The sequence below is a fragment of the Amycolatopsis ponsaeliensis genome, from assembly GCF_030182635.1.
Lineage (GTDB): Bacteria > Actinomycetota > Actinomycetes > Mycobacteriales > Pseudonocardiaceae > Amycolatopsis > Amycolatopsis ponsaeliensis.
Genome location: NZ_JAPZLD010000002.1, coordinates 335,380 through 450,722, shown reverse-complemented (window position 1 = coordinate 450,722; position 115,343 = coordinate 335,380). Strand labels below are relative to the sequence as shown.

Sequence of the window (115,343 nt, the reverse complement as noted above, 5' to 3'; positions counted from 1 at the left end):
CGAGATCAAGGTCGTCGGGCAGCACTACACGATGATCCGCAACGGCGTGGTGATCAACGAGTTCGACAACACGCCGGGTCAGCAGTCCTCGCGCGCCGGGGACCCGCCGACCGACCTGCGGCAGTTCGTCAGCGGGTTCATCGGGCTGCAGAACCACAGTGACAACGACCTGATCGAGTTCCGCAACATCCGGGTGCGGCAGCTGTAGCGCGACGGGGGCCGGGTTCACCCCCGGCCCCCGTTCCTCCCAGGAAGGTTTCCCGTGATGTCCCCACGACCGATCGCCGTGCTGCTGGCCGCTTTCCTGGTCTTGCTCGGGCTCGTCACCCCCGCGGTGGCGGCGCCGGTCCAGACCCTGACCTGGACCGGGAGCAACAGCACCACCGAATACGCGTCCGCGCCCACCGGCGCCCTGCCCGGCGAGACCACCATCGTCTTCGAGAACAGCGAAGCCACCGGCAACACGACGGGGATGTCGCACACCCTGACGTTCGACACGTCGACGCCGGGCTACAACCACGACGTCTCGCTGAACGTCCTGGCCAACCCGTTCGACCCGCAGAACGGGCGGCACGAAGCGGTCGTGACGCTCACGCCGGGCAAGTACCGGTACTTCTGCACGATCCCCGGCCACACGACGATGGTGGGGGAGTTCGTGGTCTCCGACGGCACCGGCGACACGACCGCGCCGGTCGTGACGGCGGCCGTGGCCGGCGATCGCGATCCTTCGGGCAACTACATCGAGTCGGCGACGGTCTCCTTGACCGCGACCGACGCGGGATCCGGGGTGGCCTCGGTCGAGTACCAGCTGGACAGCGGTGGCTGGACCGCTTACTCGGCGCCGGTGGTGGTGTCCGCCGTGGGCATGCACATGCTCCACTACCGTGCCACCGACGTCGCCGGGAACACCTCCGCGGAGGGCATGGAGCACTTCACGATCGTCGAAGGGCAAGGGGACACGACCCCGCCCACGGTGACCGCGGCGATCACCGGTTCCCAGGACTCGTCGGGCAACTACCTCGACGTCGCCACGGTCAAGCTGACCGCGACCGACGCCGACTCCGCGGTGGCCTCCGTGGAGTACCAGCTCGACGGCGGGGCGTGGACCGCCTACACCGCCCCGGTCGCGGTGACCGGCGCGGGTGAGCACATGGTCCACTTCCGGGCGACCGACGCCGCCGGGAACACCTCACCGGAGGGCATGTCCCACTTCACCGTGGTGAAGAGCGACACGACACCGCCGACCGTGACGGCCTCGGTGGCCGGGACGCAGGACGCCGGCGGCAGCTACGTCGGCAAGGCGACCGTCACGGTCGTGGCTTCGGACACCGGGTCCGGGGTCGCGGCGACGGAGTACCAGGTGGACGGCGGGGCGTGGACCGCCTACACCGCACCGGTCGCGGTGACCGCGCCCGGCGCGCACACGGTCGGCTACCGGGCCCGGGACGTCGCCGGGAACGCGTCCGCGGCGGGGAGCGTGTCCTTCACCGTGGTCGCCGGCGGCGACACGACGGCGCCGGTGGCGTCCCTGGCGGTGAGCGGCAGGCAGGACGGCAACTGGTCCTACGTCGGCCAGGCGACCGTGACGCTGACCGCCACCGACGCGGAGTCCGGTGTGGGCGCCATCGAGTACAAAGTAGACAGTGGCGCGTGGACGCGGTACACGGCGCCGGTGGTCGTGTCGGCGCTGGGCGCGCACACCGTGGGCGCCCGGGCCACGGACGTCGCCGGAAACGCCTCGCTGGAGGTGTTCGGCGCGTTCACGGTGGTCTCGGCCACGCCGCCGCCGGATGCCTGCCCGGTCTCGGACACCCGGGAGACGGTGGTGATCGGCGGGGTCGACAGCCAGGTGGAGAACATCGACATCGGCAACGGCTGCACGCTCAACGACGTCATCGACGAGAACGCGGAATACGCGTCGCACGACCGGTTCGTGAAGCACGTGAAGGCGGTGACCCAGGAGCTGGTCGACAACGGCGTGCTGGCCGGCGGGGACCGCAACCGCATCGTGACGGCGGCGATCGAGTCGGACATCGGTGGCGCTCCCACCGCCGGTGCCCGGGCCGGCGACGTCAGGAAGCTGCTGTAGCCGCCTGCACTTCGCGCAGGGCCTGCCGGGCGGCGGCACCGAAATCGGTGTCGCCGCCCGGCTCGCTCCAGCGTTCGTAGGCGAGCGTCATGACGAGCGCGCCGAGCTGGGCGGCCACGCGTGCGGCGGGATCGGGCACGCCGCGGCGTCCGAAGGCTTCGGCCATCGCCGCGGTGAGCCCGAGGCCCTTCAGCGCCTCGCGCTCGCGCAGCTCGGGGTTGGCGGCGATGACCGCCCCTCGCCGGGCGCTGAACTCACGGCGCTCGGCGGTGAAGGTTTCACGGCCGAGCGTCTCGAGGGCGTGCGTGACGGCTTCGAGCGGACCGGCCGCGGCCGGCGCGTCGGCGATCCCGTCGGCGAGCAGCCCGGCGAGGGTGCCGCCGCCGAAGAGCACCTCGCGCTTGTCCGGGAAGTGCCGGAAGAAGGTGCTCTTCGTCAGCCCGGCGCGTTCGGCGATCTCGATCACGGTGGTGTTTTCGTAGCCCCGCTCCTCGAACAGCTCGAGCGCGGCGACGACGAGTCGCTCCGGAGCGTGGGGTTGCCAGCGGGCCATGGCCCGAGTGTACGGGACTTGGTCCCGTCACCTCGTGTACGGTGATGGGACCAAGTCTCATCACCGTGGAGGTGGCCCATGAGCCGCGCTGTCATCTACGAGAAGTTCGGCGGTCCCGAGGTCCTGGAGGTGCGTGAGGTCCCGGAGCCGCACGCGGGGCCGGGCGAGCTCCGCATCCGGGTGGCGGCCGCGGGGCTGAACCCGATGGACTGGGGCCTGGCGTCGCACCCGGCACTGGCGGCGCAGTTCGGCGTGACGGTGCCGTCCGGGTTCGGCTACGACCTGGCGGGAGTCGTCGACGAGGTCGGCCCCGGTGCGACGGGTTTCTCGGTGGGGCAACGCGTCTTCGGGGGCGTGATGGCTCGCGCGGCGGCGGATTTCGCAGTGGTGGCGACGCCGGCCGCGACGCTCTGGCCGACGCCCGACGGTATCCCCGACGAGGTGGCGGCCACGCTCCCGGTGGCGGGCTCGACGGCGGCGGCGGCCCTGGCGGCGATCGGCGTGCGGTCGGGCGACACGGTCCTGATCGGCGGCGCGGCGGGTGGGGTGGGTGTGTTCGCCGTGCAGCTGGCGGTGCGCGCGGGTGCCCGGGTGATCGGGACCGCGGGGGAGGGCACGTTCGAGTTCTTGCGCCAGTTGGGCGCGACCCCGGTGTCCTACGGTCCCGGGCTGGCGGACCGGGTTCGTGCGTTCGCCTCGACGGCGGCAACGGACCTGTTCGGCACGGAAGCCGCCGAGGCGGCGCTCGCACTCGGGATCCCGCCGGAGCGGATCTCGACGGTCGCCGCGGGCCCGAACCCGCCCGGCGGAGTGCGCGCGACCGGCGGTGCCGACGCGGACCCGGAGGCGATGGCGAGGATCACGGACGCGATCCTCGCCGGGGAGATCGTGGTGCCGATCGCGGGGACTTTCCCGATCGAGAAGGTCCGCGAGGCGGTGGAGGTACAGGCGGGTCGCCACGTCCACGGCAAGATCGTGCTGACGCTGTGACTCACGCGGCTGCCGGCATAGTCCCGGCGTCGCTTGCTCCAAGCGCCGGCCACGACCGGCGACCTGGGCGGGGAGGCCCCTCGCAAAGTCGGGTTCCCGGCGGATGCAGCTCGGCAGCCTCGGGTCGGCGGTGTCTTGAATGAGTCATTCAGGTCTTGGGAGGTCCTGAATGACTCATTCAAGACGTTTGCCGGGGCCCTGCGGCTGCCCGCGTCAGGACGGCAGTGATCCCCTGATCCCCGCGATGATCAAATCGAGTCCGGCGTCGAAAGCGCTGTCCCGCTCGCCCCTCGGCCACCCCGTCTTCCGCGCCTGCTCTTCGATCGTGAAACCGTTGGCATAAGCCAAAACCGTGTCCACCGCGACCGTCGCCATCCCGGCCGGGACACCCGCGCCGGCCACCGCCTCGACGAGGTGCGTGAACACCGCGATCGCCTCGTCGCCCGGGTTGTGGAAGCCGGAAATGAGGCGGGCGCCGTCGCGGTGGGACAGCATCACCTCGCGCATGCCCGAAGCCGCGCCGCGCAACGACTCCTCCCACGGCGCGTCGGCCGGCCAGGCGGGAGCGGGGCCCACCAGCGAAGCCACCATCGCGTCCAGCAACGCCTGCTTGCTCGGGTAATGCCGGTACAACGCGCTCGCCCGCACCCCGAGCCGGCTCGCCAGGAGCCGCATCGTCAGCGCGTCCAAGCCTGCCTCGTCGAGCAGCTCGATGGCCGCCGCGAGTACCTCGGTGCGTCGCTGCCCCACGAAAGTCCTCCGAAATCCGGGCTTGACAAGCCTGCCTCGCCTACGTGAACAATGTACACGTGAACGTTGTTCACCTGGGAGATGGGGGATCGAAATGTCACGGATTCTGGTGATCGGGGCCGGGCTCGGCGGGCTGACACTCGCGCACGCCCTGGTCCGCGCGGGCCTCGACGTCCGCGTGTTCGAGGCCGACGACGGCACCGGCGAACGCACCCAGGGCTACCGGATCGGCCTCGCGCCGCAGGCGATGGACGCCCTGCGCGAGAGCCTGCCGCCGCGGCTCTACGACCTCGCCGAGGCCACCAGCGGCAGCCTGACCGGGCCCGGCTTGCTCTTCGACGAACACCTCACGCTGCTCAGCAGCGACCTGCCCGGACCCGAGGAGTCGAGGGCGTTCGACCGGCAGGTGCTGCGGCAGATCCTGCTCGGCGACCTGGGCGACCGGGTCACCTTCACCAAGCGGCTCAAGAGCTTCGAAGAAGACGAGCACACCGTCACGGCCTTCTTCACCGACGGGACGAAAGCCACGGGTGACGTCCTCGTCGGTGCCGACGGCGGGAACTCCGCGGTGCGGCGCCGGCTCGTGCCCGAGGTCGGGCTCGTCGACGCCGACCTGTGCGGGGCGATGGGACGCACCCCCGCCGCCGACCGCTTCCGGAGGCTCGTCCCGGGCCGCGGCACCATGGTCAAGGGGCCGGAGATCACGCTGATGCTCGGCCGGATGGACTTCGACCGGGAGCCGTCGGACGCGGCCGCCGAGCTCGTTCCCGGCCTGCCCCTGCCGCACCGGGAAAGCTATGTGCGCTGGGTGCTGCTCGTCCCGCCGGACCATCCGGCGGCCGCCGGGCCGCCCCGGGACGACGCCCGCGAGCTGGTGCTGGAGCTGATCGACGGCTGGCACCCCGATCTCCGGGCGCTGGTGGAGAGCGCCGACATGAGCGGCGTCGGCCGCTCGAAGGTCTTCGACCGCCCGATGCCGCCCTGGCCGGTGAGCCGCGTGACGCTGCTGGGGGATGCCGCGCACCAGACGCTGGCCAGCGGCGGCAACGGCGCCGTCACCGCGATGCAGGACGCCGTGCGGCTGAGCGCGCTGCTGGCCGAAGCGGGAGATCTCCACCAGGCTCTGGAGGACTACCAGCGGGACCTGCTGGAACGCGGGAACGCGGCCGTCGAGGTCGGCAAGCAGGCCCTGCGCCGGTTCGTCCCGGTCTCGGGGGCGGCGCGATGAACGAAGTCCGCTCGGCCGACGGGACCACGATCGGCTACCGCACCCTCGGCCGCGGCCCCGCGCTGATCCTGGTCCACGGCGGAATGCTCGCGTCCCAGCATTTCACGAAGCTCGCCACCGCCCTGTCGGCCGGCTTCACGGTCCACGTGCCCGACCGGCGCGGCCGCGGGCTGAGCGGTCCGCACGGCGCAGGCTTCGGCGTCGAGCGCGAGGTCGAAGACCTGCGGGCCCTCGTCGCCGCGACCGGCGCGACCCGGGCCTTCGGCCTGAGCACGGGCGCTCTCGTCGTCCTGCGCACGGCCCTGGACACGCCCGCGCTCGACCGGATCGCGCTGTACGAGCCGCCGCTGTCGATCGACGGCTCGGTGCCGACGGGCTGGCTGCCGCGCTTCGACCGCGAGATCGCCGCGGGCCGGAGCGCGGCCGCACTCGTCACGGGCATGCGGGGGCTGGCCACCGAACCGTCGCTGTTCAGCCGGATCCCGCGCGTCGCCCTGGTGCCGCTCCTGACCGCCGGTGCGCGGCTGCAGGGCAAGGGAAACCCCGAGGACGTGCCGGTCGAGGCGCTCATCCCGACCCTGCACTTCGACATGCGGGTCATCGACGAGATGGCCGGCACAGCCGGGGAATACACCGAACTCAAGGCGCGAGCACTGCTCCTCGGCGGCACCAAGAGCGCTGAGTACCTGGGCCGCGCACTGAGGAAGCTCGCCGAGGTGCTCCCGCACGCGCACAGCGTCACCCTGCCGGGCCTGGGCCATTCGGGACCGGAGGACGACGGAGCCCCGCTCGTCGTGGCTCGGGCGCTGCGCGACTTCTACGAATAAGTCCAGTGGCCCAGCCAGGATTCGCGCCAGGCCACCGTCAGCTCGCTCACTCCGTCCACACCGGACTGGTCGACGTGGGCCTTCCACGCCTCCTCCAGCGCCGCACACAGCTTGGACGCGGGCAGCTCGACCCCGCCGGAGGAGAACTGGCGCAGGACCGACTTCGGCACCGCCAGCTTCGCCTTGCCCCGCACCACCGACTGCTCGGTCGCGCGGCAGATGAGGTACTCGACGGTCGCCAGGTCGCCCGCCGAGCCGGTGGTTTCCGGTGACACCCGGGGCGCCACCTGGGCCAGCGCGCGGTACAGGCAGTCCAGCGGGGCGGCCAGGCCCTGGTGCTGGCGGGCGATTTCCCACGACACCCACACCGCCATGCAGTCGGGCATCTGGTACGGGCGGTAGGCGAACGCGGGACCGGTGAACGTCTGGTAGTCGCTGGTCGGGTCCTTCGCGGACGGGCCCGGCCCGTCGGGGTCGGGTGGCAGGCCGAGGCGCTTGAACAGCTCGCGCAGCAGCTTGGTCGGCCGGGCCGGGGTGGTGGCCTCGCCGAGCAGCTTGCCGAGGATGCGGTTCAGCCGGTCGGTGGCCACGCCGTGGATCGCCAGCTGCAGGTGGACGAACGCGACGTCCGAGAGCGTCGTGGCGGCGCAGCCGACCACGCCCACCTGGGGGTAGCGCTGCAGGAAGGAGGCGATGGCGTTCGTCGAGCCGATCCGCGCCGGCCCGACGAACGTCACCGGCAGGACCGCGCCGATCCGCTGGCGGGACCGGAGGTCGCCCTTGTAGAGCGGGGAGAACTCGCCGTCGGCGTGGTAGACCTCGAACCAGTTGCCCTGCCGGTGCCCCGGCCGCGTGTCGGCGAGCCAGAAGCTGTACCCGTGCTTCTCGCACAGCTCCCGGAACCGGTCGGCCAGCTCGAACCGCGCGGCCGCGGACGCGTCCCGCAGCGCGATCGAGAACCGGACCGCCAGCGACGCGCACGGCGACGCGATCTCCTTGCGGGTGCGGAGGTCGTGGTTGCGGGTCTTGACGACCGTGGGCAGCTGGGCCGGGCACTGCAGCGACAGCAGCGGCGCGTCGATGAGCGAGGACGCGGCGTCGGAGATCTCCCGGACGAGGTCGCGGATGGCGAGGCCGTGCCACTCGCACACCTCGCGCGCCCCCGGGTCGATCCCGATCAGGCCCTCGAACCGCTGCGCGGACTCGTAGATGAACGTCGGGTTGGGCGAGGTCGTCTGGTGGAACACCCAGCCGCCCGCGTTCTGCTGGGGGCGTTCCGCCGGCTGGTGGCCGTCGACGCGCTCGACGACCTCGGTGCCGTCCAGGGGTTTGCGGGTGCGGGTGCCGATCACGACGCCGGCGCCGTTCGTGGCCGAGCACAGCGTCTCCAGGAAGACCGTGCTGTCGGAGTTCGCGGAGACGAGCTCGCGCAGGTAGCCGTGCCGCGCCAGCGCGTGGTGCACCTCGAAGTCCACCTGGGTCACCGGCTGCCGCGCGATCTCGAACCCGGCCCGGGCCAGGTCGGCCACGTTCCGCACGGAGATCCGCTGGCTGCGCACCTTCACCACCCCCCGGACGAGTCGAACCGCACGTCGGCCTCGAGGGGCTTGCGGCGGTCCCAGGCGCCGGCGCCCGCCCACCGCGGTGCCCCGATGCGCGACAGCGGGATCGCCGATTCGCGCCACGACGCCTGGCCGAACAGCACGAGCGCGGCGAGCACCGGCAGCCCCACCGCGATCGTGAGGGTGACCTGGACGACCTCGCCCCGGCTCTGCGTCGCGACGGCCGCGGCGAACCCGGCGATGGCCGCGATGCTCAGCTGGACCAGCGCCTGCGGCAGCGTGCCGAGGTACCCGAGCACGGTGCGCCGCGGCGGCAGCGACAAGCGGCTGTAGAGGAAGCCCGGCAGCAGCAGCAACATCGTGATCACCGACTGGCCGTCCCCGATGTGGCCGAGCGCCGTGGTGGCCTCCCGGCCGTACGGCCACGGGCTGCCCACCAGCAGCCAGCCGAGCACGAACGAAACCGTCGCGACGGCCAGCGCGTAGAACGTCACGTTGAGCGGGCCGGACTTCGTGGAGTCCTTGAGGACGAGCGTCGCGCGGATCCGGACGTGGTCGCCGCGCGGGTCGCGGCCGCCGGAGCGGCGCCAGTACGCCCGCGCCTCGTTGTCGGCGATGCCGTTGACGAGGACCAGGTCCTGCCCGAACTCCCGCTCGGTCAGCTCGCGCGCGGCCTCGCGGAGGTTCGCGGCCGTGAACTCGGGGTGCCGCCGCAGGGAGTTGTCGAGCTCGCCCACGTCGGTCCGCACCGCCTCGCCCGTGGTGGCCGCGGCGGCGAGCCGGTGGCAGGCGGGCAGGCTGCGCGGGGACAGTTCCACCCCGGACTGGCCGGCCTCCCACTTGCGGCGGCGCAGCAGGTCCGCCAGCCGCCGCAGCACGGTCTGCGCCTGCAGCTCGAGGATCTTGTGCCGGGCGCCGTCGGCTTCCTGCAGCGGCGCGGCGTCCTGGCGTTCGGCCAGCGAGAGCAGGTCCTCGGCCAGGCCGTCGACCTGGTGCTGGTCGGCGTCGGTGGACAGGTACATCCGGGAGATCTCGGCCTCGGGCGCGGTCCCGGCCACCAGGTGGTAGGACTTCAGCGTCGCCGGGATCATGGTCTCGTAGCTGACGACGTACCCGCGACGGCTGGAGGCGAGCCGCCGCCACTGCTCCTTCGCGACGGGCTGCCGGGCGTCGACGTGCAGCGGGGTTTCGTAGCTGAGGCGGTGTTCCTCGACCGAGTCGTCCAGCGCCACCACCAGCATGTAGTCGCGGACGGCGACGTTCAGCAGGTACGCGTATTCGACGAGCAGGTCGGCGCAGCCGGAGAGGATGTCCAGCGCCAGTTCCCGGCACTGCCGCCCGTACCCGGGGACCGTGCCGCCGGCCGGGGCCAGCGCGAACTGCTCCTCCGGGTGGTTCCGCTCGGTGAGCAGCGTCAGCAGCGCCTGCTGGATGAGCCAGCGCGGTTCGTGCACCTGGAACAGGAATGTGTTGAGTTCGTGCTTGGCGGTCTGGGCGTTCTCGTCGCCGGCGAGGATCCCGCGCAACAGCCGGTAGAGCCCGGAAGCGACCAGCCGGGACGCCTCGTGCTGGGTGAGCCGCGGCAGCTTCTGGCCCGCGCTGTCGAAGACGTCGACGGGGGAGGCGTCCCGGCGCGGCAGCCGGGCCAGCGGCACCCATAGCGATCGTTGCCGCGCCGGTCGCGACGCCGCCCGCTCGCCGTGTTCCTGCCCGATGAGGTCCTGCAGCTGCGCGGTGGCCTGGCGCTGTCCTTCGTCGAGGAGCTTGAGGCTGACGTCGACCTCGGTGCTGCGCCGGGCGGACCCGTGTTCGACGACGGTCAGCCGTTCGGTCAGGCGCCGCACGTGGTTGAGCCGCAGCGAGGTGTCCAGCAGCGCGAGCCCGACGGCCGCACCTTGGCGCGACAGCCGGGGCGGGGCGCCGGGAATGGGGATCGTCTCGATCGCGTGCCGGAGACTCTCGATGCCGTCCACACCAGTGAGAGTAGGAGGTGGGGCGACTTGATACGAGCAGAATGGGAACTATCGACCGACTGGCCGCCGTGGGTCTCGCCCCGGCGGCAAGCCATGAGGGGCACCTTCATGGACGTGAAGTCCATGAAGGTGCCCCTCATGGCACCCGGCTCGGCGCTCAGGCCGCGCGGCGCAGCTCGTCCCCCGGGTACGGGCCCGGCTTCGGGCGGGCCTTCCCGCCCGGGAACGCCAGCCGCAGGATCGTGCGGTGCACCGTGCCGAGCTGCTTGGACAGCGGGCCCGTGTTGTACGGCAGGCCGTAGCGCCGGCAGATGTCGCGGACCTGGGGCGCGATCTCCGCGTAGCGGCTGCTCGGCATGTCCGGGAACAGGTGGTGCTCGACCTGGTAGCCGAGGTTGCCGCTCATCAGGTGGAACAGCGGTGACCCCGTGATGTTCGCCGCGCCGACGAGCTGGCGGACGTACCAGCCGCCGCGTGTCTCGTCGCGGACCTCCTCCTGGCCGAACGTGTACGTCTGGTCCGGGAAATGGCCGCAGAAGATGATCGAGTGGGCCCACAGGTTGCGGATGATGTTCGCCGTGAAGTCCGCCCAGAACGTCGCCGCGAACGTCCCGCCGCCCTCGGACCGGGCCGCCGCGAGCTGGGCACGCAGCGCTCCTTTCCGGCGCCGGCCACGTGCCCGGTCCGCCAGCACGCGGGCCCGCGAGCGGGGCTCGGGACGCACGAGCCTGCCGACGGCCGTCGCGGCCAGCGCGCTCACCAGCGGCCAGCCAACGTAGTCCTTGAGGATCTGGTCGCGGGCCTTGCCCGAGATGCCCTTGATGTCGTGCCACACGTCCTTCATCGGCTTCTCGCCGGCGCGGATGGCTTCGACGTCCAGGTCGTGCACCGCGACGCCCCACTCGAAGAACGCCATCAGCAGCAGGTTGTACAACGGCTGCGCGAGGTACGCCGGGTGCCACTTCTGGTGCGGGTCGATGCGCATGATCTCGTAGCCGAGATCCTTGTCCTTGCCGCGGATGTTCGTGTACGTGTGGTGGATGTAGTTGTGCGAGTGCTTCCACGCCGCCGCGGTCGACGCCGTGTCCCAGTCCCAAGTGGACGAATGGATGTACGGGTCGTTCATCCAGTCCCACTGGCCGTGCAGCACGTTGTGCCCGATCTCCATGTTCTCCAGGATCTTCGCGACCGCCAGGCAGCCGGTGCCCGCGGTCCAGGCCGCCTTGGACCGGGAGCCGAGCAGCAGCGCGCGGCCGGCCACCGCGATCTGCCGGTGCAGCCGGATGACGCCCTTGATGTACCGGCGGTCGCGCTCGCCCAGGTCGGCGCGCACCTGGTCGTGGATGGCGTCGAACTCACGGGCGAGTTCGGCGAGTTCGACCTCGCTCAAGTGGGCGAACGGGTGCGTGGGGGCAGTCATGGGTTCCTTTCTCCGCTCGGGAGTTCGACTTTCAGAGTTCGACCGTGACCCGGCCTTCGGCACCGTGCACGCAGGTGCGCACGATCTCGTTGTGCTTCTCGCTGACGGCGTTCGTGCGCAGGTCCCGGATCCGGCCTTCCCGGATCGGCAGCACGCACGTGTGGCAGACCCCGACCCGGCAGCCGAAGGGCATCTCGACGCCCGCGTTCTCGCCCGCGACGAGGATCGGGGTGCCGGGCGGGCAGTCCGCGTCGAGGTTGCGGTGCGCGAACCGCACGGTGCCGCCCGCGCCCTCGGCGTCTTCGCCGCCGACGATCGGCTGGAACCGTTCGTGGTGCAGCCGGCCGGTGTCGCCGTGGCGTTTCCAGTGCGCCTGCAAAGCGTCGAGCAGGTCACCGGGACCGCAGCCGTAGGTTTCCCGCTCGCGCCAGTCCGGGCACAGGGTGTCCAGCTCGGCCGGGGTGAACCGGCCGTCCTCACCGGTGATGCGCAGTTCGAGGCGGAAACCCTCGTGCTGCTTTTCGAGGCCGACCAGCTCTTCGCCGAAGGTGACCCCGTCCGCCTCCCGCGCCGAATGCACGTGGACGACGTCGCGCAGGCCGGGCGCCGGCGCGAGGTGGCGCAGCATGCTCATCACCGGCGTGATGCCGCTGCCGGCGGTGACGAACAGCAGGCCGCGGTCGAGCCGGTCCGGCAGGGTGAAGGACCCTTCGACCTCGCCGAGCCGCACGACCTCCCCGGGGCGGACGCGGTCGACGAGGAACGGCGAGACCACGCCGCCGTCGACTTTCTTGGGGGTGACCGAAATGAGCCCGTCGGCGCGGTCCGGGCTCGACGTCAGCGAGTACGCGCGCCAGTGGTGCACGCCGTCGATGACCACGCCCAGCCGCACGTACTGCCCGGGCCGGTGCCCGACCCAGTCGAAGCCCGGCCGGATCAGCACGGTGGCCGCGCCACCGCGTTCGGGCACGACGCGCTCGACTCGTCCGCGCAGCTCCCGGGTTGACCACAAGGGGTTGATCAGCTCGAGGTAGTCGTCCGGGCGCAGGGGAGTGAAGAGCCAGCGCACGGCGCGCAGTGCCCGGCGCCGCAGCGGCGACGCCGGGGGACGCATTCCCACTTCAGCCATGCCAGTTGAGTGTACAGACGTGCACTCAACTCGCACGCCGAGCGGTGTGAAACGTTTAAGCCAGCGGCACGCTCACGAGCCGGTACGGGCGCAGCGTCACCGGCCCGAGCAGGCCGGACGCGAGCACCTGCCCGCGCGCGTTGGCGCCGGTGTTCGTGACCCGCACCCGGACGCGGTTGCGGCCGGGACGTAAGGCGGCGCTCACGTCGACCCGGTAGGGCGGCCACAGCCGTGACCCGGCCGCCGTGCCGTTGACCTCCACTTCGGCCACTTCGTGGACCTCGCCGAGGTCGAGCGTCCACCGCCTCCCGGCGACGGCGGGCACGTCGAACTCCGTTTCGTACCAAGCGGATCCGGAGTACCCGGCGTCCACGTCGGTCCACGAGCCGAGTGGCCGCGTGGTCACCGGTGCACCGGCGCGGTCGAAGTGGAAACTCCAGTCGCCGCCGAGCGCGACCGGCGCGAGCGAGTCGGAGACCGTCGCCGCGCCGGTGTAGCCGCGGGCGCCGTCCGTCGCGGTGACGGTGACGCGGCCCGGCCCGGTCGCCCGCACGATCGCGCTCCGCCCGTCGATGCGCTCCACCGGCACCGACGCGGACACCGCGTGGAGGGGCTCGCGTCCGCCGCGGAAGACCACCAGCAGCGCGGCTTTCGGCTCCAGCCGCAGCGGCACCGCCGTCGTGGCCCCGGCCTTGCGCCAGACCCCGGCCGGGGTCGCCGCGCCGGTGTCGGGGTCCCAGACCTCGGGCGTTCCGGTCGCCGGGAACGTCGCGGTCAGGTCCACGGCGTCGGCGCGTTCGCTCACCACGACAAATGCTTGCTCGCCGCGGTTTTCCAGGCGCAGCAACCGGATGTCGGCGTGCGGCGGGTCCAGCGCGGCCGCCGCGCCGCCGGCCGTGACCGCCGCGGCCGCCGCCGCACCCGGGTCGGCCGCCCGCTTCACCGAGCGCGTCGCGAACAATTCGGCCAAAGCGGTCCGCAGGCCTGCGTCGTCACCACCGGCTTCGCGGGCCGGTGGCGCGCCGATGACGACCACGACACCGCCACCGCGGGCGAACCGGGTCAGCGTCCGCACCGCGCCGAGTGCCAGGACCGGCGTCGCCGGCACCACGACGATCCGGTACGCCTGCTGCCCGACGAATAGGTTCGGGCCGCTCGGCCGGGCGTGGGTCAGCAACGCGGGGTCGGCGTCGAGGGCGCCCTCGTCGAGGAAGTCGAAGTCCACCTGGACGTCTTCGAGCGCGTGTGCGGTGGTGAGGAACGCCGTGTCGAGCTCGGCCATCGCCGGAGTGTCCTGTGTGGACTCCGCGGCGCGTTGTGGCTGCAGCAGGGCGGTCCGCGCCACGGCCGGCGCGCGGCAGGCTTCCATCAGCCTGCCGATCCAGTCGTTCAGCGGCGCGGACACCGGCCACCACGGGTTGGCGGGCTGGAACGGCGGTGGGTAGACGATCTGGCTCTCGTCGCTGAACCGCGCGTGCAGCAGTGTGTGGTTGACCCCGCGCACGGCGAACGCGCCGACGACCTCGCGGACGAACGCCGGGGTCACCGTCCACCCGGTGCCGCCCATGGCTTCGAGGTAGACGCGCTCGAGGCCCAGCTGGTGCGCGGTGCTGGCCGGGAAGCGCGACAGCGTGCGGTGGTAGCCGCGCTGGTAGTGGTCGAAGATCAGGTCGGTGCCCGGTACCTGCGCCCACTGGTTGTTCGCGTTGAGGTTGCCCGAGCTCTGGAGCTGTTCGCCGGGACCGTATTCGTCCCAGAGCGGGTTGGAGATCAGCTTGAGGCCGTGGTCGGCCATCCACCGGCCCTGGGTGCGGTAGTAGGCGGCCGCGAACCGGTTGCTCACCGCGCGCCAGAACAGCCCGCGCAGGCGGAGGCCGTCCGCGCCGAGGTCGTCGTGCACCGCGGTCAGGGCGATCCCGGCGGACGTCCCGAGGCGGCCCAGTTCGGCGTCGAGGGTGGGGGACCAGGGGACGGTGTCGAAGGGGCCGTGTGCCGAGGCGAGGTAGGGCTCGTCGTCGGCGAAGCCGCGCAGGACCGCTTTCGCCGCCCACGGGAAGCGGCGCAGGTACTCGCCCGGCACGGCGTCGAGGAACAGCCGCACGGCTTCGTCGTCCAGGAGGTCCAGGTAGGCGCGGCCGGAGCCGGTGGGCGTGCTCAGCGGGCGGACGGTGAACAGATCCAGCTGCCACCGCCCGGCCGGCGGCGCCCACGTCTCGCCCGCGCGCGCCTGTTTCGTGAGGTCCACGATCGTTCGCGGGTCGGCCGAGCCGGCCGGGCGGGCGGTCGCGGCGACCAGTGAGAGTCCGTCGGCGGGCAGGTCGAAGGCGTCGAGCGCGGCGGCGGTGTCGAAGGTTTCGTCGTACAGGACGGTTCCGGCGGGATCGCGGACGGTGAGGCGGTCCCACGAGGACCGCTGGCTCGCCACCGCGCGCACCCCGACGCGGCCGGTGGCGAAGGCGATGTCGGCCGGGGCCTGCGCGGTGCCGTCCAGCGTCACGGTCAGGTGCGTGCCGCGGACCGTGACGAGGAGTGCGTGGTCCGCGCTCGCGTCGAAGCCCGGCACCGGAGTCCCGCTCCGGACGAGGGCGAAGGAGCCACCGGTCTGCTGCCAGACATCGACGGCGCCGTCGGCCCGCAGGTCGGCGAGGACGCCGTCGCCTTCGCTCGCGCTGCGCACCATCAAGCCCGCGGTCGCGCTCTCGACGCGGACCTTCGCTTCGACGTCGTAGTCCTGCCACTGGGCGCCGGCTCGCAGCAGGGTGACGCCGTCGCGGGCGGCCGCGTCGACGAGCAGCCGGCCGTCCGAAACGGACAGCCCGCGGCTGACCAGCGGCACCGGGCTGCCGCCGGCGGCCGTCAGCACCTGGTGCCCGACGCCCTTGAGCCGCAGGTCCGGCCGCGGCGGGTACACGCGGCCGCCGACGGTCCCGCCGTCGACGACGAGCCCGGCGGCGCGGCCGCTGGGGAAGTAGTCGTCGTTGAACAGCCAGAGGTGCATGCCGTGGCGCTGCGCCTCGCGGAGGGCGAATTCGATGACGGAGAACCAGTCTTCGGTGAAGAAGGCGGGTTTCAGGGCGGCGGTCTCGAAGGGGAAGAGCAGGACTTCGTGCACGCCCTGGCCGCGCAGGTCGGCGAGCCCGGCGGCGACGAGGTCGGGCGTGACGGTGCCGTTCCAGAACCACAGCACGGTGGGGCGCGAGTCGGGTCGCGGGTCGGCGAAGCGGCCGGCGGAGAAGGCCGATTCGGTGGTCTCGGTCGCTTCGGCGGCGGGGAGCCGGAGGGCCACCCCGGTCGCGACGGCGAGCGTGAGCGCCTGCCGCCGGGACAGCCGCACGCCGGTGGTGGGCATGATCCGCACTTCGTCGTGCTCGGTCATGGAGCTCCCCAGCTGGATTGAAACGATTCAATGAGCAAGTAATTTACGTGACCTGAGTCACGCGCGTCAAGGTCTGATCGGGGGTGAACACGTGAGAGTCCGATGTGGACGTTCAGGTGGTGTCTTGAATGAGTCATTCAGGACCGCCGAAGACCTGAATGACTCATTCAAGACGTTTGCGGCCCCGGGCGTGCCCGGGCAAGCGAAAATGCCGGGGCACTACCGCCCGGACCGAGCCGCCGCAGCTGGTGTCGCGCGTTGCAAGTTTGTTCGACGGTGGAACGGGTTCGCCGGCTGAAGCTCCGGCGACGGTTCCGCCGTCAGGGTCGCGTCACTGCAGGGGCCCCTCGGTGCTCGTCGATGGAGGATTCCGGCCACCCAGCGTCCCGAATCCTCCATCGACACCTCGCGGCCAGGCCCCCCCAGCCGGACCGAGCCGCCGCAGCTAGTGGGGCGTGTTCCGCGCGTACTCCGTCAGCTCGCCCCGGTTCTGCAGGTTCGACTTCGCCATCAAGCTCGCCACGTGCTTCTCCACCGTGCGCGGCGAAATGTGCAGCCGGCGGGCGATGTCCTTGTTGCCCATGTTGTCCGCCAGCAGCTGCAGCACCTCGTACTCGCGCACCGTCACCCCCACCGAGCGCAAGGTCGCCGGGAGGCGGTCCGAGCCCGTGCGGCGCTGGCCGACCGGGGCGCCGATCTTGCGGAGCAGGCCGCGGCACGCGCTCGCGACCGCCGTCACCTCCGCCTGGTGGAAGTACTCCTCGGCCTCTTTCAACCACGTCACCGGGTCGCCCCAGCCGTCGGCCGAGGCGGACTCCGCCACCATGCGCAGGCCCAGGTGCCTGCTCACCGGGAACGGGGCCGCCGCCTCGATCGCCGCCGCCACCGCCGCGTCGGCCTGCTCCGGTGCGCCCGCGCGGCCGTGGCGGACCGCGTCGCCCAGCAGCACGAACTGGCGGTTCCAGCGCATCCCGCTCACCGCCGTCGGCGGACGGGTGACCTCCGGCTCCGTCCCGTCGAGCGCCTCGACCAGCAGCCGCAGGCCGTGCTGGCCGGCCAGGTGGAAGCGGCTCGGCTGCCGCTCCTCCAGGGCCAGCACCTGGTCCAGCTCGCGGCGGGCGCGCTCGGCGTCCTCCTCCAGCAGGGAACAGAACACCTGAGCCAGCCCGACGCTCAGCACGAGCTCCTGCGCTCCGGTGCCGCCCGCCGTGCGGAAGTCCTCGAGCGCGCGGTCCATCCGCGGCCGGTCCGCCTGGTGGGCGGCCACCATCGCGCGCGTCATGTGCGTGTACTGCAGCAGCGCGACCAGGCCGAGCCGGCCGAGCACCGCGAGGTTCTCGTCGAGGATCGTGTCGGCCTGCGCGAACTCGCCGCGCATCGCCGCGTGCACCGCGCGGCTCGCGTCGACCGCGCAGGTCAGCGTGATCGCGCCGGTGCGCTGGGCCTCCGCGCGGGCCAGGTCGAACGTGCGGACGTCGCCCTCGGCCAGCATCCGGTGCCCGCCGAGACGCACGAGCACCTGGGTGCGCAGGTGCGTCAGCTGGTGCTGTTCGGCCAGCCGCCGCGCCAGCTGCAGGTATCGCTCGGCTTCGGCCAGGTCCGTCTCCAGCGCCACCATGCCGAGGACCTGCAGCGCCTGGCACGACACGAACGGCACGCCGGCGCGCTCGGCCACCTCCCACGCCTGCTCGGCCAGCTTCCGGGCCCGCTCGGTGTGCGCCGGGCCCGGGATGTCCAGCCACAGCGTCGCTTCGACGGCGTCCAGGCCCGCCTTCTGCTCTTCGGTGATCTCGCCGCCGAGCGGCGCGCGGGCCTGCTCGATCTGGTTGAGGCACTCGTCGTGCCGCCCGCCGATGTAGGCCGCCCACGCCAGCTGGATGTGCAGGTCGACCGCCCGTTCCAGGCGGCCGATCTCGGCGAAGCGGGCGGAGAACCCGACGGCCCGGTCGAACTGCCCGGTCTGCCCGAGCGCGTGCAGCAGGGTCTCCAGGGCGTCGGCCCGGTCGTCCGGGCCCGCCGCGGCCAGCAGCTCGACGGCGCGGGTCAGCATGGTCACCGCCGTGTCGGCCGCGCCGCCGTCCAGCGCGCGGCGGCCGGCCTCGGCGAACAGCCGGCCGGCGCCGGGGTGGTCCATCGCCGTCAGCCGCAGCGCCGCGGCCAGCGCGCACAGCTCGCCCGGCAGGCCGGGGTGGAGGAGCTCGACGGCGTCGGCGGCCCGGCGCGCCAGGTTCGCCTTCGTCGACGGCACGAGCCGGGCGAGCAGGGCTTCGGCGGTGAGCGGGTGGCGGAAGGCGTACCAGCCGGGCGTGGTCTCGTCGGTGGTGACCAGGTGCGCGGCGACGCTCGCGCTGATGTGGTTGTGCAGCATGCGGTCGTCCATGTCGGTCACCGCCTGCACGACCGACAGCGGGAACCGCCGGCCCAGCACGGCGGCCACCGAAAGCAGCGTCTCGCCGTCCGAGCCGAGTGCGTCGACGCGGGTGGCGATGCTGCTGATCAGCGCCTCCGGCACGCGGGCCTGCAGCTCGCCGACCACCTGCCAGCCGCCCGCTCCGCCGACGAGCAGGCCGTCGCCGAGCATGCCGTGCAGCAGCTCCTCGACGACGAACGGGACGCCCTCGCTGTTCTGCCACAACAGGTTCGCGACGGCGGCCGGGACCGCGGCCGGCTCGGTCTCCAGGCAGGCGGCCGCGAACTCGCGGGTGCGCTCGGCGTCGAGCCGGGCCAGCTCGAAGGTGTGGCTGGACGAGCGCTGCGCCGCCGCGGTCGCCAGCCGCAGCGCCTCGCCCGGCTCGCCGCGCAGGGTGCCGATCAGCATCACCCGGCTCGACGCCAGGTTGTCGACGAGGTACTCGACGATGAACAGCGTTTCGGCGTCGGCGTTGTGCAGGTCCTCCAGCACGATCAGGCAGCCGCCTTCGCGACCGGCCACCGACAGCAGCCGGAACACGGCTTCGGCCAGCACGAGCAGGTTCCCGTTGTCGTGCGGCCGGTCGCCGCGGTACCAGTCGGGCACGAGCCGGGCGAGCACCGGCACGAGCGGGTCGAGCTCGGGAGCGGCGGGCGGGAGGCCGCCGCGGAAGTGCGAGAGCAGGGCTTCGGCCAGCGGCCGGAACGGCACCATCGGGCCGATCGAGCTGGCTCGTCCGCGTAGCACGGGGAGCCCGGTCGCCAGGGCCCGCGAGGCGACGTCGGCGGCGAGCCGGGACTTCCCGATCCCGCCTTCGCCGACAAGGAAGAAGGCCCCACCGTGGTCGGTGCGGGCCTTCTCCAGAGCCTGGGACAGTGCGCCGAGCTCCCTGTCGCGTCCGATGAGACGCGTCGACCGGATGCCCATCGCCGTCACTATAACCGGATGGGCGCACTCCGGACGTAGGTCGAATTACCGACGCCCCGGTGTCTCACTATTCGGTGAAGCCGCCCGTGACGACCGTGATGTCCATCGTGGTCAGCGAGTTCTGGCTCACGCGCGCCGCTTTGCCGGACAGCGCGTGGTTGCGGGCGCCGGTGCGGGCGGTCCGGGGGAGGGTCAAGTCGCCGATCGGGTTGTCCGGGCCGGCGAAGTCGTGCTCGGTCATGCGGGTGGCTCCACTCTCGGTAGTTCTGGGGGCGGGAACGGCTACTGGGGGAAAGCGATGCTGACGGTGAAGACCGGGGTGATGTCCAGGGTGTCGGCGCCGTTGTGGCTCAGCCGCGCGGTCCGACCGGCAAGGGCGCGGTTGCGGGCGCCGGTCCGGGTCGGCGCCGGGAGGGTGGGGTCGCCGATGGGGTTGTCCGTGCCGATGAAGTCGTGCTCGCTCATGGCGTGTTCTCCGCTTTCTGTCGCGATGGGGGTCTGAGGGACGGACGTCAGAGGGCGAAGGTGCCGTTGGTGACGACGGTGGGGCCGCCGAGCGTCTCGAGGGTCATCCCGGAGAGCCGGGGCCGGGTGCCGGCCAGCGCCTGGTTGCGGGCACCGCAGCGGGTCGCGCGGGGGAGCACCAGGGCACCGACGGTGGCTTCGACGGTCTCGGCGGTGGTTTCGGGCATCGGTCGTTCTCTCCTCGGGTGGGGACGGTACGGATCAGCGGGTCGGGGGTTGCAGGAGCAGGGCGGACGGGACGCGGGGGCCGAAGCCCAGGCGCAGCAGGCCGTAGCCGATGCCGGCCAGGCCGGTCAGCAGGCCGGGGGACGGGACGCCGTCGGGGGTGCCGCAGCGCGCGCCGTCCTGTTCGACGGCGGTGAGCAGCTGCCCGGTGCGGGTGGCGACCGCGGCGGCGGCGCCGTCGTGGCCGGTCTCGGCGAGGAAGCCGAGCACGTCGGTGATGCCGGTTTCGCCGTGGCAGAGGCTCAGGTCGCGCAGCGGGTCCTGGGCGGCGAGGGCCGCGACCTGCTCGTCGAGGCCGCCGGGCACCGCGGGCTGGCCGGCGTAGGCCAGCACCTGCCCGGCCAGGCCCGAGCACCACCCGTGCCCGGTGGCGGCTTTCGCCGGCGGCAGGGTCGCCGTTTCGCGCGGGTACCCGGCGAGGGCCCAGTCGACGCCGGCCGCGCCGTGCGCGAACCCGGGGTCGGCGAGGTCGGGATCGAGGGAACGGACGGCGAGCTCGGCCGCGTAGGCGTCGGCCAGCAGCGTGGCTTCGGCGAGCCCGGTCTGGGTGGCCACCGAGCGCAACGCGACCAGGCCGCCGGCCAGGCCCGTGGTGTAGCGCGGCGACGTCTCGGGGGGCGGCGCGGGCATGACCGAGACCGTGCGGGCGGTCAGGTCGAGCAGGTCCGGGCGGTCGAGCAGCCGGGCGAGCCGGGCCGTGGCGTAGGCGACGCCGCCGAGCCCCAGCAGGCCGCCGGGCCCGGCCGCGGCGGCGAGCTCCGGGTCGGCCTCCAGCGCCGAGACCAGCCACGGCAGGCCGGAAAGCGCCTTCCCGGCCAGGTCGCGGTAGCGGTCGATGCCGGTCAGCTCGGCCAGCTGGGCGAGGAACAGCGCCACGCCGGTGTAGCCCTCGCCGAGCCCGGCGCCCATCGGCAGCACGGTCCAGTACTTCTCGTCGACGAGCTCCAGCCCCACCCAGTTGACCCGGCCGCCGGCCGACGCCGCGCGGGCGATGATCGCGTCGGCGACGCCGCACGCGGCCGAAAGCAGGTGCGCGGGTTCGGGGCTCTTGCTCGGCAGGACGGGGTCGGTGACCCCGGTGCCCGCGTGCGTCTCGGCCGCCGGCCGGGTGGCCAGCGCCGCGGAGATCAGCCACTCCTGGTCGCGGCGGTCGATCGTGGTCATCCCGGCGACCTTCGCGCGCACGGTTTCCAGCGGTGGTTCGCCCAGCAGCCCGGCGAGGCGGTTCCCGTCGGCGTCCCAGAGGTCCGCGGACCCGGGCCGGCCGGTGAACATCGGGACGTCGCCCGCCCACAGGTCGGTGAGCTCGGCGGCGACGAGCCCGCGGCGGACGTCGTCGGTGCTGTCGTCGTGCAGCAGCCCGAACGCGTCGTCGCGGGCGTCGGCGCCGGCCAGCAGCGACGGGTGCGTGGTCTCGTCGAGCAGCCGCGTGTAGAAGCTGGTCGGGCGGACCAGGACGCGGATCCCCGCGCCGGCGCAGCGGTCCAGCAGGGCGGTGAACTCCGCCGCGCCGGCGGCGATGGCGTCGTAGCCGGCGCGGAACCCGGCCAGCAGTGCGGCCCCGTGCTCGGCCGGTTCGACGTCGACGCCGCCGAGGGTCGGGCGGTTGACGCCGGTGCCGACCCCGCCGGGCACCCGGGTCAGCCGCATCCGGTCGGTGCCGGCGTCGAGCCAGTCGACGCGGGTCAGCGCCGGGGCCGCCGCCCGGCCGCCGCCGAGGCCGGAGATGTCGACCGCGCCGTGCTCGCCGACGATCATCTGCGGCAGCAGCATGGTCCGGTGCACCGACCGGGCGAGCAGCTCGGTGGCCGGGTCGACGTCGGTCTTTTCGGCCGGCAGCACCGGCTGGAACAGCGTCTCGATGTCGATCAGCACGGGCTGGTCGCCGGCGGCGATGATGTTCTCGAAGTGCACGTCGGTGCCGTCGAGGGCGTGCAGCAGGGCGAGTAGCACGCCCTGGCGGCGGTAGAACCGGTCCACCTCGGTGAGATCGGCGCACGGCCGGTGCTCGACGAAGCGCAGCCAGCCGTAGCCGGGGCGCACCAGGACGTCCACCGTGCGCAGCTCGAGGCCGGGCACGCGCGGGTTGAGCCAGTCCACCAGTCCGGTGAACGCCGCGTGCAGGTCGAGCGGGCGGGGCTTGTAGATGACGCGCGCGCCGCCGGCGAACCGGAGCTCGCGGACCGAGCGGCCGCGCTGGTGCGCGTCCCCGGTGCCGCCGCTGATCTCGACCAGGGGGCCGGGGTCGGTGCCGGTGAACGCGCTGAGGGCGGCGCGGTCGGCGGCGAAGCGGTCGAGCAGCTCGGTGACCGACTCGATCGCGTGCAGGGTCGCCTGCGCGGCGAGCCGCGCGAGGACGGGGTAGCGGTGCAGCAGATCGGTGAGCCCGCCGGGAGTGCCCGTCTGCCGGACGAAATCGGCGAACCGGTCTTCCGCGGTCTCTCCCGCGAGGAGTTCCGCGCGGCGGGCCCGGCCCAGCTCCAGCACCAGCGTGCGGGCGGCGAGCCCGGCGAGCTGGTGGCCCAGCCGCGCGGCGCAGGCGCCGGCGACCGCGGTGGCGTCGACGGCGGGCGAAGCCGCTGCGGCGCCGGCGATCGCGGCGCGGGCCGCGTCGGTGAAGGGGTGGAACACCGCGGCGAACGCGGTGCGCCAGTCCGCCGAGCTGGCACTTTCACGTGAAAGTGCGGCTTCCTGGACCGCACTTTCACGTGAAAGTGCGGCTTCGGCGAAGTCCACCCACGCGGGGCGGACGCCGTCCGGACGCCGCTCCTGCGTGGTCAGCGCCGCCGCCCACCAGGTGGGCGGGAGCGTCGTGGTCGCCGGGTTCGGCTGCGGGGGAATCACGGGATCGAGCATGCCAGCGGGTGACGGGGGTTACATGGGGGTGCTACGCCCGCATTCCCGCGCGGCATGGGGGCGTTCTAGGGGTTCATGGGGGCACCACCGGCGAAACGCCTGGTCGCCGCCTACGCGCTTATGCCGGACGGATGTGGCGGTTGCTCCGTTCGGCGGGCGGGCTCGACAGGGGTTGACGACGGCGTGCGGGCCCCCGATCCCCCATGCGGGGCACCCCCGGCACCCCGGACTCCGCGGTCGCGCGCGCGGCCGCGTCGCCCGCGCGCGAGGCGGACCAGGGGCCGGGAGCGGCGCCGGAATGCGGGGCCGCCGCACCCATGTGCGCGGGCCGCCGGCCGATGACTATTCGTCGTGAGAAGTTCGCGGCTCGCCCCGCGGACGTTCCCCGAACACACAGGGAGCGACGCACGATGACCACGTTCCAGATCGAGCAGACCCCCGACGGGCCCGGCGTGGCCGCGGGCCCCCCGCTCAAGTTCGTCCTGTCCAGCGTCCAGTCCGACTCGCACATGTGGAACCTCGTGGCCCTCCAGCTGATCATGGAGGAGATGGGGCACGAGGTGGTCAACCTCGGCGCCTGCGTCCCGGTCGAGCGGCTGCTGGCCGCGTGCCGCGCCGAGCGGCCGGACTGCCTGGTGATCAGCACCATCAACGGCCACGGGCACGTCGACGGCGCCCGGGTGATCTCCGCCCTGCGTGCCGACGCCGAGCTGGCCGGCCTGCCCGCCGTCATCGGCGGCAAGCTCGGCGTCCAGGGCGACGCCAACGCCGAGCTGGAGACCGAGCTGCTGGCGCTGGGCTACGACGCGGTGTTCCACGTCGGCGCCGGCGACTCGGGCCAGGCGATCGAGTCGTTCCGCGAGTTCGTCGCGGCGAACGTCCGGACCTTGCGGTGACCGCTGCCCGGTCGGTGTTCAGCGGCTTCGTGGCCGAGCACCGGCGCCGCCGGACGCTGCTCGTCCAGCCGCGCATGGGGTTCTCCGACCCCGCCACGATGCGCCGCGGGCTGCGCGCGGTCGCCGAGGCGGGCGTGCCGGCCGTCGGCACCGTGACCCTGGACAGCTACACCCGCACCGGGCAGCACGACCTCGCCGCCATGTCGATCGCCTCCGGCGTCCAGCTCAACGGCTACCCGCTGGTGGCGCTGGGCCCGGCCGTCACCGCCGAGCTGGTGGACGGCCTGTACGGCCCGCGCTTCCCGGTCCAGGTGCGGCACGGGTCGGCGCAGCCGGAGGACATCTTCGCCGCGATGCTCGAAGCCGGGCTCGACGCCTCCGAGGGCGGCCCGGTGTCCTACTGCCTGCCCTACAGCAGCGTGCCGCTGCGGACGGCGGCGAAGTCGTGGTCGCGCTCGGCGTCGCTGCTGGCCGGGCAGGCCGTCGAGTGTCACCTGGAGAGCTTCGGCGGCTGCATGCTCGGGCAGCTGTGCCCGCCGGGGCTGCTCGTCGCGCTGTCGGTGCTGGAGTGCTTGTTCTTCGTCGAGCACGGCGTGCGCAGCGTGTCGGCCAGCTACGCGCAGCAGACCAGCCCGGAGCAGGACGCCGAAGCGCTGTGGGCGATGCGGCGGCTCTGCGCCGAAGAACTGTCCACTGTGGACTACCACGTCGTGCTCTACACCTACATGGGCCTCTTCCCGGAGTCCGCGGCCGGGGCCCGGGAGCTGGTCGCCGAGAGCGTCCGGCTGGCCGTGCGCACCGGCACCGAGCGGCTGATCGTCAAGACCACCGCGGAAGCGCACCGGATCCCGACCGTCGAAGAGAACGTCGAGGCCCTGCGGCTGGCCCACGCCACCGCACTGGACCAGCCCGCCCCGGCCGCCCCCACATCAGAGGACACCGAGGTGTACGCGCAGGCGCGGCGGCTCGTCGACGAGGTGCGCTCGCTCGCCCCGACGCTGGCCGAGGCGCTGCCGGCGGCGTTCGAACGCGGCCTGCTCGACGTCCCGTACTGCCTGCACCCCGACAACGGCAACGAAACCCGGTGCGTGCTCGACGACGAAGGCCGCCTGCAGTGGTGGCACACCGGCCGGATGCCGCTGCCGCCCGCGCTGGGCGGCCGCCGCGGCCACGACCGGGTCAGCGCGACCCGGCTGCTCGCCGACCTGTCCTACCACCGCCGAAGGCTCGACCCGGTCCTGTCCTGATCCGTCCCGACCAGCTGGGAGTGAAACGCCATGGAGTACACCGATCCGCCGGACCCGCGTACGCACCTGACCTCGGAAACCACGCGGCACGTGCTGGGCCTCCAGCACAAGATGCTCACCGAGGCGCGCGCGTTCCTGGGCGCCCGCGGCTTCACCGAGCTGCTGCCGCCGGTGATCGGCCCGGTCACCGACCCCGGCGGCCGCGGCGCGAAGCAGGTCGACGTCGACTTCTACGGCCACCGCTACAAGCTGATGACCAGCGCGATCCTGTACAAGCAGGCGTCGCTGCTCGGCTTCTCGAAGATCTTCTACGTCGCGCCGAACGTGCGGCTGGAACCGCTGGAGACGGCGAACACGAGCCGGCACCTGGCCGAGTTCCACCAGCTCGACGTCGAGGTCGCCGGGGCGTCCCGCGACGACGTGCTCGACCTGCTGCAGGACCTGGTGGCGCACGTGGTGCGCCGGGTCGTCGAGGACGCCGGCGACGTACTGGAGTCGCTCGGCCGCGACTCGGGCGCGTTCGCCGACCTGCTCGGCGGCGCGTTCGGCCGGCTGTCGCACGCCACCGCCGTCGAGACGCTGCGCGAGCTCGGGCACCCGCAGAGCGCGGACGCCGAGATCGACTGGGCGGGCGAGGCGATCCTGTCGGAGAAGCACGCGCGGCCGTTCTTCCTGGTCGACTACCCGAAGGGGTCGCGCGGGTTCTACGACCGCGAAAGCGTTTCCACGCCCGGTGTTCTGCGCAACTTCGACCTGATCGCGCCCGAGGGGTACGGGGAGCTGTGCTCGGGCAGCGAGCGTGAGCACGACTACAGCCGGATCGTCACGCGGATGCGGGAGACGGGGGAGAACCCGGCGAAGTACGCGTGGTACCTCGACCTCGTCCGTACCGGGATCCCGGCGAGTGCGGGCTTCGGCCTGGGCGTACAGCGGTTCACCCGGTACGTGGCCGGGCTGGACGCGGTGTGGCAGGCGACGGCGTTCCCGAAGCTGCCGGGGGTGGTCTCGCCGTGACCGCGTTGCAGGCCGGGGGCTTCCCGGAGGATCTCGTCCGGGAACGGGCCCTTCATGGTGCTTCGGCGGTGTTCCCGCCTTCTTCGTCTTACGGGACTTCGTTGTTCGGTGACGCTTCTTCTTTTTCGCCGGACGTCTTGGATGAGGCGCGGCTGGTCCCGCCGGTGTTCGTGCCGCGGCGGCTGGAGAAGCTGATCGAGCTGGGCCGCGAGCCGCTGTACGGCGACGTCTCGCTGTCGGCGTCGATCGGCGGGTTCGAGTCTGCGCTGCCGCTGTACCTGTCGGCGTTCGGGTCGACGCAGGTCGCCGGGGCCGGGCTGGGAGCGGCGGCTTCGGCGCAGGCCGCGCGGCTGGGCATCCCGATGGTGATCGGCGAGAACGTCGTCCCGATGCACGGCCACGGTCGTGCGGGCGGAGCGTCGGCCGGGACGTTGCTGGAGCGGATGCGGGCGTACGCGGACGCGGTGCCCGACGGGCTCGGCGGGGTGGTCGTCCAGCAGAGCACCGAGGACGCGGACGCGGAGGTGTGGAACCTCGTGTACTCGGACCCATCGGCGGCATCGTTGCTCGACTCCGGGCGGCTGGCGTTCGAGCTGAAGGTGGGCCAGGGCGCGAAGCCGGGTCTCGGCGGGATGACCCTGGTCGACCCTTCGGTGGCCGCTTCGTTGGCTTCCCAGTACGCGGTCGATCTGTCGCTGGGTGGGCGGGTGCTGCGGAGCAGTTCGCCGGGGACGTTCACCGACGAGATCCTCCGCCAGCAGATCCGGTTGATGCGCAACAACTTCCCGCGCGCCGGGGTGTGGGTGAAGCTCCCGCCCGGTCGTGACGTGGGTGCGGCGGCTTCGGTGGCTTGGTCGGCCGGGGCATCGGCCGTGACGGTCGACGGCGCGGAAGGCGGGTCGGGCTGGGCCCCGCTGTCTTTCGCTTCGGTCGGGCTGCCGCTGGCGGAGTGCTTGTCCCGCATCGGTTCGCCGTCGGGGTGCTTGCTGGCATCGGGCCGCATGTGGGAGGGGACGCGGGTGGCGAAGGTCCTGGCGCTGGGAGCCCGCGCGGCGGGCCTCGGCCGGGCGGCGCTGCTGGCGGTGGACACGGACCCGGCTTCCGGGCTGATCCGGTTCGTGGAGGCGCTGGCGCTGGAGCTGCGGTTGCTGCTCAGCGCGCTGGGCCAGTACCGCGCCGACGCGCTGACGCCCGAGGACGTGTGGTTCCCAGGGACGCCGGACCGGGTCCGCGAGCAGGTGCTGTCATGACGCGCGCTGTGGCGGGTCCAAAGGTCTTGAATGAGTCATTCAGGACCTCCGAAGACCTGAATGACTCATTCAAGACGTCTGGCGCGCCGGGGATCGGCGGTGCGTCATGACCGCCGTCGACGAGCCGCGCGCCGCTGCGGCCGACCCGGGTGTTGCGGCGACCGAGCCGCGCATCGTGGCAGCCGGGCCAGGTGTCGCGGCGGCCAGGCCGGGTGTTGCGGCAGCCGAACTCGCGGCCGCGGCCGGGCCTGCCATTGCCGCAGGCAAGGCCTCCGCCGGTGGCGAACTCGCCTCCGCCGCCGAGGCTGCCACCGCAGGCGAGCCCGCCAAGACCGCGGGCAAAGCCCTCCCCGCGCCCTTCCTCGGCCTCGTCCTCGCCATGGGCCTCTCCTCCTTCGGCGACGCGGTCTGGCTGATCGCCCTCTCGATCACCCTCGTAGGCACCGCCGGACCAGCCCTAGCCGGCCTGGTCCTGGCCCTCGGCTCCCTCCCGAAAGTCCTCACCCTCCTCGTAGGCGGCGCAGTCGCCGACCGCACCGGACCGAGGCGGGTCCTCGTCACCACCGACCTCATCCGCGCCGGCGCCATGCTCGCCGGAGCCGCCGCCGTCCTCGTCGTTGGCCCCGAACTACCCCTGCTCGCCGGGCTCATCGTCGTCATGGCCGTGGCCAGTGCCTTCTTCATCCCGGCCTCCGATGCCCTCCGGCCGAACCTCCTACCGCCCGAACACCTCGTGCGCGGCAACGCCGTCTACCTCGCCGCCGTGCGGGGCGGCCAAGCCGCCGGTGGGGCGCTCGGCTCGTGGCTGGCCGGGCTCGGCGGGCTCGTCACCGTCGCCGTCGTCAACGGGGTCAGCTTCGGGATCTCCGCCCTCGCCGCCGGCAACACCAAGACCCTGACCAGCAAAGAACCCCGGGACCGCGTCAAGGTCAAGCAGCTCGGCAAGGAAATCGGCGAAGGCTGCCGGTACGTCGCACGACGGCCCGCCCTGCGGACCGCCATGATCGTCACCGGTCTCCTCGAGCTCAGCGGGGCCGGCCCGATCAACCTCGGTCTCGTCCTCCTCGGCGGGCAACAAGGCGCCGGCTGGCTGCTCACCGCCATGACGCTCGGCGCGTCCCTCGCCTTCGTCGTCTCGGTCAAGTGGCCGCCCCGGGAGAAAGCCGGACGGCTCGCCACCGCGGGCCTCGCCGCCCAGGCCGGCTGCCTCGCCCTGCTGGCCACCGGAAACCTCGCCGTCGGAATCGCCGCCTTCTTCACCCTCGGCCTGGTCGCCGGGCTTACCGCGCTCGTGCTCGTCAGCCTCGCCCAGCGGTGGGCGACCCCCGAGATGCGCGGGCGCGTCATGTCGATCCTCGCGCTGTTCACCCTCGCCGCCACCCCGGTCGGCAACCTGCTGATCGGCGTGCTCACCGAGGCGATCGGTGTCCCGCTCACCATGTTCGCCCACGCCGCGGTCGCGCTCGCCGCGCTCGCCCTGCTCGTCGCCACCCCGGCACTCGGCCGGGCCGCCCTCACAGAGGAGAAGAAGTCATGACCAACCCCTTCGAAGACGAGAACGGCACCTTCCTGGTCCTGGTCAACGACGAAAACCAGCACTCGCTGTGGCCGTCCACTGTGGACGTCCCGGCCGGCTGGCGCACCGTCCACGGCGAGGACACCCGCGCCGCGTGCCTGGAGTACGTCGAGACGCACTGGACCGACCTGCGCCCGGCGAGCCTCGTCGCCTCGATGCGCTGACCCCCACCCGCCGGCAGAAACCGAACTGGAGCTGATCTACGTGAACGTCGACGACCGGCAGCTGCCGGCGGCCTGGAACGACACCACCACCGACGTCCCGGAAGCGGGCCGCACGCTCGCCCGGCTGCTCGCCGAGCAGGCGGCCCGCACCCCGGACGCGACGGCGCTGGTGTTCGAAGGCGAGTCCCTGACCTACCGCGAACTCCACCGGAAGGCAGGCGGGCTCGCGCACCTCCTGGTCGAGCGGGGCGTGGGCCCCGGCGTCCTCACCGGCGTCTGCGCCGACCGATCCCTCGAGCTGGTGATCGCCCTGCTGGGGGTGCTCAAGGCCGGCGGCGCCTACGTCCCGCTCGACCCGGACTACCCGGCCGACCGGCTGGCCTACATGGTCGCCGACAGCGCCGCGCCGGTCGTCCTCACCCAGACCCACCACAGAAGCCTTTTCGACGCCGAGACGATCTGCCTCGACACCCTCGACCTCACCGCCTACCCGGACACCGAACCCGCTACGACGACGTCCACAAAGGACCTCGCGTACGCCATCTACACCTCCGGTTCCACCGGCCGGCCCAAAGGCGTGCTGGTGCCGCACGAAGGCATCGTCAACCGGCTCGCCTGGACCCAGGCCGAGTACCGTCTCGACGAGACCGATCGCGTGCTGCAGAAGACGCCGTCCAGCTTCGATGTCTCCGTCTGGGAGTTCTTCTGGCCGCTGCTGACCGGCGCCACGCTCGTCGTCGCGCGCCCCGGCGGCCACCGCGACCCCGCCTACCTCGCCGGGCTGATCCGCGCCGAGCGGATCACGACCGTCCACTTCGTCCCGTCGATGCTGCAGGCGTTCCTGCTCGACCCGGCCGCCGCGACCTGCACCGGACTCCGTCGGGTGCTGTGCAGTGGTGAGGCCCTGCCCGCCGAGCTGCAGGCCCGGTTCTTCGAGACGCTGCCCGGCGTCGAGCTGCACAACCTCTACGGCCCGACCGAAGCGTCTGTCGACGTCACGTACTGGGCGTGCGACCCGGCACAAAGGACAGTCCCCATCGGACGTCCGGTGTGGAACACCCGCACGTACGTCCTCGACGCCGAACTGCGGCCGGTCGCGCCCGGCGTCGCCGGTGAGCTGTACCTCGCCGGGATCCAGCTGGCCCGCGGCTACCACGGCCGGCCGGGGCTGACGGCCGAGCGGTTCGTGGCCAGCCCGTTCGAGCCGGGGGAGCGGATGTACCGCACCGGCGACCTCGCGCGCTGGTCCGACGACGGCGCGCTGGACTACCTCGGCCGCACCGACCACCAGGTGAAGATCCGCGGCCTGCGCGTCGAACTGGGCGAGATCGAGGCCGTCCTCGACCGGCAGCCCGGTGTCGGCGGCTCGTGCGTGCTGGCCCGCGAAGATCGCGTGGGTGACCAGCGCCTGGTCGGCTACCTCGTCCCGGACGGCACCCCCGACGTCGAAGCCCTGCGCGCGGCTCTCGCGGAGAACCTGCCGGAGTACATGGTCCCGGCCGCCTTCGTCGTCCTGGACGAACTGCCGCTGACCCCGAGCGGCAAGCTCGACCGCAAGGCCCTCCCCGCCCCGGACTGGTCCGCGGCCCGCGCCGGCCGCGCCCCGCGCACCCCGCGCGAAGCGGCGCTCTGCGAGCTGTTCTCCGAAATCCTCGGCGTCGACGGCGTCGGCATCGACGACGGCTTCCTCGCCCTCGGCGGCCACTCGCTCCTCGCGGCCAAGCTCGTCTCCCGCATCCGCGCGACGCTCGGCGTCGAGGCCGCCATCGGCGACATCTTCCGCGCGCCGACCCCGGCCGGCCTGGCCGAACTCCTCGAAGACGCGCCGGAAGCCCGCCCGGCCCTGACCACTCGCCCCCGCCCCGAGCCGATGCCGCTGTCATTCGCGCAGCGCCGGCTGTGGTTCCTCGACCAGGCCGACACCCGGAACGCGAGCTACCACGTCCCGCAGGCGGTCCGCCTGACCGGTCCGATCGACGCCGATGCGCTGCGGAGCGCTGTCGAAGACGTCGTCGCCCGGCACGAAACCCTCCGCACGATCTTCGCCCGCGAGGGCGACGAGCCGGTCCAGCGCATCCTCACCGAAAGCGAAGTCCCGTGGGCTGTTAGACAGTCCACTGAGGACACCCTCGCCGCTGACCTGACCGCGGCCACCGAGGCGGCCTTTGACCTCGCCCGCGAGCTGCCGATCCGCGCCACGCTCTTCACTCTGTCCGGCGACACCGCCGTGCTCCTGCTGGTCGTGCACCACATCGCGAGCGACGGCTGGTCCTTCGCGCCGCTCCTGCGCGACGTCTCGACCGCCTACGCGGCCCGGGTCACCAAGGAAAGTCCGAAGTGGACACCGTTGCCGGTGCAGTACGCGGACTACACGCTGTGGCAACAGGAACTCCCCGTCGAGCGCGACCTCGCCTACTGGCGTGACGCTCTGGCCGGACTGCCCGAAGAACTGCCGCTGCCCACGGACCGCCCGCGTCCGGCGGTCGCGAGCCACCGCGGCGGCGTTGTCCCGATGGACGTGCCCGCCGAAACACACCGGAAGCTGACGGCTCTGGCCGCGGCGGAAGGCGCGACGCTGTTCATGGTCCTGCAGGCCGCGTTCGCCGCCCTGCTCACCCGCCTCGGCGCCGGCGACGACGTCCCGGTCGGCTCGCCGGTCGCCGGCCGCGCCGACACCGCTCTCGACGACCTCGTCGGGTTCTTCGTCAACACCGTCGTCCTGCGCACGGCCACCGGCGGCGACCCGACGTTCCGTGAGGTTCTCGACCGCGCCCGCGAGACCTGCCTGGCCGCGTTCGAGCACTCCGAAGTGCCGTTCGAGCGCGTCGTCGAGGAGCTGAACCCGGCCCGCTCGCTCGGCCGCCACCCGCTGTTCCAGGTGCTCCTGGTGCTGCAGAACAACCTCGCCGCCGAGCTGGACCTCCCCGGCGTCCGCGCCGACGGCGAGCGCGTCGACATCGGCTACGCGAAGTTCGACCTGGCGGCGATCTTCGAGGAGCGCGACGGTGAGCTGACCGGCCTGCTGGAGTACGCGAGCGACCTGTTCGACCGCGACACGGCCGCGACGCTGGCCGGCCGCCTGCTGCGCGTCCTCGCCACCGTCGCCGAGAACCCCGACACGCGGATCGGTGACCTCGCCATCCTCGACGCGACCGAGCAGGTACAGGCCGAGACAGGCGGCATGCCCGCCCCCGCCGCGCCGGCCGTCCCGCTGCACGAGCTGGTCGAGAGCCACGCCCGCCGCACCCCGGACCGCGCCGCGCTGCTGTTCGAGGACGAGACCGTCACCTACGCCGTGCTGGACGCCCGCGCGAACGGCGTCGCCGCGCTCCTGACCGGCGTCCCGGCCGGGCGGATCGTCGCGATCTGCCTCGACCGCGGCCCGGACCTGGTCGCCGCCATCCTCGGCGTGCTCAAGGCCGGCTGCGGCTACACGCTCCTGGACCCGTCGTTCCCGGCCGAACGGCGGCAGCTGCTGGCCGAGCAGGTCGACACGCCGATCGTGCTCGACGACCTGTCTCTTGTGGACTCCAAGGCGACCCCGCCGAACCGGGTGGTGTCGCCCGCCGGGCCCGCCTGCGTCATGTTCACCTCCGGCTCGACCGGCACGCCGAAGGGCGTCGTCGCCTCGCACGCAGCAGTCGCGACGACGATCCTCGGCCAGGGCTACTCCGGTGACGTCTGGCTGCAGACCGCCCCGGTCTCGTGGGACGCCTTCGCGTTCGAGCTGTTCGGCGCGCTGCTCACCGGCGCGACCTGCGTCCTGCAGCCCGGCCCGAAGCCCGAGCCCGCGCTCATCGCCGACCTCGTCGAGCGGCACGGCGTCACGACGATGTTCGCCTCGGCCAGCCTGCTGAACTTCCTCCTCGACGAGTACCCGGCCGTGTTCTCGCAGGTCAGGCACGTCTACACCGGCGGCGAGGTCGCCTCGGTCGCCCACCTGACCAAGGCGCTCGAAAGCCACCCGGCGGTGGCGTTCAGCAACGCCTACGGCCCGGTCGAGAACATGATCTTCGTGAGCTGCCACCGCGTCACGGCGGCCGACCTCACCGGCGCGCCCATCCCGATCGGCACTCCGCTCAACGGCAAGCGCGCGTACGTCCTGGACGAGCGGCTGCGGCCGGTCGCGCCCGGCGTCGTCGGCGAGCTGTACGCCGCGGGCGGTGGCATCGCGGACGGCTACGTCGGCCGTCCCGGCCTCAGCGCCGTCCGGTTCGTCGCGTCGCCGTTCGAGCCGGGGGAGCGGATGTACCGCACCGGTGACCTGGTGCGCCGCCGCGCCGACGGCGTCCTCGAGTACGTCGGCCGCGCCGACGACCAGGTCAAGATCCGCGGGTTCCGCGTCGAGCCGGGCGAGATCCGGACGGCACTGGGCACGCACCCGGCCGTCACCGAGTCCGCCGTCGTCGTCCGCGAGGACCGGCCCGGCCAGAAGCTCCTGGTGGCCTACGTCGTGGGCGAGCCCGCCGACTTCCGCGCGTACCTCGCCGAGCGGCTGCCGGAACACCTCGTGCCGAGCGCGTTCGTCCTGCTGGACGCGCTGCCGCTGACCCCCAACGGCAAGCTCGACCGCCGTACCCTGCCCGCCCCCGAGTGCACGACCACCAGTCGCGCGCCGCGCACCCCGCGTGAAGAAGTCCTCTGTGGACTCTTTGCCGACGTACTCGGCGTCGAGACGGTCGGCGTCGACGACGGGTTCTTCGCCCTCGGCGGGCATTCGCTGCTCGCCGCCCGGCTCGTCGCCCGCGTCGGCGCGGTGCTCGGGGTCCGGATCGGCGTCGCGGACGTCTTCCGCGCGCCGACCGTCGCCGGGCTGGCCGCGGTGCTCGACACCGCCCGCACCGCCCGCCCGGCCGTCGTGGCCCGGCCGCGCCCGGACGTCCTGCCACTCTCGTCGGCGCAGCGCAGCCTGTGGTTCGTCGAACAGCTCGACCAGGCCGGCGCCACTTACAACGTCCCGCGCGCTCTGCGGCTGACCGGCGACCTCGACGTCGCGGCGCTGCGCCAGGCGTTCGCCGACGTCGTCGAGCGCCACGAGGCGCTGCGGACGGTGTTCCCGGACACCGACGGCGTGCCCCGCCAGGAGATCCGCCCGCTCACCGAGCTGCCGTGGACCGAAGGGACGGTGGACGTCGCCGAGTTCGCGGCACGCGAGTTCGATCTGGCTGCCGACCTGCCGATCCGCGCCGCGCTGATCCGTCAGAGCGACGACGACCACGTCCTGGTGATCGTCACCCACCACATCGCCGGCGACGGCTGGTCCTTCGGCCCGCTGCTGCGTGATCTGTCGGCCGCCTACACCGCCCGCGCGACCGGCGACGCTCCGAAGTGGACGCCGCTGCCGGCGCAGTACGCGGACTACGCGCTGTGGCAACAAGAACTCACCGACGACTCGCTGGACTACTGGGCGGACGCGCTCGCCGGGCTGCCCGACGAGATCTCCCTGCCCTTCGACCACCCGCGCCCGCCGGTCGCCAGCCACCGCGGCGCGACCCTCCCGGTGACCCTCGACGCGGACCTGCACGCCCGGCTCCTGCGGCTTGCCCGCGGCGAGCACGCGACGCTGTTCATGGTGCTGCAGGCCGGGTTCGCGGCGCTGCTGTCCCGGCTCGGCGCCGGGGACGACGTCGCCGTCGGCACTCCGTCGGCGGGCCGGCCCGACGCCGCGCTCGACGACCTCGTCGGCTTCTTCGTCACGACACTGGTGCTGCGCACGGACCTCAGCGGCGACCCGAGCTTCACCGAGCTCGTGCGCCGGGTCCGGGAGAGCTCCCTCAAGGCGTTCGACCACGCCGACGTCCCGTTCGAGCGGGTCGTCGAGCGGCTCAACCCGGCCCGCTCGACCGCGCGGCACCCGCTGTTCCAGGTGATGCTGGCGCTGCAGAACAACGTCGCGGCGAACCTGGCCCTGCCCGGCCTGACCGCGGCGGACGTGCCGGTGACCACCGCGACGGCGAAGTTCGACCTCACCCTCAACCTGGAGGAGACCACCGGCGCCGACGGCACGCCCGCCGGGATCGGCGGCTACCTCGAGTACGCGACCGACCTGGTCGACCCGGGCACCGCGGCCGACCTGGCCGCCCGGTTCGTCCGGCTGCTCACCGCCGCCGTCGCGATGCCGGACGTGACGTTGTCCACAGTGGACCTCCTGTCGGACGTCGAGCGGACCGCCATCGACACCGCCAACAGCGAGACAGCCCGATCGATCCCGGACACCTCGGTGATCGAGCTGTTCGAAGCCCAAGCCGCGGCCACGCCGGACGCGCCCGCGCTGGAGTTCGACGGCACGTCGCTGACCTACGCCGAGCTGAACGCGCGGGCCAACCAGCTCGCCCGCCGCCTGGCCGAGCGTGGCGCCGGGCCGGAGCGGTACGTCGCCCTCGCCCTGCCGCGCGACGAACAGCTGATCATCGCCATGCTCGCCGTGCTCAAGACCGGCGCCGGGTACCTCGCGCTCGACCTGGACTACCCGGCCGACCGCGTCGCGATGATGCTGGAGGACGCCGACCCGGCCCTGGTGCTCACCCGCGAAGAACTCGTCTTCGAGGGGCCGGCCGAGAACCTGGCACACACTGCGTCGCCGGACAGCCCGGCCTACGTGATCTTCACGTCCGGCTCGACCGGCCGCCCCAAGGGCGTCGTCGTCCCGCGCCGGCCGCTGCTGAACTTCCTCCTCGACATGGTCGACCGGTTCGGGATCACTGCCGGCGACCGGCTGCTGGCCGTCACGACCGTCGGGTTCGACATCGCCGGCCTGGAGATCTTCGCGCCGCTGCTGGCTGGGGCGACCGTCGTCCTCGCGAGCCGCGACGCCGTGCGCGACACCCGCGCCCTGGCCGCGCTCGCCGAGGACGGGGTCACGCTCCTGCAGGCCACGCCGAGCCTCTTCCACGCGCTGCTGGCCGAGCCGGTCGACCTCTCGGGCGTGCACGTCCTGGTCGGCGGCGAGGCGCTGCCGGACGACCTGGCCGTCGCGCTGCGGGCGCGGGCCGCGTCGGTGACCAACATGTACGGCCCGACCGAGACGACGATCTGGTCCACCACCGCCCGCGTCGGCGAAGGCGCGCCGACCATCGGCACGCCCATCGCGAACACCCAGGTCCACGTGCTGGACCGCGCGCTGCGGCCGGTCCCGGCGGGCGTGCCGGGTGAGCTGTACATCGCCGGTGACGGCGTCGTGCGCGGCTACCTCGGCCGCCCGGACCTGACTGCGGACCGGTTCGTGGCCTCGCCGTTCGCGCCGGGGGAGCGGATGTACCGCACCGGCGACCTGGTCGCCCGCCGCCGCGACGGCGAGATCCGCTTCCTCGGCCGCGTCGACCACCAGGTCAAGATCCGCGGCTTCCGCATCGAACTGGGCGAGATCGAGGCCGTGCTGGCCACGCACCCGGCCGTCGCGCTGCGCGCGGTCGTCGTCCGCGAGGACCGGCCGGGCGACAAGCGCCTGGTCGCGTACGTCGTGCCCGCGTTACCGGTCGAGATCGAGGACCTGCGCCGGCACCTGGCCGCCGCGCTGCCCGGGTACATGGTGCCGTCGGCGTTCGTGCTGCTCGACGAGCTGCCCCGGACACCGAACGGCAAGCTCGATCGCAAGGCCCTGCCCGCGCCGGCGCTCGAAAGCGGCGCCGGCCGGCTCCCGCGCACCGCACGCGAGCACGCGCTGTGCGAGCTGTTCGCCGAGGTTCTCGGCGTGCCCGAGGTCGGCGTCGACGACGGGTTCTTCGACCTGGGCGGCCACTCGCTGCTGGCCACCCGCCTTGCCGGGCGGATCCGCGCGGTGCTGGGCCTCGACGTCACCGTGCGGGCGCTCTTCGCGCATCCGACTGTCGCCGGGTTGAGCGAAAGTCTGGGTGAGGCCGTCGCGGCTCGCCCGGCCGTCACGCGGCGTTCCCGCCCGGACCGGCTCCCGCTGGCGCCCGGTCAGGAGCGCCTGTGGTTCCTGTCCCGGATGGACAGTGCGGACACCTCGTACCACATGCCGATCGCTTTGCGGCTGCTCGGCGATATCGACGCTTCCGCGCTGGCGGCCGCACTGTCCGATGTGGCCGGAAGGCACGAAGCCCTGCGCACGTACTACGCCGAGGACGAGTCCGGGCCGTACCAGGTGATCCTGGACTCCTTCGAGGTCCCGTTCGAGGCCAGCGCGGGCTCGGTCGCCGACGCCGCGCGTACCCCGTTCGACCTGGCCGCCGCGCCGCCGGTGCGGTCGTGGCTGTTCAGCGAGGGCGACGAGCACGTCCTGCTGGTGCTGACCCACCACATCGCCGGGGACGGCTGGTCGATCCCGGTCCTCCTGCGCGACCTGGCCGACGCCTATGCTGCCCGGCTCGACGGGCGTGCTCCGGAGTGGGAGCCGCTGCCCGTGCAGTACGCGGACTACACGCTGTGGCAACGAGAACTCGACAGCGACCTCGCGTACTGGACGGACGCGCTCGCCGGCCTGCCCGAGGAACTGGCCCTGCCGTACGACCGCGTCCGGCCCGCCATCGCGGACCACACCGGCGGGGCCGCGGCCGTCACGATTCCGGCCGAGCTGCACGCGCGGCTCCTGGAGCTGGCGGCCGGGCAGCGCGCGACCCTGTTCATGGTCCTGCAGGCCGCCCTCGCGACGCTGCTCGCGCGCTTCGGCGCCGGCGACGACGTCCCGATCGGCACCCCCGTCGCCGGCCGGCCCGACCCGGCTCTCGACGACCTCGTCGGGTTCTTCGTGAACACCGTCGTCTTGCGGACCGACGTCAGCGGTGCCCCGGCGTTCACCGAGTTGCTGGACCGCGTCCGCGAAGCCGACCTGAGCGCGTTCGAGCACGACGACGTCCCGTTCGAGCGTCTGGTGGAGGAGCTGAACCCGGCCCGGTCGGCGTCGCGGCACCCGCTGTTCCAGGTGATGCTGGTGCTGCAGCAGGACAACCCGCCCGTCGCACTGTCCGGAGTGGACACCGAGCCGTACGAGGTGACCCGCTCGGTCGCCAAGTTCGACCTCACCGTCGCCTTGGAGGAACACGGCGACGGAATCACCGGTGCGTTCGAGTACGCGACCGCCTTGTTCGACGCCGCCACCGCCGAGCGGCTGGCCGCCGCGTTCGTCCGGCTGCTGGAGCAGATCGCCGACGTGCCCACGACGTCGGTCACGGCGTTCGACGTGCTCACCGCCGACGAGCGTGGCCTCGTGCTGACCGCGGGCAACGCCTTGGCCAGCGTGCCGCTGCCGCAGGACTGCCTGCACACCATCGTCGAACGTCAGGACCCCGACGCCGTCGCGATCCTGTTCGAGGGCGAGTCGCTGACCTACGGCGAGCTGAACGCCCGCGCCAACCGCGTCGCCCACCACCTCCTGGACGACGGTGTTCGCCGCGGCGAGGTGGTCGGCGTCCTGCTGGACCGCGGCTTCGACTTCGTGGCCGCGGTACTCGGGGTGCTCAAGTCCGGTGCCGCGTACACCCTGCTCTACCCGAGCTACCCGGCCGATCGCCTGGCCGCGGTCACCGAGCAGGCCGGCGTGCGGCGGGTCCTGACGGCGCTGCCGGACCACCCGGACACGACGAACCCGGACGTCGAGCTGACCCCGGCCGACCTGGCCTGCGTCATGTTCACCTCGGGCTCGACCGGCGTGCCCAAGGGCGTCGCCACCTCGCACCGCGGCGTTGTCGCGACCATGGGCCAGGGCTACGCCACCTTCGACGCGGACCAGGTGTGGCTCCAGTGCGCCCCGGTGTCGTGGGACGGCTTCGCGCTGCAGCTGTTCGGCGCGCTGCTCTACGGCGGCCGGACGGTCCTGCAGCCCGGCCAGAACCCCGAGCCGGACCGCATCGCGGCGCTGGTCGTCGAGCACGGCGTCACCGTCCTGCACGCTTCGGCCAGCCTCTTCAACTACCTCCTGGATCAAGAACCGCAGGTCTTCACCGTGTTGCGCCGGGCCATGACCGGCGGCGAGCCGGCGTCCGTCGAGCACGTCACGAAGGCGCTGCGCGAGTACCCGGACGTCCAGCTGATCAACGGCTACGGCCCGGCCGAGAGCATGGGCTACACGACGTTCCACTCGATCACGCCGGCGGACCTCGGTGGGGTCGCGATCCCGATCGGCCGGCCGGTGGCGAGCAAGCGCGCCTACGTCCTCGACGCGCACCTCGCCCTGGCCGCGCCCGGTGTCACGGGTGAGCTGTACCTCGCGGGCCACGGCCTCGCCGATGGCTATCGCGGCCTGCCCAGCGCGACCGCCGAGCGGTTCGTGGCGTCACCGTTTATCCCGGGAGAGCGGATGTACCGCACCGGTGACCTCGTCCGGTGGAACGGCGACGGGGTGCTGGAGTACGTCGGCCGCGCCGACGACCAGGTCAAGGTGCGCGGTTTCCGCGTCGAACCCGGCGAGGTCCGGGCGGTGCTGGCCCGCCACGACGGTGTCGAGCAGGCGGCGGTCGTGGTCCGCGACGGACGGCTGATCGGCTACGTCGTCGGCTCGGCCGATCCCGCCGCTTTGCGGGCCTACCTGGCCGACCGGCTGCCGGACTACCTGGTGCCGTCGGCGATCGTGCCGCTGCCCGAGCTGCCCCGGACCGCGAACGGCAAGCTGGACCGCCGCGCGCTGCCCGCGCCGGACTTCGCGGCCGGCTCACGTCGTCGGCCGCGGACTGTGACCGAGAACGTCCTCTGTGGACTCTTCGCCGAGGTGCTCGGGCTTCCCGAGGTGGGCGTGGACGACGGCTTCTTCGACCTGGGCGGGCATTCGCTGCTGGCCGCCCGGCTGATCGGCCGCGTCCGTGCCGTGCTCGGGGTCGAGCTGGGCATCCGGGACCTGTTCCGCACCCCGGCCGTCGCCGGGCTCGCCGAAGTCCTCGGCGACGCCGCCCCAGCCCGGCCGCCGGTGACCCGCCGCGAGCGGCCCGACCGGCTGCCACTGTCGTTCGCGCAGCAGCGGCTGTGGTTCGTCGACCAGGCTGAGGAGGCCAACGCCGGCTACGACGTCCCGCGTGCGCTACGCCTGCGTGGTTCCCTCGACGTGGCCGCGTTGCAGGCCGCTTTGGCCGATCTTGTCGACCGCCACGAGTCGCTGCGCACGGTGTTCCCGTCGCACGAAGGCGAGCCGTGGCAGGAGATCCTGACCACACCTTCGGTGCCCTGGACGCTCACCCAGTCCACTGAGGACTCATTGCCGGACGTGCTCGCGGAAGCCGCGGCGCACGTGTTCGACCTGAGGACCGAGCTGCCGATCCGGGCGCACCTGGTCGAGGTCGCCGCCGACGACCACGTGCTGCTGCTGGTGCTGCACCACATCGCGTCCGACGGCTGGTCGGCCGCGCCGCTGTGGCGCGACCTGGCCACCGCCTACGCGGCCCGTCTCGACGGCGAGGCTCCGGGCTGGAAGCCGTTGCCGGTGCAGTACGCGGACTACACGCTGTGGCAGCGCGAAGTCCTCGACGAACCGGAGATCGCCGGCCAGCTCACGTTCTGGCGCGACGCCCTCGCCGGGGCGCCCGAGGAACTGGCGCTGCCCGCGGACCGGGTCCGCCCGGCCGTGGCGAGCCACCGCGGCGGCTCGGTGGAGTTCACGCTCGGCGCGGACGTCCACGCGGCCCTCGCGGACTTGGCCCGCTCCGGTGGTGCGACGCTGTTCATGGCGCTGCAGGCCGGGTTCGCAGCCCTGCTGTCGCGGCTCGGCGCGGGCGACGACGTCCCGCTGGGCACCGCCGTCGCCGGCCGCGGCGACACCGCCCTCGACGACCTTGCCGGGTTCTTCGTCAACACCCTGGTTCTGCGCACCGACGTCTCCGGGCAGCCGACCTTCCGGCAGCTCCTGGCCCGCGTCCGCGACGCCGGGCTGGCCGCGCTGGCGCACGCCGACGTCCCGTTCGAGCGGGTCGTCGAGGAGCTGAACCCGGCGCGCTCGGCGGCCCGGCACCCGCTGTTCCAGGTGATGCTGGTGCTGCAGAACAACGCCACCGCCCAGCTCGGCCTGCCGGGCCTGGAGACCGAGGGCGTCACGGTCCGCCGCGACGTCGCCAAGTTCGACCTGACCGCGGGCATCGAGGAGAACCACTTCCCGGACGGCGCTCCGGCCGGCCTGACCGGGCAGCTGGAGTACGCCGCCGACCTGTTCGACGCGGCCACCGCCGAGTCGATCGCGGCCCGGTTCGCCCGGTTCCTCACCGCGGCCGTCGCCACTCCGGACGTCCCTCTCGTGGACCTGGACCTGCTGACCGTCGACGAGCGGGCCGCGCTGCTGGCCCAGGGCACGACGACGGTCACCGCTCCGGCGATGCGGCTGCACGAGCTGGTGGAGCGGCAGGCGCACTGGGCACCGGAGGCGACCGCGCTGCTCTTCGAGGGCTCGTCGCTCACCTATGGACAGCTCGACGTCGAGGCCAACCGGCTCGCCCGGCACCTGATCGCCGAGGGTGTCCGCCGGGGCGACCTGGTCGGTGTCCACATCGGACGGTCGCCGCGGCTGGCCGTCGCGCTGCTCGCCGTGCTCAAGGCGGGGGCGGCCTACACCGTGCTGGACACGGACTTCCCGGCCGAACGCCTGGTCGGCGCGCTGCGGCGGACGTCGGCGGCGGTCGTGCTGACAGACGGGCGCGACCTGCCGTGGCGGCGAATCGACGTCGTGGCCGACGCGGCCGCGATCGCCGTCCGCGACGGCGGTGTCCTCGGCCTGCCCGGCAGCCCGGACGACCTCGCCGTCGTCATGTTCACCTCCGGCTCCACCGGCGTCCCGAAGGCGGTCGCGGCCCCGCACCGCGCGGTCGCCGGCACGCTGACCGGCCAGGACTACGCCGGGTTCGGCCCGGACGACGTCTGGCTGCAGTGCGCGCCGGTGTCGTGGGACGCGTTCGGCACGCAGCTGCTCGGGCCGCTCCTGGCCGGCGGCACGGTCGTGCTCCAGCCCGGTCAGCGTCCCGAGCCGGCGCTGATCGAGGACCTGGTCGTGGCGCACGGCGTCACGGTCCTGGACGTCTCCGCGAGCCTGTTCAACTTCCTGGTCGACGAGCACCCGGCGGTGTTCGCGACGGTCCGCCGCGCCATGACCGGCGGTGAAGCGGCCTCGCCCGCGCACCTGGCGAAGGTGCTGCGGTCGTACCCGCACGTCGCGGTGGTCAACGGCTATGGCCCGGCCGAGACGATGGGCTTCAGCACGTTCCACGCGGTCACGGCGGTCGACGGCCCGGTCCCGATCGGGCGGCCGGTCACCGGCAAGCACGCGTACGTCCTCGACGCGCTCTTGCAGCCGGTGCCTGCCGGGGTCGTCGGTGAGCTGTACCTGGCTGGTGTGGGCACTGCTCATGGCTACCTCGGGCAGCCGGGGCTTTCCGCGGAGCGGTTCGTGGCCTCGCCGTTCGCGGCGGGGGAGCGGATGTACCGCACCGGCGACCTCGCCCGGTGGAACGCTCTCGGCGTTCTCGAGTACGCCGGCCGGGCGGACGACCAGGTCAAGATCCGTGGCTTCCGCGTCGAGCCCGGGGAAGTGCAGGCTGTTTTGGCCGGGTTCGAGGGGGTCGCGCAGGCCGCCGTGGTCGTTCGTGACGGGCTGCTGGTCGCCTATGTCGTCGGCACCGCGGACCCCGCGGTACTGGCCGACCACGCTGCCGCGCGGCTGCCGGAGTACCTGGTGCCGTCGGTGATCGTGCCTCTCGAAGAGCTGCCGCGGACCGCGAACGGCAAGCTGGATCGTGCGGCATTGCCCGCGCCGCAGCGGGTCGTCGCCGGGCACGTCGCGCCACGAAACCCGGTGGAGAGCGCGCTGGCCGCGATCTGGGCCGACGTGCTCGGGGTGCCCGAGCCGGGAGTGGAGGACAACTTCTTCGCGCTGGGCGGTCACTCGTTGCTGGCGGCGAAGGTGACCGGCCGGATGCGCACGGAGTTCGGTGTGCGGCTGGGGGTGCGGGCGCTGTTCGAGGCCCCGACGATCGCGGCGCTGGCCCGGCTCGTGCCGGGAGCGTCCACTGCGGACTTCGAGCCGATCCCGGTACGTGACCGGAACGCGCGCACCCCGCTTTCGCCGGTGCAGCGCGGACTTTGGTTCGCCGAGCGGCTCGCGCCGGGCTCCGCGGAGTACCTGGTGCCGCTGGCGTTGCGGATCGGCGGGGACCTCGATGTGGCGGCACTGACCGGCGCGCTGTCGGCCGTGGTGGCGCGGCACGAGGTGCTGCGCAGCCGGTTCGTGGAGCAGGACGGCGAGCCGGTGCAGGTGGTGGACCCGGTGCGCCCGGTCCCGCTCCCGGTCACCGAGGTCAGCGACATCGAGGCCTTCGTGCGCTCCCAAGTGGACATTCCGATCGACCTCGAGCACGGCCCCGTCTTCCGTGCGGCGCTGGCGGTCGTGAGTGGCAATCAGGGTTCTAACCCTGATTGCCACTCACGACCCCTGCCGCGCACCGACCACGTCCTCGTCCTGGTCCTGCACCACATCGTCGCCGACGGGTGGTCCATGGGCGTCCTCGCCGGCGAACTCCGGGACCACTACGCCGGGATCCGCCCCGCGGCCCTGCCGGTGCAGTTCGGCGACGTTGCCGCGTGGCAGGCGAACACCTCCGACGAAGCCGGGCTCGCCTTCTGGCGCCGAGCCCTCGACGGCATGCCTCACGTCGCCGAGCTGCCTGCCGATCGGCCGCGCCCGCTCACCCGGGACATCGCCGGGGCCAAGACCCCGGTGCACGTGCCCGCGACAACAGTCGGCAAGCTGGCGGCGCTGGGCGCCGAGCACGGCGCGAGTCTCTTCATGACCGTGCTCGCCGCCTTCGAAGTCCTGATCGGCCGCTACACCGCCATGCGGGACTTCGCCATCGGCACCCCCGTGTCCGGCCGCAGCCACCCGCAGACCGAGGCCCTGGTCGGCCACTTCGTCAACATGGTGCCACTGCGCGCCGACCTGACCGGCGACCCGGCGTTCACCGAACTCCTGCGACGGGTCCGCGCCGGCACCCTCGCCGCGTTCGACCACGACGACGTCCCCTTCGACCGGATCGTCGAACTTCTCCGCCCCCAACGCGACCTCACCCGCACCCCGCTGGTGCAGATCGTGTTCGCCCTGCAGAACAACGAGAAGGCCGGCTGGGCGCTGCCCGGCCTGGCCGTCGAGCAGCTCGCCGTCGACACCCGCGTCAGCAAGTTCGACCTCGAACTCGCCCTCGCCCAAGACCCCGACGGCGCCCTGACCGGCATCTTCGAGTACCCGACCGCACTGTTCGACGCCACCACGATCGAGCGCCTGGCCGGCCACTTCACGACACTGCTCGAAAGGATCGCCGACGCTCCCGAGACCCCGGTCGGCGAGCTGGACCTGCTCAGCGAGACCGAGCGCGCCCACCTCGTCCAGGGCGTCAACGACACCGAAGTCGCCTACGACGAGAGCGTCTGCCTGCACCACCTCATCGCCGGACAAGCAGCGAAAACCCCGCACGCGACCGCCGTCGAATACGAAGACGACCACCTCGACTACGCCGAGCTGGAACGCCGCGCCGGAGTCCTCGCCGCGCGGTTGCGCGAACACGGCGTAGCCCCGGACGTCCCGGTCGGCCTGCGGATGGACCGCTCGATCGACCTGATCGTCGGCCTCGTCGCGATCCTCAAGGCCGGCGGCGCGTTCGTCCCGATCGAGACCGACGCACCCGACACCCGGGTCCTCGGCATCCTCGGCGACGCCGGCTCGCCCGTCTGCCTGGTCAACGTGGGCGCGAAGACACCGGTCACCAGCGGAGTCGTCTTCCTCGAAGTGTCCGATTTGGACGGAGCAGCTCCGGCGCCCGAAGACACCACTCACCCCGACAACCTCGTCTCGATCTACTACACCTCGGGCTCCACCGGGAAGCCGAAGGGCGTCGCGAGCACCCACCGCGGCTGGGTCAACCGCCTGCGCTGGCACCAGGACACCTACCGGCTCCAGCCGGGCGAAGGCGTCCTGCAGAAGACGACGCTGGTCTTCGACGACGCGGCCATCGAATGCCTGTGGCCGCTCATCGTCGGCGGGCGCGTCGCGCTGATCCCGCCGGGCCTGCACCGCGACCCGGCCGCGATCCTCGAAGGTGCGATCCGGCACCGGGTCGCCAACCTGCAGTTCGTGCCGAGCATGCTGACGCTGTTCCTGGAGCAGCTGACCCCGGCCGACCAGGCCGCGCTCAAGACGGTGCGCAACGTCATCACCAGCGGCGAAGCGCTGCAACCGGAACTGCTGAAGCTGTTCTTCGACCGGCTGGGCGAGACCGCCACCCTGCACAACCAGTGGGGCGCCACCGAAGTGTCGATCGACTCGACCATGCGCGAGTGCCTCGGCTCCGACCTCGACGGCGCGGGCTCGGTGAGCGTCGGCTCGCCGATCGCCAACAACCAGATCCACGTCCTCGACGAGCACTTCCGGCCGGTCCCGGTCGGCGTCCCCGGTGACCTGTTCATCGGCGGCGTCGGCCTCGCCCGGGGCTACTTCGGCAACCCGGGCAAGACGGCGGCGGCGTTCCTGGCCAGCCCGTTCCACCCCGGCGAACGCCTCTACCGCACCGGCGACCGCGGCCTGCGCACCCCCGACGGCGCGCTGACCTTCCTCGGCCGCCAGGACTCGCAGGTCAAGATCCGCGGCATCCGCGTCGAACCCGGCGAGGTCGAGCAGGTCCTCCTGGAACTGCCCGGGGTGCGTGAAGCCGCGGTGACGGTCTGGCAGCCGTCGCCCGGGGACAAGCGCCTCGCCGGGTACGTCACCGCGCAGGCCGGCGTCACGCTCACCGAGGCCGGGATCCGCGAGCAGCTGCGCGAACGGCTGCCCGGGTACCTCGTGCCGACGGCGCTGAGCGTGCTGCCCGAGTTCCCGACCACGACCAGCGGCAAGATCGACCGCAAGGTGCTGCCCGCCCCGGCCGCGGCCGGGGCCGAGTACCGCGCTCCGGAAGGCCCGGTCGCGGAGCTGGTCGCCGAGGTGCTGCAAAGCGTCCTCGGAGTCGAACGCGTCGGCGCGGACGACAACTTCTTCGACTTGGGCGGGCACTCCCTGCTGGGCGTCCGGGTGGTCGCCGAGCTGCGCAAGCGGCTTTCGGCGGACATCCCGATCCGGCTGATCTTCGACTCGCCCACGGTCGCGGAGCTCGCCGACGCCGTCGCCCGCGCCACCCGCCGCGAGTTCCAGGCCATCCCCAAACGACCCGACGGCCCGGCGCCCCTCGCGGGCGTCCAGGTCGGCATGTGGCTGGCGGATCGGATGGCGCCGTCGAGCGCGGAATACCTGGTGCCCAACGCGGTCCGCCTGCGCGGCACCCTGGACGTCGACGCGCTGGCCGCCGCCCTCACGAAACTGGTCGAGCGGCACGAGATCCTGCGGACCCGGTTCGTGGAAATCGACGGTGAGCCGAGGCAGGTCGTCGACCAGGCCGGGCCGGTCCCGTTGCCGGTCACCGAGATCGACGCGATCCCGCCGTTCCTGGAAGCATGGCCCATCGACCTCGCCACGGGCCCGGTGTTCGCCGCGGCTCTCGGACGGCTCGCCGCGGACGACCACGTCCTGGTCCTCTCGGCCCACCACATCGTCCTCGACGGCTGGTCCGAAGGCCTCCTCGCCGAGGAGCTGCGCGACCTCTACGCGGGTGCCGACCTGCCGCCGCTGCCGGTGCAGTACGCCGACGTCGCGGCCTGGTCCCAGCCCACCGAAGCGGACGTCGAGTTCTGGCGGACGCAGCTGTCCGGGGTCCCGCAAGTCGTGCAGCTGCCGGCCGACCGGCCCCGGCCGCCGGTGCGGGACCCGCGAGGCGCGCGGTACGAGTTCAGCGTGCCCGCCGAGCTGGCCACCCGGCTCGGCGAGCTGGGCGCGGAAGCCCGCGCCAGCCTGTTCATGACGCTGCTGGCCGGGTTCCAGGTCCTCGTCTCCCGGCACACCGGGCTGCGCGAGTTCGCGGTGGGCAGCCCGGTCGCCGGCCGGGACCACCCGGACACCGAGCGGCTGATCGGCCAGTTCGTCAACACGCTCGCCCTGCGCGCGGACCTGACCGGCTCGCCCGGCTTCACCGAGGTGCTGGAGCGCGTCCGCGAGACGGCGTTGAACTCCTTCAGCCACCAGGAAGTGCCGTTCGACCGGGTCGTCGCCGAGCTGCGCCCCGACCGCGACCCGAGCCGGAACCCCTTGGTGCAGCTGATGTTCGCGCTGCAGACGGTGTCCGAGGGCGGCTGGGAACTCGGTGATCTCGACTGCGAGCCCCTGGGCATCGAGACGGGCGCCGCCAAGTTCGACCTCGCCATGGTGCTGCGCGAGCAGCCCTCCGGCGCGGTCGACGGCGTCCTCGAATACCCGGTCGCGCTGTTCGACGAGGACACGGTCGCCGGGTTCGCCGAGCGGTACGTCCGGCTCCTGGCCGGGTTCGCCGCCGACCCGCAGCGTCCCGTGGACCGCGTCCCGATGCTCGACGCGGCCGAGGTCACCCCGCTCGGCGAACACGCCCCCGGCGGGACGTTCGCGGGGCTGATCGAAGCCCAGGCACGGCGAACCCCGGACGCCCCGGCCGTCGTGGCCGGTGCGGACTCGCTGACCTACGCCGAACTGGGCGCGGCGGCCAACCGCGTGGCGCGGGTCCTGCAGAGCCGGGGCGCCGGCCCGGAGAAGGTCGTCGCGCTGCTGCTGCCGCGTTCGGCAGACCTGGTCGTGGCCCAGCTGGCCGTGGTCAAGACCGGGGCGGCGTTCCTCCCGATCGACCCGAGCTACCCGGAAGAGCGCATCCGCTACATGCTCGACGACGCGAACCCGGTGCTCACGCTGCGGGACCTGCCGGTGTCCACAATGGACGACAGTCCGCTGGGTGTCGAGGTCGAGCCGGAGAACGCGGCGTACGTGATCTACACGTCGGGCTCCACCGGACGGCCGAAGGGCGTCGTCGTCAGCCACGCCGGCCTCGGCACGCTGGTGGCCAACACCATCGCCGCCTACCAGGTCGGCCCCGGCGACCGCGTGCTGCAGTACGTCTCGCCGAGCTTCGACGCGTCGATCCTGGAGCTGTGCGCGTCCCTGATGACCGGCGCCGCACTCGTCGTGACCCCGCCGGGACCGCTCCTGGGTGACCAACTGCGGGACGTCCTCGCCGAAGGGCGCGTGACGCACGCGCTGATCCCGCCCGCGGCACTGGCCACCGTCGAGGACCCGGACCTGCCGGACTTCCGGACGGTCGTGGTCGGCGGCGACGTCTGCCCGCCGGAGCTGGTCGCGAAGTGGGCGCCGGGCCGCCGGATGCTCAACATGTACGGCCCGACCGAAGCCACGGTCGTGTCCACGGTGAGTGAACCGCTGGTGCCGGGCGTGCAGGTGACCATCGGCCGCGCGCTGCGCCACACGCGGGCGTACGTCCTGGACGACCGGCTCCAGCCGGTGCCGTCAGGCGTGGCGGGCGAGCTGTACGTCGCCAGTCCCGGCCTGGCCCGCGGCTACCTCGGGCGTCCCGGACTGACGGCCACGAGGTTCGTCGCGAACCCGGCGGGCGGCCGGATGTACCGCACCGGCGACCTCGTCCGGCGCACCCGGGCCGGGGACCTGGAGTTCCTCGGCCGGACCGACGACCAGGTCAAGATCCGCGGCTTCCGCATCGAACTCGGCGAAGTCGAGTCCGCGCTGCGGGCCCACCCGGCGCTCACCGCGGCGGTCGTGCTCGCCAAACCGGACCCCGCCGGGCAGAAACGCCTGGTCGCCTACGTCGCCGGTGACGTCACGGCCGCGGACCTGCGTGCCTTCCTCGGGCAGCGGCTGCCGGAGCACCTGGTGCCGAGCGCGTTCGTCGTGCTCGACGCGCTGCCGGTCAACGCCAGCGGCAAGCTCGACCGCGCCGCACTGCCCGAACCGGCCGAGGAGACGGCGGACTACGTCGCTCCCAGCAGCCCCGAGGAGCAGCTGATCGCCGACGTCTGGGCCGAGGTCCTTGGCGTGCCCCGCGTCGGGCTCGGCGACGACTTCTTCGCACTGGGCGGGCATTCCGTGCTCGCCGCCAAGGTCCGCATGCGGCTGCAGGCCGCCTTCGGCGTGGACCTGCCCCTGCCCGTGCTGTTCCAGACCACCACGGTCGCCGCGCTCGCCGCCGTGGTCCACACCGAGATCGAGGCCGAGCTCGCCGGCATGTCCGAGCAGGAGCTCCTCGACTCCCTCACCGAGGAGGCCAGCGCATGACCACGTTCGACACCCGCCCGGAGGCCGACGCCGAACGGGCGGCCCGGCTCCGGGCCGCGGTGCTCGCGAAGCGGCTGCGCGGCCGGGCCACCGCGCCGGTCCGCACCTTCGGCCGCGCCGACCGCGACATCCCGCTGCCGCTCTCGGCCGGCCAGCAGCGGTTGTGGTTCCTCGACCGCCTCGACCCGGACAGCGCCGAGTACGCCGTGCCGCTCCTGCTCCGCCTGGACGGCGCCCTCGACATCGATGCCCTCCAGCACGCCCTCGACGAACTGGTGGCGCGGCACGAGATCCTGCGCACCACCTACGTCGCCGAGGACAACAAGCCGCGTCAGGTCATCGGTGCCCCGGCCCCGGTCGAGCTGCCGGTGCTCGACGGCGATCTGGACGTCGTGCTGGCGGACTACGTCAGCCGTCCGTTCGACCTCGCGGCCGGCCCGGTGTTCCGGGCGCTGCTGATCCGCGAGGCACCTGAGCGGCACGTGCTGGCGCTCAACGTCCACCACATCGCCTGCGACGGCTGGTCGCTGCCGATCCTCCTGGAAGACCTGCGCAAGCTCTACACCGGCGCCGAACCGCCCCCGATCGAACTGTCCTATGCGGACTTCGCGGTTTGGGAACAGTCCCGGGTGGACGCCCACGACGCCGATCTCGCGTACTGGAAGGACCGGCTCGGCGGGCTGGAAACCCTGGAGCTGCCCGCGGACCGCCCGCGGCCGGCCCAGCGCGACCACCACGGCGCGTCGGCCCGCTTCACCATCCCGGCTTCCGCCGCCGAGGCGGTACTGAATCAGGGAAAGAGCACGGGTGCGACGCCGTTCGTGACGTTGCTCGCCGCCGCGTACGTCGTGCTCGGACGGCACACCGGCCGCCAGGACATCGCCGTCGGCACCCCGGTCGCCGGGCGCGGCCGGGCCGAGCTGGAGCACATGGTCGGGTTCTTCGTGAACACCGTCGTCGCTCGCGGCGACCTGTCCGGCGACCCCGACTTCGTCGCCCTCGCCGACCGCGTCCGCGTAGCCCGACTGGCCGACCAGGCCCACGAAGACCTGCCCTTCGAGCGTCTGGTCCAGGAGCTGTCCCCGGAACGCGACCTCGCGCACACCCCGGTCGTCCAGGTGATGTTCGCGGTCTACGACGCTTCCGAAGGTGAAGGCGCGCTGGGTGACCTCGCGGTGTCGAGCGTGGACCTGCCCTCGTCGACGGCGAAGTTCGACCTGATGATCTCCTTCGTCCGCCAGGCCGACGGGTCCGTGGAAGGCGTCCTCGAGTACGCGACCGCGCTCTTCGACCAGGCCCGGATGGACCGCATGGGCGAGCACTTCGTCCGGCTCTTCACCGAGCTGGCCGCCAAGCCCGGCGTCCGGCTGTCCGAAGTGGACGTCCTCGGCGCTGACGAGCGGAAGCTGCTCCTCGAAACCTGGAACGCCACCGCCGAGCCCTACCTGCGCGGCACGCTGCACGGCCGGATCGCCGAGCAGGCCGCGTCGAACCCGGACGCGATCGCCGTCCGCTGCGGCGGCGCCGAGCTGACCTACGCCGACCTGGAAACCCGTGCGACCCGGCTGGCCCAGCGGCTGCGGGCGCACGGCGTCGGCGTCGAGACCCCGGTCGGCGTGCTGTGCGAACGCGGCCCGTTGCTGCTGCCGGTCCTGCTCGCCATCCTCAAGACCGGCGGCCACTACATCCCCCTGGACCCGGCGTATCCGCAGGACCGCAAGGAGTACATGCTCCGCCAGGCCGGCGCCCGCGTGCTCGTCACCACGCGCCGCTACGCGAACGAGAATCTCGGCGACGTCTTGGTCTTCGCCGACGAGCCGGTCGCCGACGACCCGGTGCCGTGGGCCGACCCGGTCGTCGACCCGGAGGACCTCGCCTACGTCATCTACACCTCCGGCTCCACCGGCCGTCCCAAGGGCGTGATGATCAGCCACCGCGGCGTGCTCCACTACCTGGACTGGTGCCGCCAGGCCTACCGCGCCGACGAGGGCGACGGCGCCCCGGTGCACTCCTCGCTCGCCTTCGACCTCACCGTCACCGGGCTGTTCCTGCCGCTGCTGTGCGGCACGACCGTGACGCTGGTGCCGGAGGACGAGCACCCGGTGGCGGGCCTCGCCGACGTGCTGTCGAGCGGCCGGAAGTTCAGCTTCGTCAAGCTCACGCCGGCCCACCTCGAGCCGCTGCGCCGGTGTCTCGCCCCCGAGGCGGCGGCCGCGGCCGCGCACTTGGTCGTCGGCGGCGAGCAGCTCACCGCCGAGGCTCTGGAGTTCTGGCGCGAGAACGCACCCGAAGTCGTGGTGGCCAACGAGTACGGCCACACCGAGACGTCGGTGGCCAACGTGATCAACCTGCTGCCCGCCGCCGAGTGCGTGACCACACCGATTTCCGTCGGGCGGCCGATCTGGAACACCGAGGTCTACCTCCTCGACGAGCACCTGCGCCCGGTCCCGGTCGGCGTCACCGGCGAGCTGTACGCGGGCGGCGCGGGTGTCGCGCGCGGCTTCGCCGGCAACCCGGGCCTGACCGCGGCCAAGTACGTGGCCAACCCGTTCGGACCCGGACGGCTCTACCGCAGCGGTGACCTGGCCCGGTACCTGCCGGACGGCCGGCTGGAGTTCGTCGGCCGCACCGACCACCAGGTCAAGGTGCGCGGCTACCGCATCGAGCTGGGCGAGATCGAGGCCGCGCTCGTCGGCGGCCCCGGCGTCACCGAAGCGGTCGCCGTGGTCCGCGACGGCGCGCTCGCCGGGTACGTCGCACCGTCCACTGTGGACTCGGAAGCACTGCGGGCGCACCTGTCCGAGCGGCTGCCGGAGTACATGGTCCCGTCGACCCTGACCACTTTGGCCACTCTGCCGCTGACGTCGAACGGCAAGATCGACCGCGTCGCGCTGCCCGCCCCGGACGCCACTCCGGTCGCGACGTCCGGCGTCCTCCCGCGCGACGAGCTGGAGATGGCCCTGGCCAAGCTCTGGGAAGACCTGCTCGGCCGCCGCGTCGGCGTCACCGACGGCTTCTTCGACGTCGGCGGCCACTCGCTGCTGGCCGTGGTGCTGGTCGACCGGATCAAGGCCGAGCTGGGCGCGACCGTCGGGCTGGCCGAGGTCTTCCGCGCGCCGACGATCCGCGCGCTGGCCGACCACCTCCGCGCCGGGGAGAGCGGCGGGGGACTGGTCGTCCCGCTCTCCCCGGGCCGCGCGGGCGTCGCCCCGCTGTTCCTGTTGCCGCCGACCGCCGGGAGCCCGTTCCCGTACCTGCAGCTCGTGGCCGAACTCGACCCGGCGCTGCCGGTGTTCGGCCTGCAGGCCCCCGGGTTCGCGCCCGGCGAAGACCCGGTGCACACCATCGAAGAGCTGGCCGCGGCGTTCATCGCCGACCTGCTGCCGGTCGCCGGGGACCGGCCCATCCGGCTGGCCGGCTGGTCGCAGGGCGGGTCGGTGGCGTTCGAAATGGCCGCCCAGCTGGAAAAGGCCGGCCGCGCGGTCGAGCACCTGTGCGTCATCGACGCGACCGTCCTCGGCGTCGACGACTACGGCAACCCGCTCCCGGAGGTCGACACCAGCGACCCCCTGGCGTGGTTCGGCGAAGCGGTGCTGAAGCTGGAACCGGGCGTCGACACGCTCGACGAAATGCTCGCCGAGGCCCGTGACCGTGGCATGGTCTCGGAAGTCGCGGGCAACGCCGTCGTCGAGCAGATGGCCCGCGTCTACCTCGCCGGCAAGGACGCGGTCGAGGCCTACCGCTGCCGCGCCGTCGTCGACGCGGGCATCCACCTCATCACCTCTACCGGCTCCCACCCGGTGAAGGGCCGCCCGGAGGTGCGGCCGGAGAGCTGGCGCGCCCGCACGCGCGGCGAGCTCACGGTGACGCCGGTGCCGGGACACCACTGGGACATGGTCGAACCGCCGCACGTGGCGGAGCTGGCCCGGGCCGTGCTGGCCGGGCTCGCCGTGACCGCCGACGAGTGAAGGAGAACGCCATGACCGAAGACCTCGCGGTCGCCGCACCGGCCCCCGCCACCGTCACCGACCCGCGCGCGGGCAGCTTCCGCGTCGACGCCCACCACGGCGAGATCCTGCAAGGAGTCTTCGTCACCGATGGCCGGCTCCGCCGCGGCTTGGTGACGCTGCCGTGCCCGCTGTACAGCACCCGTGCCACGTTCCTGCCCACCGACGACGAGGGCACGACCGTGCGTCCCGCGTGGCGCACCAAGGCGCGCCGTGCCGCCGACCTGACCTTGGCCCGGCTCGGGCACCCGGTCCCGGGCGGCCTGCTCGACATCACCAGCGACATCCCGCTCTGCCGGGGGTTCGGCTCCTCGACCGCGGACGTGACGTCGGCGATCGGCGCGGTCCTCGCCGCGACCGGCCGCCGGCTCTCGCCCGCCGAGGTCGGCGCGCTGGCCGTCGAGGCCGAAACCGCGTCCGACTCGCTGATGTACGGCGGCCGGGCCGTGGTCTTCGCCCACCGCGAAGGCGAGCCCATCGAAGACCTGGGCGAGCTGATGCCGTTGGCCGTGCTGGGGTTCGGCACCAGCCCGGGCGGGCGTGGCGTCGACACCCTGAAGCTGCCGCCCGCGCGCTACACGTCGTGGGAGATCGAGGCGTTCCGGCCGTTGCGCGGCCTGCTGCGCCGGGCCGTGCGCGACGGCGACGCGGGCCTGCTCGGCCGCGTCGCCACCGCCAGCACCCTGCTCAACCAGCGTCACCTGCCCATTCCCGGGCTGGACGACGTGCTCGCCGCCGCCCGCGCGGCCGAGGCCACCGGTGTCCAGGTGGCCCACAGCGGCGACGTCGCCGGCCTGCTGTTCGACGCGCGCGACCCCGAAACCCCGGCCCGGCTGGAGTTCGCCGCCGCGCGGCTGGCCGCCCTGGGCGTGACCGAGACCTGGCAGTTCGAAACCGAGAGGTGAGTCCGATGACCCTTGCCGCACCCGTCAGCCGGTCCGTCGTGGAGGCGACCGAGCTGCCCCGGATCATCCGGATCCGGCCCAACTTCCACGTCGCAGCCTTCGGCCTGATGAAGCTGCTGCCCGCCCGGTTCATGCTCGACCGCGCCGAAGAACGCGGTGAAGTCGGTCCCGGCACGACCGTGCTCGAGACGTCGTCGGGCACCTTCGGCCTCGGCCTCGCGATGGTCTGCCGGCTGCGCGGCTACCCGCTCACGATCGTCGGCGACCCGGCCATCGACGCGCCGTTGAAGCGCCGGCTCGAGCACCTCGGCGCCCGCGTCGAGATCTGCCCGAAGCCCAGCCCGGTCGGCGGGTTCCAGCGCGCCCGGCTCGACCGGCTGGAGGAGCTGCGCGCGGAGTACCCGAACCACTGGGTACCGGGCCAGTACAGCAATCCCGACAACCCGCGGTCGTACGCGCTGGTGGCCGAGCAGCTCGCCGAGACGATCGGCGTGCCCGACTGCCTGGTCGGCGCGGTCGGCTCCGGCGGTTCGACGTCGGGCACGAGCTCGTTCCTGCGGATGCTCGTGCCGGACCTGACGCTCATCGGCGTCGACACCCAGCGCAGCGCCATCTTCGGCCAGCCCGACGGGCCGCGCGTGCTGCGCGGGCTCGGCAACAGCCTGGTACCGGCCAACGTCGACCACACCGGCTACGACCAGGTGCACTGGATCGGCGCGGCCGAGGCGTTCGCCGCGACGCGGGACCTGTACGCGCGACACTGCCTGTTCATGGGCCCGACCAGCGGCGCGTCGTTCAAGGTCGCCGACTGGTTCTCGCGCCGCAACCCGGACGCGACGGTCGTCGCGCTGCTGCCGGACGAGGGCTACCGCTACCAGGACACGGTCTACTCCGACGAGTGGCTGCGCGCGCAGGGGCTGGCCCACGCGGGGGCGGCCGAGCCGTACGAGGTCGTCGCGCCCACCGAGCCGGGCGGTTCGTGGACGTGGCTGAACTGGGGCCGGCGCTCGCTGGCCGACGCGTCGTGAACGGCACGCTGCTGCTCGTCGAGAGCAACACCACCGGCACCGGACGGCTGTTCGCGCGGCAGGCCCGTTCGCTCGGGTTCGAGCCGGTGCTGGCCGCGGCCGACCCGTCGCGGTACCCGTACGCGGCCGAGGACGGCATCCGCGTCGTCCAGTGCGATACGTCCGACGCCTGCGCGGTATTGGCCGCGGAGATCGGTGAACCCGCCGGGGTGACGAGCAGCTCGGAGTACTTCATCCCGGTCGCCGCCCGGATCGCGGCGAAGCTGGGCCTGCCCGGGCCGGATCCCCTGGCCGTGACGGAGTGCCGCAACAAGGCACACCAGCGGACGGTGCTCGGGGCTCCGTGCACGGTGGCGACTTCGGTGGCCGCGGCGGTCGCGGCGGCGGTCGAGTTCCCAGTGGTGCTCAAGCCGGCCGAGGGGTCGGGGAGCGTCGGCGTGCTGCGCTGCGAGACGCCCGACGCGGTCGCGTCCCAGGCGGCGGCGCTGCTTTCGGTGACGCACAACGAACGCGGGCTGCCGGTGCCTGCGCAGGTGCTGGTGGAGCCGTACGCGAGCGGGCCGGAGTACTCGGTCGAGCTGTTCGGCGACGTCGTCGTGGCGGTGGTGCGCAAGCACCTGGGACCGGCGCCGTTCTTCGTCGAGGTCGGCCACGACGTCCCGGCCGCGCTGCCCCCGGCGGACGAGACGGCCCTGATCGACACGGCCCGGGCGGCGGTGACCGCGCTGGGCCTCGGCTTCGGCGCGGCCCACGTCGAGATCCGCCTGACCCCGGACGGGCCGCGGCTGATGGAGGTCAACCCGCGCCCGGCGGGCGGCATGATCCCGGAGCTGGTCCGCGCGGCGACGGGCGTCGACCTGGTGGCGGCGCAGGTGGCGGCGGTCCTGGGGCTGCCGCCGGACCTGCGGGCTTCCCGCCGGGCGTGCGCCTCGCTGCGCTTCCTCACCGCGACCGCGACATCGGTGCTGTCGCCCGGGGACGCCGTGGCGAAGGCAGGCACCGTACCGGGCGTCGTGGAGGCGCGGCTGTACCGGCCGGCCGGCACGGTGGTCCGCCCGGCGCGCGACTACCGCGACCGCGCCGGGCACGTCCTGGCCGTGGCGGACCGGCCCCGCGGCGGCCGCGCGGCCGCGGTCGCCGGACTGGACCGGTTGCGCGCGGCTTTGGTTCCCGCGCCGAGAGGAGAAGCCCGATGACCGCCTCCGGCGTCTTGAATGAGTCATTCAGGACCTCCGAAGACCTGAATGACTCATTCAAGACCACTGGGTCGCGACACCGGAGGGCCCGATGAGCCTGCGGTTCCTCATCACCACGGTGGCCCAGACCGCCGCCGCCCGCCCGCCGGGTGCCTTGAATGACTCATTCAGGTCACCGGTGGTCCTGAATGAGTCATTCAAGACCACCGGGCCCGCAGCACCCCACCCGGACACCCCGGAAGGAGCACCTCGATGACCATCGCCCCAGGCGGAACCGGCCGGCTCACCAGCCCCATCTCCGCCGCGGCCCGGGAGATCCTCTTCGACCGCGACACCGCCCCCGCGCCCGACCCGGTCGCCGCCGAGCTCGGGCTGATCAGCCAGGTCGACCGCGCCCACGTCGTCATGCTCGCCGAACGCGGCATCGTCGACCGCGCCCGCGCCGGCGAACTCCTCCACGGCATCGAAAGCCTGAGAAAACAAGGCTTCGCGCCGCTGCACGACGTCCCCGCACCGCGCGGCCGCTACCTCGCCTACGAGTCCCACCTCATCGACACCCTCGGCGCCGAGGTCGGCGGGATCCTCCACAGTGGACGCTCGCGCAACGACCTCAACGCCACCGTCGTCCGGCTGCGGCTGCGCGAACCGCACGAACGCCTGCTCGCCGAGTCCGACGCCCTCGGCCGCGCCCTGCTCGACCGGGCCCGGCGCTGGGCCGGCGTCACCATGCCCGCCTACACCCACCACCAGCCCGCCGTCCCGATCACCTACGGCCACTACCTCGCCGGCGTGGCGAGTGCGCTCGTCCGCGACGTCGAAGGCGTCTGGCAGGCGGGCGCGGAGATCGACCAGAACCCGCTCGGCGCGGGCGCGGTCGGTGGCACGTCGCTGCCGGTCGACCAGCACCGCACCACCGCGCTGCTCGGCTTCGCCACCCCGATCCCGAACTCGCTGCACGCCGTCGCGTCGCGGGACCTGGTGCTGCGCCAGCTCTCCGCGGCCACCGTCCTCGGTGTCCTGCTCTGCCGCGTCTCGCACGACCTGCAGGCGTGGACCAGCGCCGAGGCCGGGCTGCTGCGGCTGGCCGACGACGTCGTCGGGTCCAGCTCGATGATGCCGCAGAAGCGCAACCCGTTCCTGCTCGAACACGTCCAGGGCCGGGCGCTGGCCCCGCTCGGCGCGTTCACCGCGTCGGCGAGCGCGATGGCCACCGCCCGCTTCACCAACGCCATCGCGGTCGGCACCGAAGCCGTCGCCCCGGCGTGGTCGGCGCTCGAAGCCGCGACCGACGCCGTCGTCCTGCTGCGGCTCGTCGTCGAGGGCGCCGAGCCGGTGCCGGAGCGGATGTACGAACGGGCCGTCGACGGCCAGACCGCGGCGACCCACCTGGCCGAACGGCTCGTCGACGCCGGCGTCCCGTTCCGGCAGGCCCACCACGAAGTCGGCGCCATCGCCAAGGAAGCCCTCGCCGCCGGGGTGCCGCTGCACGACGTCGCCCGCGTCCGGCTGGCCGGGCAGCCCGAGCACGTCCTCGCCGCGCTCGACCCGGCCGAGGTCGCCCAGCACGCTGCCCACGGCGGCGGCCCGGCGCGGGAGTCCGTGCTCGCCGCCGTCACCGAAGCCGAAGCCGGGTTCGCCCGGATCCGCGCCGCCGCGGAGGAACGCCGCTGGCGCTGGAGCCAGGCCGAAATCGGCCTCGACGACGCCGTCCGAACCCTCACCCACTGACCTCTGAGGAGCCTGTTGTGACCACTTTCGCCGACGACCTCGCGACCCTCCGCCCGGAGCCCGCGTCCCCCCAGGACACCTACGTCGAGCTGCGCAGCGACACCTTCACCCTGCCGACCCCCACGATGCTCGAAGCCGCCGCGCGCGCCCCGCTCGGCGACGACGTCTACGGCGAGGACCCGACCGTGGACCGGCTGGAGCAGCTCGCCGCCGAACTGCTCGGCAAGCAGGCCGGCTGCCTGATGCCCAGCGGCACCATGGCGAACCTGACCGCGCTGCTCGCGCACTGCCCGCGCGGCGGCAAGGCGATCGTCGGGCACGAGTCCGATGTGTACGTCTACGAAGCGGGCGGCGCGTCGCTGTGCGGCGGTATCGTCTACGACCCGCTGCCGAACCTGCCCGACGGCACGATCGACCCGGCTGCCATCGCCGAGGCGTGCGCGGTCGACCGCAGCGACCCGCAGATCGCGCCGCCGGCGGTGCTGAGCCTGGAGACGCCGCAGAACCGGTGCGGCGGGCTGCCCCTGCAGCTGGACTACCTCAGCGAGGTGTCCCGGCTGATCCGCTCGCACGGCGTCGCGCTGCACCTCGACGGCGCCCGGCTGTTCAACGCGGCGGTGGCGCTCGGCGTCAGCGCGGCGGAGGTGGCCAAGCACGCGGACACCGTGCAGATCTGCCTGTCGAAGGGGCTGTGCGCGCCGATCGGTTCGGTGCTGGTCGGCGACCGCGTGACGATCGCGGCGGCGCGCCGGATGCGCAAGATGCTCGGCGGCGGCATGCGCCAGGCCGGGATGATCGCGGCGTGCGGCATCGTGGCGCTGACCGACATGACCGAGCGCCTGGCCGACGACCACGCCCGCGCGGCCCGCCTGGCCCGCGGTCTGTCACGCATCCCGGGTGTCCGGCTGGACCCGGGCCCGCCGCTGACGAACATGGTGTTCTTCAAGGTCCGCGACGACCGCTACACGACCCGGACGCTGATCGAGGCGGCCCGCCGACGGGGGATCCGGGTGGAAGAGCTCGGCACCGACCGCATCCGCGCGGTGACCCACGCGGGCGTGGACGACGACGCCGTGGACCGCGCGGTGTCGGTGTTCGGCGACCTCCTGGGCCACGACGCCCTGGTGCGGTGACGCGCCGGGCCGGGGCGCGTGCGTCCCGGCCCGTAAGGGTTTCCTAATGCCGTGAACCCCCGGTTCCGCGGGCGACCCGGGCTACGGTCGCCCGGTGTCCAGGTCATTGCGAGGGTTCCTCATCGCCGTCCCGGGGTTGTTGCTGGCCGGGTTCGGCGTGGTGCACCCCGCCCAGCTCGACGCGGCCACGGCGCCCTGGTGGACCACGCTGCACATCATCCTGCTGCCGGTCTTCCCGCTGCTGGGGGTGGCGGCGTGGTATCTGCTGGCCTCCGCGCCGCCGTGGTTGCGGTGGCCCGGGCGGGTGGCGGCGTTCGGGTACGCGGCCTTCTACGGCGGGCTCGACGCCGTCGCGGGGATCGCCGGGGGCACGGTGGTCCACGCCCAGCACGGCGCCACCCCGGTCGTCGGCGCGGTGTTCACGGTCGGGGACCTGGTGGGCCACATCGGCGCGGCCTGCTTCCTCGTGGCGAGCGCGCTGATCGTCGTGGCGGCGGTCCTGCGCGCGGGGTGGTGGGCCGTGCCGGGTGGGGCGGTCCTGCTGCTCGCGAGCGTGTCCTTTCTGGACAGTCACATCTTCTGGCCGCGCGGGGTGGTCACGATGCTCGGCGTCGCCGCCGGGATGTCGTGGCTGTCCCTCGCCGGCGAGCGAAGCGCGGAAGACAGGAGAACGGCATGAGCCGCACGCGACGTCTGCTCACCCGGCCCTGGGTCGTCGGCGTCCTGGTCACGGGGCTGGTCGCGGTCGCGACGGGCCTGTACTGGTTCCAGCCGTGGCGGCTCTGGGTGGACGAGACGGTCGAGGAGTCTCTGCCGCTCGCCGCCACCGTGTCTCAAACCGCCGTGCCGACATCCCCACCCACCCAGCCCACTCAGCCCACCGAGGCTGCCGCACCGGCCGAGGTCGCGACCGGGACGCTGATCAGCCACGAGCACCGGACCGCCGGGACCGTCCGGATCCTGCGTGCCGCCGACGGGTCGCTCGTGCTGCGCCTGGAGGACCTGGCGACCAGCAGCGGCCCGGACGTGCACGTCTGGCTGAGCGACGCCCCGGTGAAGCCGGGCAAGGACGGCTGGGGCCTGTTCGACGACGGCCGGTACCTCGACGTGGGCAAGCTCAAGGGCAACAAGGGGAACCAGAACTACCCGCTGCCCGCGGGCACCGACCTGGCCGGCTACACCAGCGTGAGCATCTGGTGCGACCGCTTCGACGTCTCCTTCGGCGCGGCCGAGCTGTCCACCTGAGGCGCCTGACCGCCGACCGGGGCTTGACACGTCGTCCACTCCGGCTGTACATGTTTGTACATGTTCACCCGGCAGTCGCTGATGCGCGAGCGAGCGCTCGGCGCCTTCTACGGTCTCGCGATCGGCGACGCCCTCGGCATGCCCACGCAGTCGATGTCGCGTGCCGCCATCGCGCGGGCGTACGGGCCGATCAGCGGGTTCGTCGACGCCGTCGCCGAGCAGCCGATCGCCCCCGGGATGCCGGCCGGGTCGATCACCGACGACACCGAACAGGCCGTGCTCGTGGCCCGGCTCGCCATCGACGGCGGGGGCCGGATCGACGCCCACGCCTTCGCCGCCGCCCTGCGCGAGTGGGAGGCGGACATGATCCGCCGCGGCTCGCTCGACCTGCTCGGCCCCTCGACCCGGCGCGCCCTCGACCGCCTCGACGCGGGCGCCGGCGCCGAGGAGGCCGGCCGGGACGGCGCCACCAACGGCGCCGCCATGCGGATCACCCCCATCGGCATCGCCACGCCGCTCGGCGAAGGGTTCCTCGACGCCGTCGTCGCCGCCAGCCGCGTGACCCACAACACCGGCCTGGGGATCGCCGCGGCCGCCGCGGTGGCCGCCGCTGTCTCGTCCGGTGTGGACGGTGCCGACCTGAAGACCTCCCTCGACGAAGCCGAACAGGCCGCCGCCGAGGGCGCGCTGCGCGGGCACTGGATCGCCGGCGGGGACATCGCCGCCCGGATCGCCTGGGCGCGCGGCTGGGTGCGGGGCCTGGGCCGCGCCGGCCTGGCCGACGCGCTCACCCAGGTCATCGGGACGTCGGTCGCCGCGCAGGAATCCGTGGTCGCCGCGTTCGCGCTCGCCGAAATCCTCGGCGACGACCCGGTCGCGGCGCTGACTCTCGCCGCCGAGATCGGCGGCGACACCGACACCGTGGCAGCCGTGTGCGGGGCGATCCTCGGCGCACACCACGGGATTTCCGGACTGCCCGCCCCCTTGGTCGATAAGGTGCGCGCGGTCAACCGGCTCGAGCTGGCCGTCATCGTGGACGGCCTCCTGCAGGTGCGAGGTAACGATGGTCGAATCAGGTCAGGTCCCCGGCGCTAGCGTCGCGGACACGGTGGCGAGCCCGCAGCGGTCGGGAGCGCTGGAGACCCGCGGGATCGAGCCCGTGCCCGCGGGCGAGCGCCACGGGCACCCGATGCAGCTGTTCTGGGTGTGGTTCGCGGCGAACATCAGCATCCTCGGGCTGCCGCTCGGTGCGACGCTGGTCGCGGTGCAGCACCTGGCGTTCTGGCAGGCGGCCCTCGTCGCGGTGCTCGGTGCCGTCGGGTCGTTCGCGGTCGTCGGCGTCGTCTCCATCGCCGGGCGGCGCGGTGGCGCGCCCGGGCTCACCTTGTCCCGCGCGGTGTTCGGCGTCCGGGGCAACATCGGGCCGACGGTCGTGTCGCTGGTGTCCCGGCTCGGCTGGGAGACGGTCAACACGACGACCGCCGCGTTCGCGTTCCTTTCCCTGTGCGCGATCCTGTTCGGGGCGAACGCGGACGCGAAGGCGTCACCGGTGCTGACGATCGCCGGTGTGGCGCTGTTCGTCCTGCTCACGGTGACGGTCTCCGGGCTCGGGCACGCCGTCCTGGTGGCGGTGCAGCGCTGGTCGACGTGGATCTTCGGCGCCCTCAACGTCGTCGTCGCCGTCAGCCTGATCACCCGCATCCACTGGGGCCAGGTGTTCGCCGCGTCGCCGGCGCCGGTCGGCGCGATGATCGCCGGCGTCGGCACCATCGCCGCCGGGACCGGGATCGGCTGGGCCAACGCGTCCGCCGACATGTCGCGCTACCAGTCGCCCACCGTGCGGGCGGGCTCGCTCGTCGCCTCCGCCGCGGCGGGCGCGGGGATCCCGCTGGTGCTGCTCATCTCGCTCGGCAGCCTGGTCTCGGCCGACGACCCGTCGCTGGCTTCGGCGGGTGACCCGGTCGCGGCCATCCGCGAGCTGCTGCCGAGCTGGATGGCGGTGCCGTACCTGATCGCCGCGTTCGGCGGGCTGCTGCTCTCGAACCACCTGTCCGTGTACTCCGCCGGCCTCACCACGCTGACCCTGGGCATCCGGCTCAAGCGCGTGTACGCCGTGGTCGTCGACATCATCGTGACGTTCCTCGGCTCGCTGTACTTCATGCTCGTGGCGGACGGCTTCTACGGCCCGTTCATCGCGTTCATCAGCCTGCTGGCGGTGCCGATCACGGCGTGGGTCGGCGTGTTCGTCGTCGACATGGTGCGCCGGCGCGACTACGACCCGGCCGCGCTGATGGACGTCCACCGCACCAGCGCGTACTGGTACCGCGCGGGCTGCGAGCCGCGCGCCCTGCTGGCCTGGGCGGCGGCCATCGTCGCGGGCTACCTGTTCACGACGGCCGGCACCGGGGACGACGCCTGGTTCACCGGGCCCCTCGCCGGCACCTGGCTCGGCGTCAACGGACTGGGCTGGGTCGTCACCTTCGCCGTGGGCGCCGGGTTGTACGCCGCGCTCGGCGGTGCGAGGATCCGGCGATGACCGGCCGGCTCGTCCACACCGGACAGGCCATCGTGGACCTCGTGATGCGGGTCGAGGCGCTGCCGTCGGCGGGTGGTGACGTGCTCGCCTCGGACGTCCGCTTCACCGCGGGCGGCGGGTTCAACGTGATGGCCGCCGCGGCCCGCGCCGGGGCGGAGGTCGTCTACGCGGGGGAGCACGGCACCGGGCGGTTCGGCGACCTGGTCCGGGAAGCCCTGGCCGCCGAGGGCGTCGAGCTGGTCCAGACCCCGGCCGCGGCGGACACGGGCGTGTGCGTCGTCCTGGTCGACGCGGCGGGCGAACGGACGTTCATCACCGAGACCGGCGCCGAGGGCACGCTTACGGCCGAGCACCTGCACCGGGTGCGGCCGCGGGCCGGGGACCTGGTGTACGTCACCGGGTACAGCCTCCTGCGGGAGTCCAACCGCGACGCGCTGCTCGCGTGGCTGCCGTCGATGGGGGAGCACCGGGTGCTGCTGGACCCCGGCCCGCTCGCGGCGGACGTCGCCCCCGACGTCTGGCGGGCGGTGCTGCCGCACGTGGACATCCTCTCGTGCAACGCCGCCGAAGCCGCCGCGATGTCCACTGTGGACGGCGTCGAGGCCGTGCCGGTGCGGGTCACGCGCGTCGGCGCGGAAGGGTGCGATGTCGTCGAGAACGGGGTGACCGTGCGCGTCCCGGGGTTCCCGGTCGACCCGGTGGACACCAACGGCGCCGGGGACGCGCACGCCGGGGTGCTGGCGGCGGAACTGCTGCGCGGCGAGCCGCTGCTCGTCGCGGCCGAACGCGCGAACGCCGCCGCCGCGATCGCGGTCGGGCGCTACGGCCCGGCGACGAGCCCGTCCCGCGCGGAGGTCGACGAGCTTTTGGCGGCTCGCCGGTAGCTTCAGGAGCCGCCGGCGAGCAAGTCGCCCAGCCCGCCCCGGGCGTCTTCGAGCACAAGGGCCTCGGCCTTCGCCGAGTCGCCCGCCCGCAGCGCGTGCACGAGCGCGCGGTGGGTCGCGTAGCGGTCCAGGCCGAACCTTTCGTCCACGCTCACGCGTTCGATCACCCGCGAACGCCGCTCCGGGTAGGAGAACACCCGGGTCTGGTCGAGCAGCCGGACGAGCACGGGGTTGCCGGCGCACGCCTCGACGAGGGCGTTGAACTGCTGCATGGCGTCGAAGAGCCGTCCGACGTGCTTCACGACGTCCTGCCCGGCCTCGTGGCGTTGCTTGATGAGGATGAGCAGGTCGTCGGCCTCGTCGAGGACCTCGTCGAGCCCGTCCAGCTGCTCGGGCGTCGCGTGCCGGGCGGCGAAGCGCGCCACCATCCCGCGCAGGCCCACCTCGACCTCGGCGAGGTCCTGGATCGCGACGCCGCCGAACATCGCCACCTTGACCGTCCGCGGGCCGGACCGTTCGAGCAGGCCGTCCTGCTCGAGGCGCCGGATGGCTTCGCGCACCGGCGTCGGGCTGACCGACAGCTGTTCGGCGAAGCCGCGTTCGGTGACCTTCTGCCCCGGGCGCAGTTCGCCGGTGGTGATCGCGTCGCGGATCGCGCGGTACACGCGGTCGGCCAGCGTGTCGGTCTGCAGTGCCTCGCCCATCACGAGCCCAGCCTACTGGCCATGGCAAATCTTGTTTGCAACTATTGACCATCTTGCTATAGCAAAAGTACGGTGGCCGTCACCACCAGGGCGGTGGGGGAGGGAAGGTGCCGACGATGACGTCGACCACCCCGCGCGTCCGGACGGGACGCATCACGTTCTTCGTGGCGCTGGCGGTCTTCGCGCAGGAGTCGACGTGGAACCTCTACGATTCGCAGGTCCCGCCGCTGCTGCGCGAGCACGTGAGCAGCGCCGCGCTGATCGGCGCGCTGATGGGGATGGACAACCTGCTCGGCATCTTCATCCAGCCGTGGATGGGCAACCGCTCGGACGGCACCCGGACGTCCTGGGGCCGGCGCATCCCGTACCTCGTCGTCGGCATGCCGGTGGCGGCGCTGCTGTTCGTCCTCATCCCGCACGCAGCGGTCTCGCTGCCGCTGCTGATCGCGGTGATGTTTAGCTACGCGCTCGTCGCGAACTCCTTCAAACCGATCGCCGAGTCGTTGCTCCCGGACTACATCGGCCCCGAGCGGCGCAGCCGGGCCAACGCGGCGGTCAAGATCGCCTCCAGCATCACCGTGATCGTCGCCGCGCTGATCAGCCTCTTCCTGATCGACGACTTCCCGAAGCTGTCGTTCGCGATCCCGGCGGTCCTGATGCTGGTGTCCGTGGGCGTGCTCGGCTGGCGGGTGCGCGACAGCAGGTCCCCGGCCTACCAGGCCGCGCTCGAAGAGGATCGCTCCGAAATGGACGCCGGACCTCGCGTCCGGATGCGCGACGTCCTGCTCGACATCGTGCGGGACGCCGACCGCAGCCGGCTGCTGGTCATCCTGGCCGTCTTCGCCTTCGGCGGCGCGTGGTTCGCGTCGCGGTCACTCGTCACCAACTACGGCCTGGAGACCCTGGGCCTGTCCCGCGGCGACGCGGGCGGGCTGACCCTGCCCAGCGGCCTGGCGTTCATCGCGGCCGCGTACCCGGTGGCGCTGCTCGCCGAACGCTTCGGCCGGCTGCGGATGATCCTGATCGGCATGGCCGTGTTCGCCACGGCGATGGTGCTCGGGACGCTCGTGCGAACGCCCACGGGCACGGTCGTCGCGATGTGCGTGGCAGCCGCGGGAGCGGCGGCGTTCATGGTCAACATGGCGGTGGTCCTGTGGAACCTCGCGCCGTCGGCCCGGGTGCTCGGCACCTACACGGGCCTCTACACCGTCGGCTGGTCGGCGGGCGGGTTCGTCGGCCCGGCCCTGGTCGGCGGCATGGTCGACGTGACCGGCTGGCCGTTCATGCTCCTCGACGTCGGACTCGTCACGGCGGTCGCGGTGCTCCTGGTGGCCCGCGTCGCCGTGCTTCAGCGACGCAGCCCCGATGGGCACGCGCTGTGAGTCGCGCGGCGCTCGACGGAATCGACGCGGCTCCGGTGGCCGACGAGCGAAGTGCCGGCCCGCGAGGGGCGGCTCGTGCAGTCCGCTTCCTTCGTGACGCAGGCGAAGTGGCCGCGCGAGGACGGGTACGAACTGCGCGGCAACCCCGATTCGTTGTCAACGGAGGGAAATGAAGGACATGGAGAAAGTACGCGTGCTGGCACCGAGCGGCATGCTCGGCGCGGGGTGGGACCACGCGACGGTCGAACGCGGCATCGCCCTGGGCGCCGACGTCATCAGCATCGACGGCGGGTCGACCGACTCGGGCCCCTACTACCTCGGCGCCGCGACGGCCAAGACGACCGCGAAGGCCGTCGCGCGCGACCTGCGCAGCCTGTTCACGGCCGCCGCGGGTGCCGGGATCCCGGTGATCGTGGGCTCCTGCGGCACGAGCGGGACCGACACCGGCGTCGACTGGGTCGCCGGGATCGCCGCCGACGTGCTCGCGGAGGAAGGCCTCGACCTGAAGGTCGCGAAGATCTACAGCGAGCAGGACGCCGCCGAACTGAAGGAGCACCTCGGCGCGGGCCGCGTGCATCCGTTGCCCCCGCTGGGAGAACTGACCGCCGAGACCCTCGAGAGCTGCACCCACATCGTCGGCGCGATGGGGCACGAGCCGATCGTCGAAGCACTGCGCGCGGGTGCTCAGGTCGTGCTGGCCGGCCGTGCGACCGACACGGCGGTGGCGGCCGCCTACCCGCTCATGAAGGGCATGCCGGCCGGGCCGACGTGGCACGCCGCCAAGATCGTCGAGTGCGGTGGCCAGTGCACCGACAACCCGCGCGCGGGCGGCGTCCTGGCCACCATCGACGCCGACGGCTTCACCATCGAGCCGCTCGACCCGGGATCGGCGTGCACCCCGATCCTGGTTGCCGCTCACATGCTCTACGAGACGGCGGACCCCTTCGAGATGCGCGAACCCGACGGCACCCTCGACGTTCGCGAGGCGCGCTACACCGCCGTCGACGACCGGATCGTCCGCGTGGAAGGGTCGAAGTTCCACGTCGCGGACCGGCACACGATCAAGCTCGAAGGCACGCGGATCACCGGGTACGAAACGATGTCGTTCTCGGCCATCCGCGACCCGCTGGTGCTCGCCGACATCGACGAGTGGGCTTCGCTGATGCGCGCGGTGATCACGCAGCGGGTGAGCCAGACACTCGGGCTGGCCGACGACGAGTACGCCTTCGACCTGCGGCTCTACGGCCACAACGCCGTGCTGGGCGAGCTCGAACCCGAGACCGGGCCGCCGCGCGAGGTGGGCGTGATGCTGCGGGTCAACGCGCCCGACCAGGCGACGGCGACCGCGGTGGCGAAGATCGCCAACCCGCTGATGCTGCACCTGCCGACGCCGTCGATGGACTACCTGCCGAGCTTCGCGTTCCCGTCGTCCCCGGCGGAGGTCGAGCGCGGCGCGGCGTACGAGTTCGTGCTGAACCACGTCGTCGACTGCGCGCCGCTGAGCATGTTCCGGATCGAGTTCGGGGAGAAGACCCATGCCTGACACGACTTTGGCGGAGCTGGCCCACGAGGTCCGGTCCAAGAACGCGGGCCCGTTCTGGGTGACGATGGAGCTCTTCATGCGCGATGAAGACGGCTATCGGATCGCGGCGGACGAGACGTTCCTCAACGAGCGCGTGGTGGCGTCGCTCTATCGCGTCGACGAAGCAACGATCCGGATCTTCCGGATCCCGTCGCTGAACGTCGTGAAGATTTCGTTCCCGCGTCCGGTGAGCCAGGGGTCGCTGCGGGACCGGGACATGCACGCGGGGCAGCACCACGTGCCGCTGGCGAGGATGGTGGTCCCGGCCGTCAGCCGATGAGGCGGGGGAACAGCTTGCGAACACCTCGCCGGAGGTCGTCGAGCGCGTCGTCCGCGCCGACGATGTGGCGCTGCAACGCCTGCTGGAACAGCCCGTCGAAGAGCGCGTACGCCTCCGGTGGCGTGCACGTCGGCTCGATCCCGCTCAAGTCCGCGTAGGCGCGGACGTTCCGCCAGATCATCTCCTGCAGGCTGTCGTCGATCTCGGCGACGTCGTCGCGGAAGGCTTCCTCGAACAGGGACTGCGACCGCAGGTCGTACCAGAGCCGGTGCATGAGCGGCGCCTCTTCGAGCGCCGCCGCCAGCCCGTCCGCGCACGCTTCGGCCAGCGCGGACGGGGTGGCCGCCCCGCCCACTCCGCCCTCGTAGCGCTTCACGCACGCTTCCTTGTAGCGGCGGACGCAGTACGTGATCAGCTCGACTTTGTCGGCGAAGTAGTAGTGCAGCAGCCCGTGCGAAAACTTGGTGTGCTCGGCGATCGTGCGCAGGCTCGTGCGGGCGTAACCGAGATCGGCCAACGCCAGCAGGGCAGCGTCGGCGAGTTCGCGACGGCGGTCTTCGAACTTGTCGACGCGGGTCCGGCGCTGCACAGCGGCTGGGCTGGTCACCGGCCGAAGATACCATCGAGCGGTTCTCTGACCAATCGTCCAAGAAAATCTTGACATTCGTCCAAACGGCGGCCAAGGTCGTGTCCAGCGACCGACGGAGCTCGGGAGGGACGACGATGTCTCTGTACTTCTACCTGGAAAAAGGCGCCTCCCTGGACCCGGACGCGCCCTGCCTGACCCTCGACGGGAGTTCCGTCTCCTACGGCCAAGTGGTCGAACTCGCCGAGGCCGTCGCCCGCGCGCTGCGGCACTCCGGCGTCCGGCCGGGGGACAAGGTCGGCATCCTCTCGGCCAACGACCCGACCGCGTTCACCTGCGTCTTCGGCATCGCCCGCGCGGGTGCCGTGTGGTGCCCGATCAACCCGCGCAACGCCGCCGGCGAGAACGCCGAACTCCTGGACCTGTTCGACTGCGCCACCCTCATCTTCCAGCCCGGCTTCGAAGACCTGGTCCGTCAGATCGCCCCGAAACTCCCCAAGCTGACCACGCTCGTCCGCCTCGGTGAGGGTGACGACTTCGCGCCGGGCTTCCCGGACTGGCTCGACGCCGCTCGCGACGATCCCGGCGTCGAAGCCGCGCAACCCGGCGACGTCGTCGCCCTGGTCGGTACCGGCGGCACGACCGGGCGGCCCAAGGGCGTCATGCTCACCGGCCGCAACCTCGAGGCGATGTCGGCGATCACGCTGATGAGCTACCCCTTCGAAGGGCGTCCGGTGTACCTGGCCCTGGCGCCGCTGACCCACGCGGCCGGTGTCCTGTGCTTCCCGATCCTCGCCCGCGGCGGGGAAGTCGTGATCATGGCCAAGCCCGACGTCGGCCGGTTCCTGGAGCTGATCGAACGCCACCGCGTCACCCACACGTTCCTGCCGCCGACGCTGATCTACATGGTGCTCGGCCACGAAGCCCTCGACCGCACGGATCTCTCGTCCCTGCAGTGCTTCTGGTACGGCGCGGCCCCGATGTCGACGACGCGGCTCACCGAAGCACTCGGCCGCATCGGCCCGATGGCGCAGCTGTTCGGCCAGTCCGAAGCCCCGATGATGATCTCGACGATGTCGCCCGCGGACCACCGCAGACCCGACGGAACCGTCCACACGGGACGGTTGTCGTCGGCCGGGCGGCCCTCGCCGCTGGTCACGGTGGCGATCCTCGACGAAGACGGGCGGCCCGTCCCGAAGGGGGAGCGCGGGGAGATCTGCGTGCGCGGCTCGCTCGTGATGGCCGGCTACTACCGCAACCCGGAGGCCACGGCCGAGGCGTCCGTGCACGGCTGGCACCACACCGGCGACATCGGGTTCCTCGACGACGAGGGCTTCCTCCACATCGTCGACCGCGCCAAGGACATGGTCATCACCGGCGGCTTCAACGTCTACTCCGCCGAGGTCGAACAGGCGGTGATGGCCCACGACGCCGTCCGCGACTGCGCCGTGATCGGGCTGCCCGACGACAAGTGGGGTGAACGCGTCACCGCCGTCGTCCAGCTCCAGCCCGGCCGGGAGCTGGACACCGGCGAGCTGATCGCGTTCGTCAAGGACCGCATCGGCAGCGTCAAGGCGCCGAAGCAGATCGAGATCTGGCCGGAGCTGCCGCGCTCCACCGTCGGCAAGGTGCTCAAAGCCGACATCCGTTCCACCTTCACCGAACGCAGCAAGGAGGCTGTCCGACCATGAAACTCGCGCTCTACCTGCCGAACTTCCGGGACAAGGTGACCGTCCGGGAGCTCGAAGACCTCACCGCGCTCGCCGAAGACCTCGACTTCGACTCCGTCTGGACGCTCGACCGGATCATCGTCCCGGAGGCCTCGGACCGAGGGGAAATGCAGTACCCCTTCGGGATGCTGGACGAAATGGGCAAGCAGCTCCCGGTGAGCTCGCGGGGCGAGTTCCTCCAGGGCATGCCGCTGCTCCCGTGGCTCGCGGCGAAGACGTCGAAGGTGCGGATCGGCATGAGCATCATCGACACGCCCTACCGTTCGCCCGGCGTGCTCGCCGCGGAGCTGGCCACCATCGACCACCTCTCGGGCGGAAGGCTCAACGTCGCCGTCGGCTCCGGCTGGATGCCGGAAGAGTTCGCCGCCGCCAGTGCGTCGCACATCTTCCCCAAGCGGCACAAGCACGTCCGCGAAACCCTGGAGATCATGCAGGGCATCTGGACCAACGAGGTCTTCGAGTACCACGGCGAGTTCGCCGACTTCGAGCCGGCCGGATTCGGCGCCAAGCCGGTGCAGAAGCCGCACCCGCCGATCTTCTTCAGCGGCCTCAAGGACCCGAAGCGCTCGGCCGCCCGCATCGCCAAGTACGGCCTGTCGGGCTGGATCGGGATCCAGGACTCGCCCGAGGACATCCGGCGGTGGCGCACCGAGATCCAGCGCGAGCTCGACGAACTCGACACCAAGCGGTCGGTCGACGACCTCGAGATCTCCAGCATGATCTGGTTCGTCATCACCGACCAGGACATGGACCAGAGCCCGCGGGGCAAGGGCACGAACCTGCTCGTCGGTTCCGAGGCGCAGATCACCGACCAGCTCAAGCGGTACAAGGAAGCCGGGCTGACCATGCCGTTCCTGTGGCCGCCCTTCCAGGACGTCCCGGTGGCGAAGACACTCGACGACATGAAGCGCCTGAAGGAAGAAATCCTGCCCAAGATCGAAGCGATGTGAGAGGAACCAGCATGTCCGAACTCGAGGGAAAGCGCGTCTTCGTCACCGGGTCCGGCGCCGGCATCGGCAAGGCGATCGCGGCGCTGTTCACCGAACGCGGCGCCCGGGTCGTGATCAGCGACATGAACGCGGACGCGGCCAAGCAGGCGGCCGACGAGATCGGCGCCGCCGGCGTCGCCAACTGCGACGTCACGGACGAGGCCCAGGTCCAGGCGGCCATCCAGCAGGCGGTCGACCTCCTCGGCGGCCTCGACGTCCTGGTCAACAACGCGGGCATCGAGGTCGCGTCGCCGCTGCTGCAGCAGTCGACGGAGAGCTTCGACAAGATCTTCGCGGTCAACGTGCGCGGCACGTTCGTGGCGATGAAGGCGGCGACCCCGCACCTGGTGGAGTCCAAGGGCAACATCGTCAACATCGCCTCGATCGCGGGCATCGGCGGCAGCCCGCTGCTCGGCTCCTACTGCGCGACGAAGGCGGCGGTCATCCAGCTGACCCGGGTCGCGGCGGTGGAGATGCGCCCGGCGGGCATCCGGGTCAACGCGGTCTGCCCGGGCTTCGCCGACACGGCGATGGTCGAGCGCCTGGTCCCCGACTTCGAGGCGGCGACCCAGGTCCCGTTCGGCGACCTCGTCGCAGCGAAGCAGGGCCGGCTCGGCACCCCGCAGGACATCGCGGAGGTGGCGGCGTTCCTGGCCTCCGACCGGGCGACGTGGATCACCGGCAGCCACTACGTCCTCGACGGCGGGCTGACGGCGTCACTGGTGTGACGTGACGGCCGGTGGGTCCGCGCGACCCACCGGCCCCACTCGGCGGACTGTCGACCAACTGTCGACGGGCCGTGCGAGCGTCGGCGCATGAAACGAAACCGACGGCGGGCGCTGCTGGTGACCTCGGCGATCGCCGCTCTCTCGCTCGGAACCGCCTTCGTCGTGTCGGCGGCCGCGGTGCCCCGGGCCGGCTCGGGGCCGGGCGGGTGCTTCGACCCGGTCGCTTTCGGGGCCGTGCCGGACGACGGCGTGGACGATCGGGTGCCCGTCCAAGCGGCCCTCGACGCGGCGAGCGCCGCGGGCGGTGGCACGGTCTGCCTGGGCAGCGGGCGATGGCGGGTGTCCCGCGCGCCGGTGGGGTCCTACGACCGGTTCGCCGCGCTGTCCACCCACGGCGCGCACGTGACGCTCACCGGGACCGGGCCGGGCTCGGTGCTCGAACTGGTGGGAGACCAGCAGGCCGCCTCCGTCGCGGTGCTCTCGCTCGACCCGGGGGCGAGTGACGTCACCGTGCAGCGGCTCATGATCGACACGTCCGCGGCGACCAACACCGACGAGCAGACCCACGCGATCGCGATCGGCTCCGGCGTGTGCACGACGGCGAACGGGACCTGCTCGATGCCGGTCACCGACGTCACGGTGCGCGACGTCGTCTTCGCCCACCCGCCCACGCCCGGGGCCCGCAAGGGCGACTGCATCCGGGTGCTCGGCAACACCCCGGCCACCGCCGTCAAGCGCGTCACGATCGCGGGCGGGTCGTTCGTCAGCTGCGCGCGGTCGGGGATCGGCGTGCAGCGCAACGTGTTCTCGCTTGCGGTACTGGGCAACCACTTCGGCGAGCAGATCGGTGACACCGCCTTCGACGGGGAGGCCACCGGCGGTGACTGGGACGACGGCCTGCGGCTCGAGGGCAACTCCTTCGCCGATTCGACGGTGAACTTCAGCGCTTCGCTGACGTCCTACCGGCACGCGACGATCACCGGGAACACCTTCGCCGGCAAGGGACTCTCCCTCTACCGCACCGAGGACGTCGTGGTGGCGGACAACACGTTCGACGTGACCGCGCTGAGCGGCGCCGGGGTCGTCGACGCGCAGAACGTGGCCACCGGCGACAAGATCGCCGGCAACATCATCCGGCGCCACGGCGTGGCCGGCCCCGGCATCCGGATCACGCCGCACAGCGGCGGGATCCCGGCCCAGGTGACGGTCACCGGCAACACGATCGCCCTGGACGGTGACGCGGACGGGATCTACGGCGATTCGGTGCACGAGATCGGCGTGCGCGACAACGACATCACGTTCACCGGTGCCGCCCCGAACGGTTCGGGAGTCACGCTGCAGGGCATCAGCGGGCCGATCGAGGACGTGATGATCACCGGCAACACGGTGACCGGCGCGAGTCCCTATTTCGCGGCGGTCCGCCTCGACTCCCGGCCCGAGCCGTTCCACGGCGTCACGGTCGCGCTCAACGCTTCGCGCGGCGCGGCCCGGTCGCTGCAGTGCTCGCAACGGGCACCGGGCGGCTTCCCGCCGTCGATCATCTCGACCGGCAACCGGTGGAACGTCGCGCCGACCTGCCCGGTCGCCACGCTGCAGCCGGGCCAATGACCGGCCGGAGGAGACACTGATGGCCAGAGGAACCGACCTTCATCCCTTCTACCAGCGCGGGCTGCGCTGGGACCAGGTGAGCGACCTCGCCTTCGCGTGGGTCAAGGTCTCCGACGGGGGAGCGCCTTACACCCGCACCGAGGGCGGCGTGACCTACCGGCCGGACACCCACGTGGCCGGCGCGAAGTCCCGCGGGATCCCCGTCGGCGGCTACCACTACGCCCAGCCCACCCTCGGTCCCGAGAAGCAGGCCGACGTGCTGCTCGCCGAGGTCCGGCGCATCGGCGCGACCGGCGTCGCGCCGATGCTGGACCTCGAAGCCCCGTTCCGCCCGGACACCGCGGCGCGGGACTTCGGGATCGCCTTCTGCCGCCGTGTCGCGGCGGCGGGCGTCCGGCCGGCCGTCTACATGAGCGCGTCGTTCGCCGCCGCGCTGCGCCCTGACCAGTGGGACGTGCCGGGCCTGGTCATCGTGATCGCCCGGTACGGGGCGCGCCCGGAAGCCCCCGGCTCCGGCCGGTACTCCGGCCGCTACGACGTCCACCAGTACACCAGCGGCGGCAGCCTGCCCGGTTCCGCGGGTGCCGTCGACTTCGACGAGTCCTACACCGACCACCACCTCGACCAGGAGGGTGCCATGCCGTTCACCAGTGACGACTTCGTCCAGTTCATGTGGGGCAACGTCTTCGACAGCGCCGGCAACCGCAACTACGCCCAGTTCATGAAGGACCTGGACGCCAAGGTCGCGGCGCTGGGTTCGTCGCTCGACGCCGTCACGAAGCTCATCACGGACAGCTCGGCGCACCCCGTCGACCCGCAGCAGCTCGCGGCCGCGCTCGAAGGCAAGCTGGTCGCCGAGCTGGTCCCGGCCGTCACCGAGGCGGTCACCAGCGCGGCGGGCGTCGAGACCGCGGACGAGGTCCGGCGGATGCTCGTCGAGCGTCTGACGTCCCCGTCGTGACTCAGGAGCGGCAGAGCAGCGCGTCGGGCGTGCGGTTCGAGCCGATGCGGCCGGTGTACGCCACCCCGGCGACGTACTCGCCCGGTGCGCACTGTCCCTTGTAGTTACCGGAAGCGAAGTCCCCGCCCAGGTCGCCCGCCGGGCGGTTGTCGCCGCGGTCGAACCAGACCGTGCGGCCGTTGTGGCCGAGCGGGGTGGGGGAGCGGCCGCACAGCACGGCCGACACCGCCGCGCCGCGCACGCTGTAGCCGACCACCGCGTGGTCCGGCGGGCACTGTGCCTTCGTGTAGCCGGACGCCCAGTCCGTGTCCACATAGGACTCGTCGCGGACCACGGCGTAGGAGGACGGGGTGGAAAGGGTCCCCGTGCAAAGGCCACGGCCGCCGGTGTGCGCCAGCCCGATCAGGCGCTGGCCGTCGGGGCAGGCACCCTTGCGCGCGCCCGGGTCCCAGTCCGGCTGGCCGCGGACGGTGCGCGACTCCTGGAAGTCCGCGTAGTCCAGGTCGAGCATCGACCAGTGCTCGGCCGGCGCGACCTGCCCGGTGCGCGACGGCGCGTTCACCAGCCGCTGCCAGGCCGGGCCGCGCCAGTCGGTCCCGTCGAGGACGTCGATGCGGTGGCCGGCCGCGTCCCAGGCGAGCAGCGACCACCCGTCCCCGGATCCGTTCGTCTGGAAACCGACCGCGGGCCAGTAGGCGAAGTCGGTGTCGGTCTCGGCGAGGTAGTTCACGAAGTTCTCGAAGAAGGTGCGCGAGGCGGGATCGGTGGTGTTGCGGCCCTCGCCGAACTCGCTGATCCACAGCGGCGCGGTGTAGTGCTTGCCGGTCTCCGCGGAGACGAAGAACGCCTGCCGGTACAGGGTGTCGCGCAGGTCCTGGGGCGAGAGGTCGCGGTAGCGCGGGTCGTGGGTCTCGCCGATGCCGGTCGCCCCCGAGTGGTTCGGGCCGGTGTAGGCGTAGAAGTGCGCGGAGTAGACCAGCTTCCCGGAGTCGACGAGCGTGTGCGACAGCGTGCGGGCGGGTTCCAGCGTCGGCCGTCCGTGCGCGAAGCCGTCGATGGGCAGGCCGGTCCAGTTGATGCCCTCGACGATGATCAGCAGGTCGCGGTTGGCCTCGGTCAGGATGCGGTCGCCGACCTGCTGGCTCGCGCGCTGCCAGTCCTTGTCGTTGCCCCAGCCCCAGTTCGGGTCGTCGAAGGTGTTGCGGCGGACCTCGTTGTACAGGTCGGCGCCGACGACGCGCTTGTTCGCGGCGAACCGGCGGGCCATGAACAGCCAGTCGTCCTGCCACTGCTGCTCGGACTGCGCGGTGTTCCAGCGCTCGTTGCCGTCGAGCCCGCAGCACCAGCGCGACGTCGTGGTGTGGTTGTTGAGGATGACGGCGAACCCGCGCGCGGTGAGCCGCTCGACGACGCGGTCGTACACCTGCAGCGGCGTCAGTCCGTGCAGGCCCGGGTTGGCCGGCAGGTCGGGCACCGGGTTCGGGTCGTGGATCATCGCGTTCGAGAACTGCAGCCGCACGCTGTTGAGGCCCAGCTGCGCGAGCCCGTCGATGACGGTGTCGATCGACGCGCGGTCCAGCCCGAGCGGGGTCTGGTAGGCGATCTCGCCGGCGTGGTGGTTCGCGGGGTCGTTCACGTCGCCCGACCCGGTCCACGTCCCGCTCCCGCCGTGCCAGTTGGCGGACTTCAGCTTGAAGCGGTCACCGTTCGCGTCGACGATGTACCGGCCGCGGGTGCTGAGCGGTCCCGCGAAGGCCGGCGGATCGGCCGCGGCCGATGCCGGCAGGGCGGGAACGGCCACGAAACCGGCGGCCGACAGCACGGTGAGCACGACACCCAGGAACCTCACGGGCGGAGGTTAACCAACCTACCCACGAGTTGCATACGGCCACGTGGGTCAACGTCGAGGCCGGCGCGACGGTGGACAGGACCACGCGGACGTGTTGGGCTGGGGGTGACTTTCCACCCTGCGACGTCCGAGGAGCGCGGCCCTGAGCCTGTTCGAGTACCTCCGCGAGAACTGGATCGACGTCGTCAACGACGCGATCCTGCACGTGGACCTCACCCTCGCGGCGGTGGCACTGGCCGTGCTGGTCGGGATGACGATCGGCCTGCTCACCTACCGGCGGCGGTGGCTCGGCTCGCTCGCGACCACCACGACCGCAGCCTTCCTGACCATCCCGTCGATCGCGCTGCTCGGCATCCTGATCGGCCCGTTCGGACTCGGGCTGACGAACGTCCTCTTCGCACTGGTGCTCTACGCGCTGCTGCCGATCACGCGCAACACGATCGTCGGCCTGCGCGGTGTCGACCCGGCGGTCGTGGATGCCGCGCGCGGCATGGGCCTCGGCCGCGCGCGGGTGCTGTGGCGCGTGCGGCTGCCGCTGGCCTGGCCGGTGATCCTCTCCGGCATCCGCGTCTCGACGCAGATCACCATCGGGATCGCCGCCATCGGCGCGTACGTCAAGGGCCCCGGGCTCGGCAACGAGATCTTCGACGGGCTCGGCCGGTTCGGCGCGGTCAACTCGCTGAACCAGGTGCTGACCGGAACGCTGGGGATCGTCGTGCTGGCGCTGCTGTTCGACCTGGCCTTCGTGGTGGTCGGCAAGCTCACCACGCGACGGCGGCCGCGCTCCCTGCCCGAGACGGTGCCGGAGGAGACGGCAGGCACCGCGGGCGAGACGATCGAGCTGCGCGAGGTCAGCAAGCTCTACCCCGGGCAGGCGCGGCCCGCGGTCGACCGCCTCACGCTGCGGATCCCGGCGGGCGAGATCGTCGTGCTGACCGGGCCGTCGGGGTGCGGCAAGACGACGACCATGCGGATGATCAACCGGCTCGTCGAGCCCACCTCGGGCGCGGTCACGATCGGCGGCACCGACGTGACGGCCCTCGACGTCGACGAGCACCGGCGCCACACCGGGTACGTCATCCAGCAGATCGGGCTGTTCCCGCACCTGCGCGTGGACGCCAACATCGCCGTGGTGCCGCGCGTGCTCGGCTGGACCCGCCGCCGCGTCGCCGCCCGCGTGCGGGAGCTGCTCGACGTCGTCGGCCTGACCCGCGAACACGGCCTCCGGTACCCGCGCGAGCTCTCCGGCGGCCAGCAGCAGCGCGTCGGTGTCGCGCGGGCGATGGCCGCGGACCCGCCGGTCATGCTGATGGACGAGCCGTTCGGCTCCACCGACCCGATCACGCGCGCCCGCCTGCAGGACGAGTTCCTGCGCCTGCAACGGGAAGTGCGCAAGACGATCGTGTTCGTCACGCACGACTTCGACGAGGCGCTCAAGCTCGGCGACCGGATCGCCGTGCTGCGCCCGCGGTCGGAGATCGCGCAGTACGACACGCCCCAGGCGATCCTCGCCGCGCCGGCCGACGACTACGTCGCCTCCTTCGTCGGCTCGCAGCGGAACCTGAAGCGGCTCGCGCTGATTCCCGTGTCGCAGCTGGAACTCCGGCCGGTGCCCGGATCGGACGGCCTGCCGGTGATCCCGCCCGGGGCGACCCTGCGGGACGCGCTGGACGCGATGGTGCGCACCGGCCGCACCGAGGTCGTGGTCGAGGACGGCGCCAAGCGCGCGCTGGGCGTGTGCGATGTCGACGGCCTCCTCGGCGCGCTGCGGCCCGCCGAAGCCGAAGAAGCGCCCGCGCCGGTGAGCGCGCCGGCCCCGGACAGCGTGACGCCGTCCCGGTCGCCCCGGCGGCGCCGGCTCGGGCTGCTGGTCCGGCCGGTGCTCATCGCCCTTACCTTGCTGGCGCTCTACTTGCTCGTGCGCGCGCAGCCGATCGACTCGATCGAGCAGCGGTACCTCAACGCCGGCGAGATCTTCACCGAACTGGGCGCGCACCTGCGGCTCACGCTGATCTCGACGGTGTGCACCCTCGCCATCGCCCTCCCGCTCGGCATCCTGCTGACCCGCCCCGGCGCCCGGTGGGTCCGGCCGGTCGGGTTGGGCCTGGGCAACCTCGGCCAGGCGATCCCGTCGATCGGGCTGGTCGTGCTGCTCGCGCTCTGGGTCGGCACGGGCACCGGGACGGCGGTGGCCGCGCTGGTCGTCTACGCGACCCTGCCGGTGCTGCGCAACACGATGGTCGGGCTCGACGGCGTCGACCCGACCCTCGTCGACGCCGCGCGCGGCATGGGCATGACGAAGACGGCGATCCTGTGGCGGATCGAACTCCCGCTGGCCGTCCCGGTGATCCTGGCCGGGATCCGCACGGCGCTGGTCCTCACCGTCGCGAGCGCGACGCTCGCGACCTTCATCGACGGCGGCGGTCTCGGCGGCGGGCTCGTCGCCGGGATCGGGCTGTACCGCCCGATCCTGAGCCTGACCTTCGGCATCGTCGTCGCCGCGCTGGCGCTCTTCGCCGACTGGCTGGGCCTGCTCGCGGAGGAGGTCCTGCACCCGCGCGGTTCGTAGCCCGACCCACTCGAGGAGGCCCCACCCATGCTCCAGCGCACGACAGCCGCCGTGCTCGCGCTCGTCGCGGTGCTCGCCGCGGGGTGCACGATCGGCAAGGACCAGACCGGCGCCCAGGTGGGCGAGGGATCCATCAAGAAGATCGACGCGCTGAGCGGCGCGCAGATCCGCGTCAGCTCCAAGGAGTTCGACGAACAGCTGCTGCTCGGCCAGATCGCGCTCGTCGCGCTGCAGGCGGCCGGGGCGAGCCCGCAGGACAAGACCAACATCACCGGCTCGAGCAACGTCCGCCAGGCGCTCACCAGCGGCGCGGTCGACCTGTACTGGGAGTACACCGGCACCGCGTGGATCAGCTACCTCCACCAGACCAAGCCGATCGCCGACCCGCAGGCGCAGTACGACGCGGTCAAGCAGGCCGACGCCGCCAACGGCGTCACGTGGTGGGCCCGCTCGCCCGCCAACGACACCTACGCCATCGCGGGCAACCCGGCGACGGTGGCCAAGACCGGCGTGAAGACGGTGTCGGACTACGCGGCCCTCGTGGCCAAGGACCCGGCCGGGGCGTCCACCTGCATGGGCCCCGAGTTCAAGAGCCGCGACGACGGCTTCCCCGGCCTGGCGAAGACCTACGGGTTCAGCCTGCCCGACCCGCAGGTGCACCTGCTCAACGACGCCGTCGTGTACACCTCCATCGGCAAGGGCGACCCGTGCGGCTTCGGCTCGGTGGCCTCCACCGACGGGCGCGTGGCCGGCCAGAAGCTGGTGGTGCTGGAGGACGACAAGCACTTCTTCCCGACGTACAACCCGGCCATCGCGATCGCGTCCGGCCTCGCGGGCAAGTACCCGCAGCTGGAGCAGCTTTTCACCCCGATCGCGGCGAAGCTCGACACGGCGACGCTCACGGACCTGAACAAGAAGGTGAGCGTGGACGGCCAGAAGCCGGCGACGGTGGCCCACGACTGGCTCAAGTCGGCGGGCTTCATCAGCTGAGCCGCGTTTTCCGGCGAAGCGCCACGGCGGGGCCGCGGAATCTGCCATGATCCGGCAAAGCTCCCATACCGCGCGAAGGATGAGACCATGTCGGCCGAAATGGACCAGCTGATCGCCCAGTTCGAGACCTTCCAGTCGAAGGTGCGCCAGGCCGAAGCCCGGTTCGCCGGTGTCGGCGACATGCAGGAGCGGATCGCCCAGGTCGGTACGTCCGTGACCTCGCCGGACGGCACGGTGACGGTCACCGCGGGGGCCGGCGGGACCGTCACCGACCTGCGGCTCACCGCCGGCGCGATGCACCTGGAAGCGGGTCAGCTCGCCCAGCGGATCATGAGCACGCTGCGCCAGGCCGTGGCCGGGGCCGCCCAGCAGCAGGCCGCGATCGTCGACGACGCGTTCGGGGACCAGCTCGGCGTCGACGTCGGCGGGCAGGTCCGGCAGGCCCAGGCCGAAGCGTTCGGAACCGCGGCGCCGGAACCCGCGTCGGAGCAGCAGGCGCCGCGGCCGCGACGCCGTCCCGCGCCCGGGGACGACGACGACTTCGACCAGGGTCCGATCCTCCGCCGCTCCTGAAACCGACCGAGGGAACTTCCGCGATGTCAGACGGAATCCAGACCAACATCGACGCGATCTCCGGATACGCGCGCCAGCTGCCGTTCTACGAGCAGGAAGCGGACAAGTTCGGGGCGAAGATCGACGCCGCCGACGTGACCGACACGGCCTGGGGCGTCGTCGGGATCTGGGCGAAGCAGGGCTACACCGACCGCCTCGGCGAACTGCGTTCGCTGCTGGGCGAGCTGAAGGACGGCGTCGACGGGCTCACCACCAAGATGACCAAGGCCGCCGAGATGTACCGCGGGACCGAAGAGGCGGGCGTCATCGCCTTCGGCCGGTACGAGGCGGAGATCGACTCGATCGGAGGGCAGGGCAAGTGACCGAGCCCAAGAAGAGCATCGCCGACGCGCTGGACGTCCAGCCGTACGACGAGAGCATGAGCGCGAACCTCGACCGCGCGGCGGAGGCCACGCCGGTGGTCGGCACGCTGTACAAGTCCGGCAAGTCGATCAGCGAGCACGCCCAGCAGGCGGCTTCGGCGGACGGCGCAGGGGAGCTGGCTTCGGCGGGCAAGGCACTGGTCGGTGACGGCGCGGCGTTCGTCGGCGCCGCCGCGACCGACATGGTCACCTTCGCGATGGACCCGATCGGCTGGCTGGTGAGCCACGGGCTGAACATGCTGCTCGAGCTGGTCCAGCCGCTGCAGGACGCGCTGCACGCGGTCACCGGCGACGGGCCGGCCATCGGGCACGCGTCGGAGAACTTCGCCTCGATCGCGCACGGCTTCGTCGCGCTCGCCGAGGACTTCGAGCAGACCGGCGACACGGCGCTGGCCGAGTGGGTCGACGAAGCGGGCAAGGCGGCCAAGGAAGCCCTCGGCGACTTCTCGTCCGGCATCCGCGGCGTCGGCTCGGCGGCCGGGTCGGTCGCCGAGGTGCTGCAGATGTGGTCGATGGTCATGCAGGTCATCGAAGAGGTGATCAAGGCCATCATCACCGAGCTGGTGTCCTGGCTGATCACCATCTGGCTGCCGGCGCTGGCCGCGTCGGTGATCAGCTTCGGCAGCTCGGTCGCCGCCGCGATGACGGCGTCGATCGCCAAGGCCGCGAGCGTGCTGCAGAAGGTCACCCGTTACCTCGGCAAGTTCGGCAAGCTGCTCGACACGTTCATCGAGTTCCTCGCGAAGTACTCGACGAAGGTCGTGGAGATGACCCGGAAGTTCCGGCTCGGCCGGTACGCCGGGGAGTCGCGCTTCGGGCTGGACACGCTGGAGAACACGGCCCGCGTGCCGTTCACGCCCGGCAACCGCGCGCTGACCACGATGTTCGGCACCTCGGTCGGCGCGAGCCCGCTGGTCGCCGGCGCGAGTGTGAAGGCCGGGATCGCGGCGGGCAAGACGGCGTTCACCGAAGGCAAGGAAGCCGTCACCCCGGAGGAGGACGAACCGTGGTTCGACAAGAGCGCGATCGGCGGGGACCAGAGCCCGGAGGAGACCCGGCGGAACTTGGACATCTAGCGCGGAAGGCCGTCGAGCTCGGCGACCGCATGGAGTCCGCCGCCGACGCCGCACAGGTGCGCCCGGGATTCCGCGAGCGCGTGGAGGCGCAGATGGGCGAGCGCTGGCGGGAGCCGGTGATCGTGCTGCGCCTGGGCGACGCGGACCTGCGGTTCGCCGTCCCCGGCCGCCGCGAGGACGGCACGGTCGAGGGGTCTCAGCCCGTGCTGCGGGCGTTCGGGAACGTGGCGCGCGGGATCGGCGCGGCGGTGGGGTTCGTCGCGTACCTGGCGAGCGCGGCGGGCAGCGGAGGTGGCAAGGGCGAGCGCGCGGTCCACGTGACCGGCCCGGCGGATGCCCTCGTCCTCGAGCCGCTCGACCGGCTCCGGCGGGCAAAGGGCCCGTGGCTGGTGTGCTCGCCGACGTCGGTAGCGCTGGTCGAGACGGGATCGACGTACCTGGACCCGGCCGACGCACCCGAGCCGCAGGTCCTCTGGGAGGCCCGGGGTACGGACGCCCCGGAGGTCAGCTTCCGCAAGCGCACGCTGACCTGGCCGGACGGCTCGCAGTTCAAGTTCCCGCTGAAGGGCCGTACGGAAGAGCGGCACCTGCGGCAGTTCCACGAGTACCCGGACGTGGTCCACTGGCCGGAGGGACCGGCCTGACCGACCTCGAACCCTCGGTGTGCGTCTGACGACAGCCGGTAACTACTCTGTTCGGAGTAGTGCCGCACCTGTTGGAGGTCCCGGTTGGTTCCCGCCCGTCGCTGGCTGGTCGTCGCGGCCGTGTGCGCCGTCGTCGCGGTCGCCGTCTACCTCCTCGCCGTCTGGACCGTTCCCGGGCAGGCACTGGAGAACGCCGCCCTGCGCGGAGCCGACGAGGCCGCCGCGCGCGATCAGGCCGTCGCCGACGAGACCCTGGGCCGGATCACCGTGTACTCGCTGGCCGTCGCTGTCGTGCTCGTCGGCGTGGTCGGCCTGCTGCGCCGGCGGGCGGATCTCGCCTTCGCGGCGGTGGGCGTGATCGTGGCCGGGCAGCTCGTGACGCAGGTGCTCAAGCGGTACGTGCTGCCCCGGCCGCCCCTCGTGCCGCTGACCGGGCACTACGCGGACAACAGCCTGCCCAGCGGGCACACGACGATCGCGATGACCGTGCTGTTCGCCGCCCTGCTCGTGGTGCCCTACCGCTGGCGCGGCGTGACGCTGTTCCTCCTGCTCTCCTGGGCGGTCGGCATCGGCGCGTACACGGTGACGGCGAAGTGGCACCGGCTCTCCGACACCCTCGCCGCCGACGCGATCGCGCTCGGGCTCGCCTGCCTGGCGTCGTGGTGGCTGGCGCGCCGCGGGGCCGTGCACCGCCACGACGGGCCGCGCCGGATCCCTCGGGTGCTCGTCGTGACCGTCGCCGCGCTCGGCGGGGCGGTGTTCCTGGCGCTGGGCACCGTCCTGATCGGAGCGTCGCTGCTCGGCGGCGGCTACGACGAAACCGTGCGGGACAACGCCTGGGTCGGCTACCTGGCGGCGAGCTCGTTCGCCTCCTTCGGCTCCATCGCCGCGGCGCTGGCGTTCCTCGCGACCTGGCGCCGGCTGGAGATCGCGTGAACCCGGCGCTGTTCCCCCTCGCCGCGGCCGTCTTCTGCTTCGCCGTCTTCCTGATCAGCTTCCTGCTCGACCGCCGCAAGCTGCGCAACGGCTTCTACCTCTTCTTCGCGCTCGCGTTCTTCGGCCTCGCCGTGCTCGCGCTGCTGGCGTCGATCTCGCCGGACGCCGCCGCGATCGTCGCGTTCGGGCTGTTCGCGCTGATCCCGCTCACCATCGTGGTGCTGGCGGTGTTCCTGATCGGCAACGGCGTGACGATGCTGCGCCGCGAAGGCCGCCGCCCGGCGAACCTGCTGTCCCTGGCGGCCGGCGTCGGCATCGTGGCGCTGATCGTCTTCGGCTTCGTGGCCGGGCAGCTCGGCTGGCCGCCGCTGGAGGCGGTCCGCGACAGCGTCGACGGGATCGTCGCGTACCTGTCGTTCCTGTTCGTCTGCTTCCTGCTGTACTCCCTCGTCTACGGCCGGATCGGCAGCCGCCGCCCGCTCGACTTCGTGGTGGTCCTCGGATCCGGCCTGCTCGGCGGCCGGACCGTCCCGCCGCTGCTGGCCGGCCGGCTCGACCGCGGCCGGCGGGTCCTCGACGCGGAGTACCGCAAGGGCCGCGTGCCGCTGCTGGTCACCTCGGGCGGCCAGGGGCCGGGGGAGGACCTGCCGGAGTCGCACGCGATGGCGGACTACCTCGCCGACCGCGGCGTCCCCCGCGAGCGGATCGTGCTCGAAGACCGGTCCCGGACCACGCGCGAGAACCTGGCGTTCAGCGCCGACCTGATGCGCTCGCGGCGGCCGGGCTACCGCTGTGTCGTCGTCACGAACAACTTCCACGTCCTGCGCGCGGCCGTGATCGCCCGCAAGGTCAAGGTGAACGGTCAGGTGATCGGCGCGCCGACGGCGTGGTACTTCTGGCCGAGCGCCACCCTGCGCGAGTTCGCGGCGATCCTGGTGGACCACCGGATCCTCAACGGCGTCGTGTGCGCGACGATCATCCTGGCCAGCGTGCTGAAAGCGATCTAGCGGCCCGGGAAGTCCGGCAGCGTGAGCGCCGAGTGCTCGGGTCGCGGCGTGGACGCCGGGACCTTCGTGAGCTTCCGGAGCGCGGCGTTCCGCTCTTCGAGAGCTTCCGCCGTGGAGGGGAACAGTGTGGCCTTGCCTTCGCTCACCAGGGCCTGGTTGCTTTCGACGAAGTTTCGCAACCGGCTCTCGTAGGCCGCGAACGCCGCCGTGTGGTCGGGGATCGTGGCCAGCGCGTGGCCGAGCACGTACGCCCCGACGAGGGCGAGGCTCGTGCCCTGGCCGGTCAGGAACGACGGCGCGTACCCCGCGTCGCCGACGAGCGCGACGCGGCCGTCCGTCCACCGTGGCAGGTGAATCTGGCTGACGACGTCGAAGAACAGGTCGTCCGCCTCGCGCATCGCCTCGACCATGCGAGGGATCTCCCAGCCTTCGCCGGCGAACGTCTCGGCGACCAGATCGCGCTGGGCGTCGGGGTTCCGGAACGCCTCGATCGGCGGGTTCGGGCGGGCGAAGACCAGGAACCCGTGGACCTCCTTGCTTTCGAGGACCGCGTAGAGCGCCGCGCCCTTGCCGGGCGTGCTCCACGTCAGCCCTTCGCGGTAGAGGCCGAAGTCGTTGGGCATGGTGAACCCGGCGAAGCTGTAGCCGAGGTAGTGGTGAAACTGCGCTTCGTCGCCGAAGACCAGCCCGCGGGTGTTCGAGTGCAGGCCATCGGCGCCGATCACCAGGTCGAAGGTCTCTTCGCGGCCGCTGCGGAAGGTGACGTCGACGCCGTTGTCGTGCTGCGCCAGGGTTTCGACGCTGTCGCCGAAACGGAAGCCGGCGTCGTCGCGCACCAGGTCGTACAGCGTGCTCGTGAGGTCGCCCCGGCGGATCTCGATGTCTTCGCTGTCGACACCGCCGATGATCACGTTGGGTTCCAGGGCGGCGATCTCGCTGCCGTCGGTGTCGAGGAAGGTCAGCAGGCGCGTGGAGATGTGCAGGTCCCGCAGGCGGGGGAGGATCCCCATCCGGCGGGCGGCGTCCAGGGCGGTGCCGCGGACGTCGATCGGGTAGCCGCCGTCCCGGATCGTGGCCGACTTCTCGACGACGGTGACCGCGAAACCGGCCTTGCGCAGCCAGAAAGCCAGGGCGGGACCGGCGATGCTCGCGCCCGAGATCAGGACGGAGCGTGGTGTGGTGTTCATGGTGACCCCCGATAGCTAAGTTAGGTATCTATGTCGCGGGTGCGACAATGCCGGGGAAGATCCGCGGCATGAGGCAACTATATACCTAAGTTAGTTATCTAAGGGGTGTGATGGCCGCCACCGAAGCGGGCGACGAGCTGCGTTCCGTGCTGCCCCGGCTCATGCAGCTGGGCAACCTGATGAACCGCAGCGGCCTGGGGGAGCGGGCCATGAAGCGGATCGGGGCCGACCTCGACCGGCCCGGGCTGTCGATCATCCTCGCCCTGCACATGACCGGGAAGGCGATGCGCGTCGGCGAGATCGCGGAGCGGATGCAGGTCGCCGGGCCGCACGTCACCCGGCACCTGCACGTGCTCGAACGACGGCGGCTCGTGCGAGGCCTGGCCGACCCCGACGACCGGCGCGCCCGCCTGGTCGAGCTGACCCCGGACGGCGCCGAACTGGCCGACCGGTACGTCACGACGCTGCTGGGCTGGTTCGGCGAGGCGCTGTCCGGGTGGTCCGAGGCGGACCGCCGGACTTTCTACGACCTGCTGCTGCGCTTCACCGACGACCTCGCGACGTTCCTCTCGGCGGCCGGCGAAGAGGACTGACCCTTTTTCGCTGTGGGCGAACCGCGGTAACGCATTCCGTGCACGAGCGTTCTGTCCTTTTCGATGATATCCTTGCCGTGTTCGAACCATCGGTTCCGATGAATTCCCGCCCCGTCTGCTTTCCTGCCCGGCGAGATCAATCGACCTGACGCAGCCGCCGCCTTTTGTGCTACTGCCGGCGCCTTTGCTCTGCTGCCCGCGACACGAGAAGCCGCTTGTTCCACGCGAGCGTGCGCGTGGACCGATGTGAAGGGGAATGTCCATGAACGACGCTGTTCTGGCCCAGACTGCCAACATCAACCCCGGCCTCGCCGCCATCGGCTACGGACTGGGTGCGATCGGCCCGGGAATCGGAGTCGGGCTGATTTTCGCGGCCGTCATCAGTGGTAGCGCGCGTCAGCCGGAAGCGCGAGGAAAACTGCAGACGATCGGTTACTCGACCTTCGTGCTGACCGAAGTCCTCGCGTTGATCGGCATCGTCGTGTACTTCATCGCATCCACCAAGTGAGCCCGGCGCCTGCGCGTGGTGTCCCCGCGCGCAGGCGCCGCTGTCTGCGATGGATAGGTTACATGACTTGACTGTAACGCAACTCCGGTCTAGCGTCGCCTCGTAGCGGAACGCGAAGAGGAGAGGCAAAGTCATGACCGAAGTCATCGCCGGTCTGGAGGTGCCCGACACCGCGGCGGTCGCCGAGGCGACGAAGCACCTCCAGGAGACAGCCGGGCCGCTGGTCTACCACCACTCCCGCCGCGTGTACTTCTTCGGCCGGATCCACGCCGAGCGGCTGGGGGTGGCGCCGGATCCCGAGCTGCTCTACCTGGCCGCCATGTTCCACGACACCGGCCTCGCGACGCCGTTCTCCGATGCGGTGCAGCGCTTCGAGGTCGACGGCGCCGACCACGGGCGCAAGTTCCTGCTGGACCGCGGGTTCCCGGCCGCCGCCGCGGAAACCGTGTGGACGGCGATCGCGCTGCACACGACACCCGGCATCCCCGGCCGGATGGGCCCGGAGATCGCCGCCACGCACTTCGGCGTGCTGACCGACATCGTCGGGTTCGGCCTCGGTGACCTGGACGCCGACCGGCTGGGGGAGATCGTCGCCGTGCACCCCCGGGGCGACTTCAAGAACGAGTTCCTCGCCGCCTACTTCGAAGGGCAGAAGAACCGCCCGGACACCACCAACGGCACCGTGAACGCCGACGTGATCGCCCACTTCCTCCCCGGCTTCCGGCGCACGACGACCGTCGAGCGCGTCCTCGGATCCGCCTGGCCCAGCTGAACAGGAGCAGCCGTGCAAGCCATCATCGCCACCGACCGGGACGCGGGCGTCGAGGGGCTCACCCTCGCCGACCTGCCCCACCCGCACGCCGCCGAGAACGACGTCGTCGTGCGGGTCCACGCCGCCGGGTTCACCCCCGGCGAGCTCGGCTGGCCCGTCAGCTGGACCGACCGAGCCGGCCGCGACCGCACGCCCAGCGTGCCCGGGCACGAGCTGTCCGGCGTCGTCGCCGAGCTGGGCTACGGCACCACCGGCCTGACCGTCGGCCAGCGGGTCTTCGGCCTCGCCGACTGGGCGCGCGACGGCTCCCTGGCCGAATACACCGCCGTCGAGGCACGCAACCTCGCGCCGCTGGCCGCCGACATCGACCACACGGTGGCCGCGGCGCTGCCGATCTCCGGGCTGACCGCGTGGCAGGGGCTGTTCGACCACGCCGGGCTCACCACCGGCCAGACCGTGGTGGTCCACGGCGCCGCCGGCGGCGTGGGGTCGATCGCCGTCCAGCTCGCCCGGGAGGCCGGCGCCCGGGTGATCGGCACGGGCCGGGCCGGCGACCGCGACCTGGTGCTCGGCCTCGGTGCCCAGGCCTTCCAGGAGCCGGACGCCGATCCGGGGGAGCAGGTGGACGTGGTCTTCGACGTCATCGGCGGCGACGTCCTCGCGAAGTCGGCCGCGCTGGTGCGCCCCGGCGGCACCCTGGTGACCATCGCCGAGCCGCCGACGGTCCTGCCGAAGGACGCGCGCGCCGTCTTCTTCGTGGTCGAACCCGACCGCGCCCGGCTCGCGGACCTGGCCCAGCGGGTGCGGGACGGGCGCTTGAAGCCCCTCGTCGGCGAGGTGCGCCCGCTCGCCGAGACGCCCGACGCGTTCACTCGCCGGCGGCGCGTCCCGGGCAAGACGATCATCCGGGTGGCGACGGACTGACGACCGGAGTCGCGCCGCGAACGGACATGCTCGCGACGCGGCTCCGCGCGTATCAGCGGGTTTCGGCGGCGCAGGACAGGTCGTGCGCCGGCCGTGAGCCGGTCGTCAGGAACCCGGTCACCGCGGTGTTCGCGCACTGGTTCGGCCCGAACAGGTAGGCGCCGTGCCCGCCTTGGTCGGCCGTCACCATCCGGGCGCGGTCGCCGAACGCCGCGCGCAGCTTGCGGGCGTTCACCAGCGGCGTCCCCGGGTCACGCTCGTTCTGCACCAGCAGGACGTTCGCCGGGCCGCGGCCGGTGATCCGCACCTTCGGCTCCACCGGAGCCGACGGCCAGAACGCGCACGCCCCGATGTTCGCCGTGGCCGCGCCGAGCAGCGGGTACCGGATCCGGTCGACCGCCACGTCCAGCTGGTAGCCCGCCACCGACCGCGGCCAGGCCGTGTCCCCGCAGAGCACGGCGAACCGGGCCGACAGGAGGTTCTCGGCCCCCGCCACTTCCGGCAGCTTCGGTGCCCGGCCCTGGTCCAGAGCCTTCCAGTTCTCGGCCAGCGGCTTCAGATCGGTGGAGTACAGCCCTTCGAACGTCAAGCCGCGGAAGATCGACCCGTCGATACCCTCGACCGGCGTCCGGTCCAGCCGCGCGGCCAGCTCGTGGAACTTGGCGGTCACCTGCGCCGGCGTGGTGCCGAGCCCGTACTCCGGGTGGGCTGCGGCGAACTTCGCGAAGTCCGGGAAGCGGTCCTCCATCCCGCGGCCGAAGCCGCGCATCGCGTCGATGTCGTAGCCGCCCGGCCCGAGGTTGCTGTCGAGCACGAACCGGTCGCTGCGCTCCGGGAACATCGTCGTGTACACCGCGCCCAGGTACGTGCCGTAGGACGCGCCGAGATAGGACACAGTGGACTCACCGAGCGCGACGCGGATGCGGTCCATGTCCCGCGCGGTGTTCGCCGTCGTGACGTGCGGCAGCATCGGCCCGGTCGCCGCCTCGGCGCACTGCCGGGCTTCCGCCTTCGCGACCTCCGCCTGCTTCACGACGTCGGCGGGGCCCTTCGCGTACGGCAGGTTGCCGATCGCCATCTGCGCCGGCGTCAGGTCGCAGGTCACCGGGGTGCTGTGCCCGACACCGCGTGGGTCGAAGCCGATCACGTCGTACTCGTCGAGCACGTCCTGCGGCAGCTTCACCAGCTTCAGCACCTGCGGGTAGTCCAGCCCCACGCCGCCGGGACCGCCCGGGTTCGTCAGCAGCACACCGCGCCGCTTCTCCGGGTTCTTGCTCGGCAGGCGCGAGACCGCGACGTCGATCTTGCGGCCGTCCGGGTTCCGGTAGTCCAGCGGGACCTTCAGCGTCGTGCACTGCAGGTCCGGCGTCGGGAAGGCCCGGCCGGGCACGGGCCCCAGTCCAGTTCGCCCGCGGACGCCTGCGGCGCCACGACGGTCGCGCCGAGCACGGCGACGGCCGCGGCCAGCAAGGTTGTGCGCATCGGATTTCCCTCTCTCGTTTCGCGCCGCGGTCAGCGGCGCGGTTCCCAGCGGAAGAGCCGCGCGGCCAGCGCGACCGCGACGACGACCCAGGCCAAGGTGGGTCCGAAGAGGACCAGTGAGTCGGTGAGCGGACGGCCGCCGTTCCAGGCGTCGAGCACCAGTTCGGTCGCCGAACCGCCCGGCAGCAGGCGCTTGAGCAGCGTGAGGTCGCCGGTGCCGGTGACCCCGACCCAGCCGGACACGGCGATCACGCCGAGGCTGACCGGCAGCGTGGTGACCTGCGCGTGTTCGGGCGAGTTCGTCAGGCCCGCCGTGGCCAGGCCGAGCGCGAGCATCATGGCCACGACGGACACCACGGCCGCGACCAGCAGCACCGGGTTCGCCGGCGTCCCGGCGACCATGGCCAGCGCGCCCAGGATGACGGCGATCTGGAGCACCGAGAGCACGGTGATCGGCAGCAGCAGCCCGCCGAGGATGCCGGCGTCGCCCGCCGCGGTGGAGCGCAGGCGCTTGAGGAACAGGTTCTGGCGGCGGGAGGCGAGCGTGGTCACCGTCGTGGTGTAGAGCCCGATGCCGGCCACGAAGAACAGCGCCAGCGTGGCGATGTAGCCGAGGCTGCCGATTTCGGTGAAGACGTCGTGCTTGGCGATGAAGAACGCGCTGAGCGCGGCCGGCAGCACCAGCGCGGTGACCAGCACGAGCCGGTTGCGGAAGATCTGGATCAGCTCGCCGCGAGCGATCGTGAGCATGGCGGAGGTCCTTTTCTCAGGAGTGGTCGATGGCGCGGAAGACGTCGTCGAGCCGCGTGGGCCCGGCCTGGAGGTCGCGCAGCTCCACGGCGTGGTCCTGCGCCCAGCCGAGCAGCGTGTGGAGGTCCTTCTGCAGCTCGAAGGTCTCGACGAGGAACTTGCCGTCCGCCCCGCGCGCGGCGAGCAGCGGCGGCGCCGGCGTGTGCGGCGCGAGACCGAAGTGGATGGTGGCCGGCAGGGTCCGCGTCAGCTCGGCGACGGTCCCCTCGCGGTGGAACGCGCCCTGGTGCATCAGCCCGATGCGGTCGGCGCGCTGCTGGGCTTCTTCGAGGTAATGGGTGGTCAGGACGACGGTCGAGCCGTCCTCGCGCAGCCGGTCGACGGCGTCCCAGAGCGCGTCGCGCGACTGGATGTCCAGACCGGTGGTGGGCTCGTCGAGGAAGACCAGCTCGGGGGTGCCGTACACGGCGGTGGCGAAGTCGAGCCGCCGCTTCTCGCCGCCGGAGAGCTGGCCGACCTTCGTCGTGGCCTTGCGGGTCAGGCCGACCATACCGAGCACCCGCCCGACGTCGTCGGTGCGCTCGGTGAGCCGCCCGATCAGCCCGACGCTCTCTCGCACGGTCAAGTCCGGGGAGAACCCGCTCTCCTGCAACATGATTCCCATCCGCGGCCGGACCGCGGCGCGGTCGCGGGGGTCCTGCCCGAACACCCGGACGGCGCCGGAGGTCGGCGCGCGGTGGCCTTCGACGGCTTCCAGCGTCGAGGTCTTCCCGGCGCCGTTCGTGCCGAGCAGGGCGTACAGCTCCCCGCGTTCCACTTGGAACGAAAGGTCTTTGACGGCGGCGAAGTCGCCGTAGGTGAGGTTCAGGCGGTCGACGTCGATGACGGGTGTCGTGGACATGCTCCGATTCCAGCGGGATCGGCGCCCGCGCGGCAGTGTGCTGACGTCACCCCGACATATGACGCAGTGTCACTGGTGGTGCCCGCCAGGCCCGATACGCTCGGTTCATGGAGGTGCCGATGATCGCGCGCAGGAGCTCCTGGACCGGCGGGGCGGTCCAGGAGCGGCTGCGCCGGCTCAACCTGATCACGACGGTCCCGCCGCTCGCGTTCGTCGGCGTGCTGCTGCTGGTGTTCACCGCCCGGACCTGGTGGCACGTCGTCATCCAGGTGGTGGGGCTGATCGCGGCACTGGCGACGGCCGAGCGCTGGACCGCGGGCGACTACCTCCGCGTCGCGCGGCCGAGCCTGGTCGTCACCGCGGTCGTCTGGCTGGCCGGGGCGCTGACCGACGACACCGCCGCGTTCTACGGCTTGTCGCTCGTGGGGTCGTTCCTCATCCCGCCGCTGCGGCACCACCGGCTCGCGGCCCTCTTCGGGCTCGGGATGCTGGTGGCTGTCCTGGGAGCGGCGAACCTGCTGGTGCACGACGACCGCGTCGGGGCGCGGCTGGTGCAGTACGTCGTCGTTCCCGCGGTCGCCGTGCTGGTCTCGACCGCGTTCATGTTCGTCAGCCAGAAGTTCTTCGACCTGATCGCGGAGCTCGAGCAGTCGCGCGAGCGGGAGGCCGAGCTGGCCGTGATCCGGGAGCGCGTGCGCTTCGCCGGCGACCTGCACGACATCCAGGGCCACACGCTGCACGTGGTGAAGCTGAAGGTCGCGCTTGCCGAGAAGCTGCTGGACACCGACGTCGACCGGGCGCGCGCGGAGCTGGGGGAGGTGCGCAGCCTGGTCGGCGACACGATCGTGCAGACCAAGGAGCTCGCCCACGCCCAGCGGCGGCTCAACCTCTCCGCCGAGCTGGAGAACGCGAAGAACCTGTTCGAGGCCGCGGGAATCCACGTGCGCGTCGAGCGGGAGTCCGAAGTGGACGCTCGCGCGGGTGAGCTGCTCGGCCAGGTCCTGCGCGAGACGACGACCAACATCCTGCGCCACGCCCAGGCGCGGCAGGTGCGGATCACCCTTTCGCGGCGCGGGATCGCCATCGTCAACGACGGCGCGGCCGAGGACGGCCCGCCCGAGCTCAGCGGGCTCGCGGCGTTGCGCCACCGCCTGGTGGAGAACGGCGGCGAGCTGGAAGTGTCGCGGACGGACGGCCGGTTCCTGACGGCGGCGGCCTTCCCCGCGAAGACCCGGGAGGACGGCCGATGACCACCGTGGTGCTCGCCGACGACGAAGCCCTGCTGCGCAAGGCACTGGCCGCCCTGCTGCCGCTCGAGGGGGAGATCACCGTGCTCGCCGAGGCCGAAGACGGCGAAGAGGCGGTGGCGGCGACGCTGCGGCACCGTCCGGACGTGCTCGTGATCGACCTCGAGATGCCCACGGTGGACGGTCTCGGCGCCGTCGCGGAGATCCGGCGTGCGAGGCCGGAGCAGGTGATCCTGATGCTGACCCGGCACGCCCGCCCCGGCGTGCTCCGGAAGGCGCTGAAGCTGGGCGTGCAGGGGTTCGTCAGCAAGTCGGCGGAACCGGCGCACATCACGTCGGTGATCCGGACGCTGCACGCGGGCAAGCGCTGGATCGACCCGGACGTCTCGGCGCTCGCGGTGGTCGACGACTGCCCGCTGACCGACCGCGAGCTCGACGTCCTGCGCGCGACGCGGGAAGGCTTTTCGGTGGCCGACATCGCGGGGCAGTTGCACCTGGCGGAGGGGACGGTGCGGAACTACCTGTCCAACGCGATGCAGAAGACCCAGACCCGCACCCGCCACGAAGCGGCCCGCTACGCCCGCGAGCACGACTGGCTCTAGCGGCGCTTCACGTCGACGACCTGGTACGGCTCGGGCCCTTCGACGAACCGGCGGATCGCGGTCCTGGTCGCCTTGATCACGGGGTTCCGCGCGGTGGCGGCGTCGAGCGCGTCCTTGCCGGCCCAATGCATGAAGTTGGTGACCTGCGTGCCGTCCTCGCTGCACAGCAGGTGCATCGACAGCAGTCCCGCGATGCCGGCCGGATCGCCGGCGTCCCGGATGCACTCGACCAGTGGCCGCTGGTGCTCCGGGCGCACCCGGAAGACGTTGACGGCGAAGACGTCCGGCCGGTCGGCCGAAGGAACGATGAGCACGGGGTGCCTCCTTGAAGTCCGTTCCCGGAGGCTAGCCAGCTAAAAGGGACGCATGTGTAACACTTAACGCGTGGACGGCCGGACTCGCGGGCCGCGCAGCGACGCGCGGCGCAACGACGAACTGATCCTGCGCACGGCGGCCCGGGTGCTCGCGGACGATCCGCGCGCGACCATCCAGCGCATCGCCGACGAGGCCGGGCTCGTGCGCATGACCGTCTACCGCCGCTACCGCAACCGCGACGCCCTTCGCCGCGCCATCCACGACGCCGCCGCCGCGGAGGCCACCGCGGTCATCGACGCCACCGCCGGCGCGGACCCGGTCGCCGCGCTGCGGGCGCTGATCGTCGAGATGGCCGCCATCATCGGGCGCTACCCCGTCCTCGCGGTCACGACCGACTGGCAACCGAAGCCGGGCGACCCCCGCCGTCCGGTCCCGCCCCCACCCGCTCGCCGCATGCACCAGGCCGTCTTCGCCCTCGTCGAGCGGGGCCGGCGCGAGGGGGTGCTCCGCACCGATCTCCCGCCCGAGCTGCTCCCGCAGGCCATCACCGGCACGCTGCACGTCGTCAGCAGGTTCGCGCGCAGCCTGCACGCCGATCCGGACGTGCTCGGCACCCAGGTCGCCGACCTGCTGCTGGACGGCTTCGCCGTCAGCCGACCGGGAACTTGACCGCGGTGAGCTCCTCCGAAACCGTCCACAGGCGCTGCTGGATCCCCACGTCGTAGGACTGCGGAGTGGACGTCACCACCTGCGGGCGGCCGCGGTATCCACCCGGGCCGGCCGGGCCGTAGTACTGGCCGCCGAGGGCCGCGGGGTCGGTCGCCGCCCGGAGGGTCGGGAGGGCGCCGCGCTCCGAGCTCTGGGTGAACAGCGGGGCGACCAGCGGGAAGAGCGCGCGGGCGATCGCGGGGGAGTTGCGCATCAGCTCCGTGCGGGCCACGCCGGGGTGGGCGGCGATCGACGTCGTCGTGCCGTGCGGGGCGAGGCGGCGCTGCAGTTCGTAGGCGAACATCAGGTTCGCGAGCTTGGCCTGGCCGTACGCCGCGACGCGGTCGTAGGAGTTCTCCCACTGCAGGTCGTCGAAGTGGATCGAGGCGCGGATGCGGTGGGCGATGCTCGCGACCGTCACCACCCGGGAGTCCGCGACCGGCAGCAGCAGGTCCAGCAGCAGGCCGGTGAACGCGAAGTGCCCGAGGTGGTTCGTGCCGAACTGCAGCTCGAACCCCTCCCGCGTGGTCTGCTTCGGCGGGTACATGACGCCCGCGTTGTTGATCAGCAGGTCGATCTTCGGCAGCGTCCCGTGCAGGTCGGCCGCGGCGGCGCGGACGGAGTCCAGTGAACCCAGGTCCAGTTCCTGCACGGTGACGTCGGCGTTCGCGCCGAGCCGGGCGGCGGCCTGCTTGCCCTTTTCGACGTCGCGGACGGCCAGCACCACGGTCGCGCCGCGCTCGGCCAGCACCTTCGCGGTGTCGAACCCGAGTCCGGTGTTGGCCCCGGTGATGACGGCGACGCGCCCCTTCTGGCTCGGGACGTCGCGTTCGGTCCAGTTCTCGCCCATGGCGGTTCCCCTTCGTCGCGGCCCTTTTCGGACCGGCGGTCTGTTATGTGGACGACGCTAAGGAACCGACGGTCTGTTGTCAAGAGACTGCTGGTCTTCAATTTCCCGCGCCGGGCGTTACGCTGGGTGGCATGACGTTCCAGCGAGCCCGCAGCGCGGAGCAGCGGGAGGAGCGGCGCCGCACGATCCTCGACACGGCGCTGGCGATGCTCGACGAGATGCCGGTGGCCGACGTGAGCCTCAACGAGCTCAGCCGGCGGGTCGGCCTCGCGAAGTCGAATGTGTTGCGCTACTTCGAATCCCGGGAGGCGGTGCTGCTCGAACTGCTCGACCGCGCCCTGCGCGACTGGCTGGCCGAGCTGGCGGGCGAACTGGCCGCGGGGGTCGACGCGGCCGGGTCGGCAGCGGAGCGGGGCGAGCGGTTCGCGGCGGTCGTCGCCCACTCATTGGCGCGACGCACCGTGTTGTGCGACCTCATCGGCGCGCAGGCGGGTGTCCTGGAACACAACGTGTCGGTGGACGTCGTCGTGCGGTTCAAGCGGTCCGCCCTGGCCGGGCTGGACACGATGGCCGAGCTGGTCCGCCACTACGTCCCGGAGGTCGGCGAAGAGGCAGCGACGGTATGCCTGTTCGCGATGATCCTGACCGGCGGGCTGTGGACGCACTGCCGGCCGTCACCGAGCGCCTTGGCGGCGTACGAGGCCGACCCGGCGTTGGCGGCGCTGCATCTCGACCTGGCCCCGGCCCTGCAGAGCGGCTTGGCGTTGCTGATCGCGGGAGCGACGCAGCGCAACGGTGCCGGTGCGGTCGAGGGATCGACCGCTTAGGCGGCACGGCGTGCCGGTGATCGAGACCAGGACTCCATGTCAGGTAATCAGCGCGCGCACCGTTCGTTGCGCTCGGTGATCTCGTCAGGCGTCATCGAAAGCAGCATCCTGGCGATCGCGTCCTCATCGGCGAACGTTTCCAGCCAGACGACACCGTCCGAGTCCACCCCGTACACGCCCACTTCGGTGTGGGGTGTGCATCCCGGCGTGGAAGGGACTCTCGAGCTGTTGTTGGCGTAGCGAACGTCCGCATATCCGTAGGCCAGCAGTTGGGCGGCGACCGATGCGGCATCGCGGTGCAGGCCCGCGAAGTCTTGCAAGTTGTAGACGTGCTGACTGGGGATCACGGGGTGATGGTTCGCGATCGCGCGCCCCTCGATCGCGGTGCTGCATCCCGTACAGAGAACGAGCGCGGCCAGTAGCAGCGGCCCGGAGTACGCACGGAGGCGCACTGAAGTCGGTCGGGTCGAACTGGTCACGGCAAGCCTTTCTCAAATCGAATCGTCGGGCGGATGTAGGTCGCGTCGACCCAGGGGGGCGTTACACACAGTGATGAAATAAGCGGTCATGCAGGCAAGCTCATTTGCTAGCATGCGGGCATGCCCCCCGACGCCAAGCGGCAGTTCAGCGTCTACCTGCCGGCCGAGCTCATCCGGCGGGTGAAGCACGCCTCCGTTGATGCCGACGAGTCGCTTTCGGCCTACGTCGAGCGCGTGCTCGAGGACCACCTGCGACAGAACGAGGAACGCCCGTGATGCGCGTGCTGCCGATCCGCTACAGCTCGGACGTCGAGGCCCTGACGCGGTTCTACGCCGCACTCGGCCTGAGTGTCGGGTCGGTGTCGCGGCCCGGTGGGTGGGTGGAACTGCCCGCCGACGGCGGCACGCTCGCTGTCCACCGGGGAGCCGGCGTCGGACGGTGCGAGCTGGCCTTCGAGACCGACGAACTCCTGGAAGACGTCGCGCAGCGGCTGCGTGAAGCCGGGTACGAGCCCGGTCCCGTCATCGACGAGGGCTTCGGGCGCTCGCTGCGCGTCCCGGACCCCGATGGCGTGTGGGTGCAGATCAACGCCTACGACCGCGAGCTCTACACATGACCCTGCCGGTGAAGGAATCGCGGTTCCTCGCCGGGGGCGTCGTCGCGCTCGAATTCTCGGCGGCCGTCACCAGCTTCGTCGCCTCCACGCTGCTGCCGGTCGTCGCCCGGGATCTGGACGCGGGGGACCGGCTCGGGCTGCTGATCGCCGGCTCGACCCTGGGATTGTTCGTCGCGCTTCCGCTGGCGGGCCGGGTGCTCGGCCGGCTGGGCACGCGCGGCACCCTCGCCGCCGGGATGCTCGCCTACGTCGGCGGGCTCGTCCTCGCCGCCACCGCCTCGGGCGCGGGGATGTTCGCCCTGGGCCAGCTTTCCACCGGGCTCGCCAGTGGCCTGCTCGCGGTGTTCGGCGTCAGCTCCGCGATCCGGCACCTCGACGAACGCCTGCGCCTGCGGGTGGTCGCGGCGTCGTCGGCGATGTGGATCCTGCCCGCGCTGGTCGGCCCGGCCGCGACGCTGGGCCTCGAACACCTCGTGGGCTGGCGCTGGACCCTGCTGGTGCCGGTGCCCTTCGTCCTCTTCGGACGGTTGCTGGTCGTGCGCGCCGTCCGTGACGACCCGCCCGCGGACGCCGCCCCGCGCCCGCTCGGCCGGACGTTGCTGGTGCCCCTGGGGGCGGCGGGGGTCGTGCTGAGCGACGGGTGGTGGCCGCTCGCGGTCGCCGGCGCCCTGGTCGCCGCGGCTGGGATGGTCGCGATCCTGCCGGCGGGAACGGCCCGGCTGGACCGCGGGACGCCCGCCGCCCTCGCCGCGATGCTCCTGTTCGCCGTCGGCTACTTCGGTGCCGACAGCCTGATCACCGTGCTGCTGACGACGGGGTTCGGGGTGAGCCTCGGCCAGGCCGCGATCGTCTTGAGCGCGGCGCCGCTGGCCTGGGCGGTGACGAGCCTGTCCGGGCGGCGCCTTCCCGCCACCGGCTTGACCCTGACGGCCCTCGGCACGGCCGTCTTGGCCGTCGGCGGCCCGTTCCCGGTGCTGCTCGCCGCCTGGACGGTGGCCGGGATCGGCGTCGGGCTCGCCTATCCCGCCCTGTACGTCCGGGCGAGCACCGCCGGCTCGAGTGGACTCACCGCGACGGAGCTGGCCACCGCGGTGATCACGGCCGAGTGCGTCGGCCAGCTCTTGGGCCGCGCGATCGGCGGGGCGCTGAGCTCGGCAGGCGGCCTGTTCGCCTCCTACGCCGTGTTCGCGGTCGCGCTGGCCGCGGCCGCCGCAGTCAGTCGAAGGTGACCCACTGGGACGTCAGCAGCACGAGCCCGAGCGAGCACGCCGCCACCACGACCAGCCCCAGCGCCGCGACCACCAGGGGCCGGAACCCGCTGCGCGCCATCTGCCGCAGGTCGAAGTTCAGCCCGACCCCGGCGAAGCACAGCAGGAACGCCCACTTCGACAGGTTGCCCAGGCTCGTCACCTCGGCCTTGGTGAACACGTGCGCGGTGGCCAGCGCCGACACGGCGAGGAAGCCGAGCACGAACTTCGGGAACGTCCGCCACACGAACGCGGCGCGCTCCTTCGGTCCACTCGCGACGGACTTCCCGCCCCGGGTCGACCAGTAGGCCGCGTACCCGAGGACCACCAGCCCGATCAACGCGTTGCGGGTGCTCTTCACCGCGACGGCGACGTCCTGGGCGTGCGGGGAGTAGGCCGCGCCGGTCGCCGTCGTTTCCGCGGTGTTGTCCACCGCCAGGCCCGCCCACAGCCCGAACTGCGTGTCGGACAGGTTCAGGGCGTGCCCGATCAGCGGGAAGGTGAACAGCGCGACCGCGCCGAGCGCGAGGATCGCGGCGATGGCGTACCCGGAGTCCTCGTCGTCGGCGTCGATGGAACCGCGGCCCGCGATGATCGCCGAGACCCCGCAGATGGACGTGCCGATCGCCAGCAGCGACGACAGCTTCCCGCCGAGCCCGAAGAGCTTGCCCACCAGCAGGATCACCGTCGTGGCCACGGCCATGTCGATGAGGATCAGGCCGAGGCTCAGGCCGCCGAGCTTGAGCAGGTCGCCCAGCACGAACCGGGCGCCGAGCAGCACGATGCCGATCTTCAGCCAGAACTCGTAGGTCGCCACGCCCGGCCGGAACAGCGCCGGGACGCCGATCGTGTTGCGGATGACCAGCCCGAGGATGATCGCCCACAGCACGTATTCGAGGTCGGGCAGCGCGGTGCCGGTCGCCTTGCCGAGGGCGCGCACCTCGTTCTGCGCCAGCGTTCCCACGATCCCGACGGCGGCGAGCAGCAGCAGGCCGGGCACGTAGCGCAGAACCGGGAGCGTCGTCAGTCCACCGCTTCGGGTGGTCGTGTCCGTGCTCATTTGACGAGGAAGGTGATCGTCGGCAGCAAGCCGAACGCGGCCAGCAGCACCAGCACGGCGGCGACCGCCACCGCGGCCCAGTCGGCGCTGATCCGCGCCGCCGGCTTCGGTTCCGGATCGGCGCCCATGCTCAGAGCACCTCGTTCAGCTTGCCGGTGGCGACGTCGAACACGAAGCCCCGGACGGAATCCTTCTTCGGGACGAACGGGCTGTTCCTGATCCGCGCGATCGACTGGCGGACGTCTTCGTCGAGGTCGTCGAACGCTTCGGCGGCCCAGGCGGGCTTGACGCCGACGTCCTCCTGGATCGACTTCTTGAAGCCGTCGTCGGTGAAGGTGAGCATGCCGCAGTCGGTGTGGTGGATGAGGATGATCTCCTCGGTGCCGAGCAGCCGCTGGCTGATGGCCAGCGAACGGATCTCGTCCTCGGTGACCACGCCGCCGGCGTTGCGGATCACGTGGGCTTCGCCTTCGTTCAGGCCGAGGACGCCGTAGACGTTGATGCGCGCGTCCATGCACGCGAGCACGGCGACGTGCTTGGCGGGCGGCAGCGGGAGCGGCCCGGTGAACCGGGCGGCGTAATCGGCGTTGTTGGCCAGGAGTTCGTCGGTGACCGACATGGTGATCCTTCCGGCGGAGAAGCGGATGCGCCGAGTGGACCGCTCCCGGCACCCGAAAGCAATGGTGCCCAGGAACTGGGACGTGGGGCGGTCCAGGATCTGGAACCCGGCACCGGTTCGTTGACCGCGCTCGGCCCGGCTTCCTAGAGTCGACGACGTCAGCGGAAAGCGCCTGCGCTTTTCTCCCCTTCTTTTCCGGAGCAGGTACCCCCATGCCCGAATCCGTCTGGGTCGCCCAGTCTGATCCGCGGGTCCGGCCATTGCTCGCCGACCTGGCCCGCGAATATTCGACGCGGTACCACCGCGTCCTCAACGACGTCCACTTCGAACTCCGTGAATACCCCGCGGAGCGGTTCGCGGCCCCGGACGGCGGATTGCTGCTGCTCGTGCGGGACGGCCGCGCGGTCGCCGGTGGCGCCTTCCAGCGCTACGACGAGGAGACCGCCGAGCTCAAGCGGATCTGGACCCACCGCGCGCACCGCGGCCGGGGGCTCGCCCGCCGGGTCGTCGCCGAACTGGAGGCCGAAGCCGCGCACCGCGGGTACCGCCGGATCTTCCTCACCACCGGCCCGAACCAGCCCGAGGCGCGGGGCCTGTACCTGGCCACGGGCTATACGCCGCACTTCGACGTCGGCACCGTCCCGACGACCCGGTTGCCGTTCTCGAAAGCGCTTCCCGCTCCGGTGGGCGCGAGATGACCAGTGACCTCGGGACCCGGCCGGCACCCGCCGCGACGCCGGAGGAGTCGCTGCGGATCGTGCCCGCGCGGCACCCGCTGACCTGGGTGGCCGCCGCCGTGGTGGCGGTCCTCGTCGCGATGGCGGGCCACGCCCTCGTGACCAACAAAGCGTTCGACTGGCCGACGTTCGGCCGGTTCGTCTTCCAGAAATCGATCTTGGAAGCCGTCGCGCTGACACTGGAACTGACGTTGTTCGGCGTCGTCGCCGGATTCCTGCTGGGCACGGTCCTCGCGTTGATGCGCATTTCCCGGAATCCGCTCCTGCGTGCGGTGAGCTGGACCTACACGTGGATCTTCCGGTCGGTCCCACTCATTCTCCAGCTGCTCTTCTGGTACAACCTCGCTATCCTGTACAACGAGATTTCCTTCGGCGTCCCGTTCGGGCCGTCGTTCGTCTCGGTCGGGACGATGAGCCTGATCCCGCCGTTCCTCGCGGCCGGCCTCGGGCTCGCCCTGCACCAGGGCGCCTACGCCGCGGAGATCGTCCGCGCCGGCTTCCTTTCGGTGGACGCCGGGCAGCGCGAAGCCGCCGCGGCGCTGGGCATCCCGGCGGCGCGGCAGTTCCGCCGGATCGTGCTGCCGCAGGCGATGCGCACGATCGTGCCGACCGCGGCCAACGAGATCATCGGCCTGCTGAAGGCGACGTCGCAGGTCTACGTGATGGCGTTGCCGGAGCTCTTCTACCAGGTCCAGGTGATCTACACGCGCAGCGGCCGGGTGATCCCGCTGCTGCTGGTCGCCACCGCCTGGTACCTCGCGCTCACCACGGTGCTGTCGATCGCGCAGTTCTACGTCGAGCGCCACTTCGGCCGCGGTACGCAGCGCACGCTGCCGCCGACGCCGCTGCAGCGCCTGCGCGCGGCCTGGAGGCGGGCATGACCACGGAGTACATGGTGGACGTTCGCGGTGTCCACAAGAGCTTCGGCACGCTCACCGTCCTCGACGGTGTCGATCTCCAGGTGCGCCAAGGAGAAGTGACCGTCCTGCTGGGACCGTCGGGCTCCGGGAAGTCGACGCTGCTGCGGCTGATCAACCACCTCGAGCGCGCCGACCGCGGCTTCATCAGCGTCGGCGGCGAGCTGATGGGCTACCGCCGTTCCGGCGACCGGCTGCACGAGCTCAAGGAACGGGACATCCTCAAGCAGCGCACCCGGATCGGGTTCGTCTTCCAGAACTTCAACCTGTTCGGGCACCTGACCGTGCTGGAGAACGTCGTCGAGGCGCCGGTGTCCGCGCAACGCCGGCCGCGCGCCGAAGCCGAGGCCAAGGCGCGCCAGCTGCTGATCCGCGTCGGCCTGGAAGACAAGGCGTCCGAATACCCGCGCCGGCTGTCCGGCGGCCAGCAGCAGCGGGTCGCGATCGCCCGGGCGCTGGCCCTCGAACCCGGCGTCCTGCTCTTCGACGAACCCACGTCGGCCCTGGACCCCGAGCTGGTCGGCGAGGTCCTCGAAGTCATCCGCGACCTGGCGAAGGCGGGCACGACCATGGTCGTCGTCACCCACGAGCTGGGCTTCGCCCGAGAAGTCGCCGACACCGTCGTCTTCCTCGACGAAGGCCGCGTCGTCGAGCAGGGCCCGCCCGCCGAAGTCCTGGACCACCCCCGTCACGCCCGGACCCGGGCCTTCGTCGAGAAAGTCCTTTGAGGAGAGTCATGAGACTGAGAACCCTTTTGCTCGCTTCGGTGTTCGCGCTCGCCGCGTGCGGCAGCCCCGAAGCGGCCACCAACGCACCAGCGGACCAGCCGGGCGGCGTCAACATCACCGCGAACCAGAACCGCGTCCGGGCGCAGAAGGTCGACGCGATCGCCGCGCTCGTCCCCGCGGACATCCGGACGCGCGGCACGCTCGTCGTCGGGACCACCGGCAACGGCACCCCGCCGCTGTCGTTCCGCGCGGACGACGACAAGACGGTCATCGGCGTCGAGCCCGACCTGGCGCAGCTGGTCGCCGACGTGCTCGGCCTGAAGCTCGACCTGCAGGCCTCGTCGTGGGAGAACCTGTTCCTGTCGGTGGAGAACCGGCAGTTCGACGCCGGGTTCTCGAACATCACGGTGACCGAGGAGCGCAAGGACAAGTACGACTTCGCGACCTACCGCAAGGACACGATCGCGTTCGAGGTCAAGAATGAGAAGACCACCGCGGTGAAGGAGGCGAAGGACATCGCCGGGCTCACCGTCGGCGTCGGCGCGGGGACCAACCAGGAGCAGATCCTGCTGCGCTGGGACCAGCAGAACAAGACGGCCGGCCTGGCCCCGGTGAAGTTCCAGTACTACCAGGCGACCTCCGACTACTACCTGGCGCTGCAGTCCGGCCGCATCGACGCCTACGTCGGCCCGAACCCGACGTCGGCCTACCACGTGGCGGTCGAGGGCAAGACGAAGATCGTGGGCACGGTCTCCGGCGGTGGCGCGATCCCGGCCGACATCGCCGCGATGACCAAGAAGGACGACGGCCTGGTGAAGGCACTGCAGCAGGCGCTGGACACGGTCATCAAGAACGGCCGGTACGCCGAGGTGCTCAAGCGCTGGAACCTGGCGTCGGAGGCGTTGCCGGCTTCGGAGGTCAACCCGCAGGGGTTGCCCCGCAAGTGAGCCGGTGCCCGGGTTGGTGGGGACGCCGCTTCCCCGGCAACCCGGGCAGCTGCGCTCGCCGGGTGATCCGCGACCGCTCGATCGGCGGTGCGGGAGGCGGCCGGCTCCGCTACGGCGTCCGGAACGCCCGCCGGTAGGCGCCCGGCGTCGTCCCCACCTGCGCGCGGAAGCGGCGCCGCAGGTTGACCGCCGACGTCAGGCCGACGCGGGCCGCGATCGCCTCCACCGGCAGATCCGTCTCCTCCAGCAGCGCGCGGGCTTCGGTCACCCGGCGGGCCAGCAGCCACGCGCCGGGGCTCGTGCCGAGCTGGTCGGCGAAGCGCCGGGCCAGCGTGCGAGGCGAAACGCCGGCGTGGGCCGCCAGCTCCGTCACCGACAACTCGGTCCCGAGCCGGTCGCCCGCCCAGCCGAGGAGCCCGTCCAGGGCGTCCGGCGGTGGGGGAGGTGGGGCGAACTGCACCTGGCCGCCCTCGCGGTGCGGCGGCATCACCATGTGCCGCGCGACCAGGGCGGCGTGCGCGGCGCCGTGGTCCTTCCGGACGAGGTGCAGGCACAGGTCGATCCCCGCGCCGGCCCCGGCACTCGTGGCGACGTCGCCGTGGTCGACGTACAGCACGTCCGGCTCCACGCGCACCCGCGGGAACTCGCGCCGCAGCTGCTCGGCGCGGCCCCAGTGGGTGGTCGCGGACCGGCCGTCCAGCAGGCCCGTGCGGGCGAGGGCGAACACTCCGGAGCAGATGGTGACGAGCCGCGCGCCCCGGGTGTGGGCCCGCAGCAGCGCGCGGCGGACGCGCGGGGGCAGCGGCGCCTCGACCGGTGCCCAGCCCGGGATGATCACGGTGTCCGCGGAGTCCAGCGCCGCCAGCCCGCGCGAGACGGACATCGCGTACCCGGCGGTCGTCGGCACCGGGCCGGGCGTCTCCGCGCACACCTCGAACTCGTAGTGCCGGGGCACGCCGGCCCGCGGCGTGCCGAAGACCTCGGCGGCGCAGCCGAGCTCGAACGTCGACTGCACCGGCCGCACCAGGGCCACCACGCGATGCATGGCAAGAAAGTACCCCAAGGTGTCTTCTCGGACACTGGTCCGGCCCCTCGCGCACGGGCACCGTGGCGGTCATGCACCCCGAGATCCTCGAGCAGGACGGCTACACCTGGGCCACAGTCAAGGAAGCACCCGTCCGCGAACTCTTCCCCGGCATCCGGCTGCGTCCACTGTGGACCGGACCGGCCGGCGCGCACGCGAACGTCCTGGAGATGGACGCCGGCACGTCGTGGCCGCGCAAGGACGTCCACGAACCCGGCCCGGAGGAGGTCTACGTCGTCACGGGCACGTTCAACGACGGCGCGCGCGACCACCCGGCGGGCACGTTCCTGCACGCCCCGGCCGGCACGTGGCACGTGCCCGCGAGCGCCACCGGCTGCACCCTGTTCCTCTTCTACCCGGAGGGCTGAACGCCCCACCGCCAGTCCTGCTGCCGGTGGCGGCCGGGCAGGTCGCCGCGCCCGGTCGCCCAGAGCAGGGTCGCCCACGGGCCGGTGTCCGCGGGCGCGCCGGGGAAGAAGCGGTCCAGCAGACGGCGGCAGAGGCCTGCCTCCGGCGTCCAGGGGAGACCGAGCCCCTGGGTGACGTCGTGCATGTGCACCAGGGTTTCGCCGACGGCCATCGCGGCGAAGCCGGCGGTGTCCAGGACGCCGTCGTCGTGGTGGGCGCGGACGTCCGGTGGGGTGGTCCGCACCATGGCGACCAGGAGGGCGCCGCACGCTTCCACACACCGCAGCAGGCCGGCGGGCCCCGCGGCGCGGTCCGCGAAGAGCACCAGGCCGGGGCCGCCTTTCCGGTGCTGCGCCCAGGCGAACGGCACCGAACGGCCGGTCGCGGCGGCCCGCGGACCGAGCTGGGCCGCGTAGAAGAAGAAGTTGTCGGCGATGTGCTCGACCGTCTCCCAGCACGTCCAGTCCATCGAGCCGGCCGGGGCGTCCCAGCCGTCGTCGCTCGCGTCGGCGAGGGTCGCGGTGGTGGCCCGGACGGTGTTCTCGACGTCGGCCGCGGTGATCGGCATCGGCCGAGGGTATCGGGCGGCGGCTCTGGTGCCGAACGGTTTGCTGCGGTACAACCGGAGGCGTGGCCGAGCGCGTACGGCGCCCCGACCAGCATGCCGCGGTCGAACGGGATGTGCTGGTGCGGTACCTCGACGCGTGGACGGCGAAGGCGCTGCGGTCCCAGCGCGGCGGCACGTACGTCGAGTGCGGCGGTTTCGCGGCCGACGCGCTCCGGGTGTTCGGCGAGTTCTCCGACCGGCTCGACGGGCACCACCTGGAGCTGGTGGTCGTCGGTTCGTCCGTGCCCGAGGGAGTGCCGGCGGGTCTCGCGGTGCGGGTCGCCGATGATCCCCGTGACGTCCGGGTCGCCGGGCCCGTGCTGACCCATTTGGACGGTCCCGGAGCGTGGCCGCTGGTCGCGGCGACGGCCCGCGGCAAGGGACACGAGGTGGTGGTCACCGCGCCGGCGGGGGACCAGGGGGAGCAGGGGTGCGCGATCGAGTTGGTCGCGGAAGACGGCGAGGCGCGCGTGCTGGTGTTCGTCACGGCGGACGAGAAGCACCTCGCGACGTTCAAGAGCGAGCTGTGGGCGGTGGACGAGTTCGCGGGCATCCGCTACCGCGACCCGCGTGACGCGGAGGGGATCCTGGTCGACATCTCGCTGACACCGCAGCTGCTGCCGTTGCGGCGGGCGTTGCTGGCGGAACTGGCGCGGCGGGGCCGGAGCACGGTCGCGGAGCTGCAGCGGTTCGCGTTGCTGGAGACGATCTACCGCCCGGAGGACGCGATCGGGGCGGTGACCTCGGCGATCACGGCGGGCGAGGTCACGCGGGACCCGGAGAAGGGGCGATTGACGCCGCGGACCACAGTCGGTCTCCCGTAGCCGGTCGTGAGTGGGAAACAGGGTTAGAGGGGACACCTATTTGGTGACCCACTCGTGACCTGGTCCGTGGACCGTACGGCGTCACGGCTCCATATCCTGACGAACGACGAGGACCACGTCGGCTGCAACGACGTGGTCCTCGCCTTAGCGGTCAGACGTGGGCTTTGAGCCAGTCGTTGACCGTCGTCGACAGGTTGAAGCTCGCCCAGGCGTCACCGCCCACGTTCACCACCAGCGCCTCGTCGTTCGAGTCGATGAAGCGCTTGACCTCGTCCCTGAACTGGGCAGTGTTCTGCGAGGTCGTGACGAGCCACGTGGAATCGAGCGGGTGACACCAGGACTTCTGCGACTTGAGGAAGGTGATCAAGTCCGCGTAGTTCTGGCCTGGGCGATTGAGGTCGTAGCCGACCAAGAGAGTGTTCACTTGCTCTTCCCCTTCTTGGCGCTCTCGTTGACCGTCGTCTTGGGGTTCCGCTTGACGGTGGACTGCTTGACGAACTTGCCGGTGATTGCGCTCCGGCCACGCTTGCCTCCCGACGAACTGGTAGCCATCGAGGTCTCCTTACTGTCAGTAACTACAGGGGTACCCAAAGTCCAATTGCAGAATCGCGATCGGACGTCTACTGTCGAAGTGGCACGGTACCAGAGGTGATTTCGAACTCGCAAGTGGTCGTCGCGAGTCAAAATGAAGGGAGTCGGATGTCAGAACGGGGATCGTTCGACGCTGCTGCGTTCTTCGCCGCGCTAAACGCTGAGCGTGAGGCCAGGGGTCTACTTTGGAAGCATGTCGCAGAGCAGGCCAAGGTGAGCCAGTCGACGCTGACCCGACTTGCGCAAGGTAAGCGTCCGGATGTGGACAGCCTGGCCGCGCTCGTCGACTGGGCCGGTCTACGAGCAGACGACTACGTGGTGCGAGTGCTCAACAAGACGGAGGCAGAGCCGATCGCCATGATTTCCACGTACCTCCGAGCAGACCCGAATCTCAGTCCGGCTGCCGCCGAGGCCATGGAGACTGTCGTTCGAGCCACGTATCAAGCCCTGCGAGAGAACTGACTCGATGGCGTACTACCGAGGTTTCAAGGCAGAGGCGGAGCGACTTGCTCTCACCATGCGAAAAGAGCTTGGCCTCACCGCTTACCCACGCCTCGATCCGTATCGGCTTGCCGAACATCTCTCGATATCCGTGCGCCCCTTGACATCCTTGCAAAACCAAGGATCAGAGATAGTCAGCGCAATCCGCGTTTTGCACGGGCCTGAAGCCTCCAGCTTCTCGGCTGTGACTGTTTTCCGAGGAACTGAACGGGTTGTTGTGCACAACGAAGCCCACCCGCCGGGGCGGCAGGCAAGCAACATCACCCACGAGTTATCTCACGGCTTGCTGTTGCATCCGGCAGCTCCCGTGCTCGACGGTCGCGGTTGCCGAAACTGGAACCCGGACGCTGAAGACGAGGCGAACTTCTTGGCTGGCGCGCTTCTGGTCCCGAGTAAAGCTGCATGGTGGATTGCAAAACAGGGGCGGCCATTTGAGCAGGCAGCCGAGGACTACGGTTGCAGCGTGGACATGGTGCGCTGGCGAGTGAATGTAACCGGTGCTCGGCGACTGCTAGCCGGCTAAAGCCAATGGCATCCCGCGCTTTGCGGTGATCTCGGCGCTTTCCTGCTTCACGCACGTACGCGAGCGGGAGAGGCCTGCTGGCCCCAGAGAATGGCTAGGGTCAGCAGGCCTGTCAGCACATTCAGCGGTGCCGATGCCGCGTCCGATCCGCTGCCAGCGGTTTCTCCGAACCCGTCTTCACGACCATCTCAGATGGGATCGGCTCGCTGGTGAAGCGGAGGTGCAACATGGCGTCGATCAAGTCGCGGACTTGCTCGAATGAGGGTTGCTTGGCCAGGTTGACCACCACGGCGAGGTCGTGGCGGGGGATAGTGATGAGCGCGACCGGCACGTTCTCCTGATTACAGGTTTCCCGCACGATCTCCTACCACAGTGCGGGATCAGGACCGGCGCGGCCCTACTGGTGATCGAAGATCAGCCACTCGCCGAGCAGGAGCTCACCAACCACCTCACACGCCGCGCCCGCCATGTACGGCCTGGCCACCCTGGACATGCCACACCCTCGCTTCGCGCGGCCTAGCCGCGCAGGCCCGTGATAAACGCCGCGAACCTGGACTGGCTGACCGCCAGTACCGACTGTGTCGGCTGACCGTCCTGCTTGGTGTCACGGCCGCCGAGTAGGTCGGTAAATGAGAGTCCGCTAGAACACTGTTTCCCACTCACGACGGCGGCTGCGGGGGTTCGGTTTCGAGGGCGGCCTCCCGCAGCGCCGCGGCAACGCGGGCCGCGGCGTCGGACAGCGGTCGCGGGAGGTGGGCGAGCAGCACCCGCCGTTGCTCCCCGGGACCGCCGCGAACCGCCAGCACCCGCACCCCGGCCGGCACCACGGCGCCGAGTGAACCGGGCACCGTCGTGATGCCGCAGCCGGCCGCGACGAGGTGCAGCTTCGCCAGCCAGTCGCGGGCGGTGTGGGCGATCTCGGGCCGCTCGTCCACACCGGGCCACACGCCCATCACGCGGTCGTCGCCCGAGCCCGCGATCCAGCGTTGCCCGCGCAGATCGGCGACGTCGACGTACTCCCGGCGCGCGAGCGGGTGGCTCGCCGGCACGGCCACCCGCAGGCTGCGCTCGGCAAGCGTCTGCAGGGCCAGCGCCGGAGTCTCCGTGTCCGGCGGGCGGAACGGCGGCGCCGAGGCGACCAGCGCGAGATCCAGCGTGCCGGCGCGCAGCGCGCGGACCAGGGCGGGCGTGCCGCCTTCGCGGCTGAGCACGGTGATCGCCGGGTGCGTGCGCCGCAGGGTGGCGAGCGCGCGGGGCAGCAGGTCGGCTCCGGCGGTGGGGAACCAGCCGAGCCGGACCGTGCCCTGCTCGCCGGGCAGCCCGGCCAGTTCGCGCGCGGTGGCGTCGAGCTGGTCGAGCACGCCGGCGGCGCGGCGCACCACGATCCGCCCGGCCGACGTGAGCCGCACCCCGTCGTGGCGCCGCTCCAGCAACGGCGTTCCCGCCGCGCGCTCCAGCGACGCGATCTGCCGGGAGACCGCGGACTGCGTGTAGCCGAGCGCGGTGGCCGCGGCAGTGAGCGTGCCCCGCTCGGCCACCTCGCGGAACACCCGCAGCGCGGTCAGGGAGGCGTCGGCGAAGGTCATGACTTCTACGCATACCAGGTCTGCGGTTCTTTCGCTTTTCGCATGCCCGAAGCGGACCTAGCGTGAAAGGCATGACCCCGAAGATCGCTCTCGTCACCGGAGCCACCCAGGGCTTGGGCCTCGCCCTGGTCGAAGGGCTCGCGGCGCGACTGTCCACCGAGGACATCGTCTACCTGACCGGCCGCGACGCCGGGCGGGTCGCCGAGGCCGTCGAAGCCATGCCGGCCGGCGGCGCCGAGGTCCGCGGTGAAGTCCTCGACGTCGCCGAGCCCGGTGCGGCCGGCCGCCTCGCCGCGAAGCTGGCCGAGCGGCACGGCGGTGTCGACGTCGTGCTCGGCAACGCCGTCATGCGCGTCGGGCCCGACGACGACCCACGCACGATCGTCCGCGCCTACGCCGAGGTCAACAACTTCGGCACCACCCGGCTGCTGCGCGCTTTCGCGCCGCTGCTGCGCGACGGGGGCCGGTTCCTCGTCGTGGCCAGTTCGTTCGGGACGCTGAACCACCTCGCGCCCGCGCTGCACGGCCGCTTCGACGGACTGTCCTCATTGGACGAAGTGGACAAGCAGGTCGCCGCCTGGCGCGACGCCGTCGAGGACGGTAGCGCCCGCGCCGGCGACTGGCCGGGCTTCGTCAACATCCCGTCCAAGATCGGCCAGGTCGCGGCGGTGCGCACGCTCGCCGCCCAACGCCGTGACGACGACCTGGCGCGCGGCATCCTGCTCGCCGCCGTCTGCCCCGGGATGATGAACACGCCGACGTCCGCGCTGTGGTGGGACGTCAGCGACGCGCCGAGCCCGGCGCAAGCGGCGGATGCCGTGCTGGACCTCGTGGTCCGGCCCGTCGACCCCGCCCAGTACGGCGAACTGGTCCGCCACGGCGCCGTGCTGCCCTGGCGCTAGCCGAGCGTGGCGTCCATCGAGCGGGACAGGACGGCGTCCAGAGCGGCCAGCGTCTCGCCGTCGAGCACGAGGTGACCGGCGGAGATGTTGCCCTCCAGGTGATCCGCGCTCGCGGTGCCGGGGATGAGGTGGACGTTCGGGGCGTGGTGCAGCAGCCACGCCAGCCCGATCTGCGCCGGCGTGCGGCCGAGTTCGCGGGCGGCCGCCTGCACCGCGGGCTCGTCGGTCACCTTCGGCAGCCCGGGGAAAGCACCGCCGAGCGGGAAGAACGGCACCCAGGCGATGTCGTGCTCGAGGCAGAGGGCGAGCATGTCCTCGTCGTCGCGGCTGACGAGGCTGTAGGCGTTCTGGACGCACGCGATGCCGGCCGGGAGGGCGCGGCGCAGGATGTCGAGGGTGACGCTGCTGAGGCCGATCGCGCCGATCTTGCCCTCGTCGCGCAGGGCGGTCATCACCGCGAGCTGGTCGTCGAGGTCGACGAGCTGGTCGCCCTCGGCCACCACGCCGGGCCGCCGGTCGGCACGGCGCAGGTTGACCAGCGGGATCCGGTCGAGACCGAGGGCCCGCAGGTTGTCCTCGACGCTGGCCCGCAGCTCTTCGGGCCGTTGCGCCAGGCGAAGCGGGATCGGGCCGCCGGGGTCGGGATCGGCGCCGACCTTGCTGACGACCACGACGTCGTCGCCGGGCCGGACGGCCTCGCGGATGACGTCGTTGACGAAGCCGTTGCCGTAGAACTGGGCGGTGTCGACGTGGTCGACGCCGAGGTTGAAGGCTCGGCGCAGCAGTGCGACGGCGGCGGTGCGGTCGTCGTGGAGGCGTTCGAGCTGCATCGCCCCGTACCCGACGCGGGCGACGGTCCGGCCGGCGAGCGCGCCGGCGCCACCCGGTCGCGGGGCAGTTTCGGTGGAAGGCATGCGTAGTCCCGTCCTCGTGCGATGATGGTGAAGCGGAGGAACCTCCGTTAAGCCGACAGTAGCACAACCGGAGGTGCCTCCGTTTTGTCTCCGCCCGAACCCGAGCGGCCGGCTCGGTCCGACGCGCGCCGCAACCGCGAGAAACTGGTCGCGGTCGCGCGGGCGGCCTTCGCGGCCGCCGACGGAACCGTCGCGCTCGAAGCCGTCGCCCGCGAGGCCGGAGTCGGCATCGGCACGCTGTACCGCCACTTCCCGACCCGTGAGGCGCTGGTCGAAGCCGTCTACGCGGCCGAGCTCGACGACGTCACCGCGAGTGCCCCGGCGTTGCTCGCCGAACTCCCGCCCGAGGCCGCCCTTCGCGGGTGGATGGACCGCTACGCGAAGTTCGTGGAGACCAAGCGCGGAATGGCCGACAGTCTGCGCGCGAGCCTGGCATCGGGCCGGATCGCGACCCCCACGACCCGGCGCCGCATCACCGAGGCGATCGGAGCGATCCTCGACGCGGGGGCGCGCGCGGGCACGCTGCGCGCCGGCGTCGATCCCGAGGACGTCACCCTGATGGTGCTCGGCGTGTTCCTGTCCACTTCGGGCGGTCAGGACGCGGAGCGGATCGGGCGGATGCTCGACTTGATCGTCGAAGCCGTGCGGGGCCCTGCCGGCCGGTAGGTGTCAGCGGCCCAGCTTCTTGAGCAGTTCGGCGGCGTCGACGACTTGGTCGGCGGGCGGCGGCTGGATGTCCACCGGCTCGCCCCACCCGTGGTAGGCGGTCGTGCCCTTGAGCCCGGTGCCCGGGCCGAGGCCCGGCAGCTCGACGGCGAACCGCACAGGCCGTTGAGTCGCGTCGAGCCACAGTTCGGCGGGCAGCTTGGCGGTCACCGGCTTGGCCGGCTTGCCGTCCAACGGCGGCTCGGCGTATTCCGGGAACAGTTCCGGGGCTTTCGCGGCATCGAATTCGAGCCGGTAGTGGTTGACGGCGACGGTCCCGAGCCGGGTCTGGCCGGCCGACACGATCCGGCCGGTGCGTTCGAGTTCCGTCAGGGCCAGGCCGAGGTCGGGCAGCTTGAGAATCGCCGGGACGCCCGCGCCCATGGCCCGGGCCACGGGATCGGCGCTGTCGGCATCGGTCCCGACCCACGGTTTGCCGGGAACCGCTTCCACCGGAGTACGGGTGAAGGTCTTCCGGCCGAGCACCCGGGTTTCACTGCCGTCGACAACCATCTTCAGCGCGGTGGCGTCGCCGTCGAACCGCAGCGATCCGGTGACGTTCTGGGGATCCGCACCGAAGACGGCATCCATGGTGAAGCCGACGGACGGCGCCTGCGCGATCCCGCTCCGCACGGCGGCCACCAGCTGCGCGACGTCACCGGCCGGCGCGGCAAGCGCGGTGGGCGAAGCAGGCGGCGGCGCGCTGCCGGGCCCGGGATCGCAGGCGGCGAGCGCCAAAACCGCCCCGGCGACGAGCAGACCGGTCTTCCGCATGGAACCCCCTCGGCGTCACGTTCCGCGGGGACGGTATCGGGAGAAGGTCACATTCCGGGCATGACCCGAAGAGATCGGTCCTGACGAAACGAACGGGCCCGGCCGATCAGCAAGATCGGCCGGGCCCGTCAGCGAATCAATCTCAAACCAGATCGAACCGGTCCAGCTCCATGACCTTCGTCCAAGCCGCGACGAAGTCCGCCACGAACTTCTCGCGCGCGTCGTCACTTGCGTACACCTCGGCCAGTGCCCGCAACTGGGAGTTCGACCCGAACACCAGGTCGACCGCCGAGGCCGTCCACTTCAGCTTGTCCGTGCTCGCGTCCAGGATCTCGTACACGTTCTCCTCGGACTCCGAAGCCTTCCAGCGCGTCCCCGGCGAAAGCAGGTTGGCGAAGAAGTCGTTCGAGAGCACGCCCGGGCGGTCGGTGAACACGCCGTGCGAAGACGCGCCCGTGCCCAGCGCGCGCAGCCCGCCGACCAGGACCGTCATCTCCGGGGCCGAAAGACCGAGCATGTACGCGCGGTCGACCAGGAGCTCCTCCGGCTGGCGCTTCTCGCCCGCTCGCAGGTAGTTGCGGAAGCCGTCGGCGCGGGGCTCGAGCACCTTGAACGAGTCCGTGTCCGTCTGCTCCTGGGTCGCGTCCGTGCGGCCCGGGTGGAACGGCACGGTCGTCTCGACGCCGGCGTCGCGCGCCGCCTTCTCGACGGCCGCCGAGCCCGCCAGCACGATCAGGTCGGCCAGCGAAATCTGCGCGCCGCCCGCCTCGTTGAACTCGCGCTGGATGCCCTCCAGGGTCGACAGGACCGTCGCGAGCTGCTCGGGCTGGTTGACTTCCCAGCCGCGCTGCGGCTCGAGGCGGATGCGGGCACCGTTCGCGCCGCCGCGCTTGTCGGTGGAGCGGAAGGTCGAGGCCGACGCCCACGCCGTGCCGGCCAGCTGCGCCGTCGTGAGACCGGACTCGAGGACCTTCGCCTTCAGCGCCGCGATGTCGGCGTCGCCCACGAGGTCACCCTCGACGGCCGGCACCGGGTCCTGCCACAGCTGCGGCTCGGCGACCCACGGGCCCAGGAACCGGCTGACCGGGCCCATGTCGCGGTGCAGCAGCTTGTACCACGCCTTGGCGAACGCCAGCGCGAACTCGTCCGGGTTCTCCAGGAACCGGCGCGAGATCGGGCCGTAGACCGGGTCGAAGCGCAGCGACAGGTCCGTCGTGAGCATCGTCGGCTTGTGCTTCTTGTTCGGGTCGTACGCGTCCGGGATGATCTCCGGCGCGTCCTTGGCGACGTACTGCTTGCCGCCGCCCGGGCTCGTCGTGAGCTCCCACTCGTAGCCGAACAGGATCTCGAAGAAGCGGTTGCTCCACTCGGTCGGCTTGTCCGTCCACGTCACCTCGAGGCCACTGGTGATCGCGTCCGCGCCCTTGCCGCTGCCGAGGTTGCTCAGCCAGCCGAGACCCTGCGTCTCGAGCCGCTCGCCCTCGGGCTCCGGGCCGACGTGGTCGTCGGCGACACCGGCGCCGTGGGTCTTGCCGAAGGTGTGGCCGCCGGCGATGAGGGCGACGGTCTCCTCGTCGTTCATCGCCATCCGGGCGAAGGTCTCCCGGATGAAGTGGGCCGCCGCCTCGAAGTCCGCGCTGCCGCGGGGGCCCTCGGGGTTGACGTAGATGAGGCCCATCTCGGTCGCGCCGAGGTCGGGCACCATCTCGGTGTCGGTCGCGTAGCGGTCTTCGCCCAGCCAGTTCTCTTCGGGGCCCCAGAAGATCTCCTCGGGCTCCCAGGCGTCGACGCGGCCGAAGCCGAAGCCGAAGGTCTCGAAGCCCATCGACTCCAGCGCGACATTGCCGGCCAGCACCAGCAGGTCGGCCCACGAGATCTTCTGGCCGTACTTCTGCTTGACCGGCCACAGCAGGCGGCGCGCCTTGTCGAGGTTGGCGTTGTCCGGCCAGCTGTTCAGCGGCGCGAAGCGCTGACCGCCGTCACCGGCGCCGCCGCGGCCGTCGTGGATGCGGTAGGTGCCCGCGGCGTGCCAGCTCATCCGGATCATCAGGCCGCCGTAGTGGCCGAAGTCCGCCGGCCACCAGTCCTGCGAGGTGGTGAGCACCTCGGTGATGTCCTGCTTGAGGGCCTCGACGTCGAGCTTCGCGAACTCCTTGGCGTAGGCGAACTTCTCGCCCAGCGGGTTGCTCTTCGCCGAGTGCGCGTGCAGCACCGTCAGGTCGAGCTGGTTGGGCCACCAGTCCTGGTTGGTGCGCGGACGGCCGCCCGTCTTGGCGGACGGGGCGTCGATCGCCGGGTTCTCGCTCTCACTGCCGTGCGCGGTCACGGAGCCGTGTGCGACCGGGCAGCCGGCGTTGTCCTGGGTGTTGCTCATCTACTTCCTTCCGAGGCGGCAATCAATGGGAGGTTCGGGTGGTGGCCGCACAGTCGGGGCAGGTGCCCCAGTAGACGACCTCCGCCTGGTCGATCACGAAACCGTGGTCGTCCGAGGCGGTCAGGCACGGGGTGTGGCCGACGGCGCAGTCGACGTCC

The 115,343-nt window shown here is 72.0% G+C and carries 93 protein-coding genes and 2 pseudogenes (2 of these 95 only partly in view); 60 read left to right on the top strand and 35 right to left on the bottom strand.

Features of this window, described 5'->3' with window-relative positions:
• Both QQ657_RS04960 and QQ657_RS04955 read left to right on the top strand, forming a co-directional pair.
• Positions 1–208: the 3' end of a ThuA domain-containing protein gene (locus QQ657_RS04960; RefSeq protein ID WP_434056718.1), read on the top strand. The gene continues 3,740 nt to the left of window position 1, outside the view; 208 of the gene's 3,948 nt are visible here — the last part of the coding sequence; its start codon lies off the left edge, out of view; it ends in the stop codon at positions 206–208.
• Positions 209–265: 57 nt separating this feature from the next.
• The gene (locus QQ657_RS04955) at positions 266–2,089 is read left to right on the top strand and encodes an OmpL47-type beta-barrel domain-containing protein (RefSeq protein WP_284740840.1); all 1,824 of its coding nucleotides are present in this window, start codon (positions 266–268) and stop codon (positions 2,087–2,089) included.
• Here QQ657_RS04955 and QQ657_RS04950 read toward each other — a convergent pair.
• Positions 2,073–2,642: a TetR/AcrR family transcriptional regulator gene (locus tag QQ657_RS04950; protein WP_284740839.1), complete on the bottom strand. Its 570-nt coding sequence runs from the start codon at positions 2,640–2,642 to the stop codon at positions 2,073–2,075. The two genes, QQ657_RS04955 and QQ657_RS04950, sit on opposite strands and share 17 nt — an antisense overlap.
• Before the next feature lie 78 nt (positions 2,643–2,720).
• On the opposite strand from QQ657_RS04950, the gene QQ657_RS04945 reads away from it, so the two are divergent.
• Positions 2,721–3,632, top strand: a complete 912-nt coding sequence (locus QQ657_RS04945; RefSeq protein WP_284740838.1) for an NADP-dependent oxidoreductase — start codon at positions 2,721–2,723, stop codon at positions 3,630–3,632.
• Between the two features lie 213 nt (positions 3,633–3,845).
• On the opposite strand, the gene QQ657_RS04940 is transcribed toward QQ657_RS04945, so the two are convergent.
• Entirely contained in the window at positions 3,846–4,382 is a 537-nt protein-coding gene (locus QQ657_RS04940; RefSeq protein WP_284740837.1) for a TetR/AcrR family transcriptional regulator C-terminal domain-containing protein, read from the bottom strand.
• A gap of 94 nt (positions 4,383–4,476) precedes the next feature.
• Here QQ657_RS04940 and QQ657_RS04935 point away from each other — a divergent pair, with 94 nt between their 5' ends.
• A complete protein-coding gene (locus tag QQ657_RS04935) occupies positions 4,477–5,610 on the top strand; it encodes an FAD-dependent oxidoreductase (RefSeq protein ID WP_284740836.1) in 1,134 nt (377 codons plus the stop codon).
• On the top strand, positions 5,607–6,437 hold the full coding sequence (locus QQ657_RS04930; RefSeq protein ID WP_284740835.1) for an alpha/beta fold hydrolase: 831 nt from the start codon (positions 5,607–5,609) through the stop codon (positions 6,435–6,437). Before QQ657_RS04935 ends, QQ657_RS04930 begins: the two co-directional genes overlap by 4 nt.
• Here the strand turns inward: QQ657_RS04930 and QQ657_RS04925 are convergent.
• The 10 genes from QQ657_RS04925 to QQ657_RS04880 form a co-directional block, all read right to left on the bottom strand.
• Positions 6,428–7,996, bottom strand: coding sequence for a hypothetical protein (locus tag QQ657_RS04925; RefSeq protein WP_284740834.1), 1,569 nt, complete (start codon positions 7,994–7,996; stop codon positions 6,428–6,430). The genes QQ657_RS04930 and QQ657_RS04925 overlap by 10 nt on opposite strands.
• A 2-nt stretch (positions 7,997–7,998) precedes the next feature.
• Positions 7,999–9,972 (bottom strand): hypothetical protein, encoded by a 1,974-nt coding sequence (locus tag QQ657_RS04920; RefSeq protein ID WP_284740833.1) that lies wholly within the window; start codon positions 9,970–9,972, stop codon positions 7,999–8,001.
• A gap of 157 nt (positions 9,973–10,129) precedes the next feature.
• Positions 10,130–11,392 carry a fatty acid desaturase family protein gene (locus tag QQ657_RS04915; RefSeq protein WP_284740832.1) on the bottom strand — a complete coding sequence of 421 codons (1,263 nt, stop codon included), beginning with the start codon at positions 11,390–11,392 and terminating at the stop codon, positions 10,130–10,132.
• Between the two features lie 31 nt (positions 11,393–11,423).
• Positions 11,424–12,521: a ferredoxin reductase gene (locus QQ657_RS04910; protein ID WP_284740831.1), complete on the bottom strand. Its 1,098-nt coding sequence runs from the start codon at positions 12,519–12,521 to the stop codon at positions 11,424–11,426.
• A gap of 55 nt (positions 12,522–12,576) precedes the next feature.
• The gene (locus tag QQ657_RS04905; protein WP_284740830.1) at positions 12,577–15,897 is read right to left on the bottom strand and encodes a glycosylhydrolase-like jelly roll fold domain-containing protein; all 3,321 of its coding nucleotides are present in this window, start codon (positions 15,895–15,897) and stop codon (positions 12,577–12,579) included.
• A gap of 445 nt (positions 15,898–16,342) precedes the next feature.
• Positions 16,343–19,234 (bottom strand): helix-turn-helix transcriptional regulator, encoded by a 2,892-nt coding sequence (locus tag QQ657_RS04900; RefSeq protein ID WP_284740829.1) that lies wholly within the window; start codon positions 19,232–19,234, stop codon positions 16,343–16,345.
• A gap of 67 nt (positions 19,235–19,301) precedes the next feature.
• A complete protein-coding gene (locus QQ657_RS04895) occupies positions 19,302–19,475 on the bottom strand; it encodes a hypothetical protein (protein WP_284740828.1) in 174 nt (57 codons plus the stop codon).
• A gap of 41 nt (positions 19,476–19,516) precedes the next feature.
• A complete protein-coding gene (locus tag QQ657_RS04890) occupies positions 19,517–19,699 on the bottom strand; it encodes a hypothetical protein (protein ID WP_284740827.1) in 183 nt (60 codons plus the stop codon).
• 47 nt (positions 19,700–19,746) lie between these two features.
• Positions 19,747–19,926 carry a hypothetical protein gene (locus QQ657_RS04885; RefSeq protein ID WP_284740826.1) on the bottom strand — a complete coding sequence of 60 codons (180 nt, stop codon included), beginning with the start codon at positions 19,924–19,926 and terminating at the stop codon, positions 19,747–19,749.
• Between the two features lie 34 nt (positions 19,927–19,960).
• Complete coding sequence (locus QQ657_RS04880; RefSeq protein ID WP_284740825.1) at positions 19,961–22,828, bottom strand: type 2 lanthipeptide synthetase LanM family protein; 2,868 nt, start codon at positions 22,826–22,828, stop codon at positions 19,961–19,963.
• Between the two features lie 422 nt (positions 22,829–23,250).
• Between QQ657_RS04880 and QQ657_RS04875 the strand changes: the two genes are divergently transcribed.
• The 18 genes and pseudogenes from QQ657_RS04875 (at position 23,251) to QQ657_RS04790 (ending at position 63,759) form a co-directional block, all read left to right on the top strand.
• Positions 23,251–23,736: a cobalamin B12-binding domain-containing protein gene (locus tag QQ657_RS04875; protein WP_284740824.1), complete on the top strand. Its 486-nt coding sequence runs from the start codon at positions 23,251–23,253 to the stop codon at positions 23,734–23,736.
• Positions 23,733–24,983, top strand: coding sequence for a methylaspartate mutase (locus QQ657_RS04870; protein WP_284740823.1), 1,251 nt, complete (start codon positions 23,733–23,735; stop codon positions 24,981–24,983). The genes QQ657_RS04875 and QQ657_RS04870 overlap by 4 nt, the downstream gene beginning before the upstream one ends.
• A gap of 30 nt (positions 24,984–25,013) precedes the next feature.
• Entirely contained in the window at positions 25,014–25,997 is a 984-nt protein-coding gene (locus tag QQ657_RS04865) for an asparagine synthetase A (RefSeq protein ID WP_284740822.1), read from the top strand.
• Positions 25,994–27,247 (top strand): glutamate synthase-related protein, encoded by a 1,254-nt coding sequence (locus tag QQ657_RS04860; protein ID WP_284740821.1) that lies wholly within the window; start codon positions 25,994–25,996, stop codon positions 27,245–27,247. The genes QQ657_RS04865 and QQ657_RS04860 overlap by 4 nt, the downstream gene beginning before the upstream one ends.
• 106 nt (positions 27,248–27,353) lie before the next feature.
• Positions 27,354–28,784 (top strand): MFS transporter, encoded by a 1,431-nt coding sequence (locus QQ657_RS04855; protein ID WP_284740820.1) that lies wholly within the window; start codon positions 27,354–27,356, stop codon positions 28,782–28,784.
• Positions 28,781–28,987 carry an MbtH family protein gene (locus QQ657_RS04850; protein ID WP_284740819.1) on the top strand — a complete coding sequence of 69 codons (207 nt, stop codon included), beginning with the start codon at positions 28,781–28,783 and terminating at the stop codon, positions 28,985–28,987. The genes QQ657_RS04855 and QQ657_RS04850 overlap by 4 nt, the downstream gene beginning before the upstream one ends.
• A 40-nt stretch (positions 28,988–29,027) precedes the next feature.
• Positions 29,028–49,097 (top strand): annotated as a pseudogene (locus tag QQ657_RS04845) (non-ribosomal peptide synthase/polyketide synthase); the annotation flags it as partial.
• On the top strand, positions 49,094–53,065 hold the full coding sequence (locus QQ657_RS04840) for a non-ribosomal peptide synthetase (RefSeq protein ID WP_284740817.1): 3,972 nt from the start codon (positions 49,094–49,096) through the stop codon (positions 53,063–53,065). The pseudogene QQ657_RS04845 and the gene QQ657_RS04840, both read left to right, overlap by 4 nt.
• Before the next feature lie 11 nt (positions 53,066–53,076).
• Positions 53,077–54,009: a GHMP family kinase ATP-binding protein gene (locus QQ657_RS04835; RefSeq protein WP_284740816.1), complete on the top strand. Its 933-nt coding sequence runs from the start codon at positions 53,077–53,079 to the stop codon at positions 54,007–54,009.
• Positions 54,010–54,014: 5 nt separating this feature from the next.
• Entirely contained in the window at positions 54,015–55,037 is a 1,023-nt protein-coding gene (locus tag QQ657_RS04830) for a pyridoxal-phosphate dependent enzyme (protein ID WP_284740815.1), read from the top strand.
• Positions 54,995–56,233, top strand: a complete 1,239-nt coding sequence (locus tag QQ657_RS04825; protein WP_284740814.1) for an ATP-grasp domain-containing protein — start codon at positions 54,995–54,997, stop codon at positions 56,231–56,233. Before QQ657_RS04830 ends, QQ657_RS04825 begins: the two co-directional genes overlap by 43 nt.
• A 252-nt stretch (positions 56,234–56,485) precedes the next feature.
• Positions 56,486–57,961 (top strand): argininosuccinate lyase, encoded by a 1,476-nt coding sequence (locus QQ657_RS04820; protein WP_284740813.1) that lies wholly within the window; start codon positions 56,486–56,488, stop codon positions 57,959–57,961.
• A 17-nt stretch (positions 57,962–57,978) separates the two neighbouring features.
• Positions 57,979–59,094 (top strand): GntG family PLP-dependent aldolase, encoded by a 1,116-nt coding sequence (locus QQ657_RS04815; protein ID WP_284740812.1) that lies wholly within the window; start codon positions 57,979–57,981, stop codon positions 59,092–59,094.
• A 94-nt stretch (positions 59,095–59,188) separates the two neighbouring features.
• The gene (locus QQ657_RS04810) at positions 59,189–59,773 is read left to right on the top strand and encodes a hypothetical protein (protein WP_284740811.1); all 585 of its coding nucleotides are present in this window, start codon (positions 59,189–59,191) and stop codon (positions 59,771–59,773) included.
• Positions 59,770–60,339 carry a DM13 domain-containing protein gene (locus QQ657_RS04805; RefSeq protein WP_284740810.1) on the top strand — a complete coding sequence of 190 codons (570 nt, stop codon included), beginning with the start codon at positions 59,770–59,772 and terminating at the stop codon, positions 60,337–60,339. Before QQ657_RS04810 ends, QQ657_RS04805 begins: the two co-directional genes overlap by 4 nt.
• A gap of 60 nt (positions 60,340–60,399) precedes the next feature.
• Entirely contained in the window at positions 60,400–61,434 is a 1,035-nt protein-coding gene (locus tag QQ657_RS04800) for an ADP-ribosylglycohydrolase family protein (RefSeq protein ID WP_284740809.1), read from the top strand.
• The gene (locus tag QQ657_RS04795) at positions 61,403–62,875 is read left to right on the top strand and encodes a purine-cytosine permease family protein (RefSeq protein ID WP_284740808.1); all 1,473 of its coding nucleotides are present in this window, start codon (positions 61,403–61,405) and stop codon (positions 62,873–62,875) included. Before QQ657_RS04800 ends, QQ657_RS04795 begins: the two co-directional genes overlap by 32 nt.
• A complete protein-coding gene (locus QQ657_RS04790) occupies positions 62,872–63,759 on the top strand; it encodes a PfkB family carbohydrate kinase (RefSeq protein WP_284740807.1) in 888 nt (295 codons plus the stop codon). Before QQ657_RS04795 ends, QQ657_RS04790 begins: the two co-directional genes overlap by 4 nt.
• Before the next feature lie 2 nt (positions 63,760–63,761).
• Here the strand turns inward: QQ657_RS04790 and QQ657_RS04785 are convergent, their stop codons facing one another.
• Positions 63,762–64,463: a GntR family transcriptional regulator gene (locus tag QQ657_RS04785; protein ID WP_284740908.1), complete on the bottom strand. Its 702-nt coding sequence runs from the start codon at positions 64,461–64,463 to the stop codon at positions 63,762–63,764.
• A 116-nt stretch (positions 64,464–64,579) separates the two neighbouring features.
• On the opposite strand from QQ657_RS04785, the gene QQ657_RS04780 reads away from it, so the two are divergent.
• From QQ657_RS04780 to QQ657_RS04770, 3 genes are all read left to right on the top strand, one after another.
• Complete coding sequence (locus QQ657_RS04780; RefSeq protein ID WP_284740806.1) at positions 64,580–65,845, top strand: MFS transporter; 1,266 nt, start codon at positions 64,580–64,582, stop codon at positions 65,843–65,845.
• 178 nt (positions 65,846–66,023) lie between these two features.
• Positions 66,024–67,388, top strand: coding sequence for an acyclic terpene utilization AtuA family protein (locus QQ657_RS04775; RefSeq protein WP_284740805.1), 1,365 nt, complete (start codon positions 66,024–66,026; stop codon positions 67,386–67,388).
• Complete coding sequence (locus tag QQ657_RS04770; protein ID WP_284740804.1) at positions 67,381–67,707, top strand: DUF4387 domain-containing protein; 327 nt, start codon at positions 67,381–67,383, stop codon at positions 67,705–67,707. The genes QQ657_RS04775 and QQ657_RS04770 overlap by 8 nt, the downstream gene beginning before the upstream one ends.
• On the opposite strand, the gene QQ657_RS04765 is transcribed toward QQ657_RS04770, so the two are convergent.
• The gene (locus tag QQ657_RS04765; protein WP_284740803.1) at positions 67,697–68,314 is read right to left on the bottom strand and encodes a TetR family transcriptional regulator; all 618 of its coding nucleotides are present in this window, start codon (positions 68,312–68,314) and stop codon (positions 67,697–67,699) included. The genes QQ657_RS04770 and QQ657_RS04765 overlap by 11 nt on opposite strands.
• 116 nt (positions 68,315–68,430) lie before the next feature.
• Here QQ657_RS04765 and QQ657_RS04760 point away from each other — a divergent pair, with 116 nt between their 5' ends.
• The 5 genes from QQ657_RS04760 to QQ657_RS04740 all read left to right on the top strand — a co-directional run bounded on the left by QQ657_RS04760 (position 68,431) and on the right by QQ657_RS04740 (position 74,309).
• Positions 68,431–69,984 (top strand): acyl-CoA synthetase, encoded by a 1,554-nt coding sequence (locus QQ657_RS04760; RefSeq protein ID WP_284740802.1) that lies wholly within the window; start codon positions 68,431–68,433, stop codon positions 69,982–69,984.
• Complete coding sequence (locus QQ657_RS04755; RefSeq protein WP_284740801.1) at positions 69,981–70,973, top strand: LLM class flavin-dependent oxidoreductase; 993 nt, start codon at positions 69,981–69,983, stop codon at positions 70,971–70,973. The genes QQ657_RS04760 and QQ657_RS04755 overlap by 4 nt, the downstream gene beginning before the upstream one ends.
• Positions 70,974–70,984: 11 nt before the next feature.
• A complete protein-coding gene (locus tag QQ657_RS04750) occupies positions 70,985–71,740 on the top strand; it encodes an SDR family NAD(P)-dependent oxidoreductase (protein ID WP_284740800.1) in 756 nt (251 codons plus the stop codon).
• Between the two features lie 87 nt (positions 71,741–71,827).
• A complete protein-coding gene (locus QQ657_RS04745; RefSeq protein WP_284740799.1) occupies positions 71,828–73,348 on the top strand; it encodes a right-handed parallel beta-helix repeat-containing protein in 1,521 nt (506 codons plus the stop codon).
• A 19-nt stretch (positions 73,349–73,367) separates the two neighbouring features.
• Positions 73,368–74,309, top strand: a complete 942-nt coding sequence (locus QQ657_RS04740) for a glycoside hydrolase family 25 protein (RefSeq protein ID WP_284740798.1) — start codon at positions 73,368–73,370, stop codon at positions 74,307–74,309.
• Between the two features lies 1 nt (position 74,310).
• Here the strand turns inward: QQ657_RS04740 and QQ657_RS04735 are convergent, their stop codons facing one another.
• Complete coding sequence (locus QQ657_RS04735; RefSeq protein ID WP_284740907.1) at positions 74,311–76,149, bottom strand: glycoside hydrolase family 5 protein; 1,839 nt, start codon at positions 76,147–76,149, stop codon at positions 74,311–74,313.
• Between the two features lie 214 nt (positions 76,150–76,363).
• Between QQ657_RS04735 and QQ657_RS56930 the strand changes: the two genes are divergently transcribed.
• The 8 genes from QQ657_RS56930 to QQ657_RS04685 all read left to right on the top strand — a co-directional run bounded on the left by QQ657_RS56930 (position 76,364) and on the right by QQ657_RS04685 (position 84,375).
• The gene (locus QQ657_RS56930; RefSeq protein ID WP_434056717.1) at positions 76,364–78,727 is read left to right on the top strand and encodes an ABC transporter permease subunit; all 2,364 of its coding nucleotides are present in this window, start codon (positions 76,364–76,366) and stop codon (positions 78,725–78,727) included.
• Between the two features lie 27 nt (positions 78,728–78,754).
• Positions 78,755–79,717, top strand: a complete 963-nt coding sequence (locus QQ657_RS04715; protein ID WP_284740797.1) for a glycine betaine ABC transporter substrate-binding protein — start codon at positions 78,755–78,757, stop codon at positions 79,715–79,717.
• Positions 79,718–79,804: 87 nt separating this feature from the next.
• Positions 79,805–80,290: a YbaB/EbfC family nucleoid-associated protein gene (locus QQ657_RS04710; protein WP_284740796.1), complete on the top strand. Its 486-nt coding sequence runs from the start codon at positions 79,805–79,807 to the stop codon at positions 80,288–80,290.
• Between the two features lie 23 nt (positions 80,291–80,313).
• A complete protein-coding gene (locus QQ657_RS04705) occupies positions 80,314–80,652 on the top strand; it encodes a hypothetical protein (protein WP_284740795.1) in 339 nt (112 codons plus the stop codon).
• Complete coding sequence (locus QQ657_RS04700) at positions 80,649–81,788, top strand: hypothetical protein (RefSeq protein ID WP_284740794.1); 1,140 nt, start codon at positions 80,649–80,651, stop codon at positions 81,786–81,788. Before QQ657_RS04705 ends, QQ657_RS04700 begins: the two co-directional genes overlap by 4 nt.
• A gap of 29 nt (positions 81,789–81,817) precedes the next feature.
• Positions 81,818–82,432 (top strand): hypothetical protein, encoded by a 615-nt coding sequence (locus QQ657_RS04695; RefSeq protein ID WP_284740793.1) that lies wholly within the window; start codon positions 81,818–81,820, stop codon positions 82,430–82,432.
• 84 nt (positions 82,433–82,516) lie between these two features.
• On the top strand, positions 82,517–83,368 hold the full coding sequence (locus QQ657_RS04690) for a phosphatase PAP2 family protein (protein WP_284740792.1): 852 nt from the start codon (positions 82,517–82,519) through the stop codon (positions 83,366–83,368).
• Positions 83,365–84,375, top strand: a complete 1,011-nt coding sequence (locus tag QQ657_RS04685; protein ID WP_284740791.1) for a YdcF family protein — start codon at positions 83,365–83,367, stop codon at positions 84,373–84,375. The genes QQ657_RS04690 and QQ657_RS04685 overlap by 4 nt, the downstream gene beginning before the upstream one ends.
• Here the strand turns inward: QQ657_RS04685 and QQ657_RS04680 are convergent.
• The gene (locus QQ657_RS04680) at positions 84,372–85,562 is read right to left on the bottom strand and encodes an FAD-dependent monooxygenase (protein ID WP_284740790.1); all 1,191 of its coding nucleotides are present in this window, start codon (positions 85,560–85,562) and stop codon (positions 84,372–84,374) included. The genes QQ657_RS04685 and QQ657_RS04680 overlap by 4 nt on opposite strands.
• Before the next feature lie 110 nt (positions 85,563–85,672).
• Here QQ657_RS04680 and QQ657_RS04675 point away from each other — a divergent pair, with 110 nt between their 5' ends.
• The 4 genes from QQ657_RS04675 (at position 85,673) to QQ657_RS04660 (ending at position 88,359) form a co-directional block, all read left to right on the top strand.
• Positions 85,673–86,155, top strand: a complete 483-nt coding sequence (locus QQ657_RS04675) for a MarR family winged helix-turn-helix transcriptional regulator (protein ID WP_284740789.1) — start codon at positions 85,673–85,675, stop codon at positions 86,153–86,155.
• Between the two features lie 262 nt (positions 86,156–86,417).
• Entirely contained in the window at positions 86,418–86,663 is a 246-nt protein-coding gene (locus tag QQ657_RS04670; RefSeq protein WP_284740788.1) for an ATP synthase subunit c family protein, read from the top strand.
• A gap of 133 nt (positions 86,664–86,796) precedes the next feature.
• Positions 86,797–87,435 carry an HD domain-containing protein gene (locus tag QQ657_RS04665; RefSeq protein WP_284740787.1) on the top strand — a complete coding sequence of 213 codons (639 nt, stop codon included), beginning with the start codon at positions 86,797–86,799 and terminating at the stop codon, positions 87,433–87,435.
• Positions 87,436–87,447: 12 nt separating this feature from the next.
• Entirely contained in the window at positions 87,448–88,359 is a 912-nt protein-coding gene (locus QQ657_RS04660; RefSeq protein WP_284740786.1) for an NADP-dependent oxidoreductase, read from the top strand.
• A 52-nt stretch (positions 88,360–88,411) separates the two neighbouring features.
• Here the strand turns inward: QQ657_RS04660 and QQ657_RS04655 are convergent.
• The 3 genes and pseudogenes from QQ657_RS04655 to QQ657_RS04645 all read right to left on the bottom strand — a co-directional run bounded on the left by QQ657_RS04655 (position 88,412) and on the right by QQ657_RS04645 (position 91,492).
• A pseudogene (locus QQ657_RS04655) lies at positions 88,412–89,841 on the bottom strand (alpha/beta hydrolase).
• Between the two features lie 30 nt (positions 89,842–89,871).
• Positions 89,872–90,591: an ABC transporter permease gene (locus QQ657_RS04650; RefSeq protein WP_284740785.1), complete on the bottom strand. Its 720-nt coding sequence runs from the start codon at positions 90,589–90,591 to the stop codon at positions 89,872–89,874.
• 16 nt (positions 90,592–90,607) lie between these two features.
• Positions 90,608–91,492, bottom strand: coding sequence for an ABC transporter ATP-binding protein (locus QQ657_RS04645; RefSeq protein ID WP_284740784.1), 885 nt, complete (start codon positions 91,490–91,492; stop codon positions 90,608–90,610).
• A 107-nt stretch (positions 91,493–91,599) separates the two neighbouring features.
• Between QQ657_RS04645 and QQ657_RS04640 the strand changes: the two genes are divergently transcribed.
• Complete coding sequence (locus tag QQ657_RS04640; protein ID WP_284740783.1) at positions 91,600–92,742, top strand: sensor histidine kinase; 1,143 nt, start codon at positions 91,600–91,602, stop codon at positions 92,740–92,742.
• On the top strand, positions 92,739–93,341 hold the full coding sequence (locus tag QQ657_RS04635) for a response regulator transcription factor (RefSeq protein WP_284740782.1): 603 nt from the start codon (positions 92,739–92,741) through the stop codon (positions 93,339–93,341). Before QQ657_RS04640 ends, QQ657_RS04635 begins: the two co-directional genes overlap by 4 nt.
• Here the strand turns inward: QQ657_RS04635 and QQ657_RS04630 are convergent.
• Positions 93,338–93,655, bottom strand: a complete 318-nt coding sequence (locus QQ657_RS04630; protein ID WP_284740781.1) for an antibiotic biosynthesis monooxygenase family protein — start codon at positions 93,653–93,655, stop codon at positions 93,338–93,340. The genes QQ657_RS04635 and QQ657_RS04630 overlap by 4 nt on opposite strands.
• A 70-nt stretch (positions 93,656–93,725) precedes the next feature.
• Between QQ657_RS04630 and QQ657_RS04625 the strand changes: the two genes are divergently transcribed.
• Positions 93,726–94,325: a TetR/AcrR family transcriptional regulator gene (locus tag QQ657_RS04625; protein ID WP_284740780.1), complete on the top strand. Its 600-nt coding sequence runs from the start codon at positions 93,726–93,728 to the stop codon at positions 94,323–94,325.
• Here the strand turns inward: QQ657_RS04625 and QQ657_RS04620 are convergent.
• Positions 94,306–95,214 carry an SDR family NAD(P)-dependent oxidoreductase gene (locus tag QQ657_RS04620; RefSeq protein ID WP_284740779.1) on the bottom strand — a complete coding sequence of 303 codons (909 nt, stop codon included), beginning with the start codon at positions 95,212–95,214 and terminating at the stop codon, positions 94,306–94,308. The two genes, QQ657_RS04625 and QQ657_RS04620, sit on opposite strands and share 20 nt — an antisense overlap.
• A 131-nt stretch (positions 95,215–95,345) precedes the next feature.
• Between QQ657_RS04620 and QQ657_RS04615 the strand changes: the two genes are divergently transcribed.
• A complete protein-coding gene (locus QQ657_RS04615; protein WP_284740778.1) occupies positions 95,346–96,041 on the top strand; it encodes a TetR/AcrR family transcriptional regulator in 696 nt (231 codons plus the stop codon).
• Positions 96,042–96,088: 47 nt separating this feature from the next.
• Here QQ657_RS04615 and QQ657_RS04610 read toward each other — a convergent pair whose 3' ends face one another.
• Positions 96,089–96,388 (bottom strand): hypothetical protein, encoded by a 300-nt coding sequence (locus tag QQ657_RS04610; RefSeq protein ID WP_284740777.1) that lies wholly within the window; start codon positions 96,386–96,388, stop codon positions 96,089–96,091.
• Positions 96,389–96,640: 252 nt separating this feature from the next.
• Here QQ657_RS04610 and QQ657_RS04605 point away from each other — a divergent pair, with 252 nt between their 5' ends.
• The 3 genes from QQ657_RS04605 to QQ657_RS04595 are packed head-to-tail and all read left to right on the top strand — an operon-like array spanning position 96,641 to position 98,366.
• Positions 96,641–96,796, top strand: a complete 156-nt coding sequence (locus tag QQ657_RS04605; protein WP_284740776.1) for a CopG family transcriptional regulator — start codon at positions 96,641–96,643, stop codon at positions 96,794–96,796.
• Positions 96,796–97,137, top strand: coding sequence for a VOC family protein (locus QQ657_RS04600; RefSeq protein WP_284740775.1), 342 nt, complete (start codon positions 96,796–96,798; stop codon positions 97,135–97,137). The genes QQ657_RS04605 and QQ657_RS04600 overlap by 1 nt, the downstream gene beginning before the upstream one ends.
• Complete coding sequence (locus QQ657_RS04595; RefSeq protein WP_284740774.1) at positions 97,134–98,366, top strand: MFS transporter; 1,233 nt, start codon at positions 97,134–97,136, stop codon at positions 98,364–98,366. The genes QQ657_RS04600 and QQ657_RS04595 overlap by 4 nt, the downstream gene beginning before the upstream one ends.
• Here the strand turns inward: QQ657_RS04595 and QQ657_RS04590 are convergent.
• Genes QQ657_RS04590 through QQ657_RS04580 form a run of 3 tightly spaced genes read right to left on the bottom strand, consistent with a single transcriptional unit; the run spans position 98,353 to position 100,063 of the window.
• Entirely contained in the window at positions 98,353–99,444 is a 1,092-nt protein-coding gene (locus QQ657_RS04590) for a YeiH family protein (protein WP_284740773.1), read from the bottom strand. The genes QQ657_RS04595 and QQ657_RS04590 overlap by 14 nt on opposite strands.
• On the bottom strand, positions 99,441–99,572 hold the full coding sequence (locus QQ657_RS04585; protein ID WP_284740772.1) for a hypothetical protein: 132 nt from the start codon (positions 99,570–99,572) through the stop codon (positions 99,441–99,443). The genes QQ657_RS04590 and QQ657_RS04585 overlap by 4 nt, the downstream gene beginning before the upstream one ends.
• Positions 99,573–99,574: 2 nt before the next feature.
• Positions 99,575–100,063, bottom strand: a complete 489-nt coding sequence (locus QQ657_RS04580) for a beta-class carbonic anhydrase (protein WP_284740771.1) — start codon at positions 100,061–100,063, stop codon at positions 99,575–99,577.
• 212 nt (positions 100,064–100,275) lie between these two features.
• Here QQ657_RS04580 and QQ657_RS04575 point away from each other — a divergent pair, with 212 nt between their 5' ends.
• The 4 genes from QQ657_RS04575 to QQ657_RS04560 are packed head-to-tail and all read left to right on the top strand — an operon-like array spanning position 100,276 to position 103,392.
• On the top strand, positions 100,276–100,761 hold the full coding sequence (locus tag QQ657_RS04575) for a GNAT family N-acetyltransferase (protein WP_284740770.1): 486 nt from the start codon (positions 100,276–100,278) through the stop codon (positions 100,759–100,761).
• Positions 100,758–101,681, top strand: a complete 924-nt coding sequence (locus QQ657_RS04570; protein WP_284740769.1) for an amino acid ABC transporter permease — start codon at positions 100,758–100,760, stop codon at positions 101,679–101,681. The genes QQ657_RS04575 and QQ657_RS04570 overlap by 4 nt, the downstream gene beginning before the upstream one ends.
• Positions 101,678–102,445 carry an amino acid ABC transporter ATP-binding protein gene (locus QQ657_RS04565; RefSeq protein WP_284740768.1) on the top strand — a complete coding sequence of 256 codons (768 nt, stop codon included), beginning with the start codon at positions 101,678–101,680 and terminating at the stop codon, positions 102,443–102,445. Before QQ657_RS04570 ends, QQ657_RS04565 begins: the two co-directional genes overlap by 4 nt.
• 8 nt (positions 102,446–102,453) lie before the next feature.
• Complete coding sequence (locus tag QQ657_RS04560) at positions 102,454–103,392, top strand: ABC transporter substrate-binding protein (protein ID WP_284740767.1); 939 nt, start codon at positions 102,454–102,456, stop codon at positions 103,390–103,392.
• A 109-nt stretch (positions 103,393–103,501) separates the two neighbouring features.
• On the opposite strand, the gene QQ657_RS04555 is transcribed toward QQ657_RS04560, so the two are convergent.
• Positions 103,502–104,437, bottom strand: coding sequence for a GlxA family transcriptional regulator (locus QQ657_RS04555; protein WP_284740766.1), 936 nt, complete (start codon positions 104,435–104,437; stop codon positions 103,502–103,504).
• A 71-nt stretch (positions 104,438–104,508) separates the two neighbouring features.
• Between QQ657_RS04555 and QQ657_RS04550 the strand changes: the two genes are divergently transcribed.
• Positions 104,509–104,844 (top strand): cupin domain-containing protein, encoded by a 336-nt coding sequence (locus QQ657_RS04550; protein ID WP_284740765.1) that lies wholly within the window; start codon positions 104,509–104,511, stop codon positions 104,842–104,844.
• Here the strand turns inward: QQ657_RS04550 and QQ657_RS04545 are convergent.
• Positions 104,829–105,452, bottom strand: coding sequence for a maleylpyruvate isomerase N-terminal domain-containing protein (locus tag QQ657_RS04545; protein WP_284740764.1), 624 nt, complete (start codon positions 105,450–105,452; stop codon positions 104,829–104,831). The genes QQ657_RS04550 and QQ657_RS04545 overlap by 16 nt on opposite strands.
• 62 nt (positions 105,453–105,514) lie before the next feature.
• Between QQ657_RS04545 and QQ657_RS04540 the strand changes: the two genes are divergently transcribed.
• Positions 105,515–106,315: a hypothetical protein gene (locus QQ657_RS04540; RefSeq protein WP_284740763.1), complete on the top strand. Its 801-nt coding sequence runs from the start codon at positions 105,515–105,517 to the stop codon at positions 106,313–106,315.
• Positions 106,316–106,466: 151 nt separating this feature from the next.
• Here the strand turns inward: QQ657_RS04540 and QQ657_RS04535 are convergent, their stop codons facing one another.
• Both QQ657_RS04535 and QQ657_RS04530 read right to left on the bottom strand, forming a co-directional pair.
• On the bottom strand, positions 106,467–106,739 hold the full coding sequence (locus QQ657_RS04535) for a hypothetical protein (RefSeq protein ID WP_284740762.1): 273 nt from the start codon (positions 106,737–106,739) through the stop codon (positions 106,467–106,469).
• On the bottom strand, positions 106,736–106,867 hold the full coding sequence (locus tag QQ657_RS04530) for a hypothetical protein (protein ID WP_284740761.1): 132 nt from the start codon (positions 106,865–106,867) through the stop codon (positions 106,736–106,738). Before QQ657_RS04530 ends, QQ657_RS04535 begins: the two co-directional genes overlap by 4 nt.
• A gap of 96 nt (positions 106,868–106,963) precedes the next feature.
• On the opposite strand from QQ657_RS04530, the gene QQ657_RS04525 reads away from it, so the two are divergent.
• Positions 106,964–107,368, top strand: a complete 405-nt coding sequence (locus QQ657_RS04525) for a helix-turn-helix domain-containing protein (RefSeq protein ID WP_284740760.1) — start codon at positions 106,964–106,966, stop codon at positions 107,366–107,368.
• A 4-nt stretch (positions 107,369–107,372) separates the two neighbouring features.
• Complete coding sequence (locus tag QQ657_RS04520; RefSeq protein WP_284740759.1) at positions 107,373–107,930, top strand: ImmA/IrrE family metallo-endopeptidase; 558 nt, start codon at positions 107,373–107,375, stop codon at positions 107,928–107,930.
• A gap of 121 nt (positions 107,931–108,051) precedes the next feature.
• On the opposite strand, the gene QQ657_RS04515 is transcribed toward QQ657_RS04520, so the two are convergent.
• Positions 108,052–108,261, bottom strand: a complete 210-nt coding sequence (locus tag QQ657_RS04515; RefSeq protein ID WP_284740758.1) for a hypothetical protein — start codon at positions 108,259–108,261, stop codon at positions 108,052–108,054.
• A gap of 328 nt (positions 108,262–108,589) precedes the next feature.
• Positions 108,590–109,516, bottom strand: a complete 927-nt coding sequence (locus QQ657_RS04510; RefSeq protein WP_284740757.1) for a LysR family transcriptional regulator — start codon at positions 109,514–109,516, stop codon at positions 108,590–108,592.
• 71 nt (positions 109,517–109,587) lie between these two features.
• Here QQ657_RS04510 and QQ657_RS04505 point away from each other — a divergent pair, with 71 nt between their 5' ends.
• Entirely contained in the window at positions 109,588–110,418 is an 831-nt protein-coding gene (locus QQ657_RS04505; protein ID WP_284740756.1) for an SDR family NAD(P)-dependent oxidoreductase, read from the top strand.
• Here QQ657_RS04505 and QQ657_RS04500 read toward each other — a convergent pair.
• On the bottom strand, positions 110,415–111,332 hold the full coding sequence (locus QQ657_RS04500; RefSeq protein WP_284740755.1) for an aldo/keto reductase: 918 nt from the start codon (positions 111,330–111,332) through the stop codon (positions 110,415–110,417). The two genes, QQ657_RS04505 and QQ657_RS04500, sit on opposite strands and share 4 nt — an antisense overlap.
• 84 nt (positions 111,333–111,416) lie before the next feature.
• On the opposite strand from QQ657_RS04500, the gene QQ657_RS04495 reads away from it, so the two are divergent.
• Positions 111,417–111,998 carry a TetR/AcrR family transcriptional regulator gene (locus QQ657_RS04495; RefSeq protein ID WP_284740754.1) on the top strand — a complete coding sequence of 194 codons (582 nt, stop codon included), beginning with the start codon at positions 111,417–111,419 and terminating at the stop codon, positions 111,996–111,998.
• 3 nt (positions 111,999–112,001) lie between these two features.
• Here QQ657_RS04495 and QQ657_RS04490 read toward each other — a convergent pair whose 3' ends face one another.
• From QQ657_RS04490 to QQ657_RS04480, 3 genes are all read right to left on the bottom strand, one after another.
• Positions 112,002–112,811 carry an SCO4651 family lipoprotein gene (locus QQ657_RS04490; protein ID WP_284740753.1) on the bottom strand — a complete coding sequence of 270 codons (810 nt, stop codon included), beginning with the start codon at positions 112,809–112,811 and terminating at the stop codon, positions 112,002–112,004.
• A 142-nt stretch (positions 112,812–112,953) separates the two neighbouring features.
• Positions 112,954–115,185 (bottom strand): catalase/peroxidase HPI, encoded by a 2,232-nt coding sequence (katG, locus tag QQ657_RS04485; RefSeq protein ID WP_284740752.1) that lies wholly within the window; start codon positions 115,183–115,185, stop codon positions 112,954–112,956.
• A gap of 22 nt (positions 115,186–115,207) precedes the next feature.
• Positions 115,208–115,343: the 3' portion of a Fur family transcriptional regulator gene (locus QQ657_RS04480; RefSeq protein WP_284740751.1), read on the bottom strand. The gene runs 293 nt beyond the window's last position; only the last 136 of its 429 coding nucleotides appear in the window; the start codon falls outside the window, past its right edge; its stop codon occupies positions 115,208–115,210.

Excerpts from the sequence above, each read along its gene's own strand:
- QQ657_RS04955 (WP_284740840.1), top strand. The coding sequence starts at position 266 with ATGTCCCCACGACCGATCGCCGTGCTGCTGGCCGCTTTCCTGGTCTTG.
- QQ657_RS04950 (WP_284740839.1), bottom strand. The coding sequence starts at position 2,642 with ATGGCCCGCTGGCAACCCCACGCTCCGGAGCGACTCGTCGTCGCCGCG.
- QQ657_RS04945 (WP_284740838.1), top strand. The coding sequence starts at position 2,721 with ATGAGCCGCGCTGTCATCTACGAGAAGTTCGGCGGTCCCGAGGTCCTG.
- QQ657_RS04935 (WP_284740836.1), top strand. The coding sequence starts at position 4,477 with ATGTCACGGATTCTGGTGATCGGGGCCGGGCTCGGCGGGCTGACACTC.
- QQ657_RS04930 (WP_284740835.1), top strand. The coding sequence starts at position 5,607 with ATGAACGAAGTCCGCTCGGCCGACGGGACCACGATCGGCTACCGCACC.
- QQ657_RS04915 (WP_284740832.1), bottom strand. The coding sequence starts at position 11,392 with ATGACTGCCCCCACGCACCCGTTCGCCCACTTGAGCGAGGTCGAACTC.
- QQ657_RS04910 (WP_284740831.1), bottom strand. The coding sequence starts at position 12,521 with ATGGCTGAAGTGGGAATGCGTCCCCCGGCGTCGCCGCTGCGGCGCCGG.
- QQ657_RS04905 (WP_284740830.1), bottom strand. The coding sequence starts at position 15,897 with ATGACCGAGCACGACGAAGTGCGGATCATGCCCACCACCGGCGTGCGG.
- QQ657_RS04900 (WP_284740829.1), bottom strand. The coding sequence starts at position 19,234 with ATGGGCATCCGGTCGACGCGTCTCATCGGACGCGACAGGGAGCTCGGC.
- QQ657_RS04895 (WP_284740828.1), bottom strand. The coding sequence starts at position 19,475 with ATGACCGAGCACGACTTCGCCGGCCCGGACAACCCGATCGGCGACTTG.
- QQ657_RS04890 (WP_284740827.1), bottom strand. The coding sequence starts at position 19,699 with ATGAGCGAGCACGACTTCATCGGCACGGACAACCCCATCGGCGACCCC.
- QQ657_RS04885 (WP_284740826.1), bottom strand. The coding sequence starts at position 19,926 with ATGCCCGAAACCACCGCCGAGACCGTCGAAGCCACCGTCGGTGCCCTG.
- QQ657_RS04875 (WP_284740824.1), top strand. The coding sequence starts at position 23,251 with ATGACCACGTTCCAGATCGAGCAGACCCCCGACGGGCCCGGCGTGGCC.
- QQ657_RS04865 (WP_284740822.1), top strand. The coding sequence starts at position 25,014 with ATGGAGTACACCGATCCGCCGGACCCGCGTACGCACCTGACCTCGGAA.
- QQ657_RS04855 (WP_284740820.1), top strand. The coding sequence starts at position 27,354 with ATGACCGCCGTCGACGAGCCGCGCGCCGCTGCGGCCGACCCGGGTGTT.
- QQ657_RS04850 (WP_284740819.1), top strand. The coding sequence starts at position 28,781 with ATGACCAACCCCTTCGAAGACGAGAACGGCACCTTCCTGGTCCTGGTC.
- QQ657_RS04840 (WP_284740817.1), top strand. The coding sequence starts at position 49,094 with ATGACCACGTTCGACACCCGCCCGGAGGCCGACGCCGAACGGGCGGCC.
- QQ657_RS04835 (WP_284740816.1), top strand. The coding sequence starts at position 53,077 with ATGACCGAAGACCTCGCGGTCGCCGCACCGGCCCCCGCCACCGTCACC.
- QQ657_RS04830 (WP_284740815.1), top strand. The coding sequence starts at position 54,015 with ATGACCCTTGCCGCACCCGTCAGCCGGTCCGTCGTGGAGGCGACCGAG.
- QQ657_RS04820 (WP_284740813.1), top strand. The coding sequence starts at position 56,486 with ATGACCATCGCCCCAGGCGGAACCGGCCGGCTCACCAGCCCCATCTCC.
- QQ657_RS04805 (WP_284740810.1), top strand. The coding sequence starts at position 59,770 with ATGAGCCGCACGCGACGTCTGCTCACCCGGCCCTGGGTCGTCGGCGTC.
- QQ657_RS04800 (WP_284740809.1), top strand. The coding sequence starts at position 60,400 with ATGTTCACCCGGCAGTCGCTGATGCGCGAGCGAGCGCTCGGCGCCTTC.
- QQ657_RS04795 (WP_284740808.1), top strand. The coding sequence starts at position 61,403 with ATGGTCGAATCAGGTCAGGTCCCCGGCGCTAGCGTCGCGGACACGGTG.
- QQ657_RS04790 (WP_284740807.1), top strand. The coding sequence starts at position 62,872 with ATGACCGGCCGGCTCGTCCACACCGGACAGGCCATCGTGGACCTCGTG.
- QQ657_RS04785 (WP_284740908.1), bottom strand. The coding sequence starts at position 64,463 with ATGGGCGAGGCACTGCAGACCGACACGCTGGCCGACCGCGTGTACCGC.
- QQ657_RS04780 (WP_284740806.1), top strand. The coding sequence starts at position 64,580 with ATGACGTCGACCACCCCGCGCGTCCGGACGGGACGCATCACGTTCTTC.
- QQ657_RS04775 (WP_284740805.1), top strand. The coding sequence starts at position 66,024 with ATGGAGAAAGTACGCGTGCTGGCACCGAGCGGCATGCTCGGCGCGGGG.
- QQ657_RS04770 (WP_284740804.1), top strand. The coding sequence starts at position 67,381 with ATGCCTGACACGACTTTGGCGGAGCTGGCCCACGAGGTCCGGTCCAAG.
- QQ657_RS04760 (WP_284740802.1), top strand. The coding sequence starts at position 68,431 with ATGTCTCTGTACTTCTACCTGGAAAAAGGCGCCTCCCTGGACCCGGAC.
- QQ657_RS04755 (WP_284740801.1), top strand. The coding sequence starts at position 69,981 with ATGAAACTCGCGCTCTACCTGCCGAACTTCCGGGACAAGGTGACCGTC.
- QQ657_RS04750 (WP_284740800.1), top strand. The coding sequence starts at position 70,985 with ATGTCCGAACTCGAGGGAAAGCGCGTCTTCGTCACCGGGTCCGGCGCC.
- QQ657_RS04745 (WP_284740799.1), top strand. The coding sequence starts at position 71,828 with ATGAAACGAAACCGACGGCGGGCGCTGCTGGTGACCTCGGCGATCGCC.
- QQ657_RS04740 (WP_284740798.1), top strand. The coding sequence starts at position 73,368 with ATGGCCAGAGGAACCGACCTTCATCCCTTCTACCAGCGCGGGCTGCGC.
- QQ657_RS04715 (WP_284740797.1), top strand. The coding sequence starts at position 78,755 with ATGCTCCAGCGCACGACAGCCGCCGTGCTCGCGCTCGTCGCGGTGCTC.
- QQ657_RS04710 (WP_284740796.1), top strand. The coding sequence starts at position 79,805 with ATGTCGGCCGAAATGGACCAGCTGATCGCCCAGTTCGAGACCTTCCAG.
- QQ657_RS04705 (WP_284740795.1), top strand. The coding sequence starts at position 80,314 with ATGTCAGACGGAATCCAGACCAACATCGACGCGATCTCCGGATACGCG.
- QQ657_RS04695 (WP_284740793.1), top strand. The coding sequence starts at position 81,818 with ATGGAGTCCGCCGCCGACGCCGCACAGGTGCGCCCGGGATTCCGCGAG.
- QQ657_RS04680 (WP_284740790.1), bottom strand. The coding sequence starts at position 85,562 with ATGAACACCACACCACGCTCCGTCCTGATCTCGGGCGCGAGCATCGCC.
- QQ657_RS04675 (WP_284740789.1), top strand. The coding sequence starts at position 85,673 with ATGGCCGCCACCGAAGCGGGCGACGAGCTGCGTTCCGTGCTGCCCCGG.
- QQ657_RS04670 (WP_284740788.1), top strand. The coding sequence starts at position 86,418 with ATGAACGACGCTGTTCTGGCCCAGACTGCCAACATCAACCCCGGCCTC.
- QQ657_RS04665 (WP_284740787.1), top strand. The coding sequence starts at position 86,797 with ATGACCGAAGTCATCGCCGGTCTGGAGGTGCCCGACACCGCGGCGGTC.
- QQ657_RS04650 (WP_284740785.1), bottom strand. The coding sequence starts at position 90,591 with ATGCTCACGATCGCTCGCGGCGAGCTGATCCAGATCTTCCGCAACCGG.
- QQ657_RS04645 (WP_284740784.1), bottom strand. The coding sequence starts at position 91,492 with ATGTCCACGACACCCGTCATCGACGTCGACCGCCTGAACCTCACCTAC.
- QQ657_RS04640 (WP_284740783.1), top strand. The coding sequence starts at position 91,600 with ATGGAGGTGCCGATGATCGCGCGCAGGAGCTCCTGGACCGGCGGGGCG.
- QQ657_RS04635 (WP_284740782.1), top strand. The coding sequence starts at position 92,739 with ATGACCACCGTGGTGCTCGCCGACGACGAAGCCCTGCTGCGCAAGGCA.
- QQ657_RS04620 (WP_284740779.1), bottom strand. The coding sequence starts at position 95,214 with ATGGGCGAGAACTGGACCGAACGCGACGTCCCGAGCCAGAAGGGGCGC.
- QQ657_RS04615 (WP_284740778.1), top strand. The coding sequence starts at position 95,346 with ATGACGTTCCAGCGAGCCCGCAGCGCGGAGCAGCGGGAGGAGCGGCGC.
- QQ657_RS04605 (WP_284740776.1), top strand. The coding sequence starts at position 96,641 with ATGCCCCCCGACGCCAAGCGGCAGTTCAGCGTCTACCTGCCGGCCGAG.
- QQ657_RS04600 (WP_284740775.1), top strand. The coding sequence starts at position 96,796 with ATGCGCGTGCTGCCGATCCGCTACAGCTCGGACGTCGAGGCCCTGACG.
- QQ657_RS04595 (WP_284740774.1), top strand. The coding sequence starts at position 97,134 with ATGACCCTGCCGGTGAAGGAATCGCGGTTCCTCGCCGGGGGCGTCGTC.
- QQ657_RS04590 (WP_284740773.1), bottom strand. The coding sequence starts at position 99,444 with ATGAGCACGGACACGACCACCCGAAGCGGTGGACTGACGACGCTCCCG.
- QQ657_RS04585 (WP_284740772.1), bottom strand. The coding sequence starts at position 99,572 with ATGGGCGCCGATCCGGAACCGAAGCCGGCGGCGCGGATCAGCGCCGAC.
- QQ657_RS04580 (WP_284740771.1), bottom strand. The coding sequence starts at position 100,063 with ATGTCGGTCACCGACGAACTCCTGGCCAACAACGCCGATTACGCCGCC.
- QQ657_RS04575 (WP_284740770.1), top strand. The coding sequence starts at position 100,276 with ATGCCCGAATCCGTCTGGGTCGCCCAGTCTGATCCGCGGGTCCGGCCA.
- QQ657_RS04570 (WP_284740769.1), top strand. The coding sequence starts at position 100,758 with ATGACCAGTGACCTCGGGACCCGGCCGGCACCCGCCGCGACGCCGGAG.
- QQ657_RS04565 (WP_284740768.1), top strand. The coding sequence starts at position 101,678 with ATGACCACGGAGTACATGGTGGACGTTCGCGGTGTCCACAAGAGCTTC.
- QQ657_RS04560 (WP_284740767.1), top strand. The coding sequence starts at position 102,454 with ATGAGACTGAGAACCCTTTTGCTCGCTTCGGTGTTCGCGCTCGCCGCG.
- QQ657_RS04555 (WP_284740766.1), bottom strand. The coding sequence starts at position 104,437 with ATGCATCGCGTGGTGGCCCTGGTGCGGCCGGTGCAGTCGACGTTCGAG.
- QQ657_RS04550 (WP_284740765.1), top strand. The coding sequence starts at position 104,509 with ATGCACCCCGAGATCCTCGAGCAGGACGGCTACACCTGGGCCACAGTC.
- QQ657_RS04545 (WP_284740764.1), bottom strand. The coding sequence starts at position 105,452 with ATGCCGATCACCGCGGCCGACGTCGAGAACACCGTCCGGGCCACCACC.
- QQ657_RS04530 (WP_284740761.1), bottom strand. The coding sequence starts at position 106,867 with ATGGCTACCAGTTCGTCGGGAGGCAAGCGTGGCCGGAGCGCAATCACC.
- QQ657_RS04520 (WP_284740759.1), top strand. The coding sequence starts at position 107,373 with ATGGCGTACTACCGAGGTTTCAAGGCAGAGGCGGAGCGACTTGCTCTC.
- QQ657_RS04510 (WP_284740757.1), bottom strand. The coding sequence starts at position 109,516 with ATGACCTTCGCCGACGCCTCCCTGACCGCGCTGCGGGTGTTCCGCGAG.
- QQ657_RS04505 (WP_284740756.1), top strand. The coding sequence starts at position 109,588 with ATGACCCCGAAGATCGCTCTCGTCACCGGAGCCACCCAGGGCTTGGGC.
- QQ657_RS04500 (WP_284740755.1), bottom strand. The coding sequence starts at position 111,332 with ATGCCTTCCACCGAAACTGCCCCGCGACCGGGTGGCGCCGGCGCGCTC.
- QQ657_RS04490 (WP_284740753.1), bottom strand. The coding sequence starts at position 112,811 with ATGCGGAAGACCGGTCTGCTCGTCGCCGGGGCGGTTTTGGCGCTCGCC.
- katG (WP_284740752.1), bottom strand. The coding sequence starts at position 115,185 with ATGAGCAACACCCAGGACAACGCCGGCTGCCCGGTCGCACACGGCTCC.